Raw genomic sequence first — 113,391 nt, forward strand, 5'->3', positions numbered from 1 at the left:
ACTGGGCCCGATCGCCGGGATCCGCGCGGTCGGCGAGGACCGTGTCGAGATCAGCTACGAGCGGCCGTTCGCTCCCCTGACCGCCGCGCTCGCCGACCGCGCCGGGATGATGCTCTCGCCACAGGCCATCGCCGAGAACGGTGCGGACTTCGGCACCAGCCCGGTCTGCGTGGGGCCGTTCAAGTTCGTGGACCGCGTGCCCCAGACCTCGATCACCGTGGAGCGCGATCCGCTCTACTACGACGCCGAGGACGTCCACCTCGACACCATCACCTACCGCATCATCACGGACGCCAACATCAGGGCCGCGAACCTGCGTTCCGGCGACGTCCAGGTGGCGGACACCATCTCCCCGCAGGACGTCGACGCGCTGCTCAAGGAGGACGGCGTGGGCGTGCTCCAGGTCGGTTCCCTCGGCTACCAGGCCCTCACCGTGAACGTCGGCAACGTGGACGGTGCGGGGGAGCCGCCCGGCACCATCGACACGCCCGTCGCCCAGGAGAGTGCCATCAGGATGGCGCTGTCCATGTCGATCGACCGTGAGGCACTGGTCAACACCGTGTTCAACAGCTGGTTCGAACCCGCCTGCTCCCCGGTGTCCCCGGACAGCCCGTACTCCTCCGCGCCGAGCGAGGCCTGTCCGCCCTACGACCCGGAAGGCGCCCGGCAGCTGCTCGAGGACGCCGGCGTCGAGACTCCGTACCCGCTGGAGATGCAGGTCACCAACACCCCGGACACCCTGCGCTTCGGCCAGGCCCTGCAGGCCGCGGTGGCGGACGGCGGCTTCGACCTCACCGTGGTGCCCGTGGAGTACTCCACGCTCCTCGACGTGCAGTCGCAGGGCGATTTCGAGGCGCTGCAGCTCGGCTGGTCCGGGCGGATCGACCCGCACGGCAACATGTTCAACTTCCTCTCGACCGGTGGCGGCAACAACTACTCCGGCTACAGCAACCCGGAACTGGACGAGGTGCTCACGAGTGCGGCGCAGATCAACGACGTCGAGGGCCGCGCGGAGCTCTACGGCAAGGCCGTCGAGCTCGTGCAGCGCGACAACCCGATCCTCTACCTCTACCGCCAGCGGAACCTGACCGCCTACAGCACCGACGTCGTCGGCGTCGAGACCTTCACGGACGGCGTGGTCCACCTGAGCGACGCCGCGTTCATCGAGCCCACCGACGAGACGGAGAACTGACATGGGCCGCTACCTCCTCACCCGGCTCTGGCAGTCGGTCGTCACCCTCGTCCTCGCCTCCCTCGTCGTCTTCATCGGCGTGCGCCAGCTGCCCGGTGACCCCGCCCTCGCCATGGCGGGGGAGGAGGCGACGCCGGAACAGCTCGCCGCCGTGCGCGCCGACATGGGCCTCGACCAGCCACTCGTGACCCAGTACCTGGCGTTCGTGCGGAACACGTTCAGCGGTGACTTCGGTGAATCGACCCGCACGGGGACACCGGTCACCGAACTGATTGCCACCACGCTGCCCGTCACGCTGTGGCTCTCGGCCTACGCGATCGTGGTGGCCATCGTGATCGGCATCCTCTTCGGGGTCATCGCGGAGCGGTTCCGTGGCCGCTGGCCCGAGTGGGTCGCCAACGCCTTCGCCCTCGTCGGCCTGTCCGTGCCGAACTTCTGGCTCGGCATCCTCGCCATCCTCTACCTCGCGGTGACGCTCGGCTGGTTCCCCGCCTCCGGCTACGTCGACGTGTTCTCGGACCCGCTGCGGGGGCTGTACTACCTGACCCTGCCCGCGCTGATCCTCGGCACGGGTCTCGCCGCGGTCATCATGCGCCAGACGAGGGCGTCGATGATCGAGACCATGACCACCGACTACGTGCGGACCGCGCGGGCCAAGGGGCTCGGCCGCGGGCGGGTCCTCGTGCGCTACGGCCTGCGGAACTCCCTGATCGTCGTCGTGACCATCGTGGGCCTCCAGCTCGGCGGCCTCATCTCGGGCGCCGTGGTCACCGAGCGGATCTTCGCCCTGCCGGGCTTCGGCAAGCTCACGCTCGACGCCGTCTTCACCCGCGACTATCCCGTGATCCAGGCCGTGGTGCTCATCATCACCGTCAGCTACATCCTCATCAACCTCGCCGTGGACATCCTGTACTCGGTGGTCAATCCCAAGATCCGCGTCGGAGGAGCCAACTGATGGCCGTCGAAACCCTGCCCCCGAAAGCGGGAGGCGCCGGCCTCGGCTCCGGCCGCGGCCGCATCCTGTCCTCCCTCCGGCACAACCCGCTGGGCATCACGGGCGGCATCATGCTCGTCGCCGTGGTGCTGGCCGGACTGCTCGCCCCGCTCCTCGCGCCCTACTCGCCGTCGGAGGTGCACTTCGACACGCCCTTCCAGCGGCCACTGACCGAGGGCTTCCCGCTCGGCACGGACGATCTCGGGCGTGACATCCTCTCGCGCCTGCTCTTCGGCATCCAGACCTCGCTGCAGGTCGGTGTGCTCTCGGTCCTCCTCGCCGTCGTCATCGGGACGCCCCTCGGCCTGCTCGCGGGCTACTCCCGCGGGTTCGACGCCGTGATCTCCCGCCTCACCGACGTCACCCTCGCCTTCCCGTTCCTCATCATCGCCGTCGGACTCGCCGCCATCAGCGGGCCGAGCCTCGGCAATGCGGCGATCGCCCTCGGTATCGCCCAGATCCCCACCATGATCCGGGTGGTCCGCGGCGAGACGCTGCGCATCAAGGAGAGCGACTTCGTGCTCGGGGCCCGCACCATGGACGCCTCGCCCACCTGGATCATGCTGCGGCACGTGCTGCCCAACGCGACGTCCGCCATCATCGTCCAGGCCACGGTCATCATGCCCGTCGCCGTGATCGGGGAGGCACTCCTGTCCTTCCTGGGGCTCGGCATCCAGCCGCCCACGCCGAGCCTCGGCATCATGCTCTCCGACGCCCAGCAGTACATCTTCCGCGCGCCCAGCGCGGCGATCTTCCCGGGCATCGCGATCGCGCTGATCTGCCTGGCCTTCAACCTCTTCGGCGATGCCCTGCGCGACGCCTTCGACCCGACGAACACCACCCGGAAGTGACCACGATGACGTACACACCCCCTCCCTCCTTCACCACCAGGCCCACCCTGCAGGGAACGTTCGGCATGACCGCCTCGACGCATTGGCTCGCCACCGCGTCGGCCCAGGCCGTGCTCGAGCGCGGTGGCAACGCCTTCGACGCCGCCGTGGCCGGGGCCTTCGTCCTGCACGTCGTCGAGCCGCACCTCAACGGCCCCGGCGGGGACATGACCGGGGTGTTCGCGACCGCGGCGGAACCCGGCAGGCCCGTGGTCCTCATGGGCCAGGGCCCCGCACCCGCGGCCGCGACCCGCGAGCACTACCTCGCCGAGGGCCTCGAACTCGTCCCCGGCGCCGGGGCGCTCGCCGCAGCGGTGCCCGCCGCCGTCGACGCCTGGCTGGTCCTGCTCCGTGACCACGGGACCTGGGAGCTGGAGGACGTCCTCGCCTTCGCCATCGGGTACGCCCGCGACGGCCACCCGATCGTCGGGCGCGTCGGCGCGACCATCGCCGCCGTCGCCGACCTCTTCACCGAGCACTGGCCCACCTCGGCCGCCCTGTGGATGCCCGAGGGCCGGCCGCCGCGCGAGGGCGAGCTCATCCGCAACGAGGCCTACGCCCGCGTGCTCGGGTCACTGGTCGGTGCGGCCGCCGACGGCGGGACGCGCGAGGAGCGCATCGACGCGGCCCGGCTCGAGTGGCGGACCGGCCTCGTGGCCCAGGCCGCCGCGGAGTTCGTGCGGACGCCCCACCGGCACTCCTCCGGACTCGACCACGCCGGCGTGATCACCGTGGAGGACTTCGCAGGCTTCGAGGCGGGCTACGAGGAGGCGACCACCCTCGAGTTCCGCGGGTACACCATCGCGAAGACCGGGCCCTGGGGCCAGGGCCCGGCCCTGCTGCAGACCCTCGCGATCCTCGACGGCTTCGACGACGAGCGTCTGGACCCCTCGACGGCGATCGGCGCCCACACCATCCTCGAGGCGCAGAAGCTCGCGATCGCCGACCGTGAGGCGTACTACGGCGACGCCGACGTGCCCATGGAGTACCTGCTCTCGGCGGAGTACGCCGCCGAACGCCGCGCGCTCATCACCGACGAGGCCTCCCGGGAGTTCCGGCCGGGCACCGTCCCGGGCGTCGAGCCCTTCACGCCACCGCTCCGCACGGGCTACACGCCGCCGGCGCTGGCGGACGGCAGCGGCTTCGCCGGGGTCGGGGAGCCGACGGTGTCCCGCAGCGGCGAGACCCGCGGGGACACCTGCCACATCGACGTCGTCGACGCGCACGGCAACATGGTCTCCGCGACACCGAGCGGCGGCTGGCTGCAGTCCTCGCCGGCCATCCCCGAGCTCGGCTTCTGCCTGGGCTCGCGCCTGCAGATGACCTGGCTCGAGGAGGGCGGCCCGTCCACGCTGCAGGCCGGGAAGCGGCCCCGCACCACGCTCACCCCGACCCTCGTCCTGAAGGACGGACGGCCCGTGGCCGCCCTCGGGTCCCCGGGCGGGGACCAGCAGGACCAGTGGCAGCTGCTCTACCTCCTGCGGACGATCGTCGGCGGGTACTCGCCCCAGCAGGCCGTCGACGCGCCGTCCCTGCACACGACGTCCATCCCCGGGTCCTTCTGGCCGCGTACCTGGGAGCCGGGCGGCGCCGTGGTCGAGGACCGGCTCGGCGAGGACGTGATCACGGACCTCGAACGCCGCGGCCATGTCGTCACGCGCGCAGGGGACTGGTCGCTCGGCCGCCTGTCCTCCGTCACCAAGGACCACGCGACGGGCGTGCTGTCCGCCTCCGCCAACCCCCGAGGAGCACAGGGCTATGCTGCAGGACGCTGAGAACATCCTGGAGGTCTCCGACCTCGACGTCACCTTCGGCGGGACCCCGGTGCTGCACCGCATCGGGTTCTCGATGCGGCGCGGGGAGCGCGTGGCGATCGTCGGCCAGTCCGGTTCGGGAAAGTCGACGGCCATCGGTGCGATCCTCCGCCTGCTGCCCGGGAGCGGGCGCATCACCCACGGGTCGATCGTCCTCGGAGCCGGACGGACGCGCGGTGGTGTCGAGGACCTCGCGACGGCGACCGAGCCGGTCATGCGGAGCATCCGGGGCCAGCGCGTCGGGCTCGTACCGCAGGACCCCATGTCCAACCTCAACCCGGCCATGAAGATCGGTCCGCAGGTCGCCGACGCCCTCGTCGCAAGCCGCCGCGACCTCGGGGCCGAGGGGAAGCTGGACCGCGCCGAGGTGAAGAGGCGAGCGGTCGCCCTCCTCACGGAGGCGGGCATCCCCGACGCCGAGCGCCGGTACGGCCAGTACCCGCACGAGTTCTCGGGCGGCATGCGCCAGCGCGTCCTCATCGCCATCGCCCTCGCGGGTGAGCCAGAACTCCTGATCGCCGACGAGCCGACCTCCGCCCTGGACGTCACCGTGCAGCGGCAGATCCTCAACCACCTGCAGTCGCTCGTGGATGCGCGCGGCACCTCCCTGCTGTTCATCACGCACGATCTCGGGCTCGCCGCGGACCGCACCGACCGCATCATCGTCATGTCCGAGGGGCGGATCGTGGAGGTCGGGACGCCCCGGCAGATCCTCCTCGACCCGCAGGAGGAGTACACGAAGCAGCTCGTGGCGGCTGCCCCCTCGGTCGCGGCGGCGCTCGACGCCGACCCCCTCGCCGAGACTCCGGCCGCACGGAGCGAACCCATCCTGGTGGTGCGCAACCTCGTGAAGGAGTTCGCCCTGCGCGGCCAGCGCGGCGGGACCGTGCGTGCCGTGAACGACGTCTCCTTCCAGGTGGAGCGCGGCACCACCACGGCGGTGGTGGGCGAGTCCGGTTCGGGCAAGACCACGGTGGCGCGCATCATCCTCGGGCTGGAGTCGGCGTCCTCCGGGGAGGCCCTGATCGACGGCGCGTCGCTCACGACCACCCGGGGCGCACAGCGGCGCGCGCTGCGCCGCATGGTGCAGCCCGTGTTCCAGGATCCCTACGGATCGCTCGATCCGACCTACAGCATCGAGCGGCTCATCGACGAGCCGCTACGCATCTTCGGTGTCGGGGACCGGGAGAGCAGGCGCGAGCGGGTCGCGGAACTCCTGGACCAGGTGGCGCTGCCGCGTGGGGTGGCCCAGCGCCGCCCGAACGAGCTCTCCGGGGGCCAGCGGCAGCGCGTCGCGATCGCCCGGGCCCTCGCGCTCGAACCCGAGCTGCTCATCTGCGACGAGGCCGTCTCGGCGCTCGACGTCCTCGTCCAGGACCAGATCCTCACGCTGCTCGCCGACCTGCAGGACCGGCTCGGCCTCACCTACCTGTTCATCACGCACGATCTCTCGGTGGTGCGGCAGATCGCCCACGACGTCGTCGTCATGAGATCGGGGGACGTGGTGGAGAGCGGTACCGTGGACGAGGTCTTCAACCGCCCTCGGGCGGACTACACGAAGGAGCTTCTTGGAGCCATCCCGGGCGCGGCGTTTGCGGCCTGAGCAGGATGCCGCGGCCCCGCAGCGCGTCCTCGACGCGATCCGCCGCGACATCATCTTCGGGACGCTCCTGCCCGGCGTCCGGGTGACGGAGGCCGCACTGGCCACGAAGTACGGTGTCTCGCGCGTCCCTGTCCGCGAGGCGCTGCGGGCCCTGGAGGCCGAAGGCTTCGTCGAGTCGAAGCCCTATGCGGGGTCCACGGTCGCGGAGATCCCGCTCGACGACGCCGAGGACCTCTTCGCGGTGCGCGGCGTCATCGAGTCCACCATCGCGCGCCGGGCGGCGCGCCGCGCGGCCGCGCAGTTCGCCGCGGACGCCCCCAGCACACAGTGGTGGTCGGCGCGCCGGGCACTCGCGGACATCCTCGACGACGGAGACCGCGCGGTGGCCGCCGATGCCCTCGCGGACCTCCCCGAACTCAACATCCGCTTCCACCTGGGCGTCGCGGAGCTCAGCGGCAGTGCCTCGCTCGCGGCCCTGCTGCGCCAGATCTCGGGGAAGATCGAGTGGCTGTACGCGGCGGACGTGGACAACCGCGGCAAGCAGTCCTGGGGTGAGCACCGGCTGATCATGGCGGCCATCGACGCGGGCAGCGAGGCGGAGGCAGAACGCCTGATGGCCGGCCACGTGGGCTCCTCGCACCGCGGGTACATGGAGCGCTTCGCCACGCCCCGGGATGCAGGCGGCGGGACCGTCCCCCGGGACTGAGGTCCCGGGGGCGCGGATCACGGACGGGCCGTTCACCGGGACCGAGGTCGCGAGGCGGAGCGGCCGCGGACCGGGTGCATACGCTGGGGGAACGGGCAGGCGCCGGTGCGCGCGGGACGCCGCCGGTGATCCGGCTACAGGAACGGGCGCAGCGGCGCGAGGATGGCCTCGCTCACGCGGGCCACCAGATGCCGGCTGTCCCATTCCTCCTTGCTGAGGACGCGGCTGTTGGAGGAGTCCACCTCGAAGATCCGTTCCATGGTCGAGGCGAGGGCGCGGTCGAAGATCTCGAGGTTGATCTCGTAGTTGCCGGTCAGGCTCAGGCGGTCGATGTTGGCGGTACCGACGGTGCTCCACTCGCCGTCGATCGTCGCGGTCTTCGCGTGGATCATGGAGTTCTGGTACAGCAGGATCTGCACGCCCGCGCCGATCAGGGAGGAGTAGAACCCGCGCGAGAGCCAGTCCGAGACCACATGGTTGGAGTCCTCGGGCAGGATCACGCGGACGTCCACGCCCCGGCGGCTGGCCCGGAGCAGAGCGTCGAGGATCTGCCGGTCGGGGATGAAGTAGGCCGTCGTGATGAAGATGTGGTGCCGCGCGCGGTTGATCGCGTCCAGATAGATCCCCCGGATGGGGAACACGAGGTTCGCGGGGATGTTGTTCACCGCGCGGATGCGCGGCTCCCAGAAGGAGGCGCTGAGGTCGGGGAGCTCGGGCCGGCGCGGGATGGCCCTCAGGTTCCAGAACCCGGCGAAGGCCTCGCGGAGCTCCCAGACCGAGGGACCGCGGATCTCCAGGTGCGTGTCCCGCCACTTCGTCGCGTACAGGGAGCCGATGTTGTAGCCGCCCACGAAGCCCACTTCGTCGTCGACCACGAGGACCTTGCGGTGGTCGAAGCCGGTGCCCCGGATGTTCGTGAAGACGATGGAGGGCCGGAGCACGGGGAAGCGGTAGGCGTTGACGCGTGGATGCCAGGCGTAGAAGAACGGGTTGACCACGAGGTTCGCGAACCCGTCGTAGATCACGAAGACCTTCACGCCGCGCTCCGCGGCCCGGTTCACGGCGTCGCGGAAGCGCGCCCCGACCTCGTCACCCTTCCAGATGTAGGTCTCGAGCAGTACCTGGTGCTCGGCCCGGTCGATCGCGGCGATCATCGCGTCGAAGAGGTCCTCGCCGTACGTGTAGACCGTGGTGTCGGTGTCGGCGATCCTCGTGTGGAACGTCCCCGGCTGCGGGAAGCCCGGCCGCTTGCGGCGCTGGCGCTTCTGATAGGTGTCCACGGCGACCAGGCCCGCGATCACCACCGCCTGTGCCGAGAACAGGCCGAGAGCGGCCCGCTTCATCGTGACCCGGGCGAAGCCCATCACCGTCTTCTGCTTGAACCAGCCCATATGCCCAGCGTATCGCCTCGTCGGCACCGGCCCGCCGGGGGCGGCCGGGTCAGTGCCCGCCGACCTCGAGGGCCTGCGTCACGGCGGTGTCAACGCCCGCACGCCAGGGGAAGCCGTGCCCCGGGAGCACCGTCCTCGCCGCTGTGGCCCGCAGCGCCTCCAGCGACCGCAGCGCCGTGGCGGTGTCCGCGGTCGCCGCGCGCGCGACCACCTGCGGTCCGGGGTGGCCGGTGTACGGATCGAGGGTCACGAGGGCATCACCGCTGATCACCGCGTCGCGGTCGGGGAAGTGGAGCCCGCAGTGGCCCTTCGTGTGACCGGGCGTCGGCACGAGCAGCGGTGCGCCGGGCAGCGCTGCGGCCGCCTCGGGGGTGAGCGGGAGGGTGTCCGCCACGCCCTTGACCATCAGGGCACCCGCCGCCGTCATCCGGGCGAGGCCGGGGACGGCGCGGGGATACCGGAGCGGGTACAGGAAGGGCGTGCGCTCACGCTCGTAGCTGTAGGGGTGCGCCGCGATACGGGCGTCGTCGGGGTGGCAGTACACGGGGATTCCGTAGCGCGACCTCAGGTGCTCGGCGGTGCCCACGTGGTCGAAGTGCCCGTGGGTCAGGACGACCCCCCGGATGTCCGCGACGGGACGGCCGATCCGCTCCATCGCCTCCAGCAGCAGGCCCTTCGAGCGCGGCAGGCCCGTGTCCACGAGCAGCACGCCGTCGTCGTCCTCCACGAGGTAGACGTTCGTCCTCGCGTACTCGAGGTAGTGGATCCCCGGGGCGATGTCCGTCCTGATCATGCTGTGCCTCACTCGTTCTCGTGGTGTGCCGGTCCCTGGTTCCGACCCTAGGCAGGCGGTGGCGTGGCGACAAGGAGGACGGTGCGGCGCTGCCGGGGTTTCCATCGGCGCCCCCAGTGGCTACGTTGGGGACAGCAGGACAGGCACGGCGCCCGAGCGCGGAAGCGGAGCACTCGAGGGTCGGGAGGCCGATCCTCGGGAGGCACGGGATGATGACGGGCATGAGCCAGCAGGAGCAGCAGCGCCTGACGTGCGCCGCTTTCCGCTCGACCACACTGTCGACGTACGACCTGTGGCTGCGGTACTTCAGCCTCGGCGGCAACGCCGGTGAGGAGGAGGTGGACGCCTACCTCTACAGCTCACTGTTGCTCCCGCCCTTCGAGCGGGACGTCCTCGCGCTCGCCGTCAACGAATTCATCGCCGACCAGCCCCCGGCGCCCCGGGCGCCGTACGGCGGCATGGAGGGCCCGACGGCGCCCGCTCCCGGCTAGAGCAGGGTCTGCTGGTCGGCGTCCGCCGTCACGTCCCCGGGCAGCGGGTCGATGAGCTCGGGCCCGTTGTTGCGCACGGACCCCACGCGGGGTCCCACGAGTCGGGGGAGCAGATGCGGATCGGGGATGGCGTCCAGAAGTTCCTGCACCGCCGGGCGCGCATCGTTCCGGGGGTCGAGCCAGTCGCCGCGCAGTCCGGCGGGGACGATCACCGGGGTGCGGTCGTGGATCTCACCGAGGGCGTCGCTCGCCGGTCGGGTGATGATGCTGCAGCTGACCACCCAGGTGCCCTTCGGGTGTTCCTCGGACGCCGTCGCCGGGTCACGCCAGAACTCGTACAGGCCCGCGAATCCGAGGTGGCCGCCGTCCGGCCCGTGGAGGTAGATGGGGGTCTTGGTGCCGTCGTCGTTCTTCCGCCACTCGTAGTAGCCGTCCGCCGGGACGATCCCGCGGCGCTTGAGGGCGGCGGCGCGGAACGATGGCTTCTCGAGGAGGGTCTCGCTGCGGGCGTTGATCATGCGCGAGCCCACGGACGCGGACTTCGACCAGGACGGGATGAGCCCCCACCGTGCCGGTTCCAGCCACCGGGTCAGTTCACCCGTCTCCGGGTCGAGGCGTTCGACGACGAGCTGCACGGTATCGGTGGGAGCCACGTTCCAGGACGGCTCCACCTCGTCCCCGACCGCCTCGTCCACCTCGAAGGCATCGATGAGGTCGGCCTTGTTGCCGGCGATCACGAATCGTCCGCACATGGCGCCCTGGTCCTTCCGTCGTCTGCCGCGCCGGTGGCCCCGCGGGTGAGCGGGCCACCGGCGGGGGTGCCTACTTCTTCTTGCGGTCCAGCAGCAGTGCGAGGGCGATCCCGACCATCCAGATGTCCTTCGCGACGGACGTGCCGTCCTGCGTGGGACGGACGCCGTCCTCCTGCGTGAGCTCCGGGGTGCGGAAGTACATGGTCATCATGCCCGCCGAGAAGGCCAGGAGCCCGAGGCCCGCGAGCCGGCTCGGGATGAACGGTGCGAGCAGCGCCGAGCCGACGGCGATCTCCGAGGCGGCGAGGACCTTGCCGAACTGCTGGGCCTCGAGCTGGCTGAACTGCGGGAAGGCCTTCGACGCCATGGCCTGCAGGTAGCCGGCCGAGCCCTCGTCGAGGCTCGTCTTGCCGAGGCCGGAGTTCAGGATGAAGGCGCCGGTGGTGAGGCGGAGCGGTACGTGGCTGGGGCGGAAACCCATGGTGGTGCCTTTCGTCGGGGGGAGCTGGAGAGCTTGGTCCGCTTGTGAGCCTACGGCCGCTACTGCCGGGGCCGCTAGTCCTGTCCGGTGGGCCCGGCGACACCACCGGCCCGACGGGTGCCCTCGACCTCAGGGAGGTCGGCGCCCGCCACGAAGGCGCAGAGCTGGACGCGCACCTCCGCACCCTCCGCCCGGTCGCCGAGGGCGTGCCGGACGGCGGTCGCGACGCGGCGCACGAGGGCAGGGCCCGGATACTCGGCCAGCCCGGCGAAGCGGATGTGCACCACGAGGGTCCCTGCTTCCTCCCGGAGTCCCACGAGTCCCTCCCCGTCCGTGGCGGCGACCGTGCGGGCACGGCCCGCCTCGAGGATGGTGCGGAGGGCGGAGTGCGGGGGATAGAGACCCGCGACACCCTCGGTCGCCGTGACCTGCACCTCGATTGCGCGGGCGAGGTCCGGGAGGTCCGTGGTCATGGCTGGTCCTCTCCGGCGCCGTCGGTCCCGAACAGGTCGGTGACCGTGATGTCCACGCCCTGGATGTCGAGCTCGGTGTGGGTGGTGAGCGCCTCGGCGACGGCGGAGCGCAGCGCGTCCACGAGGGTGGGGAGGCGGTAGCCGTGCAGGGCCGTGACGTTGAGCTCGACGCGGGTCCGCGCACCGGGCTCGGTGATGTCGCCGTGCAGGCGGCACTTGCCGATGGTCACGCCGTCGATGTCGTCCCCGGTCCGCCGGATGAGGGCGACGACGGCACCCTCCGTCTCCGAGAGACCGTCATCGGGATCGTCCGAGGCGATCGGGATGGAGCGGCCGGCACGGGTCTCCAGCCGGAGGTTGGAGAGGATGTCCTGCAGCCAGCCGTCGGACTCGGCGGCGGTGCGGGCGTCGTCCTCCGCGAGCGACCGCGTCAGGTCCCCGAGCGAGCGGAGGCTCGCCAGGCCAGACTGGCACTGGGGACACTGCCGGTAGTGGCCCTCGTAGGGCGAGCTGCCGGTGGCCAGGTAATCGGCAAGCTCGTCGAGGGAGTGGCCGCAGTCGTCCGCGAGGGAGTGATCGCCGACCCTGCGCGTGTCGTCCTCGCTCATCGCCACCCCTCCATGTCCCTCATCAGCCTAGCGCGGGCCCGGGCGAGGCGTCCCCGGACGCTCTCGCTGGTCAGGCCGAGCTGTTCCGCGATCTCCTCGTAGGAGAGGCCGCCCATCTCCTTGAGGACCCAGCACTGGCGCTGCTCTTCGGGCAGTGATTCGAGGGAGCGGGCGAGGGCGTCGAGCCCCGATCCGGAGATCGTGGCGCTCTCGGGGGTGGGGGAGCTGTCCGAGACCTCGGCGAGGGTATCGGCGTCGGCGTGCTCGCGCCGCCGCCGGACGATGTCGATGCTCCGCCTGCCGCAGATCCGCATGAGCCAGGACTTGACCACGGAGCCGTCACGGAGTTCCCCGAGGTGGTCCCACGCATGGATCAGGGTCTCCTGGACGGCGTCGTCCGCGTCCGCCGTCGAACCGGTCAGGCGGACCGCGTAGCCGCGCATCATCGGACCGTAGCGGCGCGCGAGCACCTCGAACGCCGCGGTGTCGCCGTCGGTCGCGCGTTCGCACAGCACCACGTCGGGCAGTGCGTCCAGCTGGATGTTCCGTTCAGGAGGTGTCACCCTCGGCATCTCCCTCGACCTCGATATGCCCCTCCTGCCCAGTGAACCGCACTTCGGTTGAAGCTCAAACTCACCGGGCCGGATCGATACAAGTTTCCACAATGTTTCTCGACCTGCCGCAGTGAGTTCACGATCTTCGCCGGCGGCTCTGCTTTGATGGCAAGCAGCGAGCGAGACCCATCGGCTATCGGAGTAGGTTTCATGGTCCCCCGGACTGCAGAACACCCCCGGCATCAGCACTTCATCCTCCACATGAGCGACACGCACCTGCTCGGCGGGGATGCGCCCCTCTACGGGGCGGTGGACAGCGAGCTCCGGCTCCGCGAGGTCTTCGAGGACCTCGAGCACTCGGGAGCACGGCCGCAGGCCATCGTGTTCACGGGGGACCTCGCGGACAAGGGCGAGCCGGGTGCCTACGCGAAGCTCCGCGCCATCGTCGATCCCGCAGCCGCCCGCCTCGGCGCCACGGTCATCTGGGCGATGGGCAACCACGACGACCGCGCAGCCTTCCGCCGGGGGCTGCTCGACGAGGAACCCTCGGCCGGGGCAGGGGCACCCGTGGACGCGGTGCACTTCATCGACGGGCTCCGCATCATCACCATGGACTCCACGGTCCCCGGCCACCACCACGGCGAGTTCAGCCAGGAGCAGCTCCGCTGGCTCGCGCGCGAGCTCGTGGTGCCCGCTCCGCACGGCACCATCCTGGCCCTCCACCACCCGCCTGTCCCGAGTGTGCAGGATCTCGCGGTCCTCGTGGAGCTGCGGGACCAGCGTTCACTCGCGGACGTGGTCCGCGGCTCCGATGTCCGCACCATCCTCGCGGGGCACCTGCACTACTCCACGACGGCGATGTTCGCCGGCGTGCCGGTCTCGGTGGCCAGTGCCACCTGCTACACCCAGGACCTGCTGTTCGACGGCGGCGGATCGCGCGGGCGGGACGGCGCCCAGTCCTACAACCTCGTGCACGTGTACGAGGAGACGATCGTCCACTCGGTGGTGCCCGCGGGCCGCCACACCTCGGTCGGGGAGGTGGTCCCCCGCGAGGAGACACGACGGCGGCTCGAGGCGCACGGCGTGGTCATCGCCGAGGGCGGCCGCACCCGGCACCTCACCTCCGCCTGACCGGCGGCGTGACCTGCCGACGGCTCAGGTGGCCGTTCCGTCGAGTGCCCAGCTGATGACTCGGCCGGCGGCTCAGCCGAGCGAGGCAGGAAGACCCACACTGAACAGGGTCCTGGGGTCCTGAAGCAGCGCCGGCGGTTCGATGTCCGAGCGGCGCAGCCAGCCGCCGAGCCGGGCGGCACGGATGAGCCCGTCCTCGTGCATGAGCACGGGGCCCACGTGCCCCGTCCGGAAGTGCTCGCCGTCCGGGTCGGCGATCGCCACGGCGTCGCCGTCCTCCACCGCCTCCTCGAAGGTGTGGAGCTGGCGCTCCCATTTCGGCGCAGCCCGTCCGCCCGGCGGATCGGGCGGCATGAGCAGGGTCGTATCACCCTCCGGCGGGTGGGACGCCGCCCGCCAGACCCACAGCCGCCGGCCCTCGGGTTCGGTGGGGATGCGTTCCACGTCGGGTTCCGGCCACAGGTACGGGAGGTCCTCCGGAGTACCGGGGAACCGGCTGCGGTAGATCTCCGGCGCCTTCTGGATCAGGTTGGACCGGTGACTCACGTGCAGGGCGGGTTCACCCAGCCATGAGGGCATCGGCACGTCGGGATCCTCGAGCACGTGCGGCGCGAACTCCAGGATCAGGCGGTGCGTGGAGTCGGCGTGGCCGCGGGAGACCCACTCGGACACCATCGCGAGCCCGTACAGCGTGAGGGCAGGCACATGACCCATCCACATCCGGATGGCGGGATGCCGACGCCACCCGTAGTCGGGGATCACGAGGGCGCGGAGGGCCTGCAGGGTCTCGACCCGCTGCTTGCCGAGCCTCGCCTGGTCGAGCACCCGTGCGCTCGCCCCGAAGTCCGGATACGGCAGGAAGGTCTGCATGGCGCCAGTGTTCCACGCCGCAGAGGCGCCCCGCCCGGGGGACTAGATCTCCCAGGGAGCCTTGACCGGGAAGTACTTCTCGAGGAAGTCGGTGACCAGATGGGCACGTTCCTCCGCCTCGACCTCGGGGAAACTGCCGTCGTTCAGACAGAAGAAGTCGTGGTTGCGCTTGTCGAGCATCTTGTTCAGGCTCTTCAGCCCGGAGCGCTGGGTGGTGTCGACGTACGCGACACGCGCCATCTCCTGCGTGACGGCACGGCCCGTGAGCAACGCGTAGTAGTGGTAGAGCGAGTTGGTGACGGAGATGTTGTCCTTGGCGCGGAACCGGGACGCCGCCGTCGCCTCGAACTCCGCGGCGAATTCCGTCTCCATCTCGCGCAGCACGCTCTTCCGCAGCGGCGCGGCGGTGTGTTCGAGGTGGCGCGTGGTGATCCGGCCGAAGCGCTCATGCAGCAGGCGCCGGTTGACCCGGGCGGCGTTCTCGAAGCCGCTGCGCTCCGCGTCGTTCTCGCCGAGGCCGATCCTCGTGTCCGCCTCGATGAACTTGGTGACACCGCCGGGGGAGAAGAACATGTCCGGTGCCACGGGCCGGCCGAAGAACATGTCGTCGTTGGAGTAGAGGAAGTACTCCGAGAGGCCCGGGATGTGCTGCAACTGGGCCTCGACGGCCTGCGAGTTGTGCGTGGGGAGGACCGAGGGGTCCTTGAAGTGCTCCTCCGAGCGGACGAGCGTCACCGAGGGATGGTCGGCGAGCCACGCCGGCCGGTCCGAGTCCGTGGCGATGTAGATCCGCCGGACCCACGGCGCGAACATGTAGACCGACCGGAGCGCGTACTTCAGCTCGTCGATCTGGCGGAAGCGGGCCTCGTGGTCGTCGCCCTCGCCCACCACGACGCCCTGCATACGCGCTGCCCGGGCGGCCCGGTACTCGGGGCTGCTGCCGTCCACCCAGGAGAAGACGAGGTCGATGTCGAAGTCGATGTCCGTGGCGTGATCGGCGAACATGTTGTCGATGGTCGGCCAGGTGTGGCCGTGGCGTTCCACCTCGCCACGCACCACCTCGGCCGCCGGCAGGGTCCGCCGGGTCAGGGAGTTCTCCACGGGCAGCTCGATCGCCGTCTCCCCGAGCGCCCACAGTTCGATCTGCACGCCGGCGGAGGGGCCGTAGGCGAGCCCGCCGAGCGGTTCGATCCGGGGGCGGAAGAGGCGGAAGATCCGGGCCTTGCCGCTCTTGGAGAGCTCGCCGTCACTCACCAGGAGCGTCGTGCGGCGCTTGGTGTCCACGGTCCGCGAGTAGAAGGGCTCGTCGCGGCACGCCTCGACCAGGGCCGCGCGCAGCCGCTCCCGGTCTGCGAGGTCGACGGCGATGACCGGTCGCTGGTCGTTGCCCCGGACGAGGAGGAACCCGATGCCGGCGTCGTCGAGTGCGGCGCGGATGAAGAGGAGGTCCTCGACCATGGCCTGATGCGGCGTCCGGTCCTGGTTGATGAGGGTGAAGCGCCGCTTGATGGTGGTGATGTCCGAGCGGCCCTCGAAGCGGGCCACCGCCGCGCGAGACGCCGATTCGAGGATCTCGGCTTCATTCTCCGGTTCGGGTGCGCCGAAGTAGATGTCGTGTTGGGCAGCGATGTCGGTAATCGGATCCTCCTGGAGTGGGTTCGCTCCCATGATAGGGCCTGACGGCATGGCCTGGATGCGGATGGGCACCCTACCCCTCCCGGGAGGCGCAGTCCAGCATTCTGCACCGGGTCCGTGCGCTCGCCTCACTCCTTCGGCGTGTGCCCCTGATGCGATCCATGCCCCAGTTGGCGCGTGAGGGTGTCGATCTGGAGGCTGACGCTGGTGAGCTGGTCCTGCATCCGGGCATCGGACTGCGCCGCCTGCGCGTTGTCCCTGCCGCTCCCGACGTTCTCCACGAGCCAGGAGGCGAAGGCGGCCGTGACCGCGCTCAGCACCCCGATCCCGCCGATCATGAGGCCGGCGGCGACCAGGCGGCCGGCGCCGGTGACCGGGTAGTAGTCGCCGTAGCCCACGGAGGTGACCGTGGTCAGCGCCCACCAGAGGGCGTCGGGCAGGGTGAGGATGTTCGCGCCGGGCGCGCCCTGTTCGGCGTCGAGCACCGCTAGTGCGCCCGCATAGCCGAGCACCGTCATCGCGGAGACGACGTACAGGACGATGTGCCCCCGCAGGGCATCCCCACCCGAGCGGTTCAGCACGCGCAGCAGGGGGATGAGCCGGAGCAGTCGGAGCGGCCTCAGCATCGGCAGCAGGAGGATCACCAGTTCGTGCAGGTGGCGGACGAACCAGCGGCCACGGGACGGTGCCAGCCACAGGCTCACGAGGTAGTCCACGAGGAACAGCCCCCAGACCGCCCAGATCGTCGTCTCGAGGATCCCGTCCACCGCCGGGTCGGGCTCGCCCGTGACCTGGAAGGAGTAGGCCACGAGGTAGTGGACGGCCCCGGCGATCAGCGGTCCCTCGGACCGGCGGCGCCACCGGTCCTGGGCCATACCGGCGCCCCCGTCCGGTGCATGCCCAGGGGCTCCCTCCCGTGGCGGCCTGCTCCTCATGAGTGCTCCTCGGTAGGTTTCCGGGCGGCATCCGCGCCCGGGAGATAAGCCTACGTACTCACCCGGGGGGGTGCAGGAACCGTCAGTAGGCGCGGTAGAGCTCGCCCACCGGCACATCGTCCGTCAGCCGGTTGTCCGGCCCGGGCAGGGGACACGCCCAAGCCTCGTCGTAGGCGCACGAGGGGTTGTAGGCGAAGTTGAGATCCACCACGAGGCTGCCCGGGGTGCGTCCCTCGCCGAGGTGCGCACCCTTGACCGTGTCGAGGACGTAGCGCCCGCCCCCGTAGGTGCCGCCGGGCCTGCCCGCCGTGCCGTCGCGCAGGGGAAGGAAGAGTCCGCCGCCGTAGGAGGCGAGCTTCCACAGGGCCAGCCGGCCGAGGCCGGGCAGGGTCAGCGTCCCGAGACGGCGGAAGGGGACGACGCCGTCGGTACCGGTGGCGACGTCCATCACCTCGCCCGCGCCGTCGTCGTCTACGGGCGCCTCGAACCGGAACGCCGGGTCGTAGGGCGCGAAGTCGAGTCCCGGGAAGGACTCCTTCGCGGACGCTGTGAGCGCCGACGCCGGGTGGTCGCGGAACAGGACGTCGCGGCCCATCCGCCACAGCGTGTGCGCCGCCTCGGGGGACTCCGTCGCGGCGCGCTCCCGGACGTCGTCGTAGAGGCCGAACACGCGGTGGCGCCAGTCCGCCGTCGCGAGGGCCGTGGTGAGAGCCGTCATGCCCTCAGGCTACCCCCGGCAGCGCGGGCCTTGGTTGCCCCGGCGTACTGTAACTGGGGTGACTCTCGGCATCTTCTTCATCGTGCTCGCCTCCATCCTCGTAGGGGCCGTGGCGCAGCGCATCGCCGGACTCGGGTTCGCCCTCCTGATCGCCCCCTTTCTCGTCATCATCCTGGGACCGCACGCGGGCGTCCTGCTCGTGAACATCTGCGGCGTGGTCTCCTCCGCGATCATCGTGGGCCGCGTGTGGAGGGACATCGACTGGAGCATGTTCCGCTGGCTCGTCGTCCCCTCGCTCTTCGGATCCGTCCCCGGGTCCTTCCTCGCCGTCGCCGTCCCCTCGGCGCCCCTGTCCGTCACCGTGGGCGCGGTGGTGCTCGTGGCGCTGACCATCTCGCTGGTGCTGCAGCGCTCCGACGTGGTGGTGCGCGGCAACCCCCCGAAGGTCGTCGCCGGTTTCACCGCGGGGCTCACCAACTCGATGGCGGGCGTCGGCGGCCCTGCGGTCAGTGCCTACGCCCTGCTGTCGCGGTGGCCGCAGCGGCAGTTCGCAGCGACGCTCCAGCCGTTCTTCGTGTGCATCGGCACCGTCACGCTCGTCGCCAAGCTGCTGCTCGATCCGTCCCAGGCGCCCGTGCTGGCGCCCTGGATGTGGATCGCGATCGGGGTGGCGATCGTGGCGGGCATCTTCACGGGGGAGAAGCTCGCCCGGTTCGTCCGCGACGATCAGGCCCGGCTCTTCGTCGTCGTCATCGCCTTCATCGGCGCGGGCCTCGCCGTCATCAAGGGGCTCGCGGACATCCTCGGCTGAGGCGGGGCCCGCCTGTCGCCCCGTGCAACCCCGGACCGCCCCGCGTCGCTCGCCGGCCGCGACACCCGCCGGTGGCACCATTGGAGGTGATGAGACTCCCCACCAAACCCCTTGCCCTTCCCATGCCCCTGTGGCTGCAGGGAGTGTTCGAGCTCGGGCAGGCCGCCGTGATCTCGGCCCTGCTCGTCGTGCTCCCGGTCGCCGCCGTGTGGCTGACCGGGGGCTTCGCGGACCGCAGCCCCGAATCCGCCGCGCGGCTCGCCGGCCAGGGCTGGCTCGTGATGCACGGGGTGCCCCTGGTCCTGCAGTTCCCGGCCGGCGTCGCGGGGGACGGCGCGGTGGCAGGACTGCTGCACGTGGTGCCGCTCGGGCTCGTCCTCATCCCCTTGCTGCTGGCCTGGCGTGCCGGGCGCCGGCTCGCCCGCGCCTCCTACACGGACCAGCTCTGGCAGGCACTGCTCGGCGCGCTCCTCACCTACGCGGCCATCGGCGCCGGCGTGGCGTACGTGTCCACCACCCCTGATGCCGCCGCGCCACTGGCTGCCGGCGCGCTGATCCCCCCGGTCGCCGCAGGGATCGGGCTGGTCACGGGCGCCTACCGCGAGGCGGGGGCCTGGAGCCGCCTCGTGGGGGTGGACTTCGCCGCCTGGGTCGGGCGGACGAGCCAGCACTCCCGCTGGGCCGGTTCCTACGCGTGGTCGGTTCTCCGCTCCGGATTCCTGGCCGTGATGGTGGCCCTGTCCCTGTCCGCGGCACTCCTCGCGGTGGCGATCGGCCTCAACTGGGCGGGTATCGCGGCCGTCTACGAACGGCTCGACGGCGGGATCGCCGGCGCCTCCGTGGTCACCCTGTTCCAGCTCGGGCTCCTGCCCAACCTCGCCGTCTGGACCATGTCCTGGTCCACGGGGGCAGGATTCGCCCTCGGCACCGGCAGCTCCCTCACGCCGCTCGGCAGCGCTGTCGGGCCGCTGCCCGCCCTGCCGATCCTGGGGGCACTACCGGCCGGAACGCTCGAGTACGGCTACGCGGCCCTCGCGATCCCCGTCCTCGCAGGACTCCTCGCGGGATGGTGGTTCTTCCGGGAAGGCGAGAACCACTTCGACGAATGGCTCGTCCTCCACAGTCCCCGCCGCTGGCTCACCGCGACGGCGTCCACCCTGGCGCTCGCGGTGCTGATCGGCATCGCCGCGGGCCTCGGCGGCGCGGTCGTGGCGCTGCTGTCGCGGGCCTCCCTCGGCCTCGGGCGGTTCACGGATCTCGGCCCGGACCCGCTAGGCGTCGGTCTGTGGCTGGCCGCCGAGGTGGCCGTGGGAGCGCTGCTGGGCCACGCCGTCGGGCCCCTGCTCGAGCGGGAGCCGCGCCGCCGCTGAGCCCGCCCGACCTCAGCCCAGGCCGTCGAGCCGCTGCAGACCGTCCTGGCAGTCCTCCTGGGCCTGCAGGGTGAGGGCGCGCGCCATGCACTCCTCGTAGGTCCGGGTCACGGACCAGAGCAGCACCGAGGCGGCCGTGCCCGCAGCGAGGAAGAGCGCGGCTGCGAGGCCCATCGAGGTGGCGAGGACCACGAGCCGCGGCAGCTTGAGCCTGATCGCCTTGACGAGGGCGACGACGCCGGCCGCCAGCGCGAAGAGCGAGAGCACGAGCGTGAGGACCTTCCACGGCAGCACGAGGCTGCTGGTCAGCACGCCGAGGAGGAGGGCCAGCAGGAAGAGCCGGAGCCAGAGACGGGCGGACGCCATGGCACCGGTGGCGCCGCCGTCGTGCCCCGTCCCGCCGGTTCCCGACGGGCCTGCGCCCCGCTGTCCCGTGCCGTTCTGTCCCGTGCCGTTCTGTCCCGTGCCGTTCTGTCCCGTGCCGTTCTGTCCCGTGCCGTTCTGTCCCGTGCCGTTCTGTCCCGTGCCGTTCTGTCCCGTGCCGTGCTGCGTCATCGTCGCTCCGTTCCCATGGTTCAACCCTAGGCGAGGCCAGACCCTAAGGTTGAGCCATGCGCATCGTCGTCCTCGTCTCCGGCACCGGATCGAACCTGCAAGCCGTCATCGACGCCGTCCTGGCCGGGTCCCTGGACATCACCATCGCCGCCGTGGGTGCCGATCGCCCCGGGACGGGCGGGGTGCGGCGGGCAGCCGACGCCGGCATCCCCACCTTCGAGGTGGACTTCCGGAGCCACGCCGAACGGTCGGACTGGAACCGGGCGCTGACCGAGGCCGTCGCGGCCCACGAGCCGGACTACGTCGTGTCCTCGGGCTTCATGCGGATCGTCGACGAGCACTTCCTCGACCGCTTCCCGAACCGCTACCTGAACACGCACCCCGCCCTCCTGCCGAGCTTCCCCGGTGCCCACGGCGTGCGCGACGCGCTCGCCTACGGGGTCAAGGTCACGGGCTGCACGGTCATGATCGCGGACGCCGGCGTGGACACCGGGCCCATCCTGGCCCAGACCGCCGTCCCCGTCCTGCCCGGTGACACCGAGGAGACCCTGCACGAGCGCATCAAGGTCGAGGAGCGCGCGCTGCTGATCGGGACGCTGCGCTCGCTCGCCGCCGAAGCCGACGCCGGAGGACCGGCCTCCGACGAGACGGTGGGTGCCTGAGGTGCCGCTCGTCGCCAACGCCGTCTACGTCGACGGCCGGAAGCGCATCAACCCCGAGACCCTGGACCAGACGTTCGAGCTCATGCGGGACAGCGGCGGTATGGGCTGGATCGGCCTCTACCGTCCCGAGCCCGCGGAGATCAGCGCTGTGGCCGCCGAGTTCGGCCTGCATCCACTGGCCGTCGAGGACGCCACCAACGGTCACCAGCGCGCCAAGCTCGAACGCTACGAGGACACCCTGTTCGTCGTCCTCCGGCCGGCCCGCTACCTCGACGCGGAGGAGAAGGTGGAGTTCGGCGAACTGCACGTCTTCATCGGCCGCGACTTCGTGGTGACCATCCGCCACGCCGAATCGCCGGATCTCGGGATCGTGCGCCGCCGCCTCGAGGCGGACCCCGAACTCCTGGGAACCGGCCCCCAGGCCGTGCTCTACGCCCTGCTGGACCAGGTGGTGGACGAGTACGAGCCGGTGGTGCTGGGCCTGGAGAACGACATCGACGAGATCGAGAACGAGCTGTTCGGGGGAGCGCCGGACGTGTCACGGCGCATCTACGAGCTGCACCGCGAGGTCATCCTCTTCCAGCGTGCCGCGCAACCGCTGCAGAGCATGATGGATCTGCTGCTCCGGGGTTCGGACAAGTACCAGATGGACGCCGAGCTCAGCCGCAACCTGCGCGACGTGCAGGACCACGTGATCCGCGTCGTCGAGCGCATCAATACCTTCCGGACGCTGCTGCAGAATGCGCTGACCGTCCACTCCACACTCGTGGCGCAGCGCCAGAACGAGGAGATGACCCGGCTCACGGAGACCTCCCTCACGCAGGGCGAGGAGGTCAAGCGCATCTCCTCCTGGGCGGCCATCCTCTTCGCGCCGACGCTGATCGCCTCGATCTACGGCATGAACTTCGACGTGATGCCCGAACTGCACTGGCTGCTCGGCTACCCCTTCGCCCTCCTGCTGATGGCGGCGATGGGCGTGGGGCTGTGGTGGACCTTCAAGCGGAACGACTGGCTCTAGGACATCCCGGCGCCATCGTGCTCAGGAATCATTGCCGGCGTTCGGCGAGCGCGCCGCGCACGCAGTGGAACACGTAGTAGGCATAGGCGATCAGGGGAGGGTTGCCGGCGCTCGTCACTCCCGGGAGCAGGGCGCGCAGGACGAGGAACAGGCCGACGGCCAGCAGCCCGAACAGGACGAGCCGGGCCCAGAGCGGCAGCACGGGTGCCGGATGCGACGGTGCCAGGCGGCGCCGCATCCATCGTGCACGACGGCGGACCCTGCGCCGGAAGGACGGGGGAGCAGCCCGATCGGCCTCCTGCTGCCTGCGCGCCAGGTCTGCGAGCACTCCGAGACGCTCCGGAAGGAGCTCCTCGGGCCACCGCTCCGGTTCCTCCTCCTCGGAGGCGACGATCGACCGTGTCCGGGCCAGCACGCCCGGCGTGACCCGGCCGTGTTCCACCTGCAGGGCCGCGAGCCCGAGCCACTCGTGGTCCGACAACCCGTTCGGGAAGGGGCCCCGAGGGACGTCCTCGGCCTCGAGCCGTTCCTCCAGCTCCTCCAGAGCTTCGTCCACGGACCGACCGCCCGCTACCTGGTCGTCGAAGTCGCCCCGGAGATCCAAGCCATCGTCGTTGTCGAAGATAGCGGTTCCCCAGGCACCCATGGGACGAGTATGGCCCGGCCGGGCGATGCGGCACGTCGATCGGAGGACGGCGACGCCGATGCTGAGGAGGTCCTTCGGAAATACCGCGGAAACCGGTGGTGACCGGAAGGCTCCGGCACGAGGGCGTCGGTGCACACGGGAACGGCCGGGACCCGAGGGGCCCGGCCGTCCTCCTGCCGTGCGGAACGGTCAGTGCGTGCTGATCACCTTGCTCCGGTGGTCGTAGACGAACGTGACCGGACCGCCCCGATGGGTGAGGGCGATGTTGGCGCCGTCGAAAGCCCCGCCGGCGCCGTAGTTCTCGGTCCAGCTCCGGTCGAATGCCGCCTTGTACTCGTAGGACCCGGCGGGAAGGTCGGCGACCTCGAGGACCCAGGTCTGCGAGGCGTCGTCGAACGTCATCTGCGCCTCGTCGCAGGCGGGATCCCAGTCGGTCCCGCAGCCGAGCTCGGAGTCGAGGCTGCCGGCGACCGCCACGGTGCCCGGCTGGTCCACCAGGGAGCCGACGGTCACGGTCCTGACATCACTCACCGAGGTGCCGAGCACCGCCCGGTAGCGCACCTGGGTGCCCTCCGCGAGGTCCAGGGCGGCGAGGTCGTCGACCGCGGTGTAGGTCGGCGACGAGTCGTCGGTGCCGATCGCCGCCCAGTCCCCGCCCGCGATGCTGCGTTCGAGCGTCACGGCGTACTCGGAGTCCTCGGGGTCGGCGGTCGCGGTGACCTCGACGTCGCCCTGTACCTGCGTTCCCTCCGCGGGCAGGCCCATCCTCAGTCTCGGCTCGGGAACGGTCGCGCCCACACCGGCGGAGGTGCGGGTGTGGCGGCCGTTGTCGAGCACCACGGCACGGTACTCGACGGCGGTGCCGGCAGGCAGCGCGCTCGTGTCGTGGTAGACGCTGTAGGGCGCGTTGTCATCGGTGCCGATGCTCGTCCACCCGGTGCCGGGCGTGCGGGCCTCGAAGGTCACCTCGTAGAACGAGGAGCCCGCCACGTCGGCGGCCACCCTCATGCGGCCGTTGTCCTCGACGGCAGGTACGGGCGCCTGCAGGCTGATCGCGGGGGCCTTGCCCGAGTGCGGGATCTTCCCCGAGAGTTCGTACACCACGGTGGACAGCGCGGGGACGGTCACGCTCAGGGTGCCGTCGGCCGCCGACCTCGCACGCTTCGGCGCATCCCCGTACACGAGGCCGAAGCTGCGCTTGGACGCGTAGGTGGGGATCTTCGCGGTCTGGGGCTCCGTGCTGTTGTTCAGGGCGACGACGTACTCGCGGCGGTCCTCGGCGTCTACGCGGGAGAACGCGTAGATGCCGGGGCCGTCCGAGGCATAGCGGTGCTGATGGGCACCGTCGCGCAGCGTCGGGTGGTCCCGGGTGATGTCCGCCAGCGTCGCGATGCCCTGGTAGAGCGGGTGGGTGGTGTCGAAGTTGTCGGTCGCGTGGGTGGCATCGGTGCCGAGGAGGTCGTCGTCGAGGTACTCGCCGACCTGGCTCGCGAACAGCGTCTGGCGGGCGTCCTGGTCGCCGCCCGGTCCGGTGAAGCCCTGCTCGTCGCCGTAGTAGATCACCGGGTTGCCGCGGGAGAAGTACATCAGTTCGTGGGCGAGTGTGTCCCGCGCCAGCAGCTCGTCCTCGGCGGCGCCCGGATTGTCGGCCGCGATGAAGCCGCCGATCCGTCCCATGTCGTGGTTGCCGAGGAAGGTGGGCAGGCTGTACGCGTTGGAGTCGGCGTCGGTGTACCAGTCGTCACCCGCGAAGAAGGTCTCGAGGTCCGAGGCCGGGGCGCCCTGCGATGCGTAGCCGCGCGCCGCCGCCTGGAAGGGGAAGTCGAGGACGGACTGCATCCTGTTGCGCGTGGTGAACTGCGAGGTGAAGGACTTGGTGGTGTCGAAGACCTCGCCGAACATGAAGAACTCGTCCTTGCCCTGCTCCTGGGCGTACGTGAGCACCTCCGGGCCGAAGGCCTGCCAGAACTCGTCGTTGACGTGCTTCATGGTGTCGATCCGGAACCCGTCGACGCCGAAGTCCGCGATCCAGGTCTTGTAGATGTCGATCATGCCGTCGACCACGCGCGGGTTCTCGGTGGCGAGGTCGTCGAGGCCGAAGAAGTCGCCGTAGAAGGAGTCCTCACCGGCGAAGGTCGTGTCGCCACGGTTGTGGTAGAGCGTCGTGTCGTTGAGCCATGCGGGTACTTTGAGGTCCTTGTCGGCCTCGGGGACCACCGGGACGTACGGGAAGGAGGTTGCCGGGTCGAGCGCCGGGAACGTGTCGGTCCCGGCGTAGTCGCGGTCGTCGAACGCGTTGCCCTCGGCGTCGCGGTAGGGCACCTCGTCCTTCGAGACGTAGGGCGCCCGTTCACCGGCGTCGTACGCGATCACGTCCGCGGTGTGGTTGGTGATGATGTCGAAGTAGACCTTCATCCCGCGCTGGTGGGCGGCGTCGATGAGTGCCCTGAGGTCCTCGTTGGAGCCGAGGTGCGGGTCGATCTGCGTGAAGTCGGTGATCCAGTAGCCGTGGTAGCCCGCGGAGTTGTCCTCGGGCTGGACGGCACGGTTCTTGAAGCTCGGGGTGAGCCAGATGGACGTGGTGCCCATGCCCTGGATGTAGTCGAGCTCCTGCAGCAGGCCCTGGAGGTCTCCGCCGTTGTAGTAGCCCTTGCGGGTCGGGTCGAAGCCGGACACCGACGGATCGGGGCCCAGCCCGCCGTCGTCGTTGGCGGTGTTGCCGTTCTGGAAACGGTCGGCCATGACGAAGTAGAAGTTCTCGTCGGTGACCGCGGTGCGGAGGGAGTGCTGGGCGGTGGCCGGGGGATTCCCGGGTTCCTTCGGGGCGGCGGCGGCGGGCAGTGTCGTGATCGAACCGGCAACGAGGGCGGTCAGCACGACGACGGTGGCGTGGCGGGGTCTCACAGGGTCTCCTTCGTGGGGTGGGACCAGCGTGTCCCACGTCACAGGGGGAGTCAATCCTTTCGCGTAAATTACGCGAAACTTCTCTCCGGCGCTTCCCGCGATAAGGTGCCTGAGGCTACTTTCCCCTTTCCGACAGGACCATCATGAACAGCACGCGCCGTACCGTGGCCGCAGCCATCACCCTGCTCGCCCTCACCGGGTGCGCCGGGACCGCCGAGCAGGCACCCGCCGCCTCCGCGGATACCCGCCCCTCGCCGGCCAGCTCCTCCGCGGCCGCCGTCAACATCGAGCGGCCCGCGACGAACGACCTCGTGAAGGAGTCCACCGCCGACGGCGCCCGTGCCTTCCTCTACTACTACTTCGACCTGAAGGCCTACGTCCTGCAGACCGGGGACGCCGCGGCCATGCTCGAGCACCTCGACGGCGCCTCCTCCGAACAGGCGGAGGCGGAGCGGCTGCAGGGCGTGTACGACGACGGCGGCTGGGTCCTCGGTGGCCAGCCCAAGGTCGAGAACGTCCTCCTCACCACTCCCGAGGAGGAGGTCGTCGAAGGAGCCGAGGTCACCGCCCTGATCCCGGTGAACCCCGACGCGTACACCGAGTTCGCCGAGGACGGCTCCGTCGCCGAGCAGCGCCCCTTCTCGCCGGAGGGCACCATCTACACCGCGACCGTCCGGTTCGCCGACGGTGCGTGGAAGGTCACGTCGCTCGAGGAGACGCCGGACGCGGACCTGCCCGAGGCCTGATCACCACGACGGGAGGGTGCGACCCACGCGGGAGGCACCCTCCCGCCTGCCAGGAGCCGCCCGTCAGCGTAGTTTGGCGGCGCGGGTCTCGGGGGCGTTGAACGCCATGAAGAGGACGGCCAGCAGCACCAGGCCGCCCGTCAGCGCGAAGGTGAGCGGCAGGCCGAGGTAGGGCCAGAGGAGGCTGCCGAAGATCAGCGGGACGAGACCGGCGCCGATGCGCGAGATGGTCGAGGCCCAGCCGAAGCCGCTGCCACGCAGGTCGGTCGGATACAGCTCCGACACGTACGTATAGAGCACCGGGATGGCCACCTGCACCACGAAGCCGAACGCCAGCAGCCACGCGGTCGCGACGGCGGGGAGCTCGAGCGTCAGCGCGAACACCACGAGGAGCGCCGCGGACCCGGGACCCGTGATCGCGAGCAGCCACTTGCGGCCCACGCGCTCCACCAGCAGCGCGGCCGCGATCACGCCGAGGAAGCCGACGCCGGTCATGAACGTGGTGGTGATGAAGGCGACGGACTGCGCGTACCCGGAGGCGATGAGGATGCGCGGCATCCAGGTCAGTGCGCCGTAGTACACCAGCAGGATCGTGAGGAAGAGGCTCCAGGCGGTCAGGGTGATGCGCCAGTTGTACCGCCACAGACCCGTCAGCTGCCCGGAGATGCTGCCGATCGAGAGCTTCGGCGTCTCCTCGGGCTCGGGCAGGCGCCACTCGCGCTGCCCGCCGCCCGTCCGGGCGACGAGTTCGTCGATGACGGCTCGCGCCTCCTCGCGCCGCCCCCGCTGGACGAGGTAGAGAGGGGACTCGGGCACCCCGCGCCGTACCCAGAACACGAGCAGGGCGGGGAGCACCATGACGAGCATCGCGTAGCGCCACTCACCCGTCTGCGCCACGACCGCCGTCGTCACCACGCCGCAGAGGAAGGCTCCGATGGGCCACCAGGCGTCCATCGCCGTCAGGACACGCCCGCGCTGGCGCCGCGGCGTGAACTCCCCGACCAGCGCATAGTCCACCGGGATGCAGCCACCCAGGCCGAAGCCAGCGAGGAAGCGGAAGATGCAGAACCACACGATGTCCGGGGAGAAGGCGCCGAGGACGGTGAAGACCGAGAAGACGAGCAGCGTCAGGGTGAAGGCCCGCTTCCGGCCGATGAGGTCCGCCACCGACCCCCATGCGAAGGCACCGACGGCCATCCCGATCAGGTTCGAGGTGGCGATCCACGCCGACTGGCCGGACGTCAGGCCCCAGTCGCCGATCAGCAGGGGGATCAGGTAGGCATTGAGGGTCACGTCCCACGCGTCGAACATGAAGCCGAGGCCGCCGATCAGGAAGATCTTTCCCTGGACCTTCCAGCGCCAGGGAAGGTCCTGGACCACTTGGTCGCCGGTGGGGAGCTGCGTATTGATGCTCATGATGCCTTCGTGGAGGGGCCGGATACTGCAGAAACTGTACCGCCGCCGGTGGGAGCGGACTGCCGGATGGCCGACGTCGTTCCTTGCCCGGGATCGGCGCCCTCTGTGCCCCGGTTGGGCCGAGAGGACAGACACGACCATCGTTGGCCCGCTGCACCGGTTATTTCTGTCCTCTCGACGACGGCCGACGTCGTTCCTTCCCCCGGGTTGGGCCGAGAGGACAGACGTGACCGCCGAGGGAGTCCTGCACCGGCTATTTCTGTCCTCTGGATGCCGATCATCCCGCCGACCCTGTGGAGAACGTCGATGCGCCGACGCGCGGGCGCACGATGGATCGATGCCGACCGACCCCTACGCAACGGCCCTGCTGAATCTGACCTCGAAGCGGTGCTTCTCCGTGGAGGCGGCCCGTGACCTCGGTATCCCCGCCCGGGTGCTCCGCCGCGCGCTCTACCGGCGCGCAACACGGAGCCTCCGTGTCCTCGATGCTGCACCCGCCGACCTGTCCGACGTCGTTGCCTGCCTCGGATCGCTGACGCCGGGCACGGTCGCGAGCCACCAGACGGCTGCGGTCCTGTGGGGGTTGCCGCTTCCACGCCGGTCAGTGGACGAACTGCTGCATCTCACCCGATCGACCGGATGCTCGCGGCCGCGCAGGGCCGGCGTCGTGGGTCACGTCGCGAGACTGGGCCCGGGCGACGTCGTCACGGCGTACGGGGTGCCGCTCACCTCGCCCGAACGCACGTGGTGCGACCTGGCCGCGACACTTCCACTTGCGGACCTCGTTGCACTGGGAGACGCGCTGCTTCGCCGATGGGATGCTCCACGACGGCCCGCAGCCATCAACGAACCGGACCCTCTCAGCAGCGTTGATGCGCTGGCGGCAGCCCTTGCCCGGAGATCTGGCGCGCGGGGTACGGCTACCGCGCGCAAGGCGCTGCCGCTCCTCCGATCGGGAGTCGACTCCGCGCCGGAGAGCCTGCTCCGGTTGCTCATCGTCGATGCAGGCCTGCCTGAACTAGACGTGAACCAGTGGATCCTGGACACCGCCGGGCGCCGCGTGTCGCGACCGGATCTGCAGTACCGCGCACGTCGCATCGCCCTCGAGTACGAAGGGGAACACCACCTCACCGACCCTCGTCAGTGGGCCCGGGACATCGAGCGGGACGACCGCCTGCGGGCACTCGGGTGGATCGTGCTGCGCTTCACGAGGAGACATCTAGGGGCAGGCCGTGACGACGGGTTGGAGCGGATCCGGCAGGCGCTGGCGCTGCGAGCGTGACCCGCGGCACCGACGTCGGCGATTTCCGTGTGCTCCCGTATCGACGCTTGCTCGCCATGGACGACTGGACAGAAAAGACCGGGGAACAACGTCTTTGCCGGTCATTTCTGTCCTTTCGACGCCCAGCCCGGCGGGAGGAACCCGCCGCGGGGAACCCTGCCGAATTCGACACCCGGCCGGGAGGTAGACGCTCGGCGCGAGACCCGCACCTTGACGCTCGCCGCGGGTAGGCCGGAAACGGTCCCGCCGCCCCCTTCATTCGATGCCGGGAGCGGCGCCTATACACTTGTGGGCGACCCCCAGCGAAGCAATGTGACGGAGATCTGCGTGAGCCTGACCCACCTCGACCGTGTCCCCATCCGCCGAGCACTGATCTCGGTATTCGACAAGACCGGTCTGGAGGAGCTGGCGCAGGGCCTGCACCGCGCCGGCGTCGCCATCGTCTCGACCGGCTCGACGGCGCAGCGCATCGCCGCAGCGGGGGTGCCCGTGACCGAGGTATCCGAGGTCACCGGGTTCCAGGAGACGCTCGACGGCCGGGTCAAGACCCTCCATCCGAAGGTGCACGCCGGGATCCTCGCCGATCGTCGCCGCCAGGAGCACATCGACCAGCTCGCCGAGCTCGACATCGAGGCGTTCGACCTCGTCGTCGTCAACCTCTACCCCTTCGTCGAGACCGTGCGGTCCGGCGCTGAGCCGGACGCCGTCGTCGAGCAGATCGACATCGGCGGACCCGCTATGGTCCGCTCCGCCGCGAAGAACCACCCCTCGGTCGCGATCGTCGTGGACCCCGCGCGGTATGCGGACGTCGTCACGGCCGCCGGTGAGGGCGGCTTCGATCTCACGGCACGACGCCGGCTGGCCGCGCTCGCCTTCGCCCACACCGCGGCCTACGACACCGCCGTCGCCTCCTGGACGGCCGAGCAGTTCGACACGGACGAGGAAGCCTTCACCTTCCCGGGGTACGCCGGTCTCGCCCTCGAGCGGTCCGAGGTACTGCGCTACGGCGAGAACCCGCACCAGCAGGCCGCGCTGTACGTCGAGAAGGGAGCCACGCCCGGCATCGCCCAGGCCGACCAGCTCCACGGCAAGGCCATGAGCTACAACAACTTCGTGGATGCCGACGCCGCGCTGCGCGCCGCCTTCGACTTCGACGAGCCCGCCGTCGCGATCATCAAGCACGCCAACCCGTGCGGTGTGGCCGTCGGGAGCGCGGACGCGGAGGATCCGATCGCGGACGCCCATGCCAAGGCGCACGCCTGCGACCCCGTGTCGGCGTTCGGCGGTGTGATCGCCGCGAACCGCGAGGTGACCGCGCGCATGGCCGCCACCGTGAAGGACATCTTCACCGAGGTCGTCATCGCTCCCGCCTTCTCCGAGGAAGCCGTGGAGATCCTCTCGCAGAAGAAGAACATCCGCCTCCTGACGCTGCCCGACGGCTACGGCCGCAACCCGGTCGAGTTCCGGCAGGTGTCCGGGGGAGTGCTCATGCAGGTCGCGGACACGCTCGACGCCGACGGCGACGACCCCGCACGCTGGACGCTCGCCGCCGGTGAGGCTGCCGACGCGGCGACCCTCGCGGACCTCGCCTTCGCCTGGAAGGCCTGCCGCGCCGCGAAGTCGAACGCCATCCTGCTTGCGTCCGACGGCGCGTCCGTCGGAGTGGGCATGGGCCAGGTCAATCGCGTGGACTCCTGCCGCCTCGCCGTCGAGCGGGCCAATTCCCTCGCAGGGACCGAGCGGGCCCGCGGGTCCGTCGCCGCGTCCGACGCCTTCTTCCCCTTCGCCGACGGACTGCAGATCCTGCTCGACGCCGGTGTCCGCGCCGTGGTCCAGCCGGGCGGCTCGGTGCGCGACCAGGAGGTCATCGACGCGGCGAACGCAGCCGGGGTCACGCTGTACCTGACCGGAGCCCGTCACTTCTTCCACTGACGCCTGAACGGGTCGCCTGGCGGACACCACCGCGCGGCGACCCGCGCCCGTCAACGCCGCCGTTCCGGGGCGCATACCGTTAGGTGATGCCCGAAGGACCTCGGTAGGTTAGAGCAGATGGGCAACCCCCAACCGACCGCACAACGCAAGAGCACCAGGGAGAAGCCACCCATGGCCAAGATCATCTACACCCACACCGACGAAGCGCCGATGCTGGCCACCTACTCGTTCCTGCCGATCATCGAGGCGTTCGCGTCCACGGCGGGCGTCGAGGTGGAGACCAGGGACATCTCGCTCTCCGGCCGCATCATCGCTCTCTTCAACGACCGCCTCCCCGAGGACCAGCAGGTGGCTGACGCGCTGGCCGAACTCGGCGCCCTGGCGAAGACGCCGGACGCCAACATCATCAAGCTGCCGAACATCAGCGCCTCGGTACCCCAGCTGAAGGCTGCGATCGCCGAGCTGCAGTCGCAGGGCTATGCCCTCCCGGACTACCCGGACCACCCCGCCACCGACGAGGAGAAGGACGTCCGCGCGCGGTACGACAAGGTCAAGGGCAGCGCCGTCAACCCCGTCCTCCGCGAGGGCAACTCGGACCGGCGCGCTCCGGCGTCGGTGAAGAACTACGCGCGCCAGAACCCGCACAGCATGGGGGCCTGGACGCCGGAGTCGAAGACGAAGGTGGCGCACATGACGAGCGACGACTTCCGTTCCAACGAGCAGTCCGTCGTCATCCCCGCCGAGACGACCGTCAGTATCCAGCATGTCGCCACCGACGGCACCGTTACCGAGCTCAAGGGCGCCTTCCCGGTGCTGACGGGAGAGGTGCTCGACGGCACGGTCCTGCGCGCCGATGCCCTCAACGCCTTCCTCAAGGCCCAGGTGGCCCGGGCGAAGGACGAGGGCGTGCTGTTCTCGGCCCACCTCAAGGCCACCATGATGAAGGTCTCGGACCCCATCATCTTCGGCCACGTGGTCCGCGCCTTCCTGCCCGAGCTCTTCGAGACCTACGGCGAGCAGCTCGCGACGGCGGGCCTCAGCCCGAACAACGGCCTCGCCTCGATCATCGGTGGCCTCGACAAGCTCCCCGAGGACGTACGCGACGGTGTCCAGCAGGTCATCGCCAAGGGCATGGAGGACGGCCCGGCGATCGCGATGGTCGATTCCGACAAGGGCATCACCAACCTGCACGTCCCCAGCGACGTGATCGTGGACGCTTCCATGCCGGCCATGATCCGCAGCTCCGGCCACATGTGGGGGCCGGACGGCGAGGAGGCGGACACGCTCGCCGTCATTCCCGACAGCAGCTACGCCGGGATCTACCAGGTCGTCATCGACGACTGCCGCGCCAACGGCGCCTTCGACCCGACCACCATGGGCACGGTCCCCAACGTGGGCTTGATGGCCCAGGCCGCCGAGGAGTACGGCAGCCACAACAAGACGTTCGAGATCCCCGCCGACGGGAAGGTCCAGATCGTCGACGCCGATGGCGCCGTGCTGATCGAGCACGACGTCGCTCCGGGTGACATCTGGCGCGCCTGCCAGACCAAGGACGCCGCGATCCAGGACTGGGTGAAGCTCGCCGTCACGCGCGCCCGCGCCTCGGCGACGCCGGCTGTCTTCTGGCTCGACAAGGGCCGCGCCCACGACGCCAACCTCATCGCGAAGGTCGAGGAGTACCTGGGGGCCAACGACACCGACGACGTCACGCTCGAGATCATGACGCCGGTCGACGCCACCGCGTTCACGCTCGAGCGCATCCGCAAGGGCGATGACACCATCTCGGTGACGGGCAACGTCCTCCGCGACTACCTGACCGATCTCTTCCCCATCCTCGAGCTGGGCACGAGCGCCAAGATGCTCTCCGTGGTGCCCCTCATGAACGGCGGCGGGCTCTTCGAGACGGGCGCCGGTGGTTCCGCTCCCAAGCACGTGCAGCAGCTCGTCAGGGAGAACCACCTGCGCTGGGACAGCCTGGGCGAGTTCCTCGCCCTCGCGGTCAGCTTCGAACATCTGGCGACGACGACGGGGAACGAGCGCGCGCAGGTCCTCGCCGACACGCTGGATCGAGCCACCGGGACCTTCCTGCTCGAGAACAAGTCGCCGAGCCGCCGCGTGGGCGAGATCGACAACCGCGGCAGCCACTACTTCCTCGCCCGCTACTGGGCCGAGGAACTGGCGAGGCAGGAGCAGGACGCCGAGCTGGCCGAGAGCTTCGCGCGCGTCGCCGAGGCGCTGACCGGCAACGAGGACACCATCGTGGCCGAGCTGCTCGAGGTCCAGGGCCGGCCGGCGGACATCGGCGGGTACTTCCACCCGGACGTCACGAAGGTCAGTCAGATCATGCGCCCCTCCGCGAAGCTGACAGAGGTCCTCGCGATCCTGACCCCGTAACCCCCCACGGAGGGATCGACAGCCGGTGGTCCGCTTTTGCGGACCACTGGCTTCTTCGTGAAACCCGTCATTTACACGCCGCACTCCGCGGGTCTATGGTTGCACCACGGTCTCAGCCTGGGGGTGAATGTGCGATGAAGATGCGAAAGCGTCGGTCTCTCGCTACCTCTGTGCGGGTCTCACTCCTCGCCGGCGCCGGTGCCCTCGGATGGATGGCCCTCGGTGCGTCGGGCGCCTCCGCCGCCGACCTCCCCGCGGAGCGCGGCCTGCTCGGATCCGTGACGGACGTCGTCGAGACGACGGCGGCTCCCGCCCTCGCTGCTGTCACAGAGCCCGCTGCCCCGCTGGCGGCTGCGACAGGTCTGCAGCAGACACGCGTTCTTCCGCTCGTCGATGACGTCGCCGCCCGTGTGCCCCAGCTTCTCTCGGAGCCCGTCGGCTCGGTGCTGACACCCGTCACGACGACGGTGGACGGGACGCTTGCGCAGGTGCCCGTCATCGGACAGATCATTCCGACAGGAACCGTCACGGGGATCACCACTCCGGTGACCGGCATCGTGGACGGTGCCGTGGGTGGTGTCGTCGAGCCCGTGCTCGGGGTAGTCGCTCCCGTCACGGAAATCGTGGCCCCCGTGGTCGAGGTGCTCCCCGTACCGGTGGCAGTGCCGCCGATCGCCGTGCTGCCGATCACTGATCCGGCGTCCCCGGTCGTGAACGCTCCGGTCGCCGTCGTGCCGCAGACGCCCGTCGCCACCGAACCGGTTGAAGCCGTCGCCGTTCCGGCGCCTGCCCTGCCGGATGCAGGCCTCGCGCAGATTCCGGTCACCGGCGCGGTCGATTCCATTCTCGCTCCGAACTCGATCGAAGCCCGGCCGGCTCTCGGTGCGGCCGGCTCGCTTCCCACGTATCTCGTCCCCGCGACCCCGGAATCGACCGTTATTGAGCGCCTGGTCGAGCCACTCACCAGCGCTGCAGGCGCGACCCTGACCGCCTTGGTCGCCTCGACCGACGGAACGTCCGGGGCCCTCCCGACCGTCCTCTCGTCCTTCTTCGGCGGGACGTCGTCCATGACGGGTGCGGGCTCGGCGGCGCCGCTCGCGGCACTCTCCGCAGGAGCGTTCCTCGTCGTCCTCCTGTTGACCGGGCGGCGCGGTCACCCTGCGAACGCTGACCTTCCGTCCGGACCCAGTTTCGATCCCGGCTCTTCTCCCGATTAGTGGTGGCCTCGCCGCGCCTTCGCGCGCGGCTGACGGCTCACGGTGCCACACGCACCTCCACACCACTTTCATCATCAGGAGAACATCATGCGTACATACGTGCAGCGAGGGCTCTACGGAGTCCTTTTAGCCGGGGGCGTCGTCGTCCTCGGAGCAGGAGCAGCGACAGCTGCGGACCTGTCATCACCTTCAACGACATCACTGACGGCGCCGACTACCGGGGTCTTCACAGCGGAGGCGGAGGCAGGCCTTGCAGCCGCCACCATTGCGCCACTGCAGTCGGGTACGACCAGCGGGGCGATCATCGAGGAAACCGCGGTGGCCCTCGAGGCCTCCCTCGGCGCTTCACCCGGCGGCTCTCCGGGCCTCTCGGGCTCGTCCGGCGGCCTACTGGACGGCGGGCTCCTCGATGGGGGTCTGCTGAACGGGAACGTGGTCTCTCCGGAGGTCGTGGTGCCCGTGAACGTGTCGGGGAATTCGGTGTCGTTGGTCGGGGATTCGTCGTCGACCGGGACGTCGGGTTCGACCGGTTCGACCAGCGGTTCTGCCCCGGTGCCTGCCCCGGCCCCGGTCGGCGACGGCCTCCTCGGCGGAGGTCTGCTGAATGGGAACGTGGTCTCTCCGGAGGTCGTGGTGCCCGTGAACGTGTCGGGGAATTCGGTGTCGTTGGTCGGGGATTCGTCGTCGACCGGGACGTCGGGTTCGACCGGGACCGGAGGCACCGGTGGGACCGTGGGGGGTCCAACCGATGAGTCCATCCACGGTGGTCTGCTGGATGGCGGCATTATCGACGGGAATGTCATCGCTCCTGTGGTCACCGTTCCGGTGAATGTGAGCTGCAATGACCTGACCCTGATCGGTGACAGCTCCTCGGATTGCACCACCGGCTCCACCGGGGGCGCGACGGGTGGCAGCACGGGCGGGAACACGGGCGGGGATACCGGCGGCAATACCGGCGGGGGCATCCTGGACGGTGGGATTCTCGATGGGAATGTCATCGCTCCTGTGGTCACTGTTCCGGTGAATGTGGGCTGCAATGACCTGACCCTGATCGGTGATAGCTCCTCGGACTGCACCACCGGCTCCACCGGGGGCACGACGGGTGGCAGCACCGGTGGCAGCACGGGCGGGAACACGGGCGGGGATACCGGCGGCAATACCGGCGGGGGCATCCTGGACGGTGGGATTCTCGATGGGAATGTCATCGCTCCTGTGGTCACCGTTCCGGTGAATGTGGGCTGCAATGACCTGACCCTGATCGGTGACAGCTCCTCGGACTGCACCACCGGCTCCACCGGGGGCACGACGGGCGGCAGCACCGGCGGAAACACCGGCGGGGGCATCCTGGACGGAGGGATCCTCGACGGGAACGTCATCACACCGGTGATCACCGTGCCGGTCGTGATCGGATGCAACGGACTCACCCTCATCGGGGACAGCAACACCGAGTGCGGGACGGGCTCAACCGGCCCGACGACGCCGACCACTCCGACGACCCCGACGACGCCGACCACGCCGACGACGCCGACGACGCCGACGACGCCGACGACGCCGACGACCCCGACGACGCCGACGACGCCGACCGATCCCGGAGACCCGGGTACCGGCGGTGACGGCGACACCGGCGTGCCGGGCGGTACCGACGGATCCGACGGCGGAGCCCCCACCGGCCCCACGACCACCGGATCAGTCCCCACGGGAACAAGGACACCGGCACCGGGCACCGTCTCGGTCGCGAGCGGCACCGTGAAGGTCATCGCTCCGGCGGCGTCGCTGTCAGCCGGCAAGGCCAACGGCCAGGCCGCTGGGGCAGTCACGGCTCCGACGGCTCTTGCCTCGACGGGCTTCGCCGAGCAGCAGATCGTCCTCTTCGGCTCGCTCCTGGTCCTCAGTGGCCTGGGTGGGCTGGTGCTCGCCCGCCGCGGCAGGGCATCTGCCTAGGCGGAACCGCGAGGACGAACGAAAGGACGGGCCCCGGCAGCAGTGGCTGCAGGGGCCCGTCCTCCGGCGCGCCGTCTGAGTCAGGCGTCGTCGTTGGCGTACCGGAGCCCGATCTGCGCCCGGACGTCATCCAGCAGGTGCATGGTCCTGAGAGTGTCACTGATCGGCATCGTCGGGCTCTCCGTCAGGCCCTCCTGGATGCAGCGGGTCACCTCGCGCAGCTCGTAGGTGTACCCAGCGCCCACCTGCTCGAAGTGCTCCACGCGGACCTCGTTGTGCCCTGCACTGATCGTCAGTTCCCTGGGGTTGTGGAGCGGCCCGCCGCCGGTCTTCAGCCAGCCCTTGGACCCGCAGACGGTGGCCTGACCCGGGCAGGACGCGATGAACGACGACGACAGCTGCGCATAGGCTCCGTTCCCGTAGCTGAGCGTGACCGCAGCCTGCAGGTCGACGCCGTCGTCGTTCAGGGTGCCCACCGCAGACACGGAATCGGGGAAGCCGAGCGAACCGAGGGCCCAGGTCAGCGGGTACACGGTGAGGTCGAGGAGGGCGCCGCCTCCGGCCTTCGGATCCCACAGGCGGCTCGTCGGATCGTCCGGTGCGGCGAAGCCCAGATCGCCCTGCACCCACCGGATGTCACCGAGCTCGCCCGCGTGGATGATCTCCCAGGCGCGGTTCACGCTCGGCAGGAAGCGGGTCCACACCGCCTCCATCATGAACAGTCCGCGTTCAGCGGCGAGGGCGGCGAGTTCCTCGGCCTCGGCGGCGTTGATGGTGAACGGCTTCTCGCACAGGACGTGCTTGCCGCCGGTCAGCGCAGCCTTCGCGACGTCGTAGTGCTGCCCGTGCGGCGTGGTGATGTAGACGACGTCGACGTCCGGGTCATCCACGAGGCGCTGGTAGCCGGCAACGTCGCCGTCATTGCCGTAGCTGGTGGCGAAGCCGAAGCGCTCGGCGAAGGCTGCCGCGCTCTCGGCATTACGGGAGCTGACCGCGTGGAGCACGGCATCCTCGAGCAGGGCGATGTCCGCCGTGACCTTGGAGGCGATGCCACCGGTGGCGATGACGCCCCACTTCAGGGGTCGGCCCGTCGCCGTGATCGGGCTGGGGGCGCCTGCTTCCGCGCAGGGGGGAACGGCGATTCTGGTCTGTGGGTTCATGGACCTATCCTCGCCGCTGGCGGGTGCCGCGTCCATCGACCGGCGCCGGATGACGCTCCGGGACGGGCGGGAGTGAGTTGCTGACGCGTGGTCACGAAGGCGATGATCGCCCGCGGGACACCGAGACCGATACTCACCACGGCGAGGACGCCCGCGATCGACGACGGCGATCGACGACGCGGCCAGGCCGCCGACACCGAGGGCGCGGCTCAGCGTCGCCGGGCGGAGGTCAGGATGGGCGGCGAGGAACCGCACTCCTGCGCTCCATCCCCTCCGGAAAGGACAAAAAAGATGCCCCGGCCGAAGCCGGGGCATCTTCTCAGTACTGCTGTTGCTCGAACCTCGACTACGGGTTCGTGATCGCCGACAGCGTGGGGTCGTCGGCGTAGGCGTCCGCCGCGTTGTCCTTGGTGACGATCTGCGGCTCGAGGAGGAACGCGGGAACGGTCTTCACGCCGTTCTCGTAGGAGTCGGGATCGTTGATCTCGGGCTCCTCGCCGGCCTGCAGGTTACCGACCATGGTGATCGACTGCTCCACGAGTGCGCGGGTGTCCTTGTTGATCGTGGAGTACTGCTTGCCCTCCATGATGGACTTCACGGATTCGACCTCGGAGTCCTGGCCCGTGACGACCGGCAGGGTCTTGCCGGCACCTTCCACGGAGGTCAGGATCGCGCGGGCGAGCGTGTCATTGGGGGAGAGGACGCCGTCGAGCTCGGTGGAGCCGTAGCTGCCGGAGAGCAGCGTGTCCGCACGCTTCTGGGCGTTCTCGGCCTTCCAGCCCTGGGTGACGGCCTGCTCGAAGGTGGTCTGCCCGGAGGCGACGACGAGGTTGCCGTTGTCGATCTCGGGCTGGAGGATGCTCATGGCGCCGTCGAAGAAGACCTTCGCATTGGCATCGTCGGGCGATCCGGCGAAGAGCTCGATGTTGTACGGGCCTTCGGGCTTGGCGGCCTTCATGCCGTCGAGGAGGGCCTGGCCCTGCAGCTCGCCGACCTTGAAGTTGTCGTAGGCCACGTAGTAGTCGACCGCGTCGGTGTTCAGGAGCAGGCGGTCGTAGGCGATGACCGTGATGCCGGCCTCCTTGGCCTGCGCGAGCTGCGTCCCGAGCTGGGCGCCGTCGATGGCGCCGACGATCAGGACCTTCACACCGTTGGTGATCATGGAGCTGATCTGGTTCTGCTGCTCGGAGACACCGCCGTTGGCGAACTGCACGTCCGGCTCGTAGCCGGCCTCGGTCAGGCCGTCGTTGAACAGCTTCTCCGCGAGGACCCAGTTCTCCGAGGTCTTCTGGGGCAGTGCGACGCCGATGGAGGAACCTTCCTCGAAGCCCGTCGCAGCGGCGGATTCTCCGCCCTCCGTGGCCGGGGCTGCTTCTTCGCGACCGCAGCCGGTCAGCGCCAGTGCTGAAATCGCAGCGATCGCTGCGAAGGACTTTGCGAACTTACGCATTGCTTTCTCTTTCTGTTGCTCGTGCTCTGGTGGACGGGTGGAGCGTTGGGTCCGGATGCCCGGTAGTGGCGGGCGCCTAGACGTCGTGGGAGATGACTTCCTTCGTTCCGACGGCCTGCTCCGTGGGAGCCGGTTTCGGGGCTTCGGTGTCGGTTTTTCGGTTGCCGCCACCTCCGCCGAAGTTCCTGGTGAGCAGGCCGATGATCGACGGCTTGCCCTGGCTCTTGTTGTAGACGTCGAAGGCGACCGCGACGAGGAGGACGATTCCCTTGATGATCTGGGTGTCGTCGGCGCCGGCTCCGAGCAGCTGCAGGCCGTTGTTGAGGACGGCCATCACGAGTCCGCCGATGATCGAACCGACCACGGTGCCGACGCCGCCGGTCACGGCCGCGCCACCGATGAAGACCGCGGCGATGGCGTCCAGTTCCCACCCGACGCCGTCGGACGGCCCGGATGCCGTGGATCGGCCGACGAAGATCATCCCGGCGAGCGCCGCGAGGATCGACATGTTCATCATGACCATGAAGTTCACGCGCTTGCTCTGCACGCCGGACAGCTCGGCGGCGTGACGGTTGCCACCGACGGCGTAGACGTGGCGGCCGAGGATGGTCTTGTTGGAGATGAACGCGTAGATGATGACCAGGACGCCGAGGATCAGGCCGGGAACGGGGAAGGAGGTGCCCGGACGGCCCGTCGCGAAGAGGTACGTCGCGTACAGGATGACGGCGGAGAGCAGGACGACCTTCACGATGGGTACCCAGGTGGGGGGCACCGTCGCGCCGATCTTCTCGAGCTTGCGACGGCCGCGGAGCTCGCTGTAGACGACGAACGCGACGAGGGCGAAGCCGATCAGCAGGGTCAGGTTGTTGTAGCCGAGATCCGGTCCCACCTCGGGGAGGTAGCCCGCACCGAGGTAGCGGAAGCCCTCGGGCACCGGCACGGTGAGGGAGTTGCCGACGGACTGGTTCGCGCCCCGGAACAGGAGCATCCCCGCGAGGGTGACGATGAAGGCCGGGATGCCGACGTAGGCCACCCAGAAGCCCTGCCAGATGCCGATGACCGCACCGAGCACGAGGCCGAGGAGGACGCCGAGGTACCAGGGGATACCCCAGTCGCGCATCGCGATGGCGACGACGATGCCGACGAAGGCCGCGATGGAGCCGACCGAGAGGTCGATGTGGCCGGCGATGATGACGAGCACCATGCCGATGGCGAGGATCAGGATGTAGGAGTTGCCGTTGAACAGGTTCATCATGTTCACCGACGTGAGCGTCTTGCCGCCGGTCTGCCACTGGAAGAACACGACCAGCGCGACCAGGGCGAAGATCATCCCGAACTGGCGGGTGTTCCCGCCGAAGATTTGTTTGAAGGAATTCATGGTGTCTTTCCTAGGAGCGTCGGTCAGGCAGCGGTTCGGCTGGCGGTCATGCGTTTCATCAGGGACTCCTGATTGGCGTCCTCGCGGGTCAGTTCCCCGGTGATGGCGCCTTCGAAGATGGTGTAGATGCGGTCGGAGAGACCGAGCAGTTCAGGCAGTTCGGAGGAGATGACGATGACGCCCTTCCCCTGGTCCGCCAGCTTCTGGATGATGCCGTAGATCTCGTACTTCGCACCGACGTCGATCCCGCGCGTGGGCTCGTCGAGGATGAGCAGATCGGGGTCGGTGAACATCCATTTGGCGAGGACCACCTTCTGCTGGTTCCCCCCGGACAGCTTGGCCACACCCTCGTTGACGCTCGGTGTTTTGGTGCGCAGCGACTTCCGGTATTCCTCGGCGACGCGGAACTCCTCGTCCTTGTCGACGACGAGGCCGTGCGTGATGCGCTGCAGGTCGGCCGAGACCGTGGTGGTCTTGATGTCGTCCAGGAGGTTCAGTCCCAGCGACTTGCGGTCCTCGGTGACATAGGCGAGGCCGGCCTTGATGGCCTGGGGCACCGAGCGCAGCGTCACCTCCTTGCCGTCGATGAGGATCTGCCCGGACTTGAAGTTCCCGTAGGAGCGGCCGAAGACCGAACGCACCAGCTCGGTCCGTCCTGCACCCATCAGCCCGGCGAAGCCGACGATCTCGCCGCGCCGGACGTGGAAGCTCGAGTTCTTGCAGACGAGGCGGTCCGCCACGGTCGGGTGGGCCACGGTCCAGTCGCGGACCTCGAAGAACGTCTCGCCGATGTTCGGCGTGTGGTCGGGGAACCTCGACTCGAGCGAGCGGCCCACCATCCCTCGGATGATGCGGTCCTCGTCGACGCCGTCGTCCTTGACGTGGAGCGTCTCGATCGACTTGCCGTCGCGGATGATGGTGATCGAGTCGGCGATCTGCTCGATCTCGTTGAGCTTGTGCGAGATCATGATGCAGGAGATCCCCTTGGAGCGCAGGCCCGACATCAGGTCCAGCAGGTGCTGGGAATCCGATTCGTTGAGGGCCGCCGTCGGCTCGTCGAGGATGAGCAGCTTCACGGACTTGTTGAGTGCCTTCGCGATCTCGACGAGCTGCTGCTTGCCCACCCCGATGTCCTTGACCTTCGTGATCGGGTCCTCGCGGAGCCCCACGCGGGCCATCAGCTCGAGGGTGGTCCGGTTCACGTAGTCCCAGTCGATGACGCCGAACCGGGTGGGTTCGTTACCGAGGAAGATGTTCTCGGCGATCGACAGCTCGGGGATCAGCGCGAGTTCCTGGTGGATGATCACGATCCCGGCCGCTTCGCTGGAGCGGATGTCCTTGAACTGGACCTCCTGGCCCTGGAACACGATGTCGCCGGAGTAGTCGCCGTAGGGGTAGAGGCCCGAGAGCACCTTCATGAGGGTGGACTTCCCGGCACCGTTCTCGCCGCAGATGGCGTGGATCTCGCCGGCCCGGACCTCGAGCGAGACGTCGGAGAGGGCTTTGACTCCCGGGAACTCCTTGGTGATGGAGCGCATCTCCAGGATGGTGTGGTTGTTCATGGGGCCTCCCGCGGTGACGGCATTGTCTTGGTGCAGGCCAACCTCGACCCGAAAGAATTGAACACGCTGGTATGCCTTGTCGTCAACTGTTGAACACAAAGCACGGAGAAAACAGAGGAAAACTTCAGGCTGAGCTGGCGAGCGCGGGAGCAAGTCCCTGCTGTGCCAGGACGACGGCGGCCGCACCGAGGGCTTCGGCGCGATCGCCGAGCGAGGACATGCAGACGCTCGTGGTGTCGCCGATGATGGGCACGGCGTGCCGGGCGAGCCCGCGCCGGACGGGCTCCAGCAGGATCTCCCCGAGGCTGGTCAGGGGCCCGCCGATGACGATCGTCTCGGGGTTGATGAGGTTCGCCATGTGCGCGAGTGCACGGCCGATGGCCACGCCGGCGTCGTCGATCACGCGCAACGCCGCGGTATCGCCGGCGAGCACCCAGTCGATGATCCGCTGCGTGTCCACCGTCTCGTTGCTGCCGCGGCTGAGGAGCTCGATCATGGTGGACGTCGACGCCACCGTCTCGAGACAGCCGCGGTTGCCGCACCGGCAGATGACGCCCTGCTCGTTGATGGTCGTGTGGCCCAGCTCGCCGGTCACGCCGACGTTCCCGTAGTAGAGCGAGCCGTTCAGCACCAGCCCGGCGCCGATGCCCGATCCCACCTTCATGAACATCAGGTTCTCGACAGCACTGTGCGGGCCCCAGGTCACCTGCGCCAGGGCGCCGAGGTTCGCATCGTTGTCGATGAAGACGGGCACCCGCAGCCGTTCACTGAACGTCTCGTGGATGTTGATGCCGACCCACTCTGGGAGGATGGCGCCCTGCACCACTGTTCCGGTGCGCCTGTCGATCGGCCCGGGGATCCCGATCCCGGCACCGAGGAGTGCGCGGCGGCGGATACCGCCGTTGTCCAGGAGGGAGTCCAGGAGATCGGACGCCGCGGTCAGTCCGTCGACGGCGCTGTGCCCGAGGGGGAGTGCGACGGACGCCTCCTGCAGCACCCGGTAGTTCGGGCTGGCGAGGACCACCCTGAGGTGGCGGCGCCCGATGTCGATCCCCGCGGCGACCTGCCCGTTGTCGTTGAGGATCACCGAGAGGGCGCGGCGGCCGGAACTCGTGGTGGGTGCAGTACTGACGATGCCGGTCGCAGCCATCACCTTGACGATGTTCGAGACCGTCGCTGTCGAGAGTCCGGTCTGTCGGGAGAGTTCGGCCTGGGTCTGCGGCCCGCCGCTCATCAGTGCCGCGATGACGCGCTGCTGGTTCTGCTCGCGCAGTGCGGACTGGGAGCCCGGCTTGGGTAGCGGGGCGCTCAGGCTTGTCCTCGCCGTCGAGGGGGAGTCTGCGGGCATGATCCCAAGGGTGCCGTAGCTCCCGCTTGTAGTCAAGAAGTTAACGCTTGGCGGTACTCCTGGGCGAGGAGCCTGTAGTCGGCTGCGTTGGCCCTGACGCCGTCCACCTCGCCGTCGTCCAGCGTCCGGCGCACCTTCGCGGGGACGCCGGCGACCAGGGAGCGGGGCGGGACCACGGTGCCCTCGAGCACGACGGCGCCGGCGGCCACGAGGGAACCGGTCCCGATGACGGCACCGTTCATGACGGTCGCGCTCATGCCGATCAGGCAGTCGTCCTCGATGGTGCAGCCGTGCACCACGGCGCTGTGGCCGACACTGACGCGGTCGCCGATGCGCGCCGGGAAGCCAGGGTCGGCGTGCACCACCACGTTGTCCTGGAGGTTCGTCCCCTCCCCGACGCTGATGGAGGAGGTGTCCGCGCGCAGGGTGGCGCCGAAGAACACGCTCGCATGTCCGCTGATCACCACGTCGCCGATGAGGGAGGCAGAGGGGGCGACGAAGGCGGAGTCGGAGACGCGGGGGGTCCTGCCGCGGAAGGTGTGGTTGGCCATGGCGCCAGCCTAGGCGACGCCTCCCGCGGCGGCGGGACCATCAGTTGAAGACGATGGTCCTGCGACCGTCGAGGAGGACGCGCCGTTCCGCGTGCCACTGCACGGCCTGCACCAGGGCGCGCCCCTCGAGTTCCCGTCCGATCGCGGTGAGCTGCTCGGCCGTCCGCGCGTGGTCCACGCGGATGACCTCCTGTTCGATGATCGGGCCCTCGTCCAGGGCGCCCGTGACGTAGTGGGCCGTCGCGCCGATGAGCTTGACGCCGCGGGCATGGGCCTGGTGGTAGGGCCGTGCCCCCTTGAAGGACGGCAGGAACGAGTGGTGGATGTTGATCGCCCTGCCCAGGAGGTCACCGCAGAGCCGGTCACTGAGGATCTGCATGTACCGCGCCAGGACGACCAGTTCGACGTCGTGCTGCCGCATCAGCGCACGCAGTGCGTCCTCCGCCTCGTCCTTGGTCTCCGGCGTGACCGGGATGTGATGGAACTCGATGCCGTAGAAGGCGGCGAGGTCCTCGAGGTCCCGGTGGTTGGACACGATGACGGGGATGTCGATGGCGAGGGTGCCGGAGCGGTGCTGGAAGAGGAGGTCGTTGAGGCAGTGCGCTGCTTTCGAGACCATGATGAGGGTCCGGGTCCGGCGGGAGGTCTCGTTGAGTGACCACTCCATGCCGAACTCACGGGCCACCGGTGCCAGGGCGGTGTGAAGCCCGTCCGCGGACGCCTCCGTGGTCAGGGCGACGCGCATGAAGAAGGTGCCCGTCTCCGGGCTGCCGTACTGCTGGGATTCCGTGATGTTCGCCCCGAGGCCCACGAGGGCGCCGGAGACGCCGTGGACGATTCCCGGCCTGTCGGGGCAGGAGAGCGTCAGGGAGTAGGACGAGGGCGGACGGGAGGTCTCGGGGGAGGTCACCTACGCCAGATTACCGGCCGTCGCCCGCCCGGCCCCCGCGCGGAGCCGTGTGACGGCGGCGACCGCCGCCGCGCGGCCGGCGCGGGAGGCACCGAGGGTCGAGGCGGACGCGCCGTAGCCCACGAGCAGGAGTCGGGGCTCCTTGACCACGTGGACCCCGTCCATGAGGATGCCGCCTCCGGGTTCACGGAGGCGCAGCGGTGCGAGATGGTCCAGGGCGGCGCGGAACCCGGTGGCCCAGAGGACGGCGTCCACGGGTTCCACCGACCCGTCCGCGAAGACTGCCGAATGCTCGCGGAGTTCGGAGAGGGGCCCGCGGGAGACGAGGATGCCGGCGTCGATCCCGGCCCGGTACTGCGCCGTGAGCGACAGTCCGGTGACGGAGACGACGCTGGCGGGCGGCAGCCCCGCGGCGGTCCGGGCGTTGACCTCCGCCTCGACCTCGCGACCCCACTCCGGATCGAAGGCGCGGCGCGTGAACGACGGCGGTCGGCGTGTCGACCAGACGGGGGCGGCTCCGGCCTCGTGGAGCTGCAGCACGAACTGCACCGCGGACGTACCGCCACCGACGACCAGCACGCGCTGTCCCTCGAACTCCGCTGCCGAGCGGTAGTCGTGCGTGTGGAGCTGCCGGCCCGCGAAGACGTCCCGGCCGCGGTAATAGGGCCAGTACGGGCGGTCCCAGGTGCCGGTCGCACTGATGACGGCGTCGGCGATCCACGTGCCCGCCGTCGTCGTGACGCGCAGCGGGCCGTCACCGTGGCCGGACGAGCCGGCAGGCCCCTCCTCGGGCTCCACTGCCAGCACGGAGACGGGACGGTGCACGGGCAGGTCGAAGGTCCGCTCGTACGCGCCGTAGTAGCGGGACACGACGTCGGCCGCCGGTTCCTTCGGGTCCGGCGTGCCGAGCGGCAGGCCGGGCAGGTCGTGGAGCGCGTGGGCGGCGTCGAAGGTGAGGGCGGGCCAGCGGTGCAGCCAGGCGCCACCGGGCGCCGGGTTCGCATCGAGGACGACGACGTCGCGCTCCGCCTCCAGCCCCCGGCGCAGGAGGTGGTAGGCACTGCTGAGGCCGGCCTGGCCGGCACCGATGACGACGACGCCCACGCGCCCGACGCCGTCCCCGCCTGCCCGTACGCCCGTTTGCACCGGTGTGTCCCCGGGCGTTGTCACGTCCATCGCGTCCCACCTCTCCTGGCGATCCCGGTCTCCGGGGCACGCTCCTTCTCAGCGAACGGCCGGGCAGTGATGACTATTCCGGGCTCCGCGTCATCGCGTGGCGGGCGCCGCTCGGGAGCGGCTAGCATGGGAGCGTCGCGACTGGCGTAGGGTGGGCAACCACCAGGAAGCGGCGTGGAGCTGCCGCCGTCCTGCGGGCGCGGTGGACGTCCAGTGCAGACCACGGATCGCACGCCTGGGCCGCGGGTCACGTTTCATGAGCGGCCGGGGCACGGACCAGCGGTCCGACGCCCGCCCGCGATTCAAGCTGACCTCGTGCGAGACCCAGAGAAGGATCAACCGATGACCACGTCGCCCATGGCCCCGTCCCACTCCGCAGCGGATACCGTCACCAACGCGCCCCTGTCCGAGGTGGATCCCGAGATCGCCGCCGTCCTCCGGAACGAGCTCGCGCGTCAGCGGGACACGCTCGAGATGATCGCGTCGGAGAACTTCGCGCCGCGCGCGGTCCTCGAGGCCCAGGGCAGTGTCCTCACCAACAAGTACGCCGAAGGGTACCCGGGACGCCGTTACTACGGTGGGTGCGAACACGTCGACGTCGCGGAGAACCTCGCGATCGAGCGTGTGAAGGCGCTCTTCGGTGCAGAGTTCGCGAACGTCCAGCCCCACTCCGGTGCCCAGGCGAACGCGGCCGCACTCTCCGCGATGATCAAGCCCGGTGACAAGATCATGGGCCTCTCCCTCGCACACGGCGGACACCTCACGCACGGCATGAAGCTGAACTTCTCCGGGAAGCTCTACGAGGTCGCGGCGTACGGCGTCGAGGAGGACACCCACCGCCTGGACATGGACCGCGTGCGGGCACAGGCGGTCGCCGAGAAGCCGCAGGTGCTGATCGCCGGCTGGTCGGCCTACCCCCGCCAGCTCGATTTCGCCGCCTTCCGCTCCATCGCCGACGAGGTCGGCGCCCTCCTCTGGACCGACATGGCCCATTTCGCCGGACTCGTCGCAGCCGGTGTCCACCCCAGCCCGGTGCCCTACTCCGACGTCGTCACCTCCACGGTGCACAAGACGCTGGCCGGTCCCCGCTCAGGGGTCATCCTCGCCAAGCAGGAGTGGGCCAAGAAGCTCAACTCCAACGTCTTCCCGGGACAGCAGGGCGGCCCGCTCATGCACGTCATCGCGGGCAAGGCCACGGCCTTCAAGATCGCCGGATCGCCGGAATTCCGTGAGCGCCAGGAGCGCGTCCTCGAGGGGGCCCGCATCATCGCCGAGCGCCTCACCGGGTCCGACGTCGCCGAGCACGGCGTCTCGGTGCTCACCGGTGGAACCGACGTCCACCTCGTCCTCGTGGACCTCCGCAACTCCTCGCTCGACGGCCAGCAGGCCGAGGACGTCCTGCACTCCGTCGGCATCACGGTCAACCGCAACGCCGTGCCGTTCGATCCCCGCCCGCCCATGGTCACCTCCGGCCTCCGCATCGGGACGCCGGCCCTCGCGACCCGCGGCTTCGGCGCCGCCGAGTTCACCGAGGTCGGGGAGATCATCGCGGCCGCCCTGAAGCCGTCGCCCGACGTCGAGGCACTGCGCGCCCGCGTCTCCGCACTCGCGGCGGACTTCCCGCTCTACCCCGGCCAGGAGGAGTGGTAGATCCGATCCCACGCGCCGCCCTCTCCTCGAGGGCGGCGGCGTCACCGGACTTCGACATCCCCACCGCGGAATGCTGCTTCACCGGCTGCTGCGACCGCGGCAAGGCATTCCTGCTCGAACAGCTGGACGAGCGACCAGAGAAGGATCCCTCCCATGAACAACGCCCGCATCCTTGACGGCAAGGCGACCGCCGCACGCATCAAGGAGGAACTGACCGAGCGCGTGAGCGCACTGCGCGAGCGCGGGGTGACCCCCGGGCTCGGCACGGTCCTCGTCGGCGACGATCCGGGGAGCCACTCCTACGTGGCGGGCAAGCACCGCGACTGCGCCCAGGTCGGCATCACCTCGGTCCGGCGCGACCTGCCGGACACCATCACGCAGGAGGAACTCGAGGCAGTCCTCGACGAGCTGAACGCCGACGCCGCCACGACCGGCTACATCGTCCAGCTCCCGCTCCCCGCCCACATCGACACCAACGCCATCCTCGAGCGCATCGATCCGGCGAAGGACGCGGACGGCCTGCACCCGACCAACCTCGGGAAGCTGGTCCTCAACGTCAACGCGCCGATGGACTCCCCGTTGCCGTGCACCCCGCACGGTATCGTCGAGCTCCTGCTCCGCCACGACGTCGAGCTGAAGGGCCTCGACGTGCTCGTCGTCGGCCGTGGCGTGACGGTCGGCCGCCCGCTCGGTCTGCTGCTCACCCGGAAGCAGATCAACGCGACGGTGACGCTCGCACACACCGGGACGGTGGATCTCGCCGATCATCTCGGACGGGCCGACGTCGTCGTCGCCGCGGCAGGGATCCCGCACATGATCCGTGCGGACCGGGTGAAGCCCGGGGCGATCGTGCTGGATGTCGGCGTGAGCCGCGTGGAGGATCCGGAGACGGGCAGGGCGAAGCTCACGGGCGACGTCGATCCCGCGGTCGCCTCGGTGGCGAGCTGGCTCTCACCGAATCCCGGGGGAGTGGGGCCGATGACGCGTGCCATGCTGCTGACCAACGTCGTCGAGGCCGCGGAGCGCTCGGCTGCCGGCAACTAGTCCGCGGAACCCCCATTGGCTTCTGCCAATGGGAGTTCTCGCCTAGGCTGGGCGAGTGCCCACACTCGCCGCCGGTCCGCCGGTCATCTCCGCCCGTCAGCTGAGCAAGCACTACGGTGATTTCAAAGCCGTCGACGGCATCTCCTTCGACGTCCCCGCGGGGGAGTCCTTCGGTCTGCTCGGACCCAACGGCGCGGGCAAGTCGACGACCATGCGCATGATCGGAGGGGTGTCCCAGCGGACCTCGGGAGACCTCACCATCATGGGGCTCGATCCCGAACAGCACGGACCGGAGGTGAGGGCGCACCTCGGGGTGGTGCCGCAGCAGGACAACCTCGACGAGGAACTCAGGGTCCGTGACAACCTCCTCGTCTACGGCCGCTACTTCGGTCTGCCGATGAGCTACCTGAGACCGAAGGCGGACGAGCTCCTGGAGTTCGCGCAGCTCACGGAGAAGGCATCCGCGAAGGTGGACGCGCTTTCCGGCGGGATGAAGCGCCGCCTGACCATCGCGCGGTCGCTCATCAACGAGCCGAAGATCCTGCTGCTCGACGAGCCCACCACCGGGCTCGACCCGCAGGCCCGGCACATCCTCTGGGACCGGCTCTTCCGCCTGAAGGAGTCCGGCGTGACCCTGATCCTCACCACGCACTACATGGACGAGGCGGAGCAGCTCTGCGACCGCCTGGTGGTCGTCGACAAGGGCAGGATCATGGCGGAGGGGTCCCCTGCTCAGCTCATCCGCGAGCACTCGACCCGGGAGGTGCTCGAGCTGCGCTTCGGCTCGGAACGCAACACGACCGTCGCCGCCGAACTGCAGGGCATCGGTGACCGGCTCGAGCCGCTGCCCGACCGCGTCCTCATCTACGCCCAGGACGGCGAGGCCGCTCTCGAACAGGTCATCTCGCGGGGCCTCCGTCCGATCACCTCCCTGGTCCGCCGCTCCTCGCTCGAGGACGTCTTCCTGCGCCTGACGGGGAGGAGCCTCGTTGACTGAGCAGGCGCCCACCACCGACGGCGCGGTGACGGCACCGCCGTATCGGCTGCACGCCCACAAGCCGGAGGTCTCGGCGTCCCGGGCGCGTGCGTTCGGCTCCTGGTACTACGCCGAGCACGTCCTGCGGTCCATGAACAGCTACCGGTGGACCCTCCTCGCCTCGAGCGTCGGGACGCCGGTGATGTACCTCTTCGCCATGGGGATCGGCCTAGCGACCCTCGTCGACCGGAACTCGGCAGGTGCCTTCGGCGAGGTCAGCTACCTCGCCTTCATCGCCCCGGCCCTCCTGGCCTCCGCGACGATCATGACCGCCGCCACCGAGTTCACCTATCCCGTGATGGACGGCTTCAAGTGGCGGCGCGTCTACTACGGCCCGCACGCCTCGCCCCTGAACACCGACCAGATCGTGCAGGGCCACATCATCGCCGTCACCGTCCGGCTGACGGTCACCACCATCATCTACTTCCTCATCGTCGCGGCGTTCGGGGCGTCACCGTCTGCCGCCGGCCCCGTGGCCATCCCCGTCGCGGTGCTGAGCGGCCTGGCGTTCGGGCTCCCGCTCATGGCCTACTCGGCCCGGATCGAAGAGGACAAGGGGCAGTTCGCGCTCGTCATGCGGTTCATCGTCACGCCGCTGTTCCTGTTCTCCGGGACCTTCTTCCCGCTCGACACCCTGCCGGTGTTCCTCCGCTGGATCGGCTGGATCTCGCCCTTGTGGCACGGCACCGAGCTGGGCCGGGCGCTGACCTACGGCTACGAGCTCCCCCTCTGGCTCGCCGTGGTGCACGTGCTGTACCTCGTGGTGCTCGCCGTCGTCGGACTGAAGCTGGCCCGCGCGGTGTACGCGAGGAGGTTGGGGAGATGAGCGTGCACCTCACCGCCCAGGACTACGCGCTCGAGGGGTCCAGGCGACCGCTGGCAGCGCTCTACTCCCGCAACGCCCGCGCCGTGATCGCGCGCGGCCTGCTCGCCACGCGCAGCAGCAACTGGCTGGTCATGGTCTCCGGGTTCTTCGAACCCGTGCTCTACCTCGTGTCCATGGGGGTGGGCCTGGGAGCGCTCGTCGGGTCGGTCGAGGGCCCCAACGGTGAGCCGATCAGCTATGCCGCCTACATCGCGCCGGCACTCCTCGCGGTGTCCGCCATGAACGGCGCGGTCTACGACAGCACATGGAACGTGTTCTTCAAGATGAACTTCGCCAAGCTCTACCAGGGCATGCTCTACACGTCGTTGGGTCCGCTGGACGTCGCGATCGGGGAGATCTTCCTGGCCCTCCTGCGCGGCGCCATGTACGCCACCGGCTTCACCGCGGTCATGGCGCTCATGGGCCTCATCACCACACCGGTGGCGTTGCTCATGATCCCGGCGTCCGTCGTGATCGCCTTCGGCTTCGCGTCCTTCGGGATGGGCATCACGAGCTTCATGAAGACCTTCCAGCAGATGGAGTGGGTCAACTTCGTGATGCTGCCGATGTTCCTGTTCTCTGCCACGTTCTATCCACTGAGCGTCTACCCGCAGGGCGTCCAGTGGTTCATCCAGGCCCTGCCGCTGTGGCACGGTGTGGAACTGCTGCGCCAGATCAGCATCGCCTCCTTCACTCCTGCCGCGGCGGTCCACCTGAGCTACTTCCTGGTGATGATCGCCGTCGGCCTGCTGCTTACCACTGTCAGGCTGCGGAAGCTGTTCCTCAAGTAGGTCCGGCGTTGACCGGTCGGGACGCGCGGGTCCCGCTACACCGTATCGGTGTGGAGCCCCGCACCCGGACGACAGTGGCGGCGGGGCCGGGGAGCCCCGCCGCCGGTCGGGGAGAACTGGTGCTGCCCGGGTGGCCGGCGCTAGATGACCAGGGTCGCGTACACCACGTAGTTGTCGTCGAACTCGCCGGTGTCGGGGTTGTAGCCGTCGCACGTGATGAGCCTGAGTTCAGAACCGGGCGTGTTCCCGTACACCGTGAGGGTCGGGAAGTCGTTCTTCTGGTACGCCTCGCCGCGCTGGAACTCGAACACCGCGGTCGTACCGTCCTCGCGGACCACCGAGATCCGATCGCCGGCCTTGAGGGCGCGGAGGTCGGCGAAGACACCCTTGCCGCCGTCGGTCGCGTTGACGTGGCCGAGCATGACGGCCGGTCCGCGGTCGCCCGGGGTGGGCGACTGGTCGTACCAGCTCGCGGGTGCACCGGGTCCGTCAGGTGGCACTTCGAGACTGTTGTTCTCGCGGAGTCCCAGGGTCAGCAGGTCGGTGCGGACACCGATCGAGGGGATCTCCAGCGTGACCGGGGCGGAGGCGGGAAGGACGCCGGGGAGTTCGGGTGCAACCGGGGCGGGTGCCGCAGCGGGTGCGGAGGACGGGGCGGCGGTGGGCGCGGCGGTCGGTGCCTCGACCGGTGCCACGCTCGTCGCAGCGGAGGACGACGACGGCGCCGGCGTCGAATTGGGCGCATCGCCCGATCCGCAACCGGCGAGGAGAAAGAGGGCGGCCACCGCCGGGGCCGTAAAGCCCCAGCGATGGCCGATGTTCCTACTGATCATGTGGGATCAGGGATTATGCGTTGTGTGCTGCGCGGCGGCGCACTGCGAAGGTTCCACCGGCTGCTGCTGCGAGGACCAGGCCGCCACCGAGGGCGATCATGCCCGCGGAGTTGGAGGAGGACTCGGTAGCGACACCCGTGTCGGCTCCACCGGAAGGCATGGCGCCCATCTGCGTCTTCACGAGCGTCCCGCACAGTGCGGGCGAGGTTGCGCCGAGGGGGAGCTCGGGGGCGATCTCGGACGGGCTGCCGAAGACCTCGGAGGAGACGCCGGCGGTTGCCGGGTCCAGGCCGTGCACGACGACGACGGCTACGCCGGCCTCGAGCGACTTCTGGGTGTCTGCATCCAGGGTGATGGTGCGCTGGATCGAGTACGTTCCACCCTGGCCACCGAGCTGGAGGTTCAGGCCCTCGGCCGGAGTGGTGGCACCCGACGTGGTCAGCGTGGTCTGGATGGCGCCGTATCCGGGTACGCCCTCGGCAACGTTGACGATGCCGTCACCGTTGGCGTCATCAGCGGGCGTGGGGCACTTGCCCGCCGCACCACCGTGGATGTGCTGGACGTGGGGGTACGGGGCGTCCATGAAGGTCTGGGCCAGGCCCGAGACCTGCAGGTTGACCGTGGCCTGATCGCCCACGACGTCGAGGGTGATGGTGCCGGTGCCCGTCGTGCCGTTCAGTTGGCCGAGGGTCGAGGAGTAGGAGCCGTCAGCGGCCATCGCGGGGGAGCCCGCGAGAGCGACTGCGCCGATGGCGAGGGCCGGTACTGCGAGGAAGCGCATCTTCTTGTTCATGGGAAAATCCTCCATAGTGCGAATGAGGCGCACCGTGGGGCGCGCACGACTGTACTTCGGGGTGATCCCGATCACGGATGGGGGCAGATGGGAAAAAACTTCGAAACCCCTGTGAGTTCGCCCGCGGTGGAAGACCAGGGGGTCGGTCGGCCCATGCGGGAGAATGGACTGATGCAGTCTCTTGGAAGCAATGGGCGGCCTCACGGCCGGGGTGTGAGCATGCGCATGGGCACGGCCGGGATGGCCGTCATGGTGGTCGTGTTCCTCGTGGCGGTCGTCTTCGCGGCCAACCAGAACGACGTGATCGGCTGGTTGGTCGCCATCATCTCCCTGGGCTGGCTCCTGATCTTCAGCTATGTGGTGCTGAGCCTCCGGTCCGCGGCACGGAAGGCCGCGGACCGGATCCAGGCGCACGGCGGGTTCGGCGGTGCCGGTGCGTCGCCGGCCGGTCCGGTGGCGGTCGACAGGGCGAGGGATCTGAAGCTCGACCACAGCTTCAAGATCGTCCAGGTGCAGGTGGGCGTCGTGCGGGAGTACCTCGGCAAGGACGAGGGCATGGTGGAACGTGCCCTCGAGACCATCGAGATCACCTCGCACAATGCGAGGTCCATGATGAAGGGCTCCACCGAGGGTCCGGTGGAGGGCACGGTCGTCGACTGAGCACCCCCTGATCGAGGTGAAGGGACAGACCCTCCGGGGTAAGGTTGATCGAGTGAGTCCGGCATCGAACCCCCTGCAGAAACCCCTGCGTATCGCGTCCGTGAACGTCAACGGGATCCGCGCCGCCTACAAGCGCGGCATGCAGGAATGGCTGGACGGACGGGATGTCGACGTCCTCTGCCTGCAGGAGGTGCGGGCTCCCGACGCCGTCGTACGGAGCCTCCTCGGCGACGGCTGGTTCATCCTCCACACCGAGGCCGAGGCCAAGGGGCGGGCGGGAGTCGCCATAGCGTCCCGCCAGGAGCCCGTCGCCACCCGCACGACCATCGGTGACAGCTACTTCGACACGGCCGGTCGTTGGGTCGAAGCCGATTTCGAGGTGGCGGGATCAACCCTCACCGTCGTCAGCGCCTACGTCCATTCGGGCGAGGTCGGGACCCAGAAGCAGGATGACAAGTACCGGTTCCTCGAGGCCATGGTCGCACGCCTGCCACAGCTGCGCGACGGTGCCGACCACGCCGTGGTCATGGGCGACCTCAACGTGGGCCATACTCAGCTCGACATCAGGAACTGGAAGGGCAACGTGAAGAACGCGGGCTTCCTTCCCGAGGAACGCGCGTACTTCGATCGCTTCTTCTCGGACGAATGCGGCTTCGTGGATGTCGCCCGCAACCTCGCGGGCGAGGTCGACGGGCCGTACACCTGGTGGTCCTGGCGAGGCAAGGCGTTCGACAACGACACGGGCTGGCGCATCGACTACCAGCTGGCCACCGAGGCACTCGCGCAGAGTGCCGCTACCGCCGACGTCGATCGGGCACCGAGCTGGGACAGCAGATTCTCCGACCACGCCCCGCTCGTCGTCGACTACCGGATCCAATCCCCCAGGAACTCCTCAGATGACTGAACAGCACCACACGCTCACCCCCGCGCGGCGGCAACGGATCCTCTCCGGCATGCAGCCGTCCGCAGGATCCCTGCACCTCGGCAACTACCTCGGTGCGCTCGTGCACTGGGTGCGCCTGCAGGAAACCCACGACGCGGTGTTCTTCATCCCCGACCTGCATGCCATCACGGTCCCGCAGGACCCGGCGGAGCTGATGCAGCGCACGCGGACGACCGCCGCCCAGTACATCGCTGCGGGGGTGGATCCCGACCGGGCCACGCTGTTCGTCCAGTCCCAGGTCCCCGAGCACGCGCAGCTCGCGTGGGTGCTCAACTGCCTCACGGGCTTCGGCGAGGCGTCCAGGATGACGCAGTTCAAGGACAAGGCGTCGAAGCAGGGCACCGATTCCGCCAGCGTGGGACTCTTCACCTATCCCATCCTCCAGGCCGCCGACATCCTCCTCTACCAACCGGACGGAGTCCCGGTGGGGGAGGACCAGCGCCAGCACGTGGAGTTGAGCCGGGACCTCGCGCAGCGGTTCAACACGCGCTTCGGCGAGACCTTCGTGGTGCCCCAGCCCTTCATCCAGAAGGAGACGGCGAAGATCTACGACTTGCAGAACCCGACGGCCAAGATGTCGAAATCGGCGCCGTCGCCCGCCGGGCTCGTCAATCTGCTCGACGACCCGAAGGTCACGACCAAGCGGATCAAGTCGGCGGTCACCGACGCCGGGACGGAGATCCGCTTCGACCGCGAGGAGAAGCCGGGTATCTCGAACCTGCTCGCGATCTTCTCGTCCCTGTCCGGGCGAAGTATCGCCGAGCTGGAGGACGAGTACGCGGGCCGGATGTACGGGCACCTGAAGGTGGACCTTGCCGATGTCGTCGCCGAGACCCTCACCCCCATCCGGAACCGGGCGGAGGAGTTGCTCTCGGACCCCGCAGAGCTCGATCGATTGCTGGCGAAGGGTGCCGCGAAGGCCCGTGAGCTGGCGGCGCCGACGCTCGCGGAGGTCTACGCACGCGTGGGATTCCTTCCCGCGGCGGGAGCCCGCTGACCCATGTGCGCTTCCACGGGTCTCCCCGGCCGGCTGGCGACGGCGTCGTCTCCGCCCGGACCGAGCGGCAGCTGCGTGGGCATCACCATCCCCATCCCCGATCCGCTCGCGCGTGACCTCGAGGCCTGGCGCGCGTCCTTCGGCGACCCCATGGCAGCCGTGGTGCCCCCGCACATCACCCTGATCACGACGACGCCGGCCTCCGACTGGGAGGCCACGATCGAGCACGTCCGGGTGGTCGCGCAGCACCAGCGGCCCTTCAGGGTCCGGCTCTGCAGCACCGGCTCCTTCCGGCCGGTCTCACCCGTGGTGTTCCTCAAGCTGGCCGACGGATTCGACGAATGCGTGGCCCTGCATGCGAGGCTGCAGACGGGCCCGCTCGAACGTGACCTCGAGTTCCCCTTCCATCCGCACGTGACCGTCGCGCATGATGTCTCGGAGGCAGGAATGGATGCGGCTGTGGCGGAACTGGAGTCCTTCGAGGCGTCCTTCGAGGTCCGGTCCATGGGGCTGTACGAACACGTGCCGTCAGGCTTGTGGAAACTGAGGGAGGAGCTACGGTTTGGCGAAGTCGCTGACGGCTCCGAAACCACCACCCGTTGAGCAGCCCTCCCCGGCGAACCTGGCGGATCTGCGCCGGAAGGTGATCGATGCCCAGGTCCGGGTCGGGAGGCTGAAGCGCTCCGGTGACGGCGGCGCGGGCCTCCTCCTGGCGAGGGTGGATCTTGCGATCTCGCGGTTCTACACCCTGAGGCCCGTGCGCGTGGTCCTGCTCTACAACGAGCGCCGCGGTCCGCTGATGGCGGCGGGGCTCGCCTACCGCCTGTTCTTCGCCATCTCCGCCCTGCTCGTCGTGGCATTCGCCGCACTCGGGCTCGTGGTCGCAGGTGATGAGAGCCTGCGCGAACTGTCCGTCGACGCCCTCGACAAAGCGGTACCGGGGCTGATCGACCTGCAGGACGACGGGGGCGGCGTCATTACTCCCACTCGCCTCTTCGACGCGACCAGTGGACTCGGCTGGGCCATCGTCGTGTCCTCGGCCGTCATGCTCGTGACGGCGCTGGGCTGGATCGGTGGCATGCGCCAGGCCATGCGCGGGATCTTCGCGCTGAAGCCCGTCGCCGCGCCGCCCGTGGTCCTCTGGGCGAAGGACCTCGGGACGCTCGCGGTCCTGGGTGTGATCATGCTCGTGACAACCGCCCTGGGCGTCGTGGCGACGAACACGCTGGGGGCCCTCCTGAGCTTCCTCAACCTGACGAGCGTGAGCCAGCTCCTGACACAGGTAGCCGGATTCGCGGTGATGATCCTGCTGGACATCCTCGTGGCCGTGGTCCTGTTCCGGTCCGCGTCCGCCATCGAGATGCCGCGTCCGGTCCTGATCCAGGGTGCGGTGATCGCCGGGGTCGGGACCACGCTGCTCCGCACCTTCTCCACCCAGATCCTCGGAAGCTTCGGCAACAATCCGCTCCTGCTGTCCTTCGCCGTGATCCTCGCGCTGTTCGTCTGGTTCTTCCTCCTGAGCCAGGTGTACCTGGTGGCGACGGCGTGGTGCGCCGTCGGAACCGCCGACGCCGACACCGACGCCGAGCGGCAGCACCACGCGAAGGGCGGCACCCTCCGCCAGCGCAGCCGGCGCGGGAACCGCACCTGACGTCCGTATCTGGTCGTCCGCATCCGACGTTCGAACCCGACGTCCTCACCTGGCCGTCCGAACCCGACGTCCGAACCCGGCCATCCGCGCCCGGCCATCCGCACCTGACCGTCCGCATCTGATCGTCGGCACCTGCAGGGAGACGACGAAGGCGGCCCGTCATGTGACGGGCCGCCTTCGGGTGGAACATGGTGGTCAGGACCGAACGCCGCCTCCGGCATCGGCTCCCGAGCAGAGAGTCAGACCTTGCGGGTCAGGATCGCCTGCTTGACCTCCGAGATGGCCTTGGTGACCTGGATGCCGCGAGGGCAGGCCTCGGAGCAGTTGAAGGTGGTCCGGCAGCGCCAGACACCTTCCTTGTCGTTGAGGATCTCGAGGCGCATGTCCCCGGCGTCGTCGCGCGAGTCGAAGATGAACCGGTGCGCGTTGACGATCGCGGCCGGCCCGAAGTACTGACCGTCCGTCCAGAAGACCGGGCAGGAGGAAGTGCAGGCCGCGCAGAGGATGCACTTCGTGGTGTCGTCGTAGCGGTCGCGCTCCTCGGCGGACTGCAGACGCTCCTTCGTGGGCTCGTGGCCCTTGCTGACGAGGAACGGCATGATCTCGCGGTAGGACTGGAAGAACGGCTCCATGTCCACGATCAGGTCCTTCTCCACCGGCAGTCCCTTGATGGGTTCCACCAGGATCGGCTTGGAGGTGTCGAGATCCTTCAGCAGCGTCTTGCAGGCCAGCCTGTTACGGCCGTTGATGCGCATGGCATCGGACCCGCAGACGCCGTGCGCGCAGGACCGGCGGAAGGAGACGGAACCGTCGTGCTCCCACTTGACCTTGTGCAGGGCGTCCAGCACGCGGTCCGTGCCGTACATGGTCAGCTGCCACTCGTCCCAGTGTGCCTCGTCGGACACCTCGGGGTTGTAGCGCCGGACCTTCAGGGTGATGTCGAAGGTGGGGATCTCTCCACCGCCGCCGACGCCGGGCGCGAGCTCGACCTTGGAGGCCGGCTCCTTTTCCATCGTTTCGGTGCTCATCAGTACTTACGCTCCATGGGCTGGTATCGGGTGAAGATCACCGGTTTGGTCTCAAGGCGCACGCCACTGGTCTCGGTGGCGCGGGGGTCCTTGTAGGCCATGGAATGGGTCATGAAATTCTCGTCGTCCCGCTCGGGGTAGTCCTCACGGAAGTGGCCACCACGGGACTCCTTGCGGTGCAGGGCAGCGGCAGTCATGACCTTGGCCATGTCGAGGAGGAAGCCGAGTTCGACGGCCTCCAGCAGGTCGAGGTTGAACCGCTTGCCCTTGTCCTGCACGGTGATCCGCGTGTAGCGCTCCTCCAGCGTATCGATCACGCGCAGGGCCTCGACCAGCGTCTGCTCGGTGCGGAACACCTGGACATTCGCGTCCATGATGTCCTGCAGCTCCTTGCGGATGAGGGCCACGCGCTCCCCGCCCTCCGAGCTGCGGGCCCGGTTCAGGAGCTCCTCCGTCTCGGTGGTCGGGTTCTCGGGGATCTCCACGAAGTCGGCGGTGAGGGCGTACTCTGCCGCAGCGAGGCCGGCGCGCTTGCCGAACACGTTGATGTCGAGGAGCGAGTTGGTGCCGAGGCGGTTCGAGCCGTGAACGGAGACGCAGGCGACCTCGCCGGCGGCGTACAGGCCGGGCACCACGGTGTCGTTGTCCGAGAGCACCTCGGCCTTGATGTTGGTCGGGATGCCACCCATGGCGTAGTGCGCCGTCGGGAACACGGGCACGGGCTCGGTGTAGGGCTCGACGCCGAGGTACGTGCGGGCGAACTCCGTGATGTCGGGCAGCTTCGCATCGATGTGTGCGGGCTCGAGGTGGGTCAGGTCGAGGAGGACGTAGTCCTTGTTCGGCCCGGCTCCGCGTCCTTCGCGGACCTCGTTGGCCATCGACCGGGCGACGATGTCGCGCGGCGCGAGGTCCTTGATGGTGGGGGCGTAACGCTCCATGAAGCGTTCACCCTCCGAGTTGCGGAGGATCGCGCCCTCGCCGCGGGCGGCCTCCGAGAGGAGGATGCCGAGGCCCGCGAGGCCGGTCGGATGGAACTGGAAGAACTCCATGTCCTCGAGGGGGATGCCCCTGCGGAACGCGATACCCATGCCGTCGCCGGTGAGGGTGTGGGCGTTGGAGGTCGTCTTGTAGACCTTGCCGACACCGCCCGAGGCGAACACCACGGACTTCGCCTGGAAGACGTGCAGTTCGCCGGACGCGAGGTCGTAGGAGACGACCCCGGCCACGCGCTTCTGGATGCGGGTGACGCCGTCCTCGGTGACCTCCTGGTCCACCATGAGCAGGTCGAGGACGTAGTACTCGTTGTAGAACTCCACGTTGTGCTTGACGCAGTTCTGGTAGAGCGTCTGGAGGATCATGTGACCCGTACGGTCCGCTGCGTAGCACGAGCGCCGGACGGGTGCCTTGCCGTGATCGCGGGTGTGTCCGCCGAAGCGGCGCTGGTCGATCCGGCCCTCGGGCGTACGGTTGAACGGCAGCCCCATCTTCTCGAGGTCCAGGACCGCTTCGATGGCTTCCTTGGCCATGACCTCCGCCGCGTCCTGGTCCACCAGGTAGTCACCGCCCTTGACGGTGTCGAACGTGTGCCACTCCCAGTTGTCCTCTTCGACGTTCGCGAGTGCTGCGCACATGCCACCCTGTGCTGCGCCGGTGTGGGAGCGGGTGGGGTAGAGCTTGGTCAGCACGGCGGTGCGGGCCCGCTGGCCGGACTCGATGGCTGCGCGCATTCCCGCGCCGCCCGCGCCGACGATGACGACGTCGTACTTGTGGACCTGCATGCTGGTCGCTCTTTCTGTTGAAACCGGTGAGGGTGCATGAGGGCGCCCCAGTGGGCCGGTCATGCGGGAACTGCCGACCTGCGGCAGGGACGGACTACGGGGTGGCGTCAGGGTGCGGGGCAGTAATCCGCGACGTGCGCCACACCGTCGATCACGGGGCACGGATCGAAGGTGAAGATCACGAGGGTGCCGAGGACCACGATGACGACGGTCGAGGTGTACAGGACACCCTTGAGCCACATGCGGGTGCTGTTCTTCTCGGCGTAGTCGTTGATGATCACGCGGATGCCGTTGGTGCCGTGCAGCATGGAGAGCCACAGGAGCGTCAGGTCCCAGATCTGCCAGACAGGGTCGGCCCACTTGCCGGCGACGAAACCGAAGTCGATCCCGCTGATGCCGTCACCTGCGACGAGGTTGACGTAGAGGTGGACGAAGATGAGCACCACGAGGATGGCTCCGGAGAGCCGCATGAACAGCCAGGCGACCATTTCGAAGTTCCCGCGGGAGCCCGGGGTGCGTGAGTAGCCGGGGGAGACGCGGCCGGAGCGTGGGCTCTCGATGGTTGGGGTAGCCATGGGTACTAACCTCCGAAGACGTGCGAGAGATGGCGGATCGAGAAGGCGATCATGACGACGGCCCAGAGGCCGATGACGCTCCAGAGCATCTGGCGGTGGTACTTGGGGCCCTTCTTCCAGAAGTCCACGAGGATCACGCGGATGCCGTTGAAGGCGTGGAAGACGATGGCCGCGACCAGCCCGAGCTCCCCGAGACCCATGATGGGGTTCTTGTAGGAGGCGATCACGGCGTCGTACGCCTCGGGCGAGACCCGGACGAGGGACGTGTCCAGTACGTGGACCAGGAGGAAGAAGAAAATCACGACCCCGGTGATGCGGTGTGCCACCCAGGACCATTGGCCTTCGCGGCCACGGTAGAGGGTGCCCGCTGGTGTCAGCGACTTAGTCAGTGTCTTCGGCATTGAAATTACCTCCCTGCATCGCCTGGGCGTTAGCGCGCTATACGCAGGGATACGCCGGTGCGACAGCACTCTTCGATAAGAATAATCTAGGCCGGTGACACTCCTGGATCAATTTAGGGGCCCCTCACCTGTGACCTTGTTAACACCGGCGGACGGCCGGTGGTTCCGGGCCCCCGGGGCGCGTCGGTTACCGTGGAACGGATGAGTACCGAGAGGGCGGCTGCCCGTACCCCTGACAATGTGCTGGAGCGCTTCCACGGCGTGATCCCCGCGGGAGGGACCGGCACCCGGCTGTGGCCTCTGTCGCGTGCCGCGGCGCCGAAGTTCCTCCATGACCTCACCGGCTCCGGGAGCACGCTGATCCGTGCGACCTACGATCGCCTCCGCCCCCTGTGTGACGGTCGCACCATGGTCGTCACCGGCATCGTCCACCGCCGGGCCGTCCTGGAGCAACTGCCCGAGATCGAGGACATGAACCTCGTCCTCGAGTCCGAGCCCAAGGACTCCGGCGCCGCCATCGGGCTCGCCGCGGCCATCCTCCACCGGCGGGATCCGGGCATCATCATGGGGTCCTTCGCCGCGGACCAGGTGATCGCACCGGTCGAGGTCTTCCAGGATGCGGTGCGCGCGGCGATCCACACGGCCGCCGAGGGGTACATCGTGACCATCGGGATCAAGCCGACGCACCCCTCCACCGGTTTCGGCTACATCAGGGCCGGCGAGCCCCTGGCGATCGACGGCGCCCCCAGCGCGCGCGCCGTGATCGAGTTCGTCGAGAAGCCCTCGCAGGAGGTCGCGGACGGGTACATCGCCAGCGGCGACTACTCCTGGAACGCGGGCATGTTCGTGGCTCCGGTCGACCTCATGCTCAAGCACCTCTCCGCGAACGAGCCCGACCTCTACGCCGGCCTGATGGAGATCGCCGAGGCGTGGGACACCCCGCAGCGCGTCGAGGTGGCCCGGAGGGTCTGGCCCACGCTGCCGAAGATCGCCATCGACTACGCGGTGGCCGAACCTGCTGCGGCGGCAGGTGACGTCGCCATGATCCCGGGCGAGTTCAACTGGGACGACGTCGGCGATTTCGCCGCGATCGGCCGGCTGAACCCGGCCGAGGAGAACAGCGAGCTGACGGTGATGGGGGAGGGCGCGCGCGTGTTCTCCGAGAACGCCTCGGGCATCGTGGTGTCGGACACCAAGCGCGTGATCGCCCTCATCGGCATCGACGACGTCGTCATCGTCGACACGCCCGACGCACTGCTGGTGACCACCAAGGAGCACGCGCAGGAGGTCAAGAAGGCCGTCGAACGCCTTCGCGCCAGCGGCGACACCGACGTCCTGTAGCGGACAGGTCCCCGTGACGGGCCGGCGTGGCCGGACGCCGTCACCCGCCGGCGAGGGCCCATGCCCTCGGACGCGGCGTCGATGGGCCCGTGGCCATCGGGCGGCGCGGAGCTCCCGTGACGCGGCCTCGACACAGGAGTGCGGGTCGCCGTGCCGCCGGTCGGTAGGCTGAGGACGTGGAAACGTCCAGCACCCAGAGCCCTCCGGCCTCCCGCGTCGGTGCCTCCCTCGAGCCCCTGCTCGACGAGTTGACCGACATCCGGCGTGACATCCACCGTCACCCGGAACTGTCCTACAAGGAGCACCGCACCACGGACCTCGTCGTGGCCCGGCTCGCGCAGGCGGGTCTGTCCCCCCGGCGTCTGGAGGGGACCGGCGCGTACGTCGACATCGGTAGCGGCCCGCTGCGGCTCGGTCTCCGGGCCGATATCGACGCACTGCCGATCATCGAGGAGACCGGGCTGCCCTTCGCGTCCGCGTCGACGGGCGTCACGCACGCCTGCGGCCATGACATCCACACCACCGTGATGCTCGGCGTCGCCCTGGTCCTCGCGGACATCGATGCCGCGACACCGCTCCCCGGTACGGTGCGCATCATCTTCCAGCCCGCCGAGGAGATGATGCCCGGCGGGGCTATCGACGTCATCGCACAGGGCGTGCTCGACGGCCTGCCACGCATCCTCGCTCTGCACTGCGATCCGAGGATCGACGTCGGGCTGGTCGGCACGCGCATCGGTGCGATCACCTCGGCGTCGGACACGATCCGGGTGGAGCTGAGCGGACGCGGCGGGCACACCTCGCGCCCGCACCTCACCGAGGACCTCGTCTTCGCGCTCGCGACGATTGCCGTCAACGTGCCGGCCGTCCTGTCCCGCCGGATCGACGTGCGCAGCGCCGTGTCCGTGGTGTGGGGCCAGATCCACGCGGGCTCCGCCCCGAATGCCATCCCCGCGCACGGCTTCATGTCCGGCACCCTCCGGTGCCTCGACGGCGAGGCCTGGGAATCGGCGGGGGAGCTGCTGGACCGGGCCGTGCGTGAGGTCGCCGCCCCCTTCGGCGTCGACGTGAAGCTCGAGCACATCCGGGGGGTCCCGCCGGTGGTCAACCAGGAGGCGGAGACCGGCCTCCTGGAGGCGGCCGCCCGGGCCGAACTCGGGTCGGGCGCCGTCGTGCTCACACCGCAGTCCATGGGAGGCGAGGACTTCGCGTGGATGACGCAGGAGGTCCCCGGCGCCATGATGCGCCTCGGGACGAGGACCCCGGGCGGGGAGACGTTCGACCTCCACCGTGGCGACTACACGCCCGACGAGCGCGCCATCGGCTACGGCGTGCGGGTCATGGCGGCGGCGGCCCTGCAGGCGGTCCTCGAGCGCTGACCGCAGGCTGGGCGGCTGCGTGGGCTCCATCGGGGCTCCGTGGGGGCTCCGTGGGGGCTCCGTGGGGGCTCCGTCGGGGTCCCGCGCGGGCGCGGAGCGGCAGGTCGGCCGGACCCGCCTGTGCTCAGCCACCTGTGCATAACGAAACCCGAACGATCGGCGGCCCGGAACGGCCCGTGTAGTGTTCCGCGTCACTTGGCCCTTAGGATGTTCGCATACGTGCTGCACCGACGGTGTCGCGGCGCCACGGTCTTCAGTGAAAACAGAGCCTCGGATCAATCGTGACCCGTGATGGACACTCACTGGCAGTCGTCCCCGTGGCGCATTTCTTTCCTGGAGGCATTTTGAAGAACTCACTGCGCACCTTCTCGCGCGGAACCGGCCTGTCCGCCGCCGTCCTCGGCGTCTCGGCCCTCGTCCTCTCCGGCTGCGGTGCGCCGCCCGCCGAGGACGCCCCCGCAGCAGGCGGTAGCAGCGCCGCTGCAGGCACCGACTACCTCGGCTGCATCGTCTCCGACTCCGGTGGATTCGACGACCGCTCGTTCAACCAGTCGAGCTACGAGGGTCTGAAGAAGGCCGAGACGGACCTCGGCATCCAGACCAACCAGGCCGAGTCGCAGGCCGAGACGGACTTCGGCCCCAACGTCGACCAGATGGTCCAGGGCGGCTGCAACCTCATCGTGACGGTGGGCTTCCTGCTCGCCGACACCACGAAGGAGGCCGCGGCGGCGAACACCGAGACCAACTTCGCGATCGTCGACGACAACTCGATCGACCTCCCCAACGTCAAGCCGATCATCTACGACACGGCCCAGGCGGCGTTCCTGGCCGGGTACGCGGCAGCGGCCACGAGCGAGACCGGGAAGGTGGCGACGTACGGCGGCATCAACATCCCGACCGTGACCATCTTCATGGACGGCTTCGCCGAAGGCGTGAGCTACTTCAACGAGGAGACCGGCGGCGAGGTCGAACTCCTGGGCTGGGACAAGGAGAGCCAGAACGGCACGTTCGTCGGCAACTTCGAGGACCAGGCAGCCGGCAAGACCAACACCCAGAACTTCATCAACGAGGGTGCGGACATCATCATGCCCGTCGCCGGTCCGGTCGGTTCCGGAACGCTCGACGCCGTCATCGAGGCGAACGCCGGCGGCAAGGACGTCAAGGCCATCTGGGTCGACTCCGACGGCTACGAGACCGCCGGCAAGGGCGAGGAGTTCATCCTCACCTCGGTCATGAAGCTCATGGGCGACGCCGTCGAGGACGTCATCAGCACCGACGTCGACGGCGAGTTCGACAACACGCCGTACGTCGGCACGCTCGAGAACGGTGGAGTGGCCCTCGCGCCGTTCCACGACCAGGAGGCCAACGTTCCCGACGATCTGCAGACCACGCTCGACGGTCTGACGGAACAGATCGTCGCCGAGGAGATCACGGTCGACTCGGCCGCCAGCCCCCAGTAGTACCGCACCACACGAGTACCACCGCACCGCCTTCCTCCCCGCGGATCCCCGCCCGGAGGAAGGCGGTTTGCGTTTGCCCCGGCTGCGTGTCCGCAGGCCGCACCCGGTATCCTTCACGTGACTTCCGCTCGATTCCGACGCGAAGACAACAGAACAGAACAGGCTGGTTGAGTTGTGAAACTCGAACTGATCGGCATCACGAAGCGCTTCGGATCGCTCGTCGCCAACGATCACATCGATCTCGTCGTCGAACCGGGACAGGTCCACAGCCTGCTCGGCGAGAACGGGGCCGGCAAGTCCACGCTCATGAATGTGCTGTACGGACTGTACGACCCCACCGAGGGTGAGATCCTCGTCAATGACAAGCCGGTGACCTTCAAGGGTCCCGGGGATGCGATGGCCGCGGGGATCGGGATGGTGCACCAGCACTTCATGCTCGTCCCGGTCTTCACCGTCGCGGAGAACGTCGCCCTCGGCAACGAGGCCACGAAAGCCGGCGGCATGCTCGACCTCCAGGAGACGCGGACGCGTATCCGCCGGATCTCCGACCAGTACGGGTTCGACGTCGATCCCGATGCCGTCGTCGAGGACCTGCCCGTCGGGGTGCAGCAGCGCGTCGAGATCATCAAGGCTCTCGTGCGGGACGCCGAGGTCCTGATCCTCGACGAGCCGACCGCCGTGCTGACGCCGAAGGAGACCGACGAACTGCTCGGGATCATGGCGCAGCTGAAGGCCGACGGCAAGTCCATCGTCTTCATCTCCCACAAGCTCCGCGAGGTCAAGGCGGTCTCCGACGTCATCACCGTCGTGCGGCGCGGCAAGGTGGTCGGCACCGCGGACCCGAGCGCCCCGACCACGGAGCTGGCCTCCCTCATGGTCGGCCGGTCCGTGAGCCTCACCCTCGACAAGAAGCCGGCCACACCCGGTGAGGTGACCTTCCGCGTGCAGGACCTCACAGTCCAGGCCGCCAACGGGCAGCACGTCGTCGACGGGCTCAGCTTCGAGGTCGCCGAGGGGGAGATCCTCGCGATCGCGGGCGTGCAGGGGAACGGCCAGACGGAACTGACCGAGGCGATCATGGGTCTCCAGGACCACGTAACCGGGTCCATCACGCTGAACGGCAACCAGCTGCTGGGCCGCAGCGTGAAGGAGGTCATCCGTGCAGGGGTGGGGTTCGTCCCCGAGGACCGGAGCGTCGAGGGCCTCGTGGGCACCTTCTCGGTGGCGGAGAACCTCATCCTCAACCGGTACGACGACGCCCCCTTCGCCAAGGGACTCTCGATGTCGCAGTCGGCGATGGAACAGAACGCCCAGGAGAAGATCGCCGAGTACGACGTCCGGACGCAGTCCGCCCAGTCCGCGGCCGGGACCCTCTCCGGCGGCAACCAGCAGAAGGTGGTCATGGCGCGCGAGTTCTCGCGTCCCCTCAAGCTGTTCATCGCCTCGCAACCCACGCGCGGCGTCGACGTCGGATCCATCGAGTTCCTGCACCGCCGCATCGTCGCCGAGCGCGACGGCGGCACCCCCGTCATCATCGTGTCCACAGAACTCGACGAGGTCCTCGAGCTCGCCGACCGGATCGCGGTCCTGTACCGCGGCCACCTCATGGGGATCGTGCCCGGCACGGTCTCGCGCGATGTCCTCGGCCTGATGATGGCCGGCATGCCCGCCGACGAAGCGCTCGCGCAGGCACACGACGTACAAGGAGGAGACCTGTGAACCCGCAGGACGACCGGCCGGTGACCCCGGCCACCGGCGGGGGAGCACACCCCACCCGACGCGAAGCGAAGGACGCCGCCCGGCAGGACGAGATCCGGCTCGAGACGGCGGCCGAGACAGCGGGCGGCGAGGTGCCGCCACCGGCCGTGCCGGCCACTACGGCGGGCCTCGGGGTCGGTCCGGGCGCCGAGGCACCCCTCATGCAGCGCATCATGACCGGCAACGCGCTCGTCGCCTTCCTCTCCGTGGTGCTGTCCCTCATCCTCGGCGGCCTGCTCATCGCGGTGACCGACCAGGAGGTGGCGAGCGCGTCGTCGTACTTCTTCAGCCGTCCGCAGGACACCATCGCTGCCGCCTGGACGGCGGCCTCGAGTGCCTACATCGCGCTCTTCCAGGGCTCGGTCTTCAACTTCGAGGGCGACACCTTCACCCGGATGATCTACCCGCTGACCCAGACGCTGACCGTGGCGACGCCGCTGATCTGCGCGGGCCTCGGCGTGGCGCTCGCCTTCCGCGCGGGCCTCTTCAACATCGGTGCGCAGGGCCAGATCCTCATCGGGGCGACATTCGCCGGCTGGGTCGGCTTCACGCTGCACCTGCCGGTCGGGATCCATCTGCTCCTGGTGATCCTCGCGGGAATGGTCGGCGGCGCCCTCTGGGGCGGCCTCGTCGGACTCCTCAAGGCACGCACCGGTGCCCACGAGGTCATCCTCACGATCATGTTCAACTACATCGCGACGAACCTGGTGCTGTACTTCCTCAGCACGCCGGCCTTCCAGCGGCCCGGTTCCACCAATCCCATCAGTCCGCAGCTGGACGCGACAGCGGTGTACCCACCGTTGCTCGGCGCTTCCTTCCGCCTGCACTGGGGCTTCGTCGTCGCCGTGCTCGCCACGGTCTTCGTCTGGTGGCTGCTGAACAGGTCCACCGTGGGCTTCGAGCTCCGCGCCGTCGGTGCCAACCCGAGCGCCGCTCGGACCGCAGGGGTGAATGTCAGCAAGGGCTACATCCTCGCGATGGCGATCGCCGGTGCACTCGCGGGTCTCGCGGGCGTCGCCCAGGTCTCCGGTACCGAGAAGGTCCTGACGTCGGGCGTCGCGGCGAGCTTCGGGTTCGACGCGATCACCGTGGCCCTGCTCGGGCGGTCCTCGCCCTGGGGCACCTTCGCCGCAGGCCTCCTCTTCGGGGCCTTCCGCGCCGGCGGCGTGGCCATGCAGGCCTCCACGGGGACGAGCATCGACATCGTCCTCGTCGTGCAGTCGCTGATCGTCCTCTTCATCGCGGCGCCGCCCCTCGTCCGGGCGCTCTTCCGCCTCCCCGCCCCCGGCGCCACGCGCGCCGGCAAGGGCGGCTCCTCCACCTCCACGACCCCGACGCCAGCCTCGACCGGAGCAGCAGCATGAGCACAGCAACCACCAGCGCACCGGCGCGCAGCGCGAGCGACGCGACCGTCCGGAGCTGGAAGAACCCGATCATCCTGTCCGTCGTGGCACTCTTCGCGCTCCTCGTCTTCGCCATCGGAGCGCCGGGCAACGACGTCACGTTCCGGTTGTCCGAGGAGAACGATCCGATCGTCCTCCCGTCGATCGTCGTCTCGGCGCCCGTCATCGGGTGGGTCGCGGCCCTGGCCATGATCGCCCTCGCCGCCCTCGCGATCCTCCGGACCCGCTCCGGGCGGAAGATCCCGGTCTGGGTCCTGGCGGTCTTCGCCGTCCTGTTCCTGATCGCCTTCCTCACGTGGGTGGTCGGCAGCGCCCGGACACCCAATGTCGCCCTGTACGGGCTCCTCGCCGGTTCGGTGACCCTCGCCGTGCCGCTCATCTTCGGCTCGCTCTCGGGTGTGCTCTGTGAGCGCTCGGGCGTCGTGAACATCGCGATCGAGGGACAGCTCCTCTTCGGGGCGTTCGCAGCGGCCGTCGCCGCGTCGCTCTCCGGCAGCGCGTTCGTGGGCCTCCTCGCGGCAGCGGTCGCCGGAGTCCTCGTCTCCCTCGTCCTCGCGGTCTTCAGCATCCGGTACGTCGTCAACCAGGTGATCGTCGGCGTCGTCCTGAACGTGCTCGTCTCCGGGCTCACGGGTTTCCTGTTCTCCGCCGTCCTCAGCGAGGACTCGGAGCGCTGGAACTCCCCGCCCCGCCTGCCCGTCATCGAGATCCCGTTGCTCGCGGACATCCCCGTGATCGGCCCGATCCTCTTCCAGCAGACGATCGTCGGCTACCTCATGTACATCGCCGTCGCCGTGGTGTACGTGGCGCTGTACCACTCGCGGTGGGGCCTTCGGACCCGGGCGGTGGGCGAGCATCCCAAGGCCGCCGACACGCTGGGCGTCAACGTCAACCGGATGCGGTTCATGAACGTGCTGCTGGCGGGCGTCGTGGCGGGCATCGGCGGATCCTTCTTCACGCTCGTGGCCGTCTCCGGCTTCGGGCGGGACATGACGGCGGGGCAGGGCTACATCGCGCTGGCAGCCCTGATCTTCGGCCGCTGGAACCCGATCGGCGCGTTCTTCGCGGCGCTGCTCTTCGGCTTCGCCACCAACCTCTCCAATGTCCTCAGCCTGCTCGGCACCCCGGTGCCGGACCAGTTCCTGCGCATGCTGCCCTACGTGGTGACGGTGTTCGCCGTCGCCGGGCTCGTCGGCCGGTCCCGGGCACCGGGCGCGAGTGGTATTCCGTACATCAAGGGCTAGGAGGCTCCGCATGACCGACAACGACATCCCCTGGGAGGACCTCGCCGCCGCCGCGCGAACCGCGATGGCGAAAGCGTACGTCCCCTATTCCACGTATCCGGTAGGGGCGGCGGCACTGCTCGACGACGGCCGGATCATCTCCGGCTGCAACGTCGAGAACGCGTCCTACGGGCTCACCCTGTGCGCCGAGTGCGCCCTCGTCAGCGCGCTCGCGATGAGCGGGGGCGGACGCATCCGCGCCTTCAGCTGCGTCGACGGTGAGGGGAACACCCTCATGCCGTGCGGCCGCTGCCGGCAGTTGCTGTACGAGTTCCGGGCGCCCGACATGGTGCTCATGACCGTCAGCGGCATCCGCACCATGGACGAGGTCCTGCCCGACGCCTTCGGGCCGCAGCACCTCGCCTGACCCGCACCCCGCCCGACCAGCACCGCGAGGGGCGCGGCCCTTCCGGCCGCGCCCCTCGCATGTCACGGCCGACCCATCCGGCCGCCGGCACCGCATGACCACCGCATGACCACCGCATGACCACCGCACGACCACCGCATGACCACACCCCAACACTGCTCGACCAGAGGACACCACCATGACCGAAGCCTTCGACGCCGTCGACATCATCCGCATCAAGCGCGACCGCGGCACCCTGACGCCCGAGCAGATCGACTGGACCATCGACGCCTACACCCGCGGCGCCATCGCCGACGAGCAGATGTCCGCGCTGAACATGGCCATCCTGCTCAACGGCATGAACCGGGCGGAGATCTCCCGCTGGACCGCCGCGATGATCGCCTCGGGGGAGCGGATGGACTTCTCCTCGCTGGGACGGCCGACGAGCGACAAGCACTCGACCGGCGGGGTCGGGGACAAGATCACCCTTCCGCTGGCACCGCTCGTCGCGGTCTTCGGCGTCGCGGTACCGCAGCTCTCCGGACGCGGCCTCGGCCACACGGGGGGCACGCTGGACAAGCTCGAATCGATCCCCGGCTGGCAGGCGCACCTCAGCAACGAGGACATGATGCGCCAGCTCGCAGAGGTCGGAGCGGTCATCTGCGCCGCCGGGACCGGCCTCGCTCCGGCGGACAAGAAGCTGTACGCCCTGCGTGACGTCACGGGCACCGTCGAGGCCATCCCCCTCATCGCGTCCTCGATCATGAGCAAGAAGATCGCCGAGGGCACGGGGTCGCTCGTCCTCGACGTGAAGGTGGGCAGCGGGGCGTTCATGAAGAACGTGGACCAGGCACGCGAGCTGGCCGAGACGATGGTGGCGCTCGGCAAGGACGCAGGCGTCAACACCGTCGCGCTCCTGACCGACATGAGCACGCCGCTGGGCCTGACGGCCGGCAACGCCATCGAGGTCGAGGAGTCCGTCGAGGTCCTCGCGGGTGGTGGTCCGGCCGACGTCGTCGAGCTCACGGTCCGCCTCGCGGAGGAGATGCTCGCCTGCGCGGGCGTGCACGACGCCGATCCGGCCGCTGCACTGAAGGACGGCCGCGCCATGGACGTCTGGAACCGGATGATCGAGGCACAGGGCGGCGACCCTCGCGCCACGCTCCCGGTCGCGAGGGAGTCCGAGGTGGTCCTGGCGCCGGCCGACGGAGTCCTGGTGGGCCTCGATGCCCTCGCCGTGGGCGTCGCGGCCTGGCGCCTCGGAGCCGGGCGTGCCCGCAAGGAGGACCAGGTGCAGGCCGGCGCGGGTGTGCGTCTGCACGCGAAGCCCGGTGCCACCGTCCGTGCGGGCGAACCGCTCATGACGCTGCTCACCGACACCCCTGACAAGTTCGAGCGCGCCCGCGAGGCCCTCGCCGACGCCGTCGTCGTCGCCCCCGAGGGATCGCGGACCGCCCGGCAGCTCATCATCGACCGGATCGCCTGAGGGTTCCTGCCCGGTTTCCGACCGGCTGCCACGCAGCACCGGTGGTCTCCCCTCCGGGGCGCCTGGGGGATGGTCCCTAGGGGATCGGACGGCCGGTCTCATCCCCAGGGGTGAGGCCGGCCGTCGCCGGTGTCGGCCGGAAGGGCGACGACCCGCAGGTGGGCTCCCGGGTAGCGTCGAAGGCAGGCGCACGGCAGCGTATCGCGGCTCGCCCCGAGCCGCGCCGCCCGGCGCCATGTCCCGTCCCGACCATCCCGCGGCATGCTCCGCCGGTGTGGAGCCGGTGGGGGCGGACGAGTGGCAGGAGCCCCTGGATGGACGAGATCATCAGTGCACTGGACGGCATCAGCGGGTTCGTCCTCGCTGCGGCCGAGCAGCCCTGGGTCTACCTGCTGGTCCTCGTCTGCTGCGTCGTCGACGGGTTCTTCCCGCCGTTCCCGAGCGAGTCCGTCGTCGTCGGCCTCGCCTCCCTGATCATCACGCAGGGCGTTCCCGATCCGTGGCTGCTCATCCTCGTCGCGGCGCTCGGGGCGTTCCTCGGGGACAACATCGCCTATGTGATCGGCCGGGGGATCGGGACCACCCGGTTCCGGTGGATGCGGCGGCCCCGCCCGCAGCGCTCCTTCACCTGGGCGGGCCGGGAGCTGTCGAAACGTGCCGCCTCACTCATCCTGGTGGCCAGGTTCATCCCGATCGGCCGGGTGGCCGTCAACCTGACCGCGGGAGCAACCGGCTACTCGCAACGGCGCTTCGTCGCCCTGACCGCGCTCTCCGGCATCGTCTGGGCGGGCTACTCCGTGGGTATCGGTGCCATCGCCGGTACGTGGTTCCAGCACAACCACCTGCTCGGTGTGGCGGTGGCGATCGGGATCGCCGTGGTCATCGGATTCGTCGTGGACCGGGTCATCGCCCTCGTGCGGGGATCGACGCCCCTGCAGGAGGCCGTCGAGGCGCCCCAGGACGAGCCCGAGCCCGCGCGCGAGACGAGCCCGCCCTGAAAGGGATCGCGTAGGCTGGTCGGCGTGACCCAGACCCAGAACGACGCCGTCCCCACCGCTGCCGTCGACATCCAGACCCTGCCGAAGATCTCCCTCCACGACCACCTCGACGGCGGTCTCCGCCCGGCCACCATCCTCGAACTCGCCGCCGAGATCGGCCACGAACTGCCGGCCGCGGACGCCGGATCGCTCGGTGCATGGTTCCGCGAGTCGGCGGACTCCGGCTCGCTGGTCCGGTACCTCGAGACGTTCGACCACACCATCGCCGTCATGCAGACGCGCGAGGGACTCATCCGGGTGGCCCGTGAATTCGTCGAGGACCTCGCGCTCGACGGCGTCGTCTACGGTGAGGTGCGCTGGGCTCCCGAGCAGCACACGCAGAAGGGACTGTCCCTGGACGAGGCCGTCGAGGCCGTGCAGGAGGGCCTCGACGCCGGAGCCGCCGCGGCGATCGCCGCCGGCCGCATCATCCAGGTGGGACAGCTCATCACCGCCATGCGTCACGCGGACCGCGGCCAGGAGATCGCGGAACTCGCCGTGCGCCATCGCGACCGGGGCGCCGTCGGATTCGACATCGCCGGAGCCGAGAACGGCTTCCTGCCCTCGCGCTTCGCCGAGGCGTTCACCTACCTCGCCTCCGAGCAGTTCCCGGTGACCATCCACGCCGGCGAGGCAGCCGGCCTGGACAGCATCAAGGACGCCCTCGTCGCGGGCCGTGCGCTGCGCCTGGGGCACGGTGTGCGCATCGCCGAGGACATCGAGATCGAGGAGTCGGAGGACGAGCAGGCCGGCGACAGCGAGGAGATCGGGATCGCGAACCTCGGGCGCATCGCGTCGTGGGTGCGTGACCGGGGCATCCCCCTGGAGCTGTGCCCGTCCTCGAACCTCCAGACCGGGGCCATCGAGGCCTTCGGGACCACGATCGACAGCCATCCCTTCGACCTGCTCTACCAGCTGGGCTTCAAGGTCACGGTGAACACGGACAACCGGCTCATGAGCGGTGTGACCCTGACCGGCGAGTTCGAACTGCTGGTCGACACCTTCGGGTACGACCTCGCGGACCTCCTCGATCTCACCCTCAATGCCGTGGACGCCTCGTTCCTGCCGCTCGAGGACCGCGATGCCCTCGCCGAGCACATCGCCGAGGCCTTCGACGCCGCCGCCCGCCAGGCATCCGCCTAGCAGCGCCGTGCAGCACGAGGCCCCGTCGACGCCGGCCGCCGTGGCCGGACCGGGCGCGGCGGTCGAGCGGCTGGTCGAGGTGGTGGACCTTCTGCGCAGGCACTGCCGCTGGACGGCTGCCCTCACCCACGAAGCGCTGCTCGCCTACCTCGTCGAGGAAACCTACGAACTCTACGAGGCGGTCGACGACGTCGCGCGAGCGTCCGAGCCGTCACCCGGGCTCGTCGACGAACTGCGCGGCGAGCTCGGTGACGTGCTGTTCCAGGTGGTGCTGCACGCCCGGTTGGCGGCCGAGCAGGACCGCTTCGATCTGGCGGACGTCGTGGCAGGCCTGACGGCGAAGCTGGTGCGCCGCAACCCCCATGTGTTCGCCGCGGACGGTGCCCTCCTCGAGCTGTCGGGAGCTGCAGCGGGACCAGGAGGTGCAGCGGGCGCGCCCGCCTCGGCGGACGAGATCGTCGAGACCTGGCACGCCGTCAAGCGCCGGGAGAATCCCTCGCGCACGTCGCCGTTCGACGGTATCCCGCACCACCTGCCCGCGTTGGCGTTCGCCGCCAAGACGCTGGCCCGTGCGGGCGAATCGGCCGGGCGGTCGGAGGGTGGGCCGGAGAGCGGAACGGCCGGCACGCAGCAGGAGTTTCCCCCCGGGGACGAAGCCGCCCTGGGGCAGGCCCTCCTGGAGCTGACCCGCCGAGCGGTCCACCTCGGCGTCGATCCCGAGCGCGCGCTGCGCCGGGCCGTGCTCGAGTACCAGGCGGACTCGGAGCGGGCGTGAGACCGGTCGGGTCGCTGCGGCATCCTGACCGCCACCCGTCCGGTCCCGCGCACGTGCGTCGAGCGTGATCGCGGCGAAGCGGCGCCGCGTCACACGTCGGCTTTCCACCCGACGTCCGGAAGCCGCGTGAACTAGGCTGGGAGCAACACCTCCGTTGCTCCGACAAAGACGTCCCAACACGATGTGAATCCCGATACTCCAACGAAGAGGAGCAATTCCATGGCCATTATCGATGCCATCCACGCGAGGGAGATCCTCGACTCCCGCGGCAACCCCACGGTCGAGGTCGAGGTCCTGCTCGACGACGACACCTTCGGTCGCGCGGCCGTCCCCTCCGGTGCGTCCACCGGGGCCTTCGAGGCCAACGAGCGCCGCGACGGTGAGAAGGACCGCTACCTCGGCAAGGGCGTCCTGCAGGCCGTCGAAGCCGTCATCGAGCAGATCCAGCCCGCACTCCTCGGCTTCGACGCCGCGGACCAGCGCGCCATCGACCAGGCGATGATCGACCTGGACGGTACCGAGAACAAGTCGAACCTGGGCGCCAACGCGATGCTGGGCGTCTCGCTCGCCATCGCCCGCGCTGCTGCCGAGTCCTCCGCCCTGCCGCTCTACCGCTACCTCGGCGGCCCCAACGCGCACGTGCTGCCCGTGCCCCTCATGAACATCCTCAACGGTGGTTCGCACGCGGACTCCGACGTCGACATCCAGGAGTTCATGATCGTCCCCCTGGGCGCCCAGACCTACTCCGAGGGTCTTCGCTGGGGCGTCGAGGTGTACCACGAGCTCAAGTCCGTGCTGAAGGAAAAGGGCCTCGCGACAGGTCTCGGCGACGAGGGCGGTTTCGCACCGAACCTCCCGTCCAACCGTGACGCCCTGGACCTCATCACCACCGCCGTCGAGCGGGCCGGCTACACGCCCGGGACCGACATCGCGTTCGCCCTCGACGTCGCCGCCTCCGAGTTCTACAAGGACGGCGCATACCAGTTCGAGGGCAAGGCGCTGAGCACCGAGGAGATGAGCGCCTACTACGTGGAGCTCGTCCGCGACTACCCCCTGGTCTCCATCGAGGATCCCCTCGACGAGGACGACTGGGAGGGCTGGAAGCATCTGACGGACGCGATCGGTGACAAGGTGCAGCTCGTGGGTGACGACCTCTTCGTCACCAACCCCGTCCGCCTGGCCAAGGGCATCCAGAACCAGACGGCCAACTCGCTGCTGGTGAAGGTCAACCAGATCGGTACCCTCACCGAGACCCTGGACGCCATCTCGATGGCCCAGCGTGCCGGCTACACGACGATCACCTCCCACCGCTCCGGCGAGACCGAGGACACGACGATCGCGGACATCTGCGTCGCGACGAATGCCGGACAGATCAAGACCGGAGCGCCTGCGCGCAGCGAGCGCGTCGCGAAGTACAACCAGCTGCTGCGCATCGAGGAGGAGCTCGACGACGCCGCACGCTACGCCGGTCGCTCCGCCTTCCCGCGTTTCACGGCCTAGGTGATCCTCGGGTGAGCGGCTGGGCGGTTACCCTCGTTAGACGGGTTCCGCGAGGAATCCGACGCGACCCGACGCGACTGCACTGACGAGGAGCTCCATGACTGCCCGCCGCCCTAACGTGCCGCGAGCCGGCCGACCGACGCCAGTGGCGGAGGATCGGCCGGTTCCCGGAGCGGCCAAGGGCCAGCCCCAACCGCACGGAGATCACGGGTCCGGCGCGGCCACGCCCGGAGCCGGCTCCCGCCAGGGGGCGCATGCATCCTCCTCCCGCGGGTCGGAGCCCCGGTCCGGGGGATCGTCGCAGCGTGCGCCCGGGGTGCCGCGGACGGTCGGCCCCTCCGCGACGAAGGATCCCCGGGACGCTGCGAAGACGGTGCCGGCCCGGAAGGGCACGGCCCCTGCGGGGGCCGGCTCCGCACGGAAGCCCGCGGCGACGACACCGTCAGATGTGCGTGCGGCCGAGAGGTCCCAGCTGGCCGCGAGCATCCGCCGCGGCCGCCTCGGTTCGCGGCGCGCGGAATCCCCGATCCAGCCTGCCGAAGAGGCGACGCCCATCCCGGCGAAGTCGTTCTCCGGCCGGCTGCTGGCCCTCGCCGTCGTCCTGATCGCCGTGATCGTGCTGCTCGCACCCTCGGTGAGCCGTTACGTCCAGCAGCAGTCCGAGCTCGACGCCCTCCGCGCGGACATCGCCCGGCAGGAGCAGCAGCAGGCGGACTACCAGTCGGAGCTGGCCCGGTGGGACGACCCGGCCTTCGTGAAGCAGCAGGCGCGCGAACGGATCTTCCTCGTGATGCCCGGCGAGACCCGCTACCTCGTCAAGGGCAGCGAGGGCATCGAGGAGGGGACGGGTGAAGGATCGGCCACCGAGCCGGCCGACCTCCCCTGGGTCGACTCCCTGTGGAGCTCGGTCGAGCGCGCCGCGACGGATTGAATCCGGGTGGATCGGGCGTCGGGATGAGCGGCCGGACCGGCTGTGCCTGACGGGCACGGCGGGAAGCCGGCGCGGCCGGGAAGCGGCACGGACGATAATCGGCGCCCGCGGAGCGCGCCCCAGGAAGGAACAGCGTGACCCAGCAGGACCAGCACGACGGACAGGCCGGACAGGCCCGGCAGCCCGAACAGGGTGGACCCCGCGAGGATCCCAGGACCCCGAGCGAGCACGACCTCGACGTCCTCAGCCGGCAGCTCGGGCGCCCTGTGCGCGACGTCGTGGAGATCGGCGCGCGGTGCGTCTGCGGGAACCCGCTCGTCGCCACGACGGCACCCCGCCTCTCGAACGGCATCCCCTTCCCCACCACCTACTACCTCAGCCACCCCGTCGTGACAGCGGCGGTGTCGCGCCTCGAGGCCGAGGGTGTCATGACCGAGATGAGTGAGCGGCTCACCGCCGACGCCGGTCTCGCAGCGGACTACCGGAGAGCCCACGCAGCCTATCTCGAGGCCCGGAATGACGTCGGGGCACGGGCCGGGACCGGTGCGGTGCCCGAGATCGACGGTGTGTCGGCCGGCGGCATGCCGACGCGCGTGAAGTGCCTTCACGTGCTGGTGGGCCACGCGCTCGCCGCGGGGCCGGGAGTGAACCCCCTCGGGGACGAGGCGATCCAGCGGATCACCCCGTGGTGGACCCAGGAGCGATGCTCCTGCGACGGTGCCTGGGACACCAGCGGCCAGGCCCCGGACGCCGACCTGAGCAGGCACACCAGGACCCAGGGACTGACCGCCGAGGAACTCGCGGCGAAGCGGGAGGCCCGACGGCGCGGGGGAGCGGGTGCGTCCGACGTACCCGACATCACCGGCACCACCGGCACCACCGACACCACCGACACCACCTCGACCATCGCACCCTCTGAGGAGACGTAATGCGCACAGCTGCCATCGACTGCGGAACCAACTCCATCCGCCTCCTGATCGCGGACATCGAGGACGGCGTGCTCACCGATGTCGTCAGGCTCATGCGGGTGGTCCGGCTCGGTGAGGGTGTGGATGCGACGGGGCGTCTGTCCGAGGCCGCGCTGGAGCGCACCTTCACCGCTGCCGAGGAGTATGCGGCGCTGATCGAGCAGCACGGTGCGCCGCCGGTGCGGTTCGTCGCCACCTCGGCCTCCCGTGACGCGGAGAACCGCCAGGTCTTCGTCGACGGCATCCGGGAGCGACTGGGCGTGGAGCCCGAGGTGATCACCGGCGACGAGGAGGCGCGGCTCTCCTTCGACGGTGCGGTCAGCGTCCTCGCCACGGCGGACGACGAGACGGTCCTGGTGATCGACCTCGGCGGCGGCAGCACGGAATTCGTGGCCGGGACGACCGGAGGCCTGATCGCGGCGCGCAGCACCGACATGGGCTGCGTCCGCTTCACCGAGCGCTTCCTCCAGGACGACCCGCCGACCGAGGCGCAGATCGCGTCGATGACCACCGCGGTGGGCCTCCTCATGGACGAGGCAGCGGTACAGGTGCCGCTCGAGCGGATCACGAAGCTCGTCGGCGTGGCCGGGAGTGTCACGACGGTCACGGCGCACGCCCTCGATCTGCCCGCCTACGAGCCGGACTCGATCCACGGGTCCGAGCTGACGGTCGACGCCATCTCCACTGCAGCGGCGGACCTCCTGCACCTGCGGCGCGAGGACCGGGCGGCGCTTCCCTACATGCACCCCGGACGGGTGGACGTCATCGGTGCCGGAGCCCTCATCTGGATGTCCATCGTGCAGCGGGTGGCAGCGGTCACCTCCGGCCGCGTGTCGACGGCCGTCACCAGCGAGCACGACATCCTCGACGGGATCGCCCTGAGCGTCGCCGCGCGGGGCGAGTGACCTGATGGACACCCGGGCAGCCCGGGCGGCGGGGTCCGTCGTCCTGTCGTTCGCCCTGCTCCTGCCCGGAGCCGTGCCGGCCTCCGCCGACGACATCCGGGCCAGGGAGTACTGGCTCGAGGACTACGGCATCGCGGAGGCCTGGAAGAGCACGCGAGGGGAGGGTGTCACCGTCGCCGTGATCGACAGCGGTGTCGACGGTACCCACCCCGACCTCGTGGGGGCGGTGGTGGGCGGGACGGACGCCTCGGGCGCCGGTGACCCCGGTGGGCAGCGCGGCCTCGGCGAGGTGCAGGGCCACGGAACCCTGGTCAGCACGCTCCTCGCCGGCCGCGGGCACACCGCTGCCGCTGATCCCGACGTCCCGCGACCCGACGGCTCCGGTGCTGCGCCGACGGCCACGGCCGGAGCGGACGATGACCGGGATGACGCCGACGGGGACGCGGACGATCCCGCTGCCCCTGAAGCGGAGACCCCGGCGCCGGGGCCCCTCGGCCAGTACGGCGAAGGTCCGGACGGTATCGTCGGCGTCGCGCCCGCAGCAGACCTGCTGGCGATCTCCCTGTGGATCGAGGGTCCCGGCAGCGGCCCCAACCCGGCGGGGATCCCGGTGGACGAGCAGGTGCCGAAGGCGGTCCACTGGGCGGTCGACAACGGGGCCGACGTCATCAACATGTCCCTGGGCAGCACCAGCACCGCGTGGCCCGAGAGCTGGGACGAGGCGTTCCTGTACGCCGAGCAGAACGACGTCGTCATCATCGCCGCCGCCGGGAACCGCGCCGGAGGCCTGACGCAGGTCGGAGCGCCGGCGACGATCCCGGGTGTGCTCGCGGTGGCAGGACTCGACCGGGCGGGCCGTGCGAGCGCCGAGGCGTCCTCCGAGGGCATCAGCATCGCCGTCGCGGCTCCGTCGGAGAACCTCGTGGGAGGACTGCCGGGCGGGCTGTACGCCGACTGGTCCGGGACGTCGGGGGCCGCCCCGCTGGTCTCCGGGGTCGCCGCCCTCATCCGCTCGCGGTACCCCGAACTGTCGGCTGCGGAGGTGGTCAACCGGATCGTCGACACAGCGCGGGACGCCGGCGAGCCGGGCTTCGACACCCTCTACGGCTACGGCGTCCTGGACGTCGCGGCGGCGGTCGGCAAGGACATCACGGTGCCCCAGGAGAGCCGCCTCGGCTCCATGGCCGATTGGATCGAGCTGTATCGGCGCAGCAGTCGAACGCCCACCGCGCAGCCTGCCCCACCGAGCGAGGAGCCGGCCGAGGTCATCCCCGCCCCGGCGCCTCCGCAGGCGCAGGATCCGCTGCGTCCGATGCACGATGTGCCGGCCCTGGTCGTCCTCGGCTACGGAGGGCTCGCGCTCGCCGTCGTCCTCGCCGGAGCCCTGCACGTGACCCGCGTCCGACGGCGCCAGGCCGCCCTCCCGGAGGACGTCGCGGGCGACGTCGAGCGGGGTGGATCCGCGCTGAACGAGCGGGCTTAGCAGGGAGTTCCGGAGGCGCCCCCGAGCTAGTGAAGATTTTCACAAACTCCGGTAGCATCGAGGGATGGCATCGAATCCACATTTCTCCGACCGCCCGCGCATCCTCGTCGTCGGCGGAGGTTACGTAGGCCTCTACGTCGCGCACAGGCTCCAGAAGCAGGTCAAGAACCACGGCGGCATCGTCACGCTGGTCGACCCCCTTCCCTACATGACGTACCAGCCCTTCCTCCCCGAGGTCGCGGCCGGCAGCATCGAGCCACGCCATGCGATCGTCTCGCACCGCAAGCACCTGAAGAAGACGGAGTTGATCTCCGGCAAGGTCACCTCGATCAACCATGCGGGCCGCACGGCCACCATCGCCCCGACGGGCGACGGTGAGCCCTTCGAGCTGGCCTACACGGACGTCGTCGTCGCCGCAGGCTCCATCACCCGCACCTTCCCCATCGACGGGCTCAAGGACCAGGGCATCGGACTCAAGACCATCGAGGAAGCCGTCGCGCTGCGCAACCGCATGTTCGAGCGCATCGAGACCGCCTCCGTCCTCCCCGAAGGCCCCGAGCGGGACCGCGCGCTGACGTTCGTCGTCGTCGGTGGTGGGTTCGCCGGTATCGAGACCATCACCGAGATGGAGGACGCCGCACGCGACGCCGTGAAGGCCAACGCCCGGCTCGACCGGTCGGACCTCCGCTTCGTCCTCGTCGAGGCCATGGGACGCATCATGCCCGAGGTCACCGCCGAGCAGGCGGAATGGGTCGTCGGCCACCTCCGCTCCCGCCAGATCGAGGTTCTCCTCAACACCTCGCTCTCCAGCGCGGTCGACGGAACCCTGAAGCTCATCAACATGCCGGACAAGACCCCGGCCGACGAGTTCGAGACCGACACCCTGATCTGGACCGCAGGTGTCCAGGCCAACCCGGTGGTCCGCTCCACCGACTTCCCCGTCGACGAGCGCGGTCGCGTCCGCGCCACGCCCGAGCTGCGCATCACCGGCGACGACGGACCCATCGACCATGCATGGACCGCCGGTGACGTCGCCGCGGTGCCCGACCTCACGGGTGGGGGAGTGGGAGGCTTCTGCGTCCCCAATGCCCAGCACGCCGTGCGCCAGGCGAAGCTGCTCGCCGCCAACATCCTGGCCGCCAACTACGGCGTGGGCGAGGTCAAGGAGTACCGCCACACCAACCTCGGCGCCGTCGCCGGCTTCGGCCAGTTCAAGGGTGTCGCGAACATCATGGGCTTCGGCATGAAGGGCTTCCCGGCCTGGCTGGCGCACCGTGGCTACCACGGCTTCGCCATGCCGATGTACGAGCGGAAGGCGCGCGTCATCATCAACTGGAGCATGAGCTTCCTCTTCGGTCGCGACCTCGCCCCGATCTCGGACCTGCAGGAGCCGAGGCGCCAGTTCCGCGAAGCGGCCACCCCGCCGCCGAAGAAGGACACCGCGCTGCAGAGCCAGCCTCCGACGCCGGCCGGCAAGGCCGCCTCGGCGAAGGCCTCGGCCTGACGCACGGCCCGAGTACTCCTGCATGAAACGACGGCGGCTCCTCCCGAGGGGCCGCCGTCGCCGTGTCCGCCGAATCGCCGTGCGGGCCTGGTCGGCGCCGCCCGGCCGGCCGTCCTCAGGAGGTAGGCTGATCCGGCGGCCGGCCCCAGTAGCCCAATGGCAGAGGCAGCAGACTTAAAATCTGTTCAGTCAGGGTTCGAGTCCCTGCTGGGGCACCGGGGGCCCGTCCCGGGTCGACAGGCGGGCTCCCCGTCGCGATGACGTCTCGCACTCCGACGGCGCCGACTGTCAAGAGTGCTGATGATCGCCTGTGACGAGCGTTACAAGGATGTAACCCGATTCCCTTACCTCAGACACAAATGTGGATTAGCTTTTCCTACAAGCCAGGAACACCTGGCGATCGCATCAAAGGCAGTAAGAGCCTTTCGGTCGAGGAGAACAATTCATGACTGCAACACGCAACTCCGCGCGGTTCGGCATCGGGGAGAATGCCCCGCGCGCGGCGAAGGTCGCTGCCCTGAGCCTGGGTATCGCGCTCTTCGCCTCAGGCTGCGGTGGCGGCGGGACCACGGGTTCCGAGGGTGAGGGTGGCGACACCGAGACCACCGCTGCGGCTGCCACATCGGCCCTGGCTTGCCCCGAGAGCGAAGGCGGCACCGGCGAGGAGCAGGGCGAGAAGGGTGATCCTGCGGCCGTCCCGGCCAGCACGACCACCAGCCCCACCCCGCTCAAGCTCGGCTCCATCCTGCCCACCACCGGAACGCTCGCGTTCCTCGGCCCGCCGGAAATCGCCGGCGTCAACCTCGCTGTCAACGAAGTCAACGAGGCAGGCGGCGTCCTCGGCCAGGACATCTCGATCACCCACCGCGATTCCGGTGACACCACGACGGACATCGCCACGCAGTCCGTCACGGACCTGCTGTCCCAGGACGTCAGCGCCATCATCGGTGCCGCGTCCTCCGGCGTCTCGAAGACCGTCATCAACCAGATCACCGGCGCGGGAGTCGTCCAGTTCTCGCCGGCCAACACCTCGCCCGAGTTCACCGACTGGGACGATCAGGGACTGTACTTCCGTACGGCTCCCTCCGACGTCCTCCAGGGCCGCACGCTCGGCAACTACATCATGACCTGTGGTGCCCAGACCGTCGGCATGATCACCCTGAACGACTCCTACGGCACCGGTCTGCAGACCAACATCCAGGAAACCGTCGAGTCCGCCGGCGGCGAGGTCGTCGCGAACGAGATGTTCAACACCGGTGATTCGCAGTTCTCGAGCCAGGTGGACGCCATCGCGGCGGCCAAGCCCGACGCGATCGTCCTGATCAGCTTCGACGAGGCCAAGAGCATCATCCCGCTGCTGGTCGCCAAGGGCGTCGAGGCGAGCTCGATCTTCATGGTCGACGGCAACACCACCGACTACAGCAAGGACCTCGATCCCGGAACCCTCGAAGGGGCCCAGGGCACCATTCCCGGCCCGTTCACCGGTACCGGCTTCCAGGAGGCCCTGGCCACGGTCGACCCGGCCCTGACCAGCCTGGCCTACGCCGGGGAGAGCTACGACGCCGTCAACCTGATCTCGCTCGCAGCGGAAGCCGCGGGCAGCGTCGAGGGCGCCGAGATCGCCAAGCAGCTCGAGAGCGTGTCGAAGGACGGGACGAAGTGCTTCGACTTCGCCGGGTGCGTCACCCTGCTGCGCGGCGGCGAGGACATCGACTACGACGGCATCTCCGGACCGGTCTCCTTCGACGCGAAGGGTGATCCCACCGAGGCCGCCATCGGTATCTACAAGTACGATGCCGACAACGTCCCCCAGCCGAGCCGTTCCGAGGTCGGACAGCTCTAGGGTTCGCGCCGGGGTCCTGCCCCGGTCGTCGACAGCAGTGCAGAGGCCCCGGCCGCTTCCGTGAAGCGGCCGGGGCCTCTGTCATGTCCTCGGGCGGTCAGGCATCGCCCGGCGCACGCCTGGACAGGGCGTAGGAGGGCTCGCGTACCCGCCGGGCCCATTCATAGGTCTGGGCGCCCGCGAGCGGGTGGAGGACGGCGTCGAACCGCAGGTCCGTGTCCTCCGCGACGGGGTCGAGGTTCAGCGTGAGTGTCCCGAAGTGCTGCCAGGGGCCCCGCGGTGTCGCGAAGAAGAGGCCCAGATGCCAGGGCGATGATCCCAGCGAGCGGCGGAAGGCGCGCAGGGACGAGGGAAGGCCCGCGGGGCCGACGGTGCGGGCACCGAGCAGGACCGGGCCGTCGTCGCCCCGGTAGGGCATCATCGTGCCCAGCGGCGCCCGCGAGACGCTGAGCCGCGGGAGGAGCAGGTAGCGGCCCGGGAAGGACCACCCCGTGGAGGACAGGAGGACGTCCGAGAACGTGGACGGTGCTGGACCCGGTTCGGGGTGATGCAACCGCAGGGCGAGCCCGACCACGTCCGGTAGCCCGTCGGGCGTTCCCGCGGAGCGGGAGATCCGGGCGGTCGCCGGGCTCCGGCCGGGCTCGTCGATCCAGGAGATACCACTGCGGAGCCCGTGTGCATGCACCACCACGTGCCCTTCGAGCCTGAGCCCGCGCGTGTGGATGGGGCGATCCCTGCGGACCTGCTTGATGCCCCTGAAGAGGACCTCGAAGCCGGTGCCGATCGCGCCGCTGAAGATTCGTGCCATGTGCCGGGCGTCCCTCCCGAAGTGCCGCCTGTCGTCTCCTTCAACGTAGCGGGCCGGGAACGACGATGGGCGGGACCGTCTCCGGTCCCGCCCATCCTTGCCATCCGCCGCATCGTCCGCAAGCACCGGGCGTCCGTGGCTCCCGTGACGCCCGCCCAGCCGGACTTCCCACGGGGCGGCGACCCCCTGCAGCCAGGACGTCGCCGTCCCCTCGGGCTCGTCCTAGGCGGTGTCGGCGAGTGTGCCGAGGTAGAGCTGGATGACCTTGGGGTCCTTCATGAGCTCACGGCCCGTCCCCGTGTAGGCGTCCTTGCCCTGATCAAGGACGTACGCGCGGTCGCAGATCTGCAGGCACCGCCGGGCATTCTGCTCGACCATGATGACCGAGACCCCCGCACGGTTGATCTCGTGCACGCGGAGGAAGGTCTCGTCCTGCTTGACCGGTGACAGACCGGCCGAGGGTTCGTCGAGGAGCAGCACCGCCGGGTCCATCATCAGGGCCCTCCCCATCGCGACCATCTGGCGCTCGCCGCCGGAAAGCGACCCGGCGCGCTGGGCACGCCGCTTGCCCAGCTCGGGGAACAGCCCGGCGACGAACTCGAAGCGCTCCTTGAAGTCCTTGGGCCGCTGGTACATGCCCATCTGGAGGTTCTCCTCGATGGTCAGGGTGGCGAAGACGTTGTTGTTCTGCGGCACGAAGCCCACGCCGCGGCTCACCAGCCGGTTCGCCTTCAGCCCGGTGAGGTCCTGGCCACGCACCACGACGGTGCCGGAGTGGACCTTCACGAGCCCGAACATCGCCTTGAGCAGCGTGGACTTGCCCGCGCCGTTCGGGCCGATGATGCCGATCAGCTCACCCCGGCGGGCCTCGATGCTGCAGCCGTTGAGGATGTTCACACCCGGGAGGTACCCGGCGACGAGGTCCGTGACCTTGACGACGGAGTCGCCCTCGAATTCTGCCTCGGTCATCGCTTCGTCTCCTCATCCGTGTGCGTGGGTCCGGCGGCGTGGGCGCCGCCGACCTCGGTGACGCCGTGCCCGAGGATGCCCTCGTCCTCGGTGCCGACCACCGACTCGGCGTCGTGGGCCAGCTCCTCCTCCAGGCGCTCGATCCCGGTGGAGTCACCGAGGTCGACGTCGTGGTGGGCGCCGAGGTACGCGTCGATCACCGCCTGGTCCTTCATCACGATGTCCGGCGGCCCTTCCGCCACGACCTTGCCCTCGGCCATCACGACGACCCAGTCCGCGATGTGCCGGACCATGTGCATGTCGTGCTCGACGAAGAGGACGGTCATGCCCTCGGCCTTCAGGTTCTTGATGTGGTCCAGCAGCGACTGCGTCAGTGCCGGGTTGACGCCGGCCATCGGCTCGTCGAGCATCACGAGCCGCGGCCGGACCATCAGGGCCCGTGCCATCTCGAGGAGCTTGCGCTGGCCGCCGGAGAGCGAGGCCGCGTAGTCGTCGCGCTTGGTGTCGAGCTTGAACTTGGTCAGCAGGACTTCCGCCTGCTCGGTGATCTCGCGCTCGCGTCCGCCCCAGATGCCCTTGAAGAGCGCCCGGGCCAGGCTCTCGCCCGGCTGGTCCGTGGCGCCGAGCCGCATGTTCTCCATGACGGTGAGCTTGCCCATGACCTTGGTGAGCTGGAAGGTGCGCACCATGCCCATGCGGGCCACCTTGTGCGAGGCCACCTTGGCCAGCGGCTTGCCGTCGAACTCCCAGTCCCCGCTGTTGGGGATGTCGAAGCCGGTCAGCAGGTTGAACAGCGTGGTCTTGCCGGCGCCGTTCGGGCCGATGAGTGCGGTGATCTTGTGGCGGGGGATCTCGAGGTGCTCGACGTCGACCGCGTTGATCCCGCCGAAACTCCGCGTGACGTTCCGTGCGACGACGATGGGATCCCGCTTACGGCAGCCCGGACGGGTCTCCTCCTCGGTGATCGGCGACGCGTCGGTCATGTAGTCGTGGCCGCCACCGGCGGCGTCCACAGGGGCGTCGGCGGCGTGCGCACCGGCAGGCTGAGCGCCATCGGCGGGGGTTCCGCCCGGTGCGGGATTGCTGTGCTCGTTGTCGGAGGTCATGCGAACGCCAACTCCTTCTTGTTACCCAGGACGCCCTGCGGCCTGAAGACCATGAGCAGCATCAGTGCCACACCCACGAGGATGTAGCGCAGCTGACCCGCCTGCGAGTTGGACAGGAACGTGATGGCGCCGATCTCGATGGCGCCGTACAGCAGCCCCTGCGTGAGGGAGAGGACCACCCAGAAGATCATCGCGCCGATGACCGGCCCGAGGACGGTGGCCATGCCGCCGAGGAGGAGGCAGGTGTAGAGGAAGAACGTCAGCTCCGTGGCGTAGTTCGCCGGCTGCACCGCGCCGCGCGGCAGGGTGAAGATGATGCCGGCCAGCGACCCGAGCACACCGCCGATGACGAGGGCCTGCATCTTGTAGGCGTACACGTTCTTGCCGAGCGAGCGGACCGCGTTCTCGTCCTCGCGGATGCCCTTGAGGACACGGCCCCACGGGCTCCGCATGAGGAGCCACACGACGAGGCACGCGACGATGACGACGGTCCAGCCGACGATGCGGATCCAGAGATCACGCTCGTTCATGGCCAGGGGGCCGACGTTGTAGGTTCCCGGCGAGAACGGGTTGAGGGAGAAGAAGCCGCCCTCGAAGGCCGCGAGTCCGTTGGCGGAACCGGTCACGTCGGTGAGTCCGTTGGTGGTGACGATGTAGCGGATGATCTCCGCTGCGGCGATCGTGACGATGGCCAGGTAGTCCGCCCTGAGCCGCAGGGTCGGGATGCCGAGGACGATCGCGAAGACGACCGAGGCGAGGATCGCCACCAGGACCGCCACCGGGAGCGGCGCGTTGAACGTCAGCGTCGAGATCGCGTAGCCGTAGGCCCCGACGGCCATGAAGCCGGCCTGCCCGAAGTTCAGGAGGCCCGAGTAGCCGAAGTGGACGGCGAGTCCGAGGGCCGCGAGGGCGTAGGCCGCCGTCGTCGGGCTGATCAGCTCGCCGAAGGCGTTGATGAGGATGTTTCCGAAGTCCATGAAGAGTCCCTAACCTATGCGCTCTCGGCGGCCGAGGATACCCTGCGGCCGGAACAGGAGAACGAGAATCAAGATCAGCAGCGCTCCGACGTACTTGAGGTCTGCCTCGAGCCAGATCGTGGAGATCTCCACGAAGAGGCCGACGATGATGGAGCCGACGAGGGCGCCGAAGACCGTCCCCAGGCCGCCGAGCGTGACGCCGGCGAAGATGAGCAGCAGGATCTGCTGGCCCATGTTGTAGGAGACGCCCGGCCGGTAGTAGGCCCACAGGACGCCGCCGAGCGCAGCCAGCATGCCGCCGATGACCCAGACGATCCTGATGACGCGGTCGACGTCGATGCCCGACGCCGCGGCGAGGGCCGGGTTGTCGGCGACGGCGCGCGTTGCCTTGCCGATGCGGGTGCGCAGCAGCAGGAACGCCACGATCAGGATGATCACGAGGCTCACCACCAGCGACGTCAGGTTGTTGCGGGAGATGGACACCGAGCCGAGGTCGATGATCGGACTCTGCGAACCCGGCAGCTGCTGCGTCGCACCGCCGAAGAAGAACTGGATGATGTACCGCAGGGCCAGGGCGAGGCCGATGCTGACGATCATCATCGGCACCAGGCCCGTCCCGCGACGGCGCAACGGCTTCCAGAGCCCTGCATCCTGCACGTAGCCGAGAAGGCCTCCTCCGACGACCGCGAGGACGATCGACACCGCGATCGGCAGCCCCATCGCCGCGAAGGCGAAGGCGAGGACCGCCCCGAGGGTGACCATCTCGCCGTGCGCGAAGTTCGTGAGTCCCGTGGTGCCGAAGATGAGGGAGAGGCCGACGGCGCTGAGCGCGAGGAGGAGGCCGAAGCTGAAGCCCGCGAGGGCACGCTCGGCCAGCGTCTCGAGGAACGGCGTCTGCTGCGCGACGATGCCCTCGCCGAACAGGAACAGCGTCGAGGCGCTCGAGGTGTTGGCGAAGGTGACCTGACGCGGGTTCTCCTGGCCCTCCGCCAGGGCGATGCCCTCGGGGAGGGTCTCCTCGTCGATCGCCACCTCGTACGTGCCCTGCTCGGGTACGCCGATGCTCCAGGCACCGTTGGGACCGGAGGTGGCCTCGCCGTCGAAGCCGTTGCCGGTCGCCGTCACGGTGACGTCCGCGATGGGGCCGTCGACCCCGCGCAGCACCCCGCTGATGCGGTTGTCGAATTCTTGTGCCTGGATGCTCGTAGGGGTCTGCTGATGGACTGCCGTGGCGCTCATCGCGTGCGCGGGCGGGTGGGTGAACGCCTGCGCCGCGGGGGCGCCGACCAGCACGAGCAACAGGAGACCGAGCATCAGGAGCAACGACCTCCTGATCCGTGCAGGCGTCGATAGGGTGAACAAGATGGGAACCTCCACGGTGGGGGCAGGCCCGGCGGCTGTGCACCGGGAGCAACAGTTGTGACGAGTGTCACGGACGTGGGGATCATGTTACTAGCGGCATGTTTCGGCAATTCGCAAAAGCACCGGGACAAGGTAGCGATTCGGTAACGAAAGTTTTACCAAGGAACCTTCCTGTTGTAATTCCGCAGGTCGACGGGCACGCGGTGCAGGGTCGCCGAGGGAACAAAAAGCCGGCCGGACCGTTGCCATTGGTAGGGTTGCAGGAACACGCAGCCCCCTATCGGAGGACAAAGACACCATGGCACTTGGCGGTAATCCGGTCTTCAACGGGAAGACTTTCCGTTCCGCGACCCGAGGCAACCAGGCGGCAGGATTCGGCACCGCGACCTATGCGGGCCAGGCGGTCGCGAACCAGCAGCAGCTGGAGCACATGTACAACCAGCCGTCGGCGGGTCCCGCCCAGACCGGACGGATGACGTTCGACGACGTCATCGTGAAGACCCTGCTGTGCCTCGGCGTCGTCCTGGTGGGTGCGGCGATCCCCGCGTTCGTCCTTCCCGGACTCGCGCTTCCCCTCATGGTCGTCGGAGCCCTCGGAGGATTCGTCCTCGGGCTCGTCAACGCGTTCAGGCGGGAGCCGTCTCCCGCGCTGATCATCGCGTACGCGGCCCTCGAAGGTCTCTTCGTCGGTGGCATCACGATGTTCCTCGAGGCGCAGTTCCCCGGGATCGCGATGCAGGCCGTGCTCGGCACGCTCGTGGTCTTCGGCGTCACCCTCGCGCTGTTCAAGAGCGGCAAGGTCCGCGCGACGCCCCGGGCCATGAAGTTCTTCATGATCGCGATCATCAGCTACGCGGCGTTCTCGCTCGTGAATCTCGGCCTCATGCTCTTCGGTGTCACAGAAGGCATGTTCGGACTGCGCAGCAGCGGCATTCCGGGGACCGAGGGGATGTTCGGGTTCGCCGAGGGCATTCCCTTCGGGCTCGTCATCGGCCTCTTCGCCATCTGCCTCGCGGCCTTCTCGCTGATCATCGACTTCACCTCGATCAGCGAGGGGGTCCGGCAGGGCGCGCCGATGAAGTACTCCTGGACCGCTGCTTTCGGCCTGACCGTCACGCTGATCTGGCTGTACGTCGAGATCCTGCGTCTTCTCGCGATCCTTCGCGGCAGCGACTGAGGCTCACGCGCCGGGCTCCGGGCAGATCCGGGACCGAAGCGCCTCCCGACGAGGAAGGACCCGCAACCAGAGGTTGCGGGTCCTTCCTCGTCCTCGGGCCGGATCCGACCGGGGCTGCCCGGGTCAGGCCACCCGCGCGGCGCCGGCGCCGGGAAGCACACTGAAGATCACGGGGGACCGGAATCCGGCGGCGGAGAACGCACCTTCGACGGCGTCCCGGATGGCGGTGACGGCGCCGACCCGCGCCAGCGCGATCGCCGCACCGCCGAAGCCGCCACCCGTCATGCGGGCCCCGATGGCTCCTGCATCGAGCGCGGTGTCCACGGCGGTGTCGAGTTCGGCACAGGAGATCTCGAAGTCGTCCCGCATCGATGCATGGCTCGCCACCAGGAGCGGGCCGATCTCCGCGGGTCCCCTCTCGCTGAGCACTCTCACGGTGTCCTCCACGCGAGCGTTCTCTGTCACGATGTGCCGGACGCGCCGGAACGTCTCCTCGTCCAGCACCCCCGCGGCCTCCGCGAGGTCCTTGACGGACAGGTCCCGGAGCGCAGGGACACCCATCAGCTCGGCGCCGAGTTCACAGGAGCGGCGGCGGGCAGCATAGCCACCCGTGGAGTGCGAATGGCTGACACGGGTGTCGATGACCATGAGTTCCAGTCCGGCGCCCTCGAGGTCGAGCGGCACGAGCCGGGATTCGCCGGAGCGGCAATCGAGGAATACGGCATGCCCCGCCTCGCCGAGCAGCGACGCGGACTGGTCCATGATGCCGGTCGGCGCCCCCACCATGCGGTTCTCGGCGAGCTGCCCGATGCCCGCCAGTTCCCGCCGGGAGATGCCGGCCTGTGCGAGGTCATTGGCTGCGACGGCCACGGAGCACTCGAGGGCGGCCGAGGAGGACAGTCCGGCGCCCACCGGCACCGACGAGTCCACCAGCAGGTCCATACCCTGGATCCGGTGTCCCGACTGCTCCATGGCCCACAGGACTCCGAGCGGGTAGGCGGCCCAGCCGTCCACCCCGCCTTCCTCGAGGGTGTCGAGGTCCGCGGTGACGGGAGCCTCGTCCGGCGCGAAGGTCGAGGCGACGCGGACCAGGCGGTCAGTGCGCAGCGCCGCGGCGACGGTCGTCGAGTGGTTGATGGCGAAGGGGAGGACGAAGCCGTCGTTGTAGTCGGTGTGCTCGCCGATGACGTTGACGCGGCCCGGGGCGGACCAGAGTCCGTCCGGCTCCGTGCCGAACCGATCGGTGAAGGCTGCTGCGAGGTCGTGCGGTGTGGAGGTCATGCCTGGTCCTTCCGGGCTGGTGCCGAGCGTGGTGCCGATACCGGAACCGGGGTGGCCGGCGTGGCTGCGCGGAGCGCGTCGGCGACCTTCTCGGGGGTCGTGTCGTTGATGAAGGCTCCCATCGCCGCCTCGGAGCCGGCGAGGAACTTGAGCTTGTCGGCAGCCCTGCGCGGCGAGGTCAGCTGCAGGTGCAGGTAGCTCGCGGGGCGGAGCACGTCGTCGATCGGTGCCTGCTGCCACGCGGCGATGTACGGGGTAGGAGTGGGGTAGAGGGCGTCGAGCCGGCCGAGCAGTTCGAGGTAGACGGTGGTGAGCTCGTCCCGCTCCTCCCCGGTGAGGCCCGCGATGTCCGCGACCTGGCGATGGGGGACCAGGTGCACCTCGAGGGGCCAGCGGGCCGCGAACGGCACGAAGGCGCTGAAGTGCTCGCCCTCGATCACCATGCGGTCACCGGACGCCCGCTCGGCCGCGAGGGCATGACCCATCAGGGTCTGCGTGCCGTCGGAACCCTCGAAGAACGCGTGCGCCCGGGCGGCGAGCGTCGCCGCACGCGGCGGGATGAACGGGTACGCGTAGATCTGGCCGTGCGGGTGGAGCAGGGTCACGCCGATATCGGCGCCGCGGTTCTCGAAGCAGAAGACCTGCTTGATGCCCGGCATCGCGGACAGGGCCTCCGTCCGGTGAGCCCATGCGTCGATGACGGTCCTGGCCCGCTCGGGGCTCAGCGACCCGAAGGACCCCTCGTGGGCCGGATCGAACGCGACGACCTCGCACCGGCCGAAGGCCGTCGTCGTCGTACCCCATCCCGGTGCGTCCGGCAGGTCGCCGAGATCGGGACCGAAGGACGAGAACCGGTTCTCGAACACCACCACCTCGTAGTCGGAGGCGGGGATCTCGGACAGGTTCGCGGGCGTCGTCGGGCACAGGGGGCACTGATCAGCCGGGGGCAGGTGCGTGCGCGACTGCCGGTGCGCGGCAACGGCGATCCACTCGCCGGACAGCGCGTCGAACCGGGCCGTGCCGGACGGGCCTCTCGGCGGGAGTCCACGGGCATCGTGGACGGCGGCGGCGTCGTGATGCCGCGCGGCGCTCTCCTCGCGCGCGTCGAAGTAGATCAGCTCGCGCCCGTCGGACAGGCGGGTGGGGGTGATATGGGTCATGGGCGTTCTTCCGGATCGGGGTCGGGGACGGGGTCGAGAAGGATGCGGGTCAGGGCGGCGTAGTCGTCACCCGGCGGATGATCGGTGACGAGCACCGCGGCGGTGTTCAGCGCGGCCACGCGCGCGAGGCTCACGACGCCGATCTTGCTGGCGTCGGCGAGGACCACGAGTTCTCCGCAGGTGCGCGCGAAGGCTTGGTTCATGTCCGCCTCGGCGAGGTTGGGGGTGGTGATGCCGGCGGACGCGTCCACCCCGTGCGCCCCCATGAAGCAGAGGTCCGCCCGCAGCGAGGAGATGGCGCGGGTGGCGAGCGGACCGACGAGCGCCTTCGACGGCGTCAGCTGGCCGCCCGAGAGCAGGACCTGAGGCCGCTCCTCGCCCGGCGCTCCGGCGTCGAGCCGGTGCAGTTCGTCCGCGAGGGGCAGGGAATTGGTGATGACGGTCAGGCCGGGTACCCGCGACAGGAGGGGTGCGAGGGCGTAGGTGGTGCTGCCGCCCGTGATCGAGACCGTCATGCCCGGGCTCAGCAGGGATACGGCCGCCTCGGCGATCCGCTGCTTGGCCACGCCGCCACGGGTCCTGTTGACGTCGAAGCCGGCTTCCACGGAACTCAGGCTCCCCGGGCGGACGGCTCCGCCGTGGACCCGGACGAGAGCGCCCCGCGCCTCGAGGACGTCGATGTCCCGCCGGACGGTCATCTCCGAGACGCCGAGGTCGAGGGCGAGACCACTGACCCGGACGGCAGGACGCCGGACCAGCCGATCGAGGATCATGGCGTGGCGCTCCGCTGCGAGCATGGCTCTCCTTCCCGCCCTTCTCCTCCAGGCCACCCGAACGAGTCCGCACGGAAACGAACAAAACCTATCATGTCCATGACCGCCACCACCAGAGCCCGGCCACCCGGATGAGTGGGCGCAGTAGCATCGCTGCATGACCCCACCGCCCTCCGACCCGACATCCGACCCGACATCCGGACGGTCCCCGCATCCGCCCCGACCCGCCAGCGGCATCAATTTCACGCTGCAGGCAGGAGCCGCCACCGTCGTCGTCGCAAGCCTGGCTGCGGCCCTGCGCTCCTACGAGTACGACGGCGTAGCGCTGACGGAGACCTGGGGCGATGCCGACATCCCGGCCGGCGGCGGCGGGATCCTCCTCGCGCCCTGGCCGAACCGCGTGGCGGGCGGGCGCTGGATGCTGGACGGGAAGGAGCAGCGGCTCGACATCACGGAGCCGTCGAAGGGCAATGCGAGCCATGGGCTGCTCCGCAACACCGGCTACCGGGCGGTCGACGTCGGGCCGTCCAGGGCCGTCCTCGAAGCGGAGATCTTCCCGCAGCACGGGTATCCGTTCCACCTGATGCACCGCGCCACCTACGCGCTGACGGAGGAGCAGCTGACCGTGACCCAGCACCTGAGCAACCTCTCGGCCACCGCTGCCCCCTTCGCACTCGGGGCGCACCCCTACCTGAAGATCTCCGGCGTACCCACCGAGGACCTGACGCTGACGGTGCGCGCGGACAGCCGGTTCGAGACCGACGAGCGATCCATCCCCACGGGCAAGGTCGCCGTCGCCGGCCAGTACGACCTGCGGCGCGGGCAGCGCATCGGCGACATCCGCTTCGACACCGCCTTCACCGCCCTCGCACCCGTGCGGGGGCGTCATGAGCACGTGCTCTCCGCTCCCGACGGACGCAGCGTCACGCTCTGGGCGGAGCCCGCCTTCGCCTACGCCCACGTGTACATCAGCACCAGCTACCCCGGCGTGGACACGGCCGTGGCGATCGAGCCGATGACGGCACCGGCCGATGCCCTCAACTCGGGCGAGGGTCTCCGGTGGCTGCAGCCGGGCGCCTCCTTCGCCGCTTCATGGGGGATACTGCCAGGTCTCGAATAGGGGAGGGGCCAGCCTTCTATGGAAGGATTGGCCCCATGCAGCGCCTCCCCGGAGCGAAACCACAGCGCGTCCTCCAGCGTGCTGTGAGCCGCGGCGCTGCGGCACTGCCCGACCCTCTGCCACAGCCTCCCATCGGGCTGCGCCCGCGGCGTGCCGAGGACCGGAGCGACGTCCCCTTCGCCCTCCGCGTCGCCGCCTCCTGGTCATGGCGCCTCGGGCTCGTGATCCTCGTGGCAGGCGTGCTCATCTTCCTGCTGAGCCAGGTCTCCCTCCTCGTCATACCCCTCATGATCGCGGGTCTGGTCGCGGCGCTCCTGATGCCGCTGAAGAACGTCCTGCGGCGTCGGCTCCCGAACGGACTGGCCGTCGCCGCGACCCTGATCGCCTTCTTCGGTGTGATCACCGGTGCGCTGCTGCTCGTCGGCCAGCAGCTCGCCGTCGGGTTCACCAGCCTGTGGAGCCAGGCGCGGGAAGGCCTCCAGCAGACGCTCGACCGGCTGGCCCAGGGTCCCCTCCAGCTCACCACGTCGCAGATCGACCAGTACCTCCAGGACCTCGGCGGTGCGGTGCAGAACAACAGTGCCTCGATCCTCAGCGGCGCCCTGTCCTTCGGCACGACGGCGGGGCACGTCGCGGCAGGGACCCTGCTCACGGTGTTCGCCCTGATCTTCTTCCTGCTCGACGGCGGTCGTATCTGGCGGTTCGTCGTCGGGCTCGCGCCCTCGAGGGCCCGCGCTGCCGTGGATGGCGCGGGCCGCCGCGGCTGGACGTCGATGGCGAGCTACGTCCGCGTGCAGATGCTCGTCGCTGCCGTGGACGCCGTCGGGATCGGGGTAGGAGCGGCCATCATCGGCGTCCCCCTCGCCCTGCCGCTCGGGGTGCTGGTCTTCCTCGGATCCTTCATCCCGATCGTCGGCGCGCTCGCCACGGGATCCGTCGCCGTCCTGCTCGCGCTGGTGGCGAACGGCTGGGTGAACGCGCTGATCATGCTGGCCATCGTGCTGCTCGTGCAGCAGGTGGAGGGCCACATCCTCCAGCCGCTCATCATGGGACCCGCCGTCGCGCTCCACCCGCTCGCCGTCGTCCTCGCGGTGGCCGGAGGGACGCTGCTCGCCGGGATCCCCGGTGCGCTGTTCTCCGTGCCGGTCCTCGCGGTGCTCAACACGTCCGTCCGCTACATCGCGCACCGGGCCTGGGAGTACGATCCGGTCGTGGCGGTGGAGGGCGGGCCGTACGCCGGTGGGTCCGGGATTAGCGAGCCGGCGACGGCGGGGCACGAGAGCCCCGCATCGCCGGCCAGCACCCCGGATCCCCGCGCCTCCGTGGCGCCCGTCCTCCAGGAAGAGACCGCACCGTGACCGACCAGACCGTCGCCCTCCGCACGAGCACCCCCGCTTCGCCCGACCCCACCGACACCACCGACGTCGCCCGCACCCACCCCGACCCCGCCGTCCCGACCCTCTCCGTCACGCTCGCGGACGTCGAGGCCGCCCACCGCACGCTCGACGGCGTCATCGCCCGCACGCCCATCGAGCAGTCACGCGCGCTCGGACGGCTGACCGGGTCCACGGTGTCCTTCAAGTGCGAGAACCTCCAGCGTGCAGGATCCTTCAAGGTCCGGGGCGCCTACAACCGGATGGCGAAGCTGACCGAGGCCGAGCGCGCCCGCGGCGTGGTCGCCGCCTCGGCCGGTAACCACGCCCAGGGCGTGGCCGTCGCCGCCGCCCGCCTCGGGATCGCCGCACGGATCTACATGCCGCTCGGCGTCGCGTTGCCGAAGCTGGCGGCGACCCGCGGGCACGGCGCCGAGGTGATCCTGCACGGTCACACGGTGGACGAGGCGCTCGCCGAGGCGAAGCGGTACGCGGACAGCACCGGCGCCGTCTTCGTGCACCCGTTCGACAACGTCGACGTCGTGGCGGGTCAGGGCACCATCGGACTCGAGATCCTCGAGCAGGTGCCCGACGTCGACACGATCCTGATGGGTGTCGGCGGCGGCGGACTGCTGGCGGGCGTCGCCGTGGCCGTGAAGGCGCGGGCGAAGGAACTGGGCCGCGAGATCCGCATCATCGGCGTCCAGGCGGAGAACGCGGCAGCGTACCCGCCGTCCCTCGCCGCAGACGCGCTCGTCCCGCTCACCAAGGTCTCCACGATCGCCGACGGCATCGCCGTCGGCCGCCCGGGCCAGCTGCCGTTCTCGATCATCCGCGAACTCGTGGACGACGTCGTGACCGTCAGCGAGGATTCCCTGGCCCGCGCCCTGATCTTCCTGCTGGAACGCTCCAAGATGGTCGTCGAGCCGGCCGGTGCCGTCGGCGTCGCGGCGCTGCTCGACGGCAAGCTGACCGAGGACGGCGCCGATCCGGGGAACACCGTCGTCGTGCTCTCGGGCGGCAACATCGACCCGATGCTGATGCTCAAGGTCATCCAGCGCGGCCTCGCGGCGGCGGGGCGCTTCCTGGTGGTGCGCATGCTGCTCGACGACCGGCCGGGATCCCTGGCCACCATCTCGCGCATCATCGCCGAGTCGGATGCGAACGTGACCGGTGTGGACCACACGCGCGTGGGCGGATCGATCAGCATGGGCGACGTCGCCATCACCATCAACATGGAGACCAAGGGCGACGAGCACTGCGAGCAGGTCCTCAGCAACCTGCGCGCCGAAGGCTTCCAGCCGGTGGTCATCCAGGGCTGAGCGACGGCACCATGACACTCCTCGCGCGTCGCGCCCGCACGGGCCTGATCACCGTCCTCGGACTCGTCGGTGTCATGTGGGCCGTGTTCCTCCTGAACCTGGTGCTCGGCAACCGTCTCGTGCAGATGCTGGGGATCGGACCACGCCGGGTGGACGGGCTCGACGGCGTCGTCTTCGGCCCGCTGCTGCACGGCGGCGTGGAGCACCTCGCGAGCAATTCCTTCCCGCTCGTGGTGCTGGGCTTCCTCGCCTTCCTCGAGGGCGCGCGGCGTTTCGTGGTCGCGGTCGGGATCAGCTGGCTCGTCTCGGGCCTCGGCACGTGGGTGTTCGGCGGGGGACTGACCATCGGCGCGTCCGGCGTCGTCTTCGGCCTGTTCACCTACCTGATCACGCGCGGTTTCTACAACCGGGACTGGAGGCAGCTCCTGCTCGCCGTCGTCCTCTTCATCGCCTACGGGTCCATCCTGTGGGGCGTCCTGCCGACCGTCGGCTCGAACATCTCGTGGCAGGCGCACCTGTCCGGGGCCGCCGGCGGGGTGATCGCGGCCTTCCTGCTCAAACGGAAGCGGCCCGCCCCGGTGGGGACGGACCGCTTCGCCTCGGACCGGTAGTGCGCGGAGATCAGCCGACGTACGGGGTCGCGGAGATGATCTCGACCGTGATCTGCTTGCCGTTCGGCGCGGCGTAGGTGACGGTGTCGCCGGCCTTCGTGCCCTGGATCGCGGCACCCAGCGGCGATTTTTCGCTGTACACGTCGATATCGGTGTCACCTGCGACCTCGCGGCTTCCGAGCAGGAAGTTCTCGACGTCGCCCGCGATCTTGGCGGAGACCATCATGCCGGGCTCCACGATGCCGTCGTCCGCGGGCGCTTCGCCGACGTGCGCATCGTTGAGGAGTTGCGTGAGCTGGCGGATCCGGGCCTCGGACTTGCCCTGCTCCTCCTTGGCGGCGTGGTATCCGCCGTTCTCCTTGAGGTCGCCCTCGGACCGGGCCTGCTCGATGCGGGCCACGATCTCGGTGCGCCCGGGACCGGACAGGTGTTCGAGTTCGGCCTTGAGCCGGTCGTAGGACTCCTGCGTGAGCCAGGCGGCGGCGGCGCTGTTCGTGGACACGGATAACTCCTTAGGTACGGCCTCCGCCTGGTGCGGCGTGGCTCATGGTCGCTCCGCCGGCGGTGACACGGGGTCACCACCCGGCAAGCAAACACCCCGCCTCGTGGGACCGGTTGCCCGGTACGCCGGTGAAGCGGGGCGATACGTATCCGTCCATTCTAGAGCGGGGCGGGCCAGAACCCAAGAAGTGCCGGTCTCCGGCTCAGTCCTCGACGATCCAGCAGGCGTTGACGCCACCGGAGACGCCCGGCGAATCCGTCCGCACATCCGTCCGGTGCGCCGTGGTGCCGCCGCCGTTGGCGCCGTCGTCCGCGCTGTTCGGCCCGATGGTCACGACCGTCCAGCCGACCACCGCATAATTCTCACTGAGGACCTGCACCGCGCACTGGGCCGTGGCCGCGCGGTCCTTGGTGACCTCGAAGTCCACGCTGGCCCGTCCGTCGCCGATCAGGGCGAAGCCCACGTCCTTCGAGGACACCTCCGGGCTACCTGTCGTGAGGGCGACGGCGGCGACGGCGGCCACGGCGGCGAGGAGTACGGCAACGACCAGCGTCCGCACGCGGCCGAGGGGTTTCCTCGGCTTTGGGGTGCCGTAGCGATTGGCTACTCTTGGTGGTGGCGCATAGGAGGAGCTCACACTCCCATTTTACCGCCCACCGATGGCGTCCCGATCCGGCCGCCGTCCCACCGCAGAGCCAGGAGCACGTGTTGCCAAGCCACGATCAATCCCGTGTGTCCCGCGAGGGCTTCCGCCTCCTCGCGGTCCACGCCCACCCCGACGACGAATCGAGCAAGGGTGCGGCCACCATGGCCGGCTATGTCGCAGCAGGTGCGGAGGTCATGGTCGCCACCTGCACGGGTGGTGAGCGGGGGGACATCCTGAACGCCGCCATGAACGACGATCCACGCGGCAAGCGGGACCTGCCCGGGCTGCGGCGGGTCGAGATGGCGAACGCCGTCGCGGAGCTCGGCATCCAGCAGCGCTGGCTGGGATTCACGGACTCAGGTCTCCCCGAGGGGGATCCGCTGCCGGACCTGCCGTTCGGGTGCTTCGCCCTCCAGCCCCTCGAGCGTGCCGCGGCACCTCTGGTGAAGCTGGTCCGCGAGTTCCGCCCGCACGTGATCATCAGCTACGACGAGAACGGCGGCTACCCGCATCCCGACCACATCATGGCGCACCGTGTCGCCGTGGAGGCGTTCGAGGCCGCGGCGGATCCCGTCCGCTACCCGGGGACCGGTGAGGCCTGGAGCACGTCCAAGCTGTACTACGACCGCGCCTTCAATCCCGAGCGCTTCCGTGCGCTGCACTTCGCGCTGGAGGAGGCCGGGCTGCAGTCGCCCTACGCGGAACGCCTGGCGCAGTGGCTCGAGGCCGACGCCGAGGGCCACCAGCCCCCCGTCCCCGTCCACCCCACCACCACGCAGATCGACTGCGGCGACTACTTCGGTCACCGGGAGCGGGCCCTGCTGGCCCACCGCACGCAGGTGGATCCTGAGGGATTCTTCTTCGCCGTGTCGGTCGAGATGCAGCAGAAGGTATGGCCCTGGGAGGATTACTCGCTGATCACCTCGAGGGTGGAGACCCAGCTGCCCGAGGACGACTTCTTCACCGGCATCACCGCCGGATCCTAGGCCCGCACAATTTCTATCGAGCGTAGAATTGCAGGCGGCGGATCACCCCGGCCCGCTGCGATCCCCGAAAGTGGTACCTGTGTTCCTTGATCTCGGCCTGGCTGCGACGACCACGCCCTCGGGCGACCCGACCCTGCGGCCGGGGCTCGACCCCGCGTCGGTGACCCCGGGTACCCTCGGCTTCCTCGCGACCCTCTTCATCGTCGTGCTGGTGATCTTCCTGATCCGGGACATGGTCAAGCGCATCCGCCGCGTGCGCTATGCCGCAGAGGTGGAGCAGGCGCGCGCGGAGCGCGCCGGACGCACCGGTGATCACCCTGCGGAGCCGGGTGCGTCGTCCGCCACCGGCGGACCTGAAGCCGGGGCTGCCGATGGACCTGACGCCGGGGCTGCCGGTGGAGTTGCGGGACCTGCAAGCGGACCCACGGAGCGCCGGGACGGGCCGGACCGGCCGATGCCCGGCGGGAAGCACGGCCCCGACCGCCAGGGGTAGTGGCGGTCAGCTCCCGACCGGTTCCAGGACGGCGCGCACGATCGCGATGAAGTGCGCCGCGAAGGCTGCGACGGTGAAGGCGTGGAAGAGCTCGTGAAATCCGAAGACCCGCAGCGAGAAATTGGGTCGCTTGATGCCGTAGAACACCGCTCCCGCGATGTAGAGGGCACCGCCGACGCAGATCAGGATCCCGGCCGCGAGGTCGGCGGCGAAGAAGTCCGGCATGTAGAAGACCGATCCGAGCCCCAGTGCAACGTAGATCGGCACGTACAGCCAGCGGGGCGCGTCCACCCACAGGTTCCTGAAGAGGACCCCGGCGATCGCCCCGCTCCAGATGATCCACAGCAGCATTTCGGCCTTGCCGCGCTCCAGCAGCGCCCAGGCGAGCGGCGTGTAGGACCCGGCGATGACCAGCATGATGTTCGTGTGGTCCAGTCGCTTGAGGACCACCCTCACCCCGGGGCTCCAGTTGCCGCGGTGGTAGACAGCGCTCACTCCGAAGAGCAGCACGCCCGTGAGGGCGTAGATGCCGGAAGCCACCTTCAGCCCGGGCGTCGGGGCGAGGGCGATCAGCACGATCCCTGCGGCGATCGCCAGCGGAGTGGCGGCGGCGTGGATCCAGCCCCGCCACAGCGGCTTGGTCGCCATGGCATCGGCGAGCGGACCGGTCACCGAGGCGACGGTGTCCTGGAGGGTCGAGGGCTGCGCGTCGACGGGTTCCGAAGGGCCTGGGGCAGGGACCGGAGGGCGCGGGGTCATCCCCGGATTCTAGCTCACCGCGCTTGATGTTACCCGTCGGTAACCCTGCCCGCGGCTCCCACGCTCGGCAGGAATGCAGCCCTTTGTCAGGCAACTGCCGGTACGGTAGGGACAGGTGCGCGGGGCGGGTTCGTCCTGTGGGATGTGGAGTCTCCGGCCGGACCGGAGCAGGACCAGGGGAGGGGAGCCGGGCGTGACGTGGAACTTCCCCGAGGTCGGCTACAGCTTCTACGAGCGCAGGCTCCAGCGGAACCTCGCTCCTGAGCGGATCCCGCACCACATCGGGGTCATGGTGGACGGCAACCGGCGCTGGGCCAAGCTCGCAGGTGCCCCGACCAGTCACGGGCACCAGGCCGGGGCGGACAAGATCCACGAGTTCCTCGGCTGGTGCGAGGAACTCGGAGTCGACGTGGTGACGCTCTACATGCTCTCCACGGACAACATGGGCCGGCCCCAGGAGGAGATCGACCAGCTCCTCGACATCATCGCCAACACGCTGGACCGCCTCGGTGAGAGCAACCGTGTCCGCGTGCAGCCCGTGGGGGCGCTCGACCTCCTGCCCGAGGACCTCGGGGCGAAGCTCGTGAGCCTGGCTGCCTCCACCGCCACTATCGACGGGCTGCACGTCAATGTCGCTGTCGGCTACGGGGGGCGGCGGGAGATCGTCGATGCCGTCAAGGAACTCATGCGCGACGCGGCGGGCAAGGGGGCCTCGCTCGAGACCCTGGCCGAGGAACTGACCGACCAGCACATCTCCTCCTTCCTCTACACGCGCGGGCAGCAGGATCCGGACCTCGTGATCCGGACGTCGGGCGAGCAGCGCCTGTCCGGATTCCTGATGTGGCAGAGCGCCTACAGCGAGTTCTACTTCTGCGAGGCGCTGTGGCCGGATTTCCGGCGCGTCGACTTCCTCCGGGCCCTGCGGGACTTCGGTCGCAGACAGCGCCGCTTCGGGTCCTGAGAGTTCACCGAGCCTTAACATCCGACACGCGGAACGAGACCTGTGTCACGCGGCTCGACGGCGTAGGGTCGAGCCATCGACGGCAGTCCAGAACCGTCGACGGAAGGCCGCTGATGACGCCGACGATGCTGGCAGGCATCTCGTACGAGTCGGGGAGGCCGCGCCCGGCCTCCCGGCCGGAACGCACCACCCCAACCCTACGAATTCGGGGTGTGCCCACCCCGGAGCGGAGTCCACGTGGCCACACCGATCACCTCCCAGCAGGACCCCACCACCGGTACCGCCGCACCCGTGGCGCATGACACCGACCCAGGTTCCTCATCACGCCGGAGCTACGTCATCGACACCTCCGTCCTGCTCTCGGATCCCCGCGCGGTCCTGCGGTTCGCCGAGCACGAGGTGATCCTGCCCGTCATCGTCATCAGCGAGCTCGAGGGCAAGCGGCACGACCCGGAGCTGGGGTACTTTGCCCGGAAGGCGCTCCGCCTGCTCGACGACCTGCGCGTCGCGAATGACGGTCTCGACCGGGACGTGCCCCTCGGCGACGAGGGAGGCACGCTGCGCGTCGAGCTGAACCACGTCTCGGCGGAGGTCCTGCCCGTGGGGTTCCGCAGCGGAGACAACGATGCCCGGATCCTCGCCGTGGCGAAGAACCTGTCCGTGGAGGGGCGGGCCGTCACCGTCGTCTCCAAGGATCTGCCGATGCGGGTCAAGGCGTCCGCGATGGGTCTGCAGGCCGACGAGTACCGCAACGAGTTCGTCAGGGACTCGGGCTGGACGGGTGTCGCCGAGCTCGACGCGACGGTCGAGGAGGTCAACGCCCTGTACGACCACGAGGCCGTCTTCGTGCCGGCCGGCGCCGAGCAGCCGGTCAACACGGGTGTCATCATGCTCTCGCCGCGCGGCTCCGCCCTGGGGCGCGTGGGTGCGGACAAGCAGATACGGCTCGTCCGCGGCGACCGCGACGTCTTCGGGCTGCACGGACGGTCCGCGGAACAGCGCCTGGCGATCGACCTGCTCCTGGATCCGGAGGTGGGGATCGTCTCCCTCGGTGGCCGCGCCGGAACCGGCAAGTCCGCCCTGGCCCTGTGTGCAGGCCTGGAAGCCGTCCTGGAGCGCCGTGAACACCGCAAGGTGGTGGTCTTCCGGCCGCTCTACGCCGTCGGCGGCCAGGAACTCGGTCACCTGCCCGGCAGTGAGAACGAGAAGATGAACCCCTGGGCCCAGGCGGTCTTCGACACGCTCGGGGCCCTCGTGTCCCAGGAGGTCGTCGAGGAGGTCATGGACCGCGGGATGCTGGAGGTGCTGCCCCTCACGCACATCCGCGGACGCAGCCTGCACGACTCCTTCGTGATCGTCGACGAGGCGCAGTCGCTCGAGAAGAACGTGCTGCTGACCGTCATGAGCCGCATCGGGCAGAACTCGAAGATCGTCCTGACGCACGATGTCGCGCAGCGGGACAACCTGCGCGTCGGCCGGCACGACGGCATCGCCGCCGTCGTGGAGACGCTCAAGGGGCACCCGCTGTTCGGTCACGTCACCCTGACGCGGTCCGAGCGCTCGCCGATCGCGGCCCTCGTGACCGAACTCCTCGAGGGCGCGGAGATCTAGGTGATGGGCGGGACGGGCGTCCTGTCCACAGGGGCGCGTGCCGGGCGCGACGACGTCGGGCGGTCCCGTAGCGTGGCGGCGTGATCACCGCACTCGACGCGTATCTGCGGGACGCGCCCGTCGCCTTCGGGCTGCTGGCGGTGGCGCTCACCGCCTTCGTGGTCGTCGGCGTGCGGCTGAGCGTGATCGACGGGCGCACGCACCGGCTCCCGAACGGCATCGTCCTGCCGTCCTACCCCGCGGCGGCCCTCCTGCTCTCAGCGGCCGGTGCGAGCGCGGGTGAGTGGCACAGGGTGCTCGGCATGCTCGGCGGGGCGGCCGTGCTCTGGCTGGCGTTCGGAGCGCTGCACCTGCTGTACCGGCAGGGACTGGGGTTCGGCGACGTCAAGCTCGCCGGGCTGGTGGGCCTCTACCTGGGCTATGCCGGCTGGGCCGCGGTGTGGTGGGGCCCGTTCCTCGCACTCCTGCTCGGGGGGGCGTGGAGCCTTGTCCTCGTGGTCACCCGGAGGGCCACGCTGCGCTCCTCGGTGGCCTTCGGTCCGTTCCTCGTCGCGGGTGCGGCGCTCACGCTGGCTGTACTACCCTGACAGCCGTGCCCACTCCAGACTTCGTCCTCGCCCTCCGCAGCAAGATCGGTCACGATCCGCTCTGGCTCCCCGGCGTGGGAGGCGTGGTGTTCGACGGCGACGGCCGGGTCCTCCTCGGCCAGCGCGCCGACAACCGGGCATGGACGATCATCACCGGCATGGTGGACCCGGGGGAGGAGCCCGCCGTCGCCCTGCGCCGCGAGGTCGAGGAGGAGACGGGTGTCCTCGTCGAGGTGGAGCACCTGCTGGACACCGGCGTCGTCGGGCCCATCACGTTCCCGAACGGGGACGTCTGCACCTTCCTGAACCTCGACTTCCGGTGCCGAGCGATCGGCGGGGAGGCTCGCGTCAACGACGATGAGTCACTCGACGTGCGCTGGTTCCACCTCGATGACCTACCGGACCTCAATCCGAGGCACCGGGCCCTCGTGCTGGGCGCCGGGGACTTCGATGGCCGAACCCGATTCGTGTCCTGACGAGGCGGCGCCGGGCGGCGCCGCCTCTCGCGTCTCAGGGGTTCGAGCGGCGGGGCGGGTCTGCGGGGTCCGCGAGCGGGGCAGGAGCATCCGGTGCGTCCTGCCCGTGCGGTGCGGTGGAGTTCGACGCCGCCACCCCCGTCAGGCGCTCACGCTCGAGCCGGACGGCCTCCTCGCCGCCGATGGCCTCGCCGCGGGCCACCATGCCCGAGGTCGCGGACAGCGGGATCTCCCGCAGCAGCAGCGCCAGGACCAGGGCGATCACGAGGAACGGTACGAGGTAGAGGAACACCGGCGCCAGGGACTCCGCGTAGTCGCTGACCACCGCGTTCCGCACCTGGTCGGGCAGGGCGTTCAGGGCCGCGGGATCGAGCGTCGACGTCGCCTGGCCGGCCGCCTCCGGGCTCGCACCGAAAGCGGAGAACGTCCCGTTCAGGCGCTCGGACAACCTGCTGGTGAAGATCGCGCCGAAGACGGCGACGCCGAGCGACGCGCCGACCTCGCGGAAGTAGTTGTTCGTGCTGGTCGCGACGCCGACCATGGTGGGTGCCACCGAGTTCTGCACGACGAGGACGATCACCTGCATGATGAGGCCGAGTCCGGCACCGAAGAAGAACAGCATGGTGCAGATGATCCAGATCGGCGTGCTCGCCGTCAGCGTGGACATCCAGAGCAGCGTGGCGAGCGTCAGGGAGACGCCGATGATGGGGTACTTCCGGTACCGGCCGGAGCGTGAGATGGCGAGGCCCGAGTAGATGGAGGTGCCCATGAGGCCCACGATCATCGGCACGAGGAGCAGCCCCGAGACGGCGGCCGAGGTGCCGGACGCCATCTGCAGGAAGGTGGGCATGAACGCGAGGGCGGCGAACATCCCGAGACCGAGCGTCAGGCCGATGCCCGTGCTGGTCACGAAGGTGCGGTTCCGGAAGAGTTCCAGCGGGATGATCGGGTCCTCGGCGCGGCGCTCCACCATGACGAAGGCCACGACGGCGAGGACCAGACCGGCGCCGAAGGTCCAGGTGAGCGGCGACGTCCAGCCCTCGGCGGCGTCGCCGCCGAAGTCGGTGAAGAAGATGAGGCACGTGGTGGCGAGGGACAGCAGGACGACGCCGGCGATGTCGATGCGCTTGGTGGCCTTCTTCGACGGCAGGCGCAGCGTGAACCAGGCGATCGCGAAGGCCGCGATCCCCACGGGGATGTTGATGTAGAAGGCCCAGTTCCAGGTGAGGTGGTCCACGAAGTACCCACCGAGCAGGGGGCCGGCGATGGCGCTGAGGCCGAAGATGCCGCCGAGGGGGCCCATGTACTTGCCCCGCTCGTTGGCCGGGACGATGTCCGCGATGATCGCCTGCGAGAGGATCATCAGCCCGCCGCCGCCGAGGCCCTGGATGGCGCGGAAAATGACGAAGGCCCAGAAATCGGTGGCGAAGGCGCACGCGATCGAGGCGACCGTGAACAGCGCGATGGCGAACAGGAAGAGGTTCCGGCGACCGAGGATGTCGCCGAACTTGCCGTAGATGGGCATCACGATCGTGGTGGCGAGGAGGTACGCCGTGGTGATCCAGACCTGGTGCTCCACGCCGCCGAGCTGGCCGACGATGGTCGGCATGGCGGTGGAGACGATGGTCTGGTCGAGGCTGGAGAGCAGCATTCCGGCGATGAGCGCCGAGAAGATGATCCAGATGCGCTTCTGCGTCAGGAGGAGGGGGCCGTCCGGCGCCGTCGTCGTACTCATGCGGGGTCCTGGTTCTCGATCGGTGGGAGGGGGAAGAGATGGCGCAACGCGTCGATGTTCCGACGGAACACCTCCGCGTAGGTGTGGGTGTTGCCCTCGGCGAAGAACTCGTCGAGGGACCGGCGGGCGAGCCCGCCGAGCACGAAGGTGGCCACGCGGGGCATCGGATGGTCCGCGGGCAGGCGCTCCCGCTCGACGATGACGTCGGTCAGGAGCTGGGACTTCGCCTCCGCCCGGGCGAACATCTTGGCGAGGAGCTGCGGCTCGCGCTGCAGGACGGCGGACATGGTGCGGTACTCCTCCCGGGAGATGGCCATCCTGTCGCCGAAGTCCGAGAAGAGGAGCACGAGGGCCTCCAGCAACGGCACGGGCGGCTCGGCACTGCCCGACGCCAGGAAGGAACCGAGGAGTTCCTCCTCCGGCCGGCCGTCCTCGGAGTGACCGAGGACGGCGTCCTCCTTGGAGGGGAAGTAGTTGAAGAACGTGCGGCGCGAGATGCCCACCCGTTCGCACAGCTGGTCGACGGTGAACCCGGTGAGGCCACCCTCGAGCGTCAGTGCCCTGGCCTCCGTGACCAGGGCGGACCGGGTCTGGAGGCGCTTGCGTTCACGCAGTCCCGGTTCCAATGTTGTTGCACTGTCAGGCATGAAGTACATATTTGCACTATGTGGTTCTAGGTGCAAATCGTTCCGGAACGGAGAAGGGGTGCACCGCAGTCGCGGTGCACCCCTTCCAAGGAAGGCCCGGAATCAGCCCTGGGGCGGGCGGGTCATCGAGAGCACGTCGAGCGCGGAGTCGAGCTGTGCCTCCGTGAGCTCGCCCCGCTCGACGAAGCCGAGGGCGATGACGGCCTCGCGGACGGTCAGCCCCTCGGCCACGGCCTTCTTGGCGATCTTCGCCGCGTTCTCGTAGCCGATGTACTTGTTCAGCGGCGTCACGATCGACGGTGAGGCCTCGGCGAGGAACCGGGCCCGTTCGACGTTCGCGGTGATGCCGTCGATCATGCGGTCGGCGGAGACCCGCGTGGAGTTGCTGAGCAGGCGGATCGACTCGAGGACGTTGCGAGCGATCACGGGGATGCCGACGTTGAGCTCGAAGGCGCCGTTGGTCCCCGACCACGCGACGGTGGCGTCGTTGCCGACCACCTGGGCGCAGACCATGATGACCGCTTCGGCGATGACGGGATTGACCTTGCCCGGCATGATCGAGGAACCGGGCTGCAGGTCGGGGAGGGCGATCTCACCGAGGCCCGTGTTCGGACCCGAGCCGAGCCAGCGGAGGTCGTTGTGGATCTTGGTCAGTGAGACCGCGATGGTCCGCAGCATGCCCGAGATCTCGACGAGGGAGTCGCGGTTCGCCTGGGCCTCGAAGTGGTCGCGGGCCTCGGTCAGGGGGAGTCCGGTGTCCTCGGCGAGCAGGTCGATCACGCGGGCCGAGAATCCGGCGGGAGTGTTGATGCCGGTGCCGACGGCCGTCCCGCCGAGCGGTACCTCGGCCACGCGCGCGAGGGAGGCGTGGATGCGCTCGATCCCGTAGCGGACCTGGGCGGCGTAGCCGCCGAACTCCTGGCCGAGCGTCACCGGGGTGGCGTCCATGAGGTGGGTACGGCCGGACTTCACGACGGTGCTGAACTCGGCGGCCTTCCGCTCGAGCGCCTCGGCGAGGTGCGTGAGCGCCGGGACCAGGTCCTTGACGAGGGCGGAGGTGGCGGCCACGTGGACCGAGGTGGGGAAGACGTCGTTGGAGGACTGCGACGCGTTGACGTGGTCGTTGGGGTGGACCGTCGTCGTGCTGCCTGCGGCCTCGAGCGCGCGGGTCGCGAGTGTCGCGATGACCTCGTTGGCGTTCATGTTCGAGGACGTGCCGGAGCCGGTCTGGTAGATGTCCACCGGGAAGTCGCCGTCGTACCGGCCCGAGGCCACGTCCTCGGCGGCAGCCTCGATGGCCCTGGCGCGCTCCTCGTCGAGCACATCGAGCTCGGCGTTGGCCGTGGCGGCGGCCTTCTTGATGCGGGCCAGCGCCTCGATGTGCGCCCGCTCCAGGGTGGTGCCGGAGATGGGGAAGTTCTCGACGGCGCGCTGCGTCTGGGCCCGGTAGAGGGCATTGACCGGGACGCGCACCTCACCCATGGTGTCGTGCTCGATGCGGTACTCCACGGCGTCCTCCGTACCCGGCGTCGCGCCGGTCGGGGAGCTGGGATCAGGACTGGCTGCAGGCGTTGGAGTCATGCCGCAATTCTCGCCGTTCGCGTTACGGTGCGCCAAATCCCGACACGAGCACGGCCTTGCCCTCGTCGAGGCGGTAGGAGACGCCGATGACGGCCACCTCTCCCCGCCCCACCGCATCGGCGATCACCCGGGAACTGTCCACGAGACGCTGCGTGGTCTGCTTCGTGTGCTCGATGACCGTCTCGTTGAGGTCCGTCACCCCGCCGCGCCGCGCGGTGAGCACCGAGGGCGTGATCCGCTCCACGAGGTCCCGCAGGAATCCGGTGGGCATCTCTCCCGTGTCGACGGCCTGCATGGTGGCCGTCACCGCGCCGCAGCTGTCATGACCCAGGACCACGATCAGCGGCACGCCGAGCACACTCACGCTGTACTCGAGCGAGCCGAGGACGGCGTCGTCGATCACCTGGCCCGCCGTCCGCACCACGAAGACATCGCCGAGACCGAGATCGAAGATGATCTCGGCGGCGAGGCGCGAGTCGGAGCAGCCGAAGATCACGGCGAACGGGTTCTGCGTGTTCACCAGGGCCGTGCGGCGCGACGCGTCCTGATTGGGGTGCGAGACGTCCGAGGCGACGAAGCGGTCGTTGCCCGCCTGGAGGCGGGACCAGGCGGCGGCGGGGGTCAGTTGCTGGGTCACGCGCCCACTGTACTGTCCGCCCGCGGAGGCGCTGCCCTCAGGACCCGTCCGTGTCCGAAGATGACAGCCGTTCGGCCTCCTCGACGGCGTTCCGCCGCACGTCGTCGATCACGGCCTCGCCCATGGTGTCGAACTCGGTGAGCGACGCCTCGCCGTTGAGGATGACGGTGGACCCGTCGATCTCCGAGGTCAGCACGCTGTCACCGTTGGGGGCGTCGAGCAGCTCCCAGTCGAGTCCACCGATGGTCCGGGTGCCCGAGACCTGGGCGTCGCCGATCCGCTGGGCGGTCCAGGTCGGGTTGGCATCGTCCGTCTGGGTGAGCTGGATGAACCCCGTGTCGGACGTCAGGAAGCCGACCTCCCAGAAGTCGACGCCGTCACTCCTGCCGGTGACCCACCGCGCGTAGTTGGAGGACCAGCCCTCGGGGAGATCCGGCGAGGCCGGCAGGTAACCGGCGTCCCCGGCAGCCTGGCGGGCGATCGTGCTGACGTCGATGTCACGCTGGTAGGTCTCGGCCGTGTACGTCGGGTTGAGGAAGTAGACGGGGAGCACGACGGCGATGGTCGCGCCCGTAGCGATCAGCATCCCTCGCGCGGACGAGCTGGCACGCTTGGCCTGGTTCGGGGTGAGGGTGATGGGCGGTGCGTCGTCGTTCAGCTCCGCCTCGAGGCGCGCCGCGTCGGCCGCCCGCCGCGCACGGTCCCCGGCGCCGTCCTGTCCCTCGACCGGACCGTTCCCGGCCCCGGTGATGTCCCGTTCCCCGCCCTGAGTGCTCACCGGTCCATTTTCGCTGATGCGGAGCGCCCCGCCTAACCGGGCGCGACGTCCCGAGGCGCACGTATGCCTCATCACAGGGTGGGAGGCACGGGGCCCGCCTATGATGGCAGCACGGAACAGGCACGCCTGCGCGCTGCCGAGCCACCTTCGACGATGAGGATAGACGTGTCCCAGAACGCGACCAATGCCCAGTATTCGACGCTGTCACCGGCCCTGGCGGTCGGGGACGACGAGCCGGACCGGAACCTCGCCCTCGAACTCGTCCGCGTCACGGAGGCCGCCGCCATCGCCGGTGGGCACTGGGTGGGCTTCGGGGACAAGAACCTGGCCGACGGCGCCGCCGTGGACGCCATGCGCTCCCTCCTGCAGACCGTGCACTTCAACGGGATCGTCGTCATCGGCGAGGGCGAGAAGGACGAGGCGCCGATGCTGTTCAACGGTGAGCGCGTCGGGGACGGCAGCGGACCGGAGTGCGACGTCGCCGTCGACCCGATCGACGGCACGCGCCTGACGGCGCTGGGCATCAACAACGCGCTCGCGGTCCTCGCCGTGGCCGAGCGGGGCTCCATGTTCGACCCCTCGGCGGTGTTCTACATGGAGAAGCTCGTGACGGGTCCGGAGGCGGCCGACATGGTGGATCTGCGCCTGCCGGTCAAGCAGAACCTGCACCTCATCGCGAAGGCGAACAACAAGAAGGTCAGCCAGCTCAACGTCATGATCCTGGACCGCGACCGGCACAAGCCCCTCGTCGAGGAGATCCGCGCTGCGGGGGCGCGGACGAAGTTCATCATGGACGGTGACGTGGCCGGCGCCATCGCTGCGGCCCGGGAGGGCACCGACGTCGACGCCCTGATGGGGATCGGCGGCACGCCCGAGGGGATCGTGGCGGCCTGCGCCATCAAGTCCCTGGGCGGCGTCATCCAGGGCAGGCTCTGGCCCACCAGCGACGACGAGAAGCAGAAGGCGCTCGACGCCGGCCACGACCTGGACCGTGTGCTGTCCACCAACGACCTCGTCACGAGCGACAACTGCTACTTCGCCGCCACGGGGATCACCGATGGCGATCTGCTGCGCGGCGTGCGCTACAGCAAGGACAAGGTGCTGACGCAGTCGATGGTCATGCGCTCGAAGTCCGGGACCATCCGCGTGGTGGACGGTGAGCACCAGGCCCACAAGTGGGAGACGTACGCCCGCGTCAGGGACTAGGGCGCGGCTTCCGGGCCGGGCCGATTGCGCCGCTGCGCCGCTATAGGCTGATCGGATGAGCCTTTCCGTCACGCCCTGCTCCGACCCCGACCTCTGGGACGCCACCATCGACCGCCTCGGGGGACACCCGCAGCAGCTGTGGGGATGGGGCCGGACCAAGGCGGCGCACGGGTGGAGCGCGGACCGCGTGCTCGTCGCCGAGGGCGGTGAGGTGATCGCTGCGGCGCAACTGGTCCTCAAGAAGCTGCCCGTGCCGCTGCGCAGCCTCGCGTACATCCCCCGCGGCCCGGCGACGGCCGAGGAGCGCGGGGTGGAGGTGCTCGAGGCCGTGGCGGGTTACGTCCGTGCCGCGCACCGGTCCGTGGCGCTCTCGGTGGAACCGGACTGGGACGCGGACAGCGAGGTGGTGCGTGGTCTGGCCGCAGCAGGGTGGAGGAGCAGCGCCAACACCATCCTCATCGGGCGCACCCTGATCCTCGACCTGTCGCACACCGAGGACGAGCTGCTGGCCGGGATGTCCAAGAAGCACCGGCAGTACATCCGGAAGTCCGGGCGCGAGGGCCTGGACATCCGGCGGGTGGGCCGCGGCGAGCTGGGTGCCTGCCTCGACGTCTACCGGCTGACCGCGCAGCGCGCCGGCTTCGGCATCCACGAGGACTCCTACTATCTGGACATCTTCGACAACCTGGGCGACGCCTCGCCGGTCTACGCCGCATTCCGGGGCGAGGACGTCGTCGCGTTCCTCTGGATCTCCGCGAGCTCCACGACGAGCTTCGAGCTCTACGGCGGCATGACGGACGAGGGGGAGCGGCTCCGCGCCAACTATGCGCTCAAGTGGTTCGCGATCCAGGAGATGAAGGCCCGCGGCGTGACGCGCTACGATTTCAACGGGCTGCTCAACGACGGCGTATCCCGGTTCAAGATGGGCTGGGCGGGTCACGAGAACCAGCTGGCGGGCACCTGGGACCTGCCGCTCTCGCCCTTCTACCCTGTCTTCAGCCGCGCCCTGCCGCTCGCCAAGCGAGGCATGCAGGTGGGCCGGCGCCAGGGTGCACGCATCCTCGCGTCGATCAGCACCCTGCGCGCCCGGGCGTAGGCGCTCGTCCACGCCGGGGCCGTGGCCCGGGTCCGTCGACCCCGGTGCGGCTCCAACTAGGACGGGTGCGCCTCCTGTCGCCTCCAGTCGTGACGCCGGGCTCCTACAGGGTCCGGCCGCCTCCGACCGTGACGGCGAAGGCGAGAACCGGGCCGGCGGTCGAACCGTGGCCGTCCGCTGCCGGCCGGACGATCAGGGGTGCCTCGCCGGCGGCCACGAACGCGCTGCCGCCCCGGGGTACGAGGAGTGTCGCGTTCGGGGTGTCGAGCAGAACGGCCCCGCTGACAGCCAGGATCAGCACCGGCCCGTTCTGCACGACCGGGACGTGCGAGGGGGTGATGCTCTCGCCTGCGGGCAGGGGGCTGGTGGCGGAGCCGTCGTCGGCGGCGTCGGCCGAGCGCCCGACCGGACCCGCTGCCGGATCGGCCAACAGGATCCGCTGGAGCTGGAACTCGTCGAACGGCGGGCGGTACAGCTCCTGATCGAGCAGCGTGTACTCGGCGACGAGCGACGGCGGCGCGAGCGGCTCGAACACCACGGTGGAGAGGAGTTCCCGGGTGTCCACGTGCTTGGGGGTCAGGCCGCCGCGCAGCACGTTGTCCGA

106 protein-coding genes and 1 tRNA gene (2 of these 107 running past the window's edge) are annotated in these 113,391 nt (G+C 69.5%); 61 read left to right on the forward strand and 46 right to left on the reverse strand.

All coding sequences use genetic code 11. From position 1 onward, the window contains the following. The 6 genes in view from FNH21_RS11210 to FNH21_RS11235 are tightly spaced (at most 5 nt apart) and all read left to right on the forward strand, a layout consistent with a single transcriptional unit that may run on beyond the window. On the forward strand, positions 1-1,192 hold the 3' portion of the coding sequence (locus FNH21_RS11210; RefSeq protein WP_152815516.1) for an ABC transporter substrate-binding protein. It extends 500 nt beyond the left edge of the window; the window shows 1,192 of its 1,692 coding nt (coding positions 501-1,692); the start codon falls outside the window, past its left edge; its stop codon occupies positions 1,190-1,192. 1 nt (position 1,193) lies between these two features. Then, positions 1,194-2,147, forward strand: a complete 954-nt coding sequence (locus FNH21_RS11215; RefSeq protein WP_152815519.1) for an ABC transporter permease — start codon at positions 1,194-1,196, stop codon at positions 2,145-2,147. Next, entirely contained in the window at positions 2,147-3,037 is an 891-nt protein-coding gene (locus FNH21_RS11220; RefSeq protein ID WP_055769951.1) for an ABC transporter permease, read from the forward strand. Before FNH21_RS11215 ends, FNH21_RS11220 begins: the two co-directional genes overlap by 1 nt. A gap of 5 nt (positions 3,038-3,042) precedes the next feature. Further along, positions 3,043-4,851, forward strand: coding sequence for a gamma-glutamyltransferase family protein (locus FNH21_RS11225; RefSeq protein ID WP_152815522.1), 1,809 nt, complete (start codon positions 3,043-3,045; stop codon positions 4,849-4,851). Next, the gene (locus tag FNH21_RS11230; protein ID WP_152815524.1) at positions 4,835-6,493 is read left to right on the forward strand and encodes a dipeptide ABC transporter ATP-binding protein; all 1,659 of its coding nucleotides are present in this window, start codon (positions 4,835-4,837) and stop codon (positions 6,491-6,493) included. The genes FNH21_RS11225 and FNH21_RS11230 overlap by 17 nt, the downstream gene beginning before the upstream one ends. Beyond that, complete coding sequence (locus tag FNH21_RS11235) at positions 6,483-7,199, forward strand: GntR family transcriptional regulator (protein WP_152815887.1); 717 nt, start codon at positions 6,483-6,485, stop codon at positions 7,197-7,199. The genes FNH21_RS11230 and FNH21_RS11235 overlap by 11 nt, the downstream gene beginning before the upstream one ends. Positions 7,200-7,333: 134 nt before the next feature. Here FNH21_RS11235 and FNH21_RS11240 read toward each other — a convergent pair whose 3' ends face one another. Both FNH21_RS11240 and FNH21_RS11245 read right to left on the reverse strand, forming a co-directional pair. Beyond that, the gene (locus tag FNH21_RS11240; protein ID WP_241743205.1) at positions 7,334-8,590 is read right to left on the reverse strand and encodes a phospholipase D-like domain-containing protein; all 1,257 of its coding nucleotides are present in this window, start codon (positions 8,588-8,590) and stop codon (positions 7,334-7,336) included. Positions 8,591-8,639: 49 nt separating this feature from the next. Next, complete coding sequence (locus FNH21_RS11245; protein ID WP_152815527.1) at positions 8,640-9,383, reverse strand: MBL fold metallo-hydrolase; 744 nt, start codon at positions 9,381-9,383, stop codon at positions 8,640-8,642. A 221-nt stretch (positions 9,384-9,604) separates the two neighbouring features. Between FNH21_RS11245 and FNH21_RS11250 the strand changes: the two genes are divergently transcribed. Next, positions 9,605-9,874: a hypothetical protein gene (locus FNH21_RS11250; RefSeq protein WP_152815530.1), complete on the forward strand. Its 270-nt coding sequence runs from the start codon at positions 9,605-9,607 to the stop codon at positions 9,872-9,874. On the opposite strand, the gene FNH21_RS11255 is transcribed toward FNH21_RS11250, so the two are convergent. The 5 genes from FNH21_RS11255 to FNH21_RS11275 form a co-directional block, all read right to left on the reverse strand. Next, positions 9,871-10,626 (reverse strand): SOS response-associated peptidase, encoded by a 756-nt coding sequence (locus FNH21_RS11255; RefSeq protein WP_152815533.1) that lies wholly within the window; start codon positions 10,624-10,626, stop codon positions 9,871-9,873. The two genes, FNH21_RS11250 and FNH21_RS11255, sit on opposite strands and share 4 nt — an antisense overlap. Positions 10,627-10,696: 70 nt before the next feature. After that, a complete protein-coding gene (locus FNH21_RS11260; RefSeq protein ID WP_152815536.1) occupies positions 10,697-11,107 on the reverse strand; it encodes a hypothetical protein in 411 nt (136 codons plus the stop codon). A gap of 74 nt (positions 11,108-11,181) precedes the next feature. Further along, complete coding sequence (locus FNH21_RS11265; protein ID WP_152815539.1) at positions 11,182-11,580, reverse strand: hypothetical protein; 399 nt, start codon at positions 11,578-11,580, stop codon at positions 11,182-11,184. Continuing rightward, positions 11,577-12,188, reverse strand: a complete 612-nt coding sequence (locus FNH21_RS11270) for an Asp23/Gls24 family envelope stress response protein (RefSeq protein WP_152815542.1) — start codon at positions 12,186-12,188, stop codon at positions 11,577-11,579. Before FNH21_RS11270 ends, FNH21_RS11265 begins: the two co-directional genes overlap by 4 nt. Then, positions 12,185-12,760, reverse strand: coding sequence for an RNA polymerase sigma factor (locus FNH21_RS11275; RefSeq protein ID WP_152815544.1), 576 nt, complete (start codon positions 12,758-12,760; stop codon positions 12,185-12,187). Before FNH21_RS11275 ends, FNH21_RS11270 begins: the two co-directional genes overlap by 4 nt. Before the next feature lie 243 nt (positions 12,761-13,003). On the opposite strand from FNH21_RS11275, the gene FNH21_RS11280 reads away from it, so the two are divergent. Further along, positions 13,004-13,873, forward strand: a complete 870-nt coding sequence (locus tag FNH21_RS11280) for a phosphodiesterase (RefSeq protein ID WP_422108770.1) — start codon at positions 13,004-13,006, stop codon at positions 13,871-13,873. 72 nt (positions 13,874-13,945) lie between these two features. On the opposite strand, the gene FNH21_RS11285 is transcribed toward FNH21_RS11280, so the two are convergent. The 4 genes from FNH21_RS11285 to FNH21_RS11300 form a co-directional block, all read right to left on the reverse strand. After that, positions 13,946-14,743: an MSMEG_6728 family protein gene (locus FNH21_RS11285; RefSeq protein ID WP_152815550.1), complete on the reverse strand. Its 798-nt coding sequence runs from the start codon at positions 14,741-14,743 to the stop codon at positions 13,946-13,948. 42 nt (positions 14,744-14,785) lie between these two features. Next, positions 14,786-16,411 carry a stealth family protein gene (locus tag FNH21_RS11290; RefSeq protein WP_152815553.1) on the reverse strand — a complete coding sequence of 542 codons (1,626 nt, stop codon included), beginning with the start codon at positions 16,409-16,411 and terminating at the stop codon, positions 14,786-14,788. Between the two features lie 95 nt (positions 16,412-16,506). Beyond that, the gene (locus FNH21_RS11295) at positions 16,507-17,253 is read right to left on the reverse strand and encodes a potassium channel family protein (RefSeq protein ID WP_152815556.1); all 747 of its coding nucleotides are present in this window, start codon (positions 17,251-17,253) and stop codon (positions 16,507-16,509) included. A 142-nt stretch (positions 17,254-17,395) separates the two neighbouring features. Next, entirely contained in the window at positions 17,396-18,031 is a 636-nt protein-coding gene (locus FNH21_RS11300; protein ID WP_152815558.1) for a DUF1684 domain-containing protein, read from the reverse strand. Positions 18,032-18,089: 58 nt separating this feature from the next. Here FNH21_RS11300 and FNH21_RS11305 point away from each other — a divergent pair, with 58 nt between their 5' ends. Next, positions 18,090-18,842, forward strand: coding sequence for a sulfite exporter TauE/SafE family protein (locus FNH21_RS11305; protein WP_338403255.1), 753 nt, complete (start codon positions 18,090-18,092; stop codon positions 18,840-18,842). 89 nt (positions 18,843-18,931) lie between these two features. Continuing rightward, the gene (locus tag FNH21_RS11310) at positions 18,932-20,212 is read left to right on the forward strand and encodes a cell division protein PerM (protein WP_152815565.1); all 1,281 of its coding nucleotides are present in this window, start codon (positions 18,932-18,934) and stop codon (positions 20,210-20,212) included. A 12-nt stretch (positions 20,213-20,224) separates the two neighbouring features. Here FNH21_RS11310 and FNH21_RS11315 read toward each other — a convergent pair whose 3' ends face one another. Continuing rightward, complete coding sequence (locus FNH21_RS11315; RefSeq protein WP_191931887.1) at positions 20,225-20,578, reverse strand: hypothetical protein; 354 nt, start codon at positions 20,576-20,578, stop codon at positions 20,225-20,227. A gap of 21 nt (positions 20,579-20,599) precedes the next feature. Here FNH21_RS11315 and FNH21_RS17515 point away from each other — a divergent pair, with 21 nt between their 5' ends. From FNH21_RS17515 to corA, 3 genes are read left to right on the forward strand one after another with little or no spacing between them, the layout of a single operon-like run. Next, positions 20,600-20,797 carry a pentapeptide repeat-containing protein gene (locus FNH21_RS17515; protein ID WP_191931888.1) on the forward strand — a complete coding sequence of 66 codons (198 nt, stop codon included), beginning with the start codon at positions 20,600-20,602 and terminating at the stop codon, positions 20,795-20,797. 26 nt (positions 20,798-20,823) lie between these two features. Continuing rightward, entirely contained in the window at positions 20,824-21,429 is a 606-nt protein-coding gene (gene purN / locus FNH21_RS11325) for a phosphoribosylglycinamide formyltransferase (RefSeq protein ID WP_152815568.1), read from the forward strand. Position 21,430: 1 nt separating this feature from the next. Further along, complete coding sequence (gene corA / locus FNH21_RS11330) at positions 21,431-22,447, forward strand: magnesium/cobalt transporter CorA (RefSeq protein ID WP_191931915.1); 1,017 nt, start codon at positions 21,431-21,433, stop codon at positions 22,445-22,447. Positions 22,448-22,475: 28 nt separating this feature from the next. Here corA and FNH21_RS11335 read toward each other — a convergent pair whose 3' ends face one another. Further along, positions 22,476-23,093 (reverse strand): DUF4259 domain-containing protein, encoded by a 618-nt coding sequence (locus FNH21_RS11335; RefSeq protein ID WP_152815571.1) that lies wholly within the window; start codon positions 23,091-23,093, stop codon positions 22,476-22,478. Positions 23,094-23,282: 189 nt separating this feature from the next. Further along, positions 23,283-25,997: an alpha-amylase family glycosyl hydrolase gene (locus tag FNH21_RS11340; RefSeq protein WP_338403256.1), complete on the reverse strand. Its 2,715-nt coding sequence runs from the start codon at positions 25,995-25,997 to the stop codon at positions 23,283-23,285. 143 nt (positions 25,998-26,140) lie between these two features. Between FNH21_RS11340 and FNH21_RS11345 the strand changes: the two genes are divergently transcribed. After that, a complete protein-coding gene (locus tag FNH21_RS11345) occupies positions 26,141-26,743 on the forward strand; it encodes a DUF6318 family protein (protein ID WP_152815574.1) in 603 nt (200 codons plus the stop codon). Between the two features lie 63 nt (positions 26,744-26,806). Here FNH21_RS11345 and FNH21_RS11350 read toward each other — a convergent pair whose 3' ends face one another. Beyond that, positions 26,807-28,159 carry an MFS transporter gene (locus FNH21_RS11350; RefSeq protein WP_152815577.1) on the reverse strand — a complete coding sequence of 451 codons (1,353 nt, stop codon included), beginning with the start codon at positions 28,157-28,159 and terminating at the stop codon, positions 26,807-26,809. Between the two features lie 337 nt (positions 28,160-28,496). Between FNH21_RS11350 and FNH21_RS11355 the strand changes: the two genes are divergently transcribed. From FNH21_RS11355 to FNH21_RS11375, 5 genes are all read left to right on the forward strand, one after another. Then, complete coding sequence (locus FNH21_RS11355) at positions 28,497-29,441, forward strand: DUF559 domain-containing protein (RefSeq protein WP_191931889.1); 945 nt, start codon at positions 28,497-28,499, stop codon at positions 29,439-29,441. Positions 29,442-29,768: 327 nt separating this feature from the next. Then, positions 29,769-31,373 carry a bifunctional phosphoribosylaminoimidazolecarboxamide formyltransferase/IMP cyclohydrolase gene (gene purH, locus FNH21_RS11360; RefSeq protein WP_191931890.1) on the forward strand — a complete coding sequence of 535 codons (1,605 nt, stop codon included), beginning with the start codon at positions 29,769-29,771 and terminating at the stop codon, positions 31,371-31,373. 171 nt (positions 31,374-31,544) lie between these two features. Continuing rightward, on the forward strand, positions 31,545-33,767 hold the full coding sequence (locus FNH21_RS11365; RefSeq protein WP_152815583.1) for an NADP-dependent isocitrate dehydrogenase: 2,223 nt from the start codon (positions 31,545-31,547) through the stop codon (positions 33,765-33,767). Between the two features lie 170 nt (positions 33,768-33,937). Further along, entirely contained in the window at positions 33,938-34,984 is a 1,047-nt protein-coding gene (locus tag FNH21_RS11370) for a hypothetical protein (protein ID WP_152815586.1), read from the forward strand. Positions 34,985-35,071: 87 nt separating this feature from the next. After that, positions 35,072-36,925, forward strand: a complete 1,854-nt coding sequence (locus tag FNH21_RS11375) for a hypothetical protein (protein WP_191931891.1) — start codon at positions 35,072-35,074, stop codon at positions 36,923-36,925. Positions 36,926-37,005: 80 nt separating this feature from the next. Here FNH21_RS11375 and FNH21_RS11380 read toward each other — a convergent pair whose 3' ends face one another. The 8 genes from FNH21_RS11380 to FNH21_RS11415 all read right to left on the reverse strand — a co-directional run bounded on the left by FNH21_RS11380 (position 37,006) and on the right by FNH21_RS11415 (position 46,460). Then, a complete protein-coding gene (locus FNH21_RS11380; RefSeq protein ID WP_152815598.1) occupies positions 37,006-38,085 on the reverse strand; it encodes a Gfo/Idh/MocA family protein in 1,080 nt (359 codons plus the stop codon). 346 nt (positions 38,086-38,431) lie between these two features. Next, positions 38,432-39,535: a substrate-binding domain-containing protein gene (locus tag FNH21_RS11385; RefSeq protein ID WP_152815600.1), complete on the reverse strand. Its 1,104-nt coding sequence runs from the start codon at positions 39,533-39,535 to the stop codon at positions 38,432-38,434. Between the two features lie 76 nt (positions 39,536-39,611). Next, positions 39,612-40,913, reverse strand: a complete 1,302-nt coding sequence (gene mmsB / locus FNH21_RS11390) for a multiple monosaccharide ABC transporter permease (RefSeq protein WP_152815603.1) — start codon at positions 40,911-40,913, stop codon at positions 39,612-39,614. Positions 40,914-40,936: 23 nt separating this feature from the next. Continuing rightward, complete coding sequence (mmsA, locus tag FNH21_RS11395) at positions 40,937-42,475, reverse strand: multiple monosaccharide ABC transporter ATP-binding protein (RefSeq protein WP_152815606.1); 1,539 nt, start codon at positions 42,473-42,475, stop codon at positions 40,937-40,939. A gap of 124 nt (positions 42,476-42,599) precedes the next feature. After that, complete coding sequence (locus FNH21_RS11400) at positions 42,600-43,823, reverse strand: ROK family transcriptional regulator (RefSeq protein WP_152815609.1); 1,224 nt, start codon at positions 43,821-43,823, stop codon at positions 42,600-42,602. Positions 43,824-43,855: 32 nt separating this feature from the next. Next, positions 43,856-44,374 (reverse strand): gamma carbonic anhydrase family protein, encoded by a 519-nt coding sequence (locus tag FNH21_RS11405; protein WP_152815612.1) that lies wholly within the window; start codon positions 44,372-44,374, stop codon positions 43,856-43,858. A 40-nt stretch (positions 44,375-44,414) separates the two neighbouring features. Then, positions 44,415-45,284, reverse strand: coding sequence for a formyltetrahydrofolate deformylase (gene purU, locus FNH21_RS11410; RefSeq protein ID WP_191931892.1), 870 nt, complete (start codon positions 45,282-45,284; stop codon positions 44,415-44,417). Beyond that, positions 45,285-46,460, reverse strand: coding sequence for an FAD-dependent oxidoreductase (locus tag FNH21_RS11415; RefSeq protein ID WP_152815615.1), 1,176 nt, complete (start codon positions 46,458-46,460; stop codon positions 45,285-45,287). 342 nt (positions 46,461-46,802) lie between these two features. Between FNH21_RS11415 and glyA the strand changes: the two genes are divergently transcribed. The 5 genes from glyA (at position 46,803) to FNH21_RS11440 (ending at position 51,846) form a co-directional block, all read left to right on the forward strand. Further along, on the forward strand, positions 46,803-48,110 hold the full coding sequence (glyA, locus tag FNH21_RS11420; RefSeq protein ID WP_277819749.1) for a serine hydroxymethyltransferase: 1,308 nt from the start codon (positions 46,803-46,805) through the stop codon (positions 48,108-48,110). A 153-nt stretch (positions 48,111-48,263) separates the two neighbouring features. Then, the gene (locus FNH21_RS11425) at positions 48,264-49,154 is read left to right on the forward strand and encodes a bifunctional methylenetetrahydrofolate dehydrogenase/methenyltetrahydrofolate cyclohydrolase (protein ID WP_152815618.1); all 891 of its coding nucleotides are present in this window, start codon (positions 48,264-48,266) and stop codon (positions 49,152-49,154) included. A 55-nt stretch (positions 49,155-49,209) separates the two neighbouring features. Continuing rightward, a complete protein-coding gene (locus FNH21_RS11430) occupies positions 49,210-50,151 on the forward strand; it encodes an ATP-binding cassette domain-containing protein (protein WP_191931893.1) in 942 nt (313 codons plus the stop codon). After that, positions 50,144-51,016 (forward strand): ABC transporter permease, encoded by an 873-nt coding sequence (locus tag FNH21_RS11435; RefSeq protein ID WP_241743207.1) that lies wholly within the window; start codon positions 50,144-50,146, stop codon positions 51,014-51,016. The genes FNH21_RS11430 and FNH21_RS11435 overlap by 8 nt, the downstream gene beginning before the upstream one ends. After that, complete coding sequence (locus tag FNH21_RS11440) at positions 51,013-51,846, forward strand: ABC transporter permease (protein ID WP_152815621.1); 834 nt, start codon at positions 51,013-51,015, stop codon at positions 51,844-51,846. Before FNH21_RS11435 ends, FNH21_RS11440 begins: the two co-directional genes overlap by 4 nt. A gap of 140 nt (positions 51,847-51,986) precedes the next feature. Here FNH21_RS11440 and FNH21_RS11445 read toward each other — a convergent pair whose 3' ends face one another. Continuing rightward, positions 51,987-52,679 (reverse strand): class F sortase, encoded by a 693-nt coding sequence (locus FNH21_RS11445; protein ID WP_152815623.1) that lies wholly within the window; start codon positions 52,677-52,679, stop codon positions 51,987-51,989. 13 nt (positions 52,680-52,692) lie between these two features. Then, positions 52,693-53,472 (reverse strand): hypothetical protein, encoded by a 780-nt coding sequence (locus FNH21_RS11450; RefSeq protein WP_152815626.1) that lies wholly within the window; start codon positions 53,470-53,472, stop codon positions 52,693-52,695. Between the two features lie 171 nt (positions 53,473-53,643). On the opposite strand from FNH21_RS11450, the gene FNH21_RS11455 reads away from it, so the two are divergent. From FNH21_RS11455 to FNH21_RS11475, 5 genes are all read left to right on the forward strand, one after another. Next, complete coding sequence (locus tag FNH21_RS11455) at positions 53,644-54,132, forward strand: hypothetical protein (protein ID WP_152815629.1); 489 nt, start codon at positions 53,644-53,646, stop codon at positions 54,130-54,132. 52 nt (positions 54,133-54,184) lie between these two features. Then, on the forward strand, positions 54,185-55,036 hold the full coding sequence (locus FNH21_RS11460; RefSeq protein WP_422108772.1) for an exodeoxyribonuclease III: 852 nt from the start codon (positions 54,185-54,187) through the stop codon (positions 55,034-55,036). Beyond that, complete coding sequence (gene trpS, locus FNH21_RS11465; protein ID WP_152815632.1) at positions 55,029-56,072, forward strand: tryptophan--tRNA ligase; 1,044 nt, start codon at positions 55,029-55,031, stop codon at positions 56,070-56,072. Before FNH21_RS11460 ends, trpS begins: the two co-directional genes overlap by 8 nt. A gap of 75 nt (positions 56,073-56,147) precedes the next feature. Then, positions 56,148-56,675, forward strand: coding sequence for a 2'-5' RNA ligase family protein (locus FNH21_RS11470; protein ID WP_338403257.1), 528 nt, complete (start codon positions 56,148-56,150; stop codon positions 56,673-56,675). Continuing rightward, positions 56,635-57,723 carry a YihY/virulence factor BrkB family protein gene (locus tag FNH21_RS11475; RefSeq protein ID WP_152815639.1) on the forward strand — a complete coding sequence of 363 codons (1,089 nt, stop codon included), beginning with the start codon at positions 56,635-56,637 and terminating at the stop codon, positions 57,721-57,723. Before FNH21_RS11470 ends, FNH21_RS11475 begins: the two co-directional genes overlap by 41 nt. A 239-nt stretch (positions 57,724-57,962) precedes the next feature. On the opposite strand, the gene FNH21_RS11480 is transcribed toward FNH21_RS11475, so the two are convergent. From FNH21_RS11480 to sdhC, 4 genes are all read right to left on the reverse strand, one after another. After that, the gene (locus FNH21_RS11480) at positions 57,963-58,751 is read right to left on the reverse strand and encodes a succinate dehydrogenase iron-sulfur subunit (RefSeq protein WP_055770072.1); all 789 of its coding nucleotides are present in this window, start codon (positions 58,749-58,751) and stop codon (positions 57,963-57,965) included. Next, positions 58,751-60,529: a succinate dehydrogenase flavoprotein subunit gene (sdhA, locus tag FNH21_RS11485; RefSeq protein ID WP_152815642.1), complete on the reverse strand. Its 1,779-nt coding sequence runs from the start codon at positions 60,527-60,529 to the stop codon at positions 58,751-58,753. Before sdhA ends, FNH21_RS11480 begins: the two co-directional genes overlap by 1 nt. A 107-nt stretch (positions 60,530-60,636) precedes the next feature. Further along, positions 60,637-61,104 (reverse strand): succinate dehydrogenase hydrophobic membrane anchor subunit, encoded by a 468-nt coding sequence (locus FNH21_RS11490; protein WP_055770077.1) that lies wholly within the window; start codon positions 61,102-61,104, stop codon positions 60,637-60,639. A gap of 5 nt (positions 61,105-61,109) precedes the next feature. Continuing rightward, a complete protein-coding gene (gene sdhC / locus FNH21_RS11495) occupies positions 61,110-61,505 on the reverse strand; it encodes a succinate dehydrogenase, cytochrome b556 subunit (protein WP_055770080.1) in 396 nt (131 codons plus the stop codon). A 201-nt stretch (positions 61,506-61,706) separates the two neighbouring features. Between sdhC and FNH21_RS11500 the strand changes: the two genes are divergently transcribed. The 19 genes from FNH21_RS11500 to FNH21_RS11590 all read left to right on the forward strand — a co-directional run bounded on the left by FNH21_RS11500 (position 61,707) and on the right by FNH21_RS11590 (position 84,047). Next, positions 61,707-62,846, forward strand: coding sequence for a mannose-1-phosphate guanylyltransferase (locus tag FNH21_RS11500; protein WP_152815645.1), 1,140 nt, complete (start codon positions 61,707-61,709; stop codon positions 62,844-62,846). A 176-nt stretch (positions 62,847-63,022) separates the two neighbouring features. Further along, positions 63,023-64,222, forward strand: coding sequence for an amidohydrolase (locus tag FNH21_RS11505; RefSeq protein ID WP_191931894.1), 1,200 nt, complete (start codon positions 63,023-63,025; stop codon positions 64,220-64,222). A gap of 344 nt (positions 64,223-64,566) precedes the next feature. Next, positions 64,567-65,682, forward strand: a complete 1,116-nt coding sequence (locus tag FNH21_RS11510; RefSeq protein WP_152815648.1) for a BMP family lipoprotein — start codon at positions 64,567-64,569, stop codon at positions 65,680-65,682. Between the two features lie 174 nt (positions 65,683-65,856). Further along, on the forward strand, positions 65,857-67,401 hold the full coding sequence (locus FNH21_RS11515) for an ATP-binding cassette domain-containing protein (RefSeq protein WP_191931895.1): 1,545 nt from the start codon (positions 65,857-65,859) through the stop codon (positions 67,399-67,401). Next, positions 67,398-68,804 carry an ABC transporter permease gene (locus tag FNH21_RS11520; RefSeq protein WP_422108773.1) on the forward strand — a complete coding sequence of 469 codons (1,407 nt, stop codon included), beginning with the start codon at positions 67,398-67,400 and terminating at the stop codon, positions 68,802-68,804. The genes FNH21_RS11515 and FNH21_RS11520 overlap by 4 nt, the downstream gene beginning before the upstream one ends. Beyond that, complete coding sequence (locus FNH21_RS11525; RefSeq protein ID WP_152815651.1) at positions 68,801-70,087, forward strand: ABC transporter permease; 1,287 nt, start codon at positions 68,801-68,803, stop codon at positions 70,085-70,087. Before FNH21_RS11520 ends, FNH21_RS11525 begins: the two co-directional genes overlap by 4 nt. A gap of 10 nt (positions 70,088-70,097) precedes the next feature. Next, on the forward strand, positions 70,098-70,493 hold the full coding sequence (locus FNH21_RS11530; protein WP_152815654.1) for a cytidine deaminase: 396 nt from the start codon (positions 70,098-70,100) through the stop codon (positions 70,491-70,493). A 178-nt stretch (positions 70,494-70,671) separates the two neighbouring features. Next, on the forward strand, positions 70,672-71,958 hold the full coding sequence (locus tag FNH21_RS11535) for a thymidine phosphorylase (RefSeq protein WP_152815657.1): 1,287 nt from the start codon (positions 70,672-70,674) through the stop codon (positions 71,956-71,958). A 335-nt stretch (positions 71,959-72,293) separates the two neighbouring features. Continuing rightward, on the forward strand, positions 72,294-72,956 hold the full coding sequence (locus tag FNH21_RS11540) for a DedA family protein (protein WP_152815927.1): 663 nt from the start codon (positions 72,294-72,296) through the stop codon (positions 72,954-72,956). Positions 72,957-72,980: 24 nt separating this feature from the next. Beyond that, on the forward strand, positions 72,981-74,138 hold the full coding sequence (locus FNH21_RS11545; RefSeq protein ID WP_191931896.1) for an adenosine deaminase: 1,158 nt from the start codon (positions 72,981-72,983) through the stop codon (positions 74,136-74,138). A 7-nt stretch (positions 74,139-74,145) separates the two neighbouring features. Next, on the forward strand, positions 74,146-74,913 hold the full coding sequence (locus tag FNH21_RS11550; protein WP_338403258.1) for a MazG nucleotide pyrophosphohydrolase domain-containing protein: 768 nt from the start codon (positions 74,146-74,148) through the stop codon (positions 74,911-74,913). Between the two features lie 219 nt (positions 74,914-75,132). Continuing rightward, positions 75,133-76,413: a phosphopyruvate hydratase gene (gene eno / locus FNH21_RS11555; protein WP_152815666.1), complete on the forward strand. Its 1,281-nt coding sequence runs from the start codon at positions 75,133-75,135 to the stop codon at positions 76,411-76,413. A gap of 448 nt (positions 76,414-76,861) precedes the next feature. Beyond that, positions 76,862-77,344: an FtsB family cell division protein gene (locus FNH21_RS17130; RefSeq protein ID WP_338403259.1), complete on the forward strand. Its 483-nt coding sequence runs from the start codon at positions 76,862-76,864 to the stop codon at positions 77,342-77,344. A 134-nt stretch (positions 77,345-77,478) separates the two neighbouring features. Next, positions 77,479-78,273 carry a DUF501 domain-containing protein gene (locus tag FNH21_RS11565; protein ID WP_191931897.1) on the forward strand — a complete coding sequence of 265 codons (795 nt, stop codon included), beginning with the start codon at positions 77,479-77,481 and terminating at the stop codon, positions 78,271-78,273. After that, the gene (locus tag FNH21_RS11570; protein ID WP_152815671.1) at positions 78,273-79,217 is read left to right on the forward strand and encodes a Ppx/GppA phosphatase family protein; all 945 of its coding nucleotides are present in this window, start codon (positions 78,273-78,275) and stop codon (positions 79,215-79,217) included. Before FNH21_RS11565 ends, FNH21_RS11570 begins: the two co-directional genes overlap by 1 nt. Positions 79,218-79,221: 4 nt before the next feature. Further along, the gene (locus tag FNH21_RS11575) at positions 79,222-80,700 is read left to right on the forward strand and encodes a S8 family serine peptidase (protein ID WP_152815674.1); all 1,479 of its coding nucleotides are present in this window, start codon (positions 79,222-79,224) and stop codon (positions 80,698-80,700) included. A gap of 64 nt (positions 80,701-80,764) precedes the next feature. After that, positions 80,765-82,204, forward strand: a complete 1,440-nt coding sequence (locus FNH21_RS11580; protein ID WP_152815677.1) for an NAD(P)/FAD-dependent oxidoreductase — start codon at positions 80,765-80,767, stop codon at positions 82,202-82,204. Positions 82,205-82,346: 142 nt separating this feature from the next. Continuing rightward, positions 82,347-82,419: transfer RNA gene (locus FNH21_RS11585), tRNA-Leu, on the forward strand. A gap of 230 nt (positions 82,420-82,649) precedes the next feature. Next, positions 82,650-84,047 (forward strand): ABC transporter substrate-binding protein, encoded by a 1,398-nt coding sequence (locus FNH21_RS11590; RefSeq protein ID WP_152815680.1) that lies wholly within the window; start codon positions 82,650-82,652, stop codon positions 84,045-84,047. 97 nt (positions 84,048-84,144) lie between these two features. Here the strand turns inward: FNH21_RS11590 and FNH21_RS11595 are convergent, their stop codons facing one another. The 5 genes from FNH21_RS11595 to FNH21_RS11615 all read right to left on the reverse strand — a co-directional run bounded on the left by FNH21_RS11595 (position 84,145) and on the right by FNH21_RS11615 (position 89,221). Next, on the reverse strand, positions 84,145-84,855 hold the full coding sequence (locus FNH21_RS11595; protein ID WP_152815683.1) for a hypothetical protein: 711 nt from the start codon (positions 84,853-84,855) through the stop codon (positions 84,145-84,147). 222 nt (positions 84,856-85,077) lie between these two features. After that, positions 85,078-85,824 carry an ABC transporter ATP-binding protein gene (locus tag FNH21_RS11600; protein ID WP_055770124.1) on the reverse strand — a complete coding sequence of 249 codons (747 nt, stop codon included), beginning with the start codon at positions 85,822-85,824 and terminating at the stop codon, positions 85,078-85,080. After that, complete coding sequence (locus FNH21_RS11605; protein WP_152815930.1) at positions 85,821-86,807, reverse strand: ABC transporter ATP-binding protein; 987 nt, start codon at positions 86,805-86,807, stop codon at positions 85,821-85,823. The genes FNH21_RS11600 and FNH21_RS11605 overlap by 4 nt, the downstream gene beginning before the upstream one ends. 119 nt (positions 86,808-86,926) lie before the next feature. Further along, on the reverse strand, positions 86,927-87,907 hold the full coding sequence (locus FNH21_RS11610) for a branched-chain amino acid ABC transporter permease (protein ID WP_055770127.1): 981 nt from the start codon (positions 87,905-87,907) through the stop codon (positions 86,927-86,929). Positions 87,908-87,916: 9 nt separating this feature from the next. After that, complete coding sequence (locus tag FNH21_RS11615; RefSeq protein ID WP_152815686.1) at positions 87,917-89,221, reverse strand: branched-chain amino acid ABC transporter permease; 1,305 nt, start codon at positions 89,219-89,221, stop codon at positions 87,917-87,919. Between the two features lie 346 nt (positions 89,222-89,567). Between FNH21_RS11615 and FNH21_RS11620 the strand changes: the two genes are divergently transcribed. Beyond that, entirely contained in the window at positions 89,568-90,446 is an 879-nt protein-coding gene (locus tag FNH21_RS11620; protein WP_152815688.1) for a Bax inhibitor-1/YccA family protein, read from the forward strand. Between the two features lie 123 nt (positions 90,447-90,569). Here FNH21_RS11620 and galK read toward each other — a convergent pair whose 3' ends face one another. The 3 genes from galK to FNH21_RS11635 are packed head-to-tail and all read right to left on the reverse strand — an operon-like array spanning position 90,570 to position 93,684. Further along, positions 90,570-91,727: a galactokinase gene (gene galK / locus FNH21_RS11625; protein WP_152815691.1), complete on the reverse strand. Its 1,158-nt coding sequence runs from the start codon at positions 91,725-91,727 to the stop codon at positions 90,570-90,572. After that, positions 91,724-92,887 carry a galactose-1-phosphate uridylyltransferase gene (gene galT / locus FNH21_RS11630; protein WP_152815694.1) on the reverse strand — a complete coding sequence of 388 codons (1,164 nt, stop codon included), beginning with the start codon at positions 92,885-92,887 and terminating at the stop codon, positions 91,724-91,726. Before galT ends, galK begins: the two co-directional genes overlap by 4 nt. Further along, the gene (locus tag FNH21_RS11635) at positions 92,884-93,684 is read right to left on the reverse strand and encodes a DeoR/GlpR family DNA-binding transcription regulator (RefSeq protein ID WP_152815697.1); all 801 of its coding nucleotides are present in this window, start codon (positions 93,682-93,684) and stop codon (positions 92,884-92,886) included. The genes galT and FNH21_RS11635 overlap by 4 nt, the downstream gene beginning before the upstream one ends. A gap of 133 nt (positions 93,685-93,817) precedes the next feature. On the opposite strand from FNH21_RS11635, the gene FNH21_RS11640 reads away from it, so the two are divergent. Genes FNH21_RS11640 through FNH21_RS11655 form a run of 4 tightly spaced genes read left to right on the forward strand, consistent with a single transcriptional unit; the run spans position 93,818 to position 98,086 of the window. Further along, the gene (locus FNH21_RS11640; protein ID WP_152815701.1) at positions 93,818-94,780 is read left to right on the forward strand and encodes an aldose 1-epimerase family protein; all 963 of its coding nucleotides are present in this window, start codon (positions 93,818-93,820) and stop codon (positions 94,778-94,780) included. A 35-nt stretch (positions 94,781-94,815) separates the two neighbouring features. Continuing rightward, positions 94,816-96,138, forward strand: coding sequence for an AI-2E family transporter (locus tag FNH21_RS11645; RefSeq protein WP_152815704.1), 1,323 nt, complete (start codon positions 94,816-94,818; stop codon positions 96,136-96,138). Then, positions 96,135-97,475, forward strand: a complete 1,341-nt coding sequence (gene ilvA / locus FNH21_RS11650; RefSeq protein ID WP_338403260.1) for a threonine ammonia-lyase — start codon at positions 96,135-96,137, stop codon at positions 97,473-97,475. The genes FNH21_RS11645 and ilvA overlap by 4 nt, the downstream gene beginning before the upstream one ends. An 11-nt stretch (positions 97,476-97,486) precedes the next feature. Then, positions 97,487-98,086: a rhomboid family intramembrane serine protease gene (locus FNH21_RS11655; protein WP_152815707.1), complete on the forward strand. Its 600-nt coding sequence runs from the start codon at positions 97,487-97,489 to the stop codon at positions 98,084-98,086. A 10-nt stretch (positions 98,087-98,096) separates the two neighbouring features. Here the strand turns inward: FNH21_RS11655 and greA are convergent, their stop codons facing one another. Then, a complete protein-coding gene (gene greA, locus FNH21_RS11660; protein WP_191931899.1) occupies positions 98,097-98,588 on the reverse strand; it encodes a transcription elongation factor GreA in 492 nt (163 codons plus the stop codon). Between the two features lie 202 nt (positions 98,589-98,790). Beyond that, positions 98,791-99,225 (reverse strand): DUF4307 domain-containing protein, encoded by a 435-nt coding sequence (locus tag FNH21_RS11665; protein WP_338403261.1) that lies wholly within the window; start codon positions 99,223-99,225, stop codon positions 98,791-98,793. 71 nt (positions 99,226-99,296) lie between these two features. On the opposite strand from FNH21_RS11665, the gene mca reads away from it, so the two are divergent. Together mca and FNH21_RS11675 are read left to right on the forward strand one after the other, a co-directional pair. Further along, positions 99,297-100,220, forward strand: coding sequence for a mycothiol conjugate amidase Mca (gene mca / locus FNH21_RS11670; RefSeq protein ID WP_152815710.1), 924 nt, complete (start codon positions 99,297-99,299; stop codon positions 100,218-100,220). Positions 100,221-100,299: 79 nt separating this feature from the next. Further along, positions 100,300-100,713, forward strand: coding sequence for a hypothetical protein (locus FNH21_RS11675; RefSeq protein ID WP_191931900.1), 414 nt, complete (start codon positions 100,300-100,302; stop codon positions 100,711-100,713). A 6-nt stretch (positions 100,714-100,719) separates the two neighbouring features. Here the strand turns inward: FNH21_RS11675 and trhA are convergent, their stop codons facing one another. Continuing rightward, positions 100,720-101,361 carry a PAQR family membrane homeostasis protein TrhA gene (gene trhA, locus FNH21_RS11680; RefSeq protein WP_241743229.1) on the reverse strand — a complete coding sequence of 214 codons (642 nt, stop codon included), beginning with the start codon at positions 101,359-101,361 and terminating at the stop codon, positions 100,720-100,722. Between the two features lie 304 nt (positions 101,362-101,665). On the opposite strand from trhA, the gene FNH21_RS11685 reads away from it, so the two are divergent. From FNH21_RS11685 to FNH21_RS11700, 4 genes are all read left to right on the forward strand, one after another. Then, positions 101,666-102,433, forward strand: coding sequence for an isoprenyl transferase (locus tag FNH21_RS11685; RefSeq protein WP_055770156.1), 768 nt, complete (start codon positions 101,666-101,668; stop codon positions 102,431-102,433). A 291-nt stretch (positions 102,434-102,724) separates the two neighbouring features. Further along, complete coding sequence (locus FNH21_RS11690; protein WP_338403266.1) at positions 102,725-104,044, forward strand: PhoH family protein; 1,320 nt, start codon at positions 102,725-102,727, stop codon at positions 104,042-104,044. Between the two features lie 80 nt (positions 104,045-104,124). Next, positions 104,125-104,631, forward strand: coding sequence for a prepilin peptidase (locus FNH21_RS11695; protein ID WP_191931901.1), 507 nt, complete (start codon positions 104,125-104,127; stop codon positions 104,629-104,631). Between the two features lie 5 nt (positions 104,632-104,636). Further along, a complete protein-coding gene (locus FNH21_RS11700) occupies positions 104,637-105,107 on the forward strand; it encodes an NUDIX hydrolase (protein ID WP_055770165.1) in 471 nt (156 codons plus the stop codon). A 34-nt stretch (positions 105,108-105,141) separates the two neighbouring features. On the opposite strand, the gene FNH21_RS11705 is transcribed toward FNH21_RS11700, so the two are convergent. The 5 genes from FNH21_RS11705 to FNH21_RS11725 form a co-directional block, all read right to left on the reverse strand. Next, complete coding sequence (locus FNH21_RS11705) at positions 105,142-106,842, reverse strand: MDR family MFS transporter (RefSeq protein WP_152815718.1); 1,701 nt, start codon at positions 106,840-106,842, stop codon at positions 105,142-105,144. Further along, positions 106,839-107,498, reverse strand: a complete 660-nt coding sequence (locus FNH21_RS11710) for a TetR/AcrR family transcriptional regulator (RefSeq protein WP_152815722.1) — start codon at positions 107,496-107,498, stop codon at positions 106,839-106,841. The genes FNH21_RS11705 and FNH21_RS11710 overlap by 4 nt, the downstream gene beginning before the upstream one ends. 93 nt (positions 107,499-107,591) lie before the next feature. After that, positions 107,592-109,070, reverse strand: coding sequence for a class II fumarate hydratase (locus FNH21_RS11715; RefSeq protein ID WP_152815725.1), 1,479 nt, complete (start codon positions 109,068-109,070; stop codon positions 107,592-107,594). A 22-nt stretch (positions 109,071-109,092) separates the two neighbouring features. Further along, a complete protein-coding gene (locus tag FNH21_RS11720; protein ID WP_191931902.1) occupies positions 109,093-109,707 on the reverse strand; it encodes a carbonic anhydrase in 615 nt (204 codons plus the stop codon). A 37-nt stretch (positions 109,708-109,744) separates the two neighbouring features. After that, positions 109,745-110,485, reverse strand: a complete 741-nt coding sequence (locus FNH21_RS11725; protein WP_338403262.1) for a DUF4245 domain-containing protein — start codon at positions 110,483-110,485, stop codon at positions 109,745-109,747. A 153-nt stretch (positions 110,486-110,638) separates the two neighbouring features. On the opposite strand from FNH21_RS11725, the gene glpX reads away from it, so the two are divergent. Then, positions 110,639-111,691: a class II fructose-bisphosphatase gene (gene glpX, locus FNH21_RS11730; RefSeq protein WP_055770177.1), complete on the forward strand. Its 1,053-nt coding sequence runs from the start codon at positions 110,639-110,641 to the stop codon at positions 111,689-111,691. A 55-nt stretch (positions 111,692-111,746) separates the two neighbouring features. Beyond that, the gene (locus tag FNH21_RS11735; RefSeq protein WP_152815731.1) at positions 111,747-112,787 is read left to right on the forward strand and encodes a lipid II:glycine glycyltransferase FemX; all 1,041 of its coding nucleotides are present in this window, start codon (positions 111,747-111,749) and stop codon (positions 112,785-112,787) included. Positions 112,788-112,890: 103 nt separating this feature from the next. On the opposite strand, the gene manA is transcribed toward FNH21_RS11735, so the two are convergent. Then, positions 112,891-113,391: the 3' end of a mannose-6-phosphate isomerase, class I gene (gene manA / locus FNH21_RS11740; protein ID WP_152815734.1), read on the reverse strand. Its footprint extends 861 nt past the window's final position; 501 of the gene's 1,362 nt are visible here — the last part of the coding sequence; the start codon falls outside the window, past its right edge; it ends in the stop codon at positions 112,891-112,893.

The organism is Arthrobacter bussei, assembly GCF_009377195.2.
Lineage (GTDB): Bacteria > Actinomycetota > Actinomycetes > Actinomycetales > Micrococcaceae > Arthrobacter_D > Arthrobacter_D bussei.

What these genes read in the sequence shown, in the direction of transcription:
- FNH21_RS11215 (WP_152815519.1), top strand. Translation starts at nt 1,194, where the DNA reads ATGGGCCGCTACCTCCTCACCCGGCTCTGGCAGTCGGTCGTCACCCTC.
- FNH21_RS11220 (WP_055769951.1), top strand. Translation starts at nt 2,147, where the DNA reads ATGGCCGTCGAAACCCTGCCCCCGAAAGCGGGAGGCGCCGGCCTCGGC.
- FNH21_RS11225 (WP_152815522.1), top strand. Translation starts at nt 3,043, where the DNA reads ATGACGTACACACCCCCTCCCTCCTTCACCACCAGGCCCACCCTGCAG.
- FNH21_RS11230 (WP_152815524.1), top strand. Translation starts at nt 4,835, where the DNA reads ATGCTGCAGGACGCTGAGAACATCCTGGAGGTCTCCGACCTCGACGTC.
- FNH21_RS11240 (WP_241743205.1), bottom strand. Translation starts at nt 8,590, where the DNA reads ATGGGCTGGTTCAAGCAGAAGACGGTGATGGGCTTCGCCCGGGTCACG.
- FNH21_RS11245 (WP_152815527.1), bottom strand. Translation starts at nt 9,383, where the DNA reads ATGATCAGGACGGACATCGCCCCGGGGATCCACTACCTCGAGTACGCG.
- FNH21_RS11250 (WP_152815530.1), top strand. Translation starts at nt 9,605, where the DNA reads ATGAGCCAGCAGGAGCAGCAGCGCCTGACGTGCGCCGCTTTCCGCTCG.
- FNH21_RS11255 (WP_152815533.1), bottom strand. Translation starts at nt 10,626, where the DNA reads ATGTGCGGACGATTCGTGATCGCCGGCAACAAGGCCGACCTCATCGAT.
- FNH21_RS11260 (WP_152815536.1), bottom strand. Translation starts at nt 11,107, where the DNA reads ATGGGTTTCCGCCCCAGCCACGTACCGCTCCGCCTCACCACCGGCGCC.
- FNH21_RS11265 (WP_152815539.1), bottom strand. Translation starts at nt 11,580, where the DNA reads ATGACCACGGACCTCCCGGACCTCGCCCGCGCAATCGAGGTGCAGGTC.
- FNH21_RS11270 (WP_152815542.1), bottom strand. Translation starts at nt 12,188, where the DNA reads ATGAGCGAGGACGACACGCGCAGGGTCGGCGATCACTCCCTCGCGGAC.
- FNH21_RS11275 (WP_152815544.1), bottom strand. Translation starts at nt 12,760, where the DNA reads ATGCCGAGGGTGACACCTCCTGAACGGAACATCCAGCTGGACGCACTG.
- FNH21_RS11280 (WP_422108770.1), top strand. Translation starts at nt 13,004, where the DNA reads ATGAGCGACACGCACCTGCTCGGCGGGGATGCGCCCCTCTACGGGGCG.
- FNH21_RS11285 (WP_152815550.1), bottom strand. Translation starts at nt 14,743, where the DNA reads ATGCAGACCTTCCTGCCGTATCCGGACTTCGGGGCGAGCGCACGGGTG.
- FNH21_RS11290 (WP_152815553.1), bottom strand. Translation starts at nt 16,411, where the DNA reads ATGGGAGCGAACCCACTCCAGGAGGATCCGATTACCGACATCGCTGCC.
- FNH21_RS11295 (WP_152815556.1), bottom strand. Translation starts at nt 17,253, where the DNA reads ATGGCCCAGGACCGGTGGCGCCGCCGGTCCGAGGGACCGCTGATCGCC.
- FNH21_RS11300 (WP_152815558.1), bottom strand. Translation starts at nt 18,031, where the DNA reads ATGACGGCTCTCACCACGGCCCTCGCGACGGCGGACTGGCGCCACCGC.
- FNH21_RS11310 (WP_152815565.1), top strand. Translation starts at nt 18,932, where the DNA reads ATGAGACTCCCCACCAAACCCCTTGCCCTTCCCATGCCCCTGTGGCTG.
- FNH21_RS11315 (WP_191931887.1), bottom strand. Translation starts at nt 20,578, where the DNA reads ATGGCGTCCGCCCGTCTCTGGCTCCGGCTCTTCCTGCTGGCCCTCCTC.
- purN (WP_152815568.1), top strand. Translation starts at nt 20,824, where the DNA reads ATGCGCATCGTCGTCCTCGTCTCCGGCACCGGATCGAACCTGCAAGCC.
- FNH21_RS11335 (WP_152815571.1), bottom strand. Translation starts at nt 23,093, where the DNA reads ATGGGTGCCTGGGGAACCGCTATCTTCGACAACGACGATGGCTTGGAT.
- FNH21_RS11345 (WP_152815574.1), top strand. Translation starts at nt 26,141, where the DNA reads ATGAACAGCACGCGCCGTACCGTGGCCGCAGCCATCACCCTGCTCGCC.
- FNH21_RS11350 (WP_152815577.1), bottom strand. Translation starts at nt 28,159, where the DNA reads ATGAGCATCAATACGCAGCTCCCCACCGGCGACCAAGTGGTCCAGGAC.
- FNH21_RS11355 (WP_191931889.1), top strand. Translation starts at nt 28,497, where the DNA reads ATGCCGACCGACCCCTACGCAACGGCCCTGCTGAATCTGACCTCGAAG.
- FNH21_RS11365 (WP_152815583.1), top strand. Translation starts at nt 31,545, where the DNA reads ATGGCCAAGATCATCTACACCCACACCGACGAAGCGCCGATGCTGGCC.
- FNH21_RS11375 (WP_191931891.1), top strand. Translation starts at nt 35,072, where the DNA reads ATGCGTACATACGTGCAGCGAGGGCTCTACGGAGTCCTTTTAGCCGGG.
- FNH21_RS11380 (WP_152815598.1), bottom strand. Translation starts at nt 38,085, where the DNA reads ATGAACCCACAGACCAGAATCGCCGTTCCCCCCTGCGCGGAAGCAGGC.
- FNH21_RS11385 (WP_152815600.1), bottom strand. Translation starts at nt 39,535, where the DNA reads ATGCGTAAGTTCGCAAAGTCCTTCGCAGCGATCGCTGCGATTTCAGCA.
- mmsB (WP_152815603.1), bottom strand. Translation starts at nt 40,913, where the DNA reads ATGAATTCCTTCAAACAAATCTTCGGCGGGAACACCCGCCAGTTCGGG.
- mmsA (WP_152815606.1), bottom strand. Translation starts at nt 42,475, where the DNA reads ATGAACAACCACACCATCCTGGAGATGCGCTCCATCACCAAGGAGTTC.
- FNH21_RS11400 (WP_152815609.1), bottom strand. Translation starts at nt 43,823, where the DNA reads ATGCCCGCAGACTCCCCCTCGACGGCGAGGACAAGCCTGAGCGCCCCG.
- FNH21_RS11405 (WP_152815612.1), bottom strand. Translation starts at nt 44,374, where the DNA reads ATGGCCAACCACACCTTCCGCGGCAGGACCCCCCGCGTCTCCGACTCC.
- FNH21_RS11415 (WP_152815615.1), bottom strand. Translation starts at nt 46,460, where the DNA reads ATGGACGTGACAACGCCCGGGGACACACCGGTGCAAACGGGCGTACGG.
- glyA (WP_277819749.1), top strand. Translation starts at nt 46,803, where the DNA reads ATGACCACGTCGCCCATGGCCCCGTCCCACTCCGCAGCGGATACCGTC.
- FNH21_RS11425 (WP_152815618.1), top strand. Translation starts at nt 48,264, where the DNA reads ATGAACAACGCCCGCATCCTTGACGGCAAGGCGACCGCCGCACGCATC.
- FNH21_RS11440 (WP_152815621.1), top strand. Translation starts at nt 51,013, where the DNA reads ATGAGCGTGCACCTCACCGCCCAGGACTACGCGCTCGAGGGGTCCAGG.
- FNH21_RS11445 (WP_152815623.1), bottom strand. Translation starts at nt 52,679, where the DNA reads ATGATCAGTAGGAACATCGGCCATCGCTGGGGCTTTACGGCCCCGGCG.
- FNH21_RS11450 (WP_152815626.1), bottom strand. Translation starts at nt 53,472, where the DNA reads ATGAACAAGAAGATGCGCTTCCTCGCAGTACCGGCCCTCGCCATCGGC.
- FNH21_RS11455 (WP_152815629.1), top strand. Translation starts at nt 53,644, where the DNA reads ATGCAGTCTCTTGGAAGCAATGGGCGGCCTCACGGCCGGGGTGTGAGC.
- trpS (WP_152815632.1), top strand. Translation starts at nt 55,029, where the DNA reads ATGACTGAACAGCACCACACGCTCACCCCCGCGCGGCGGCAACGGATC.
- FNH21_RS11480 (WP_055770072.1), bottom strand. Translation starts at nt 58,751, where the DNA reads ATGAGCACCGAAACGATGGAAAAGGAGCCGGCCTCCAAGGTCGAGCTC.
- sdhA (WP_152815642.1), bottom strand. Translation starts at nt 60,529, where the DNA reads ATGCAGGTCCACAAGTACGACGTCGTCATCGTCGGCGCGGGCGGCGCG.
- FNH21_RS11490 (WP_055770077.1), bottom strand. Translation starts at nt 61,104, where the DNA reads ATGGCTACCCCAACCATCGAGAGCCCACGCTCCGGCCGCGTCTCCCCC.
- sdhC (WP_055770080.1), bottom strand. Translation starts at nt 61,505, where the DNA reads ATGCCGAAGACACTGACTAAGTCGCTGACACCAGCGGGCACCCTCTAC.
- FNH21_RS11500 (WP_152815645.1), top strand. Translation starts at nt 61,707, where the DNA reads ATGAGTACCGAGAGGGCGGCTGCCCGTACCCCTGACAATGTGCTGGAG.
- FNH21_RS11525 (WP_152815651.1), top strand. Translation starts at nt 68,801, where the DNA reads ATGAGCACAGCAACCACCAGCGCACCGGCGCGCAGCGCGAGCGACGCG.
- FNH21_RS11530 (WP_152815654.1), top strand. Translation starts at nt 70,098, where the DNA reads ATGACCGACAACGACATCCCCTGGGAGGACCTCGCCGCCGCCGCGCGA.
- FNH21_RS11535 (WP_152815657.1), top strand. Translation starts at nt 70,672, where the DNA reads ATGACCGAAGCCTTCGACGCCGTCGACATCATCCGCATCAAGCGCGAC.
- eno (WP_152815666.1), top strand. Translation starts at nt 75,133, where the DNA reads ATGGCCATTATCGATGCCATCCACGCGAGGGAGATCCTCGACTCCCGC.
- FNH21_RS11570 (WP_152815671.1), top strand. Translation starts at nt 78,273, where the DNA reads ATGCGCACAGCTGCCATCGACTGCGGAACCAACTCCATCCGCCTCCTG.
- FNH21_RS11575 (WP_152815674.1), top strand. Translation starts at nt 79,222, where the DNA reads ATGGACACCCGGGCAGCCCGGGCGGCGGGGTCCGTCGTCCTGTCGTTC.
- FNH21_RS11580 (WP_152815677.1), top strand. Translation starts at nt 80,765, where the DNA reads ATGGCATCGAATCCACATTTCTCCGACCGCCCGCGCATCCTCGTCGTC.
- FNH21_RS11590 (WP_152815680.1), top strand. Translation starts at nt 82,650, where the DNA reads ATGACTGCAACACGCAACTCCGCGCGGTTCGGCATCGGGGAGAATGCC.
- FNH21_RS11595 (WP_152815683.1), bottom strand. Translation starts at nt 84,855, where the DNA reads ATGGCACGAATCTTCAGCGGCGCGATCGGCACCGGCTTCGAGGTCCTC.
- FNH21_RS11600 (WP_055770124.1), bottom strand. Translation starts at nt 85,824, where the DNA reads ATGACCGAGGCAGAATTCGAGGGCGACTCCGTCGTCAAGGTCACGGAC.
- FNH21_RS11605 (WP_152815930.1), bottom strand. Translation starts at nt 86,807, where the DNA reads ATGACCGACGCGTCGCCGATCACCGAGGAGGAGACCCGTCCGGGCTGC.
- FNH21_RS11610 (WP_055770127.1), bottom strand. Translation starts at nt 87,907, where the DNA reads ATGGACTTCGGAAACATCCTCATCAACGCCTTCGGCGAGCTGATCAGC.
- FNH21_RS11615 (WP_152815686.1), bottom strand. Translation starts at nt 89,221, where the DNA reads ATGCTCGGTCTCCTGTTGCTCGTGCTGGTCGGCGCCCCCGCGGCGCAG.
- FNH21_RS11620 (WP_152815688.1), top strand. Translation starts at nt 89,568, where the DNA reads ATGGCACTTGGCGGTAATCCGGTCTTCAACGGGAAGACTTTCCGTTCC.
- galK (WP_152815691.1), bottom strand. Translation starts at nt 91,727, where the DNA reads ATGACCTCCACACCGCACGACCTCGCAGCAGCCTTCACCGATCGGTTC.
- galT (WP_152815694.1), bottom strand. Translation starts at nt 92,887, where the DNA reads ATGACCCATATCACCCCCACCCGCCTGTCCGACGGGCGCGAGCTGATC.
- FNH21_RS11635 (WP_152815697.1), bottom strand. Translation starts at nt 93,684, where the DNA reads ATGCTCGCAGCGGAGCGCCACGCCATGATCCTCGATCGGCTGGTCCGG.
- FNH21_RS11640 (WP_152815701.1), top strand. Translation starts at nt 93,818, where the DNA reads ATGACCCCACCGCCCTCCGACCCGACATCCGACCCGACATCCGGACGG.
- FNH21_RS11645 (WP_152815704.1), top strand. Translation starts at nt 94,816, where the DNA reads ATGCAGCGCCTCCCCGGAGCGAAACCACAGCGCGTCCTCCAGCGTGCT.
- FNH21_RS11655 (WP_152815707.1), top strand. Translation starts at nt 97,487, where the DNA reads ATGACACTCCTCGCGCGTCGCGCCCGCACGGGCCTGATCACCGTCCTC.
- trhA (WP_241743229.1), bottom strand. Translation starts at nt 101,361, where the DNA reads ATGGCGACCAAGCCGCTGTGGCGGGGCTGGATCCACGCCGCCGCCACT.
- FNH21_RS11705 (WP_152815718.1), bottom strand. Translation starts at nt 106,842, where the DNA reads ATGAGTACGACGACGGCGCCGGACGGCCCCCTCCTCCTGACGCAGAAG.
- FNH21_RS11710 (WP_152815722.1), bottom strand. Translation starts at nt 107,498, where the DNA reads ATGTACTTCATGCCTGACAGTGCAACAACATTGGAACCGGGACTGCGT.
- FNH21_RS11715 (WP_152815725.1), bottom strand. Translation starts at nt 109,070, where the DNA reads ATGACTCCAACGCCTGCAGCCAGTCCTGATCCCAGCTCCCCGACCGGC.
- glpX (WP_055770177.1), top strand. Translation starts at nt 110,639, where the DNA reads ATGAGGATAGACGTGTCCCAGAACGCGACCAATGCCCAGTATTCGACG.
- FNH21_RS11735 (WP_152815731.1), top strand. Translation starts at nt 111,747, where the DNA reads ATGAGCCTTTCCGTCACGCCCTGCTCCGACCCCGACCTCTGGGACGCC.